Source organism: Oerskovia sp. USHLN155 (assembly GCF_037145535.1).
Classification (GTDB): Bacteria; Actinomycetota; Actinomycetes; order Actinomycetales; family Cellulomonadaceae; genus Oerskovia; species Oerskovia rustica.
This window is the reverse complement of the sequence record NZ_JBBCXG010000001.1, coordinates 342,786-458,128: the sequence shown is the minus strand read 5'-3', so window position 1 is coordinate 458,128 and position 115,343 is coordinate 342,786. Positions and strand designations below refer to the sequence as shown.

Below are 115,343 nucleotides of genomic sequence, written 5' to 3'. Positions count from 1 at the left end.
CCAGTACTGCGCACGCTCGGAGGAGATGTCGATGAGCGACGGCTCCTCGGTCGGGTGGTACTTGCCGATCTCCTCGATGACGCGACCGTCACGCTTGGTGCGCGAGTCCGCGACGACGACACGGTAGTACGGCGCACGGATCTTGCCGAGGCGCTTCAAACGAATCTTGGTGGCCACTGTGGTGGTCTCTCCTGGTTCTGGGTGAGGTGACCCGTGCGTCCTCCCGGTGGGGACCAGGTGAGCACGGTGTCGGGACACGGCGTTGCGCGGAGAGAGGGGCCGGGCACGCCGAGTACCCGGCTATTGTGCCAGATCCGGCACGCCCCGACCAACATCGCGCGACGGGACGGCGAGAGCGGCGCCACGAGCCCTCCGCGACCACGCCCACCGCCCGTCGACGAAGGCGACGCACGTCTCAGAGCGGCGCCACAAATCCTCCGCGACCACGCCCACCGCCCGTCGACGAAGGCGACGCACGTCTCAGAGCGGCGCCACAAATCCTCCGCGACCACGCCCACCGCCCGTCGACGAAGGCGACGCACGTCTCAGAGCGGCGCCACGATCTCCCCGCGCAGGATCACCGCAGTCGGGTGCCGCAGCACCTCGATGTTCTCCCGCGGGTCCGCCGGGTACACGATCAGGTCCGCGCTCGACCCCTCGACGAGTCCCCCGTACCCGAGGAACTCGCGTCCCTGCCAGCTCGCGGCAGCGACCACGTCGGCGACCGGGACCCCGGCGGCGACCATCTCGGCACACTCGTCGGCGATCCGGCCGTGGCCGATGGTCCCGCCGGCGTCCGTGCCGACGAGGAGCTGGATGCCCGCCTCGTGGAGCTGGCGGACCTGCTCGTAGCGGCGCTCGTGCAGGTCGCGCAGGCGCGCCGCGAAGAGCGGGTACTTCGCGTCGGCCTGGCGGGCGATGTTCTCGAACTCGTTGATCTGCAGGAGCGTGGGCGTCACGGCGATGCCGCGCTCGGACAACGTGTACATGTCGTCGGGGTGGATACCCGTGCCGTGCTCGATGCAGTCGACCCCGGCGGCGAGCAGCGACGGGACGACCTCGCTCGAGAACGCGTGCACCGTGACCCGCGCGGCCTCGGCGTGCGCGACGGCCACGGCCTCGGTCAGCACGTCCTGGGGCCACAGCGGTCGCAGGTCGCCGTCGGTGCCCAGGTCGCGGTCGATCCAGTCGCCCACGAGCTTGACCCAGCCGTCCCCGGCCCGCGCCTCCTGCCGCACGGCGTCCGGGAGCTGCGCGACGTCGTCGAGCTCGAGGCCGTAGCCGCGCAGGTAGCGCTTGGGCCGCGCGATGTGCCGTCCGGCCCGCACGAGACGGGGCAGGTCGCGCCGCGACCGGACCCACCGCGTGTCCAGGGGCGAGCCGGCGTCGCGCAGGAGGAGCGCACCGCTGTCGCGGTCCGCGATCGCCTGCGCCTGGGCGGTGGCGTTGTCGACCGCGCCGTCCTTGCCGAGGCCCACGTGGCAGTGGACGTCGACGAGGCCGGGCAGGACCCATCCCTCGAGAGCCAGCATGTTGGTGCCCTGCGCCGAGGGCCGCGTCAGCGTGACGTGACCGTCCTTGACCCAGAGGTCGGACACCTCACGGTCGTCTCCCAGGAGGATGTGCCCCCGGAGGTGCAGCGAGGGGCCTTCGAGCGCGGACATCGGACTCCCAGTTCTCGGGCGGTCGGGCTCGCCCGACCCCTGACGGACCGGGGGCGGGACGGACGGAGGGAGGTCACGGTGAGGGCCACCGTGACCTGCAGGACATAACCTAGCGCGCTAGCGCCCCAGGAACTTCTCCAGGTCGGGCGGGAGCTGGAGATCAGCCGGGTCGGGCGACTTCTGCGCGCTCTTGGCACCGCCCAGGGCGCCGAACGCAGCACCGGGGGCGGCCGGTGGCGCCACGGGACCACCGAGGGCACGGGCCTGACGGGCTGCCTCCTCCGCGGCGCGCTTGGCCGGGTTGCCCGACTTCGCCTTGCGCCCCTTGGGCGGCGGTGCCACACGGCCGCGGGCCTTCTTGCCGCCCATGCCGGGCAGGTTCCCCATGCCGGGCATGCCGGGCATGCCGCCGCCACGGCTCATCTGGCGCATCATCTTCTGCGCGCCCGCGAACCGGTCGAGCAGCTGGTTGACGTCGCTCGTCGTGACGCCCGATCCTCGCGCGATGCGAGCACGTCGCGACCCGTTGATGATCTTGGGGTTGTCGCGCTCACCCGGCGTCATCGAGCGGATGATCGCCTCGATGCGGTCGACCTCGCGCTCGTCGAAGTTGTCGAGCGCCTCACGCATCTGCCCCATGCCCGGCAGCATGCCGAGCATCTTCTTCATGGAGCCCATGTTCTTCATCTGCTGCATCTGGACGAGGAAGTCCGCGAGCGTGAAGTCCTGCCCGCTGGCGACCTTCTCGGCCATCTTCGCGGCCTCGTCGGCGTCGAACGCCTTCTCGGCCTGCTCGATGAGCGTGAGCACGTCACCCATGTCGAGGATGCGCGACGCCATGCGGTCGGGGTGGAACGCCTCGAAGTCGGTGAGCTTCTCACCGGTCGACGCGAAGAGGATCGGACGGCCCGTGACGCGCGCGACCGACAGCGCGGCACCACCGCGGGCGTCGCCGTCGAGCTTCGACAGGACGACGCCCGTGAAGTCGACGCCCTCCTCGAAGGCCTTGGCCGTCGCGACGGCGTCCTGACCGATCATCGCGTCGATGACGAAGAGGATCTCGTCGGGGTTCACGGCGTCGCGGATGTCCGCGGCCTGGCGCATGAGCTCGGCGTCGACGCCGAGGCGGCCTGCGGTGTCGACGATCACGACGTCGTGCTGGCGCTGGCGCGCGGTCTCCACACCGTCGCGGGCGACCTGGACCGGGTCGCCGACGCTCGTGCCCGACTCGCCCTCCGACCCCTGGTTGCCCGGCAGCGGGGCGTAGACCGGCACGCCGGCCCGCTCGCCCACGACCGAGAGCTGGTTGACCGCGTTGGGGCGCTGGAGGTCCGCCGCGACGAGCAGCGGTGTGTGCCCCTGCTCGCGCAGGTGCAGCGCGAGCTTGCCCGCCAGGGTCGTCTTGCCGGCGCCCTGGAGGCCCGCGAGCATGATGACGGTCGGCGGGTTCTTCGCCAGGCGCAGGCCGCGGCTCTCACCGCCGAGGATCGCGACGAGCTCCTCGTTGACGATCTTGACGACCTGCTGGGCAGGGTTGAGCGCGCCGGAGACCTCGGCCGACAGGGCTCTGTCCCGGATGGCACCGGTGAAGTCCTTGACGACGGGCACAGCGACGTCCGCGTCGAGGAGCGCGCGCCGGATCTCACGGATCGTGGCGTCGATGTCCGCCTCGGAGAGACGGCCCTTGCTCCGCAGGTTCTTGAAGGTCGACGTCAATCGATCTGACAGCGTGGCGAACACCGCGTCATCCTTACCGCTCGTGAATCAGGGAAGTCCCCAGCCTACCGGTCGGGGACGGCCCTTCGGGCAGGGTCGCCCGGGTCGCGGCCGTCAGGTCGTCCACGAGGCGCGCGCGCCACGCGGTCCAGCCCGCCGGTCCGAGCGAGGAGGAGTCGGCCTCGGTCAGCGCGCGCAGCACGTCGAGCAGGTCGCGGCGGTGCCCGACGGCGGCGGCGAGCTCCGCGATCGTCGCCGGGTCGTCCGGGTCCGCCGAGACGGCGAGCCGCGACAACGTGAGGTGATGACGCACGAGGCGCGCGACGTCGTCGGGCACCCCGTCCCCGAAGCCCATGCGGCGCAGGATGCCCGGGACGAGGCGCGCCCCCTCCTCCGAGTGGTCCTGCGCGCCACGGCGCTTGCCGATGTCGTGGAAGAGCGCCGAGAGCAGCAGGAGGTCGCCCCGCTCGACGGTCCTGCGGTCCCGGGCTGCCCGCGCGACGGTCTCGACCAGATGACGGTCGACCGTGTGCCGGTGGATCGCCGCGCGCTGCGGGCGGTTGCGGACCCCGGCCCACTCCGGGATCCAGGCCGTCACGACCCCCACGAGGTCGAGCGCCTCCCACACCGCGACCTGCGCGGGCCCGCTGCCCAGGAGAGAGAGGAATGCCGACCGTGCCAGAGCAGGCCACGGCTCGGGCAGGGGCGGGCAGTGCGCGAGGCTGCTCACGGACACCGGCGACAGGGTCAGGCCCGTGCGGGCCGCGGTCGCCGCAGCGCGCAGCGCGAGCAGGGGGTCGGTCTCGGGGTGCGCGTCGATCGCGAGGACCAGCTCGCCGTCGTGCTCGACGAGCCCGTCGCCGACCGACCGCAGCCGGGGCGCCGCACGACGTCCCCGCACCAGGACCGGACGCCGCGCGACGCTCGGCCGCTGGAGCGCCTGGCGCGCCCGCCGGACCGTGGTGTCGAGGGCGTAGGAGATCTCCCGGCCCGCCTCCGCGAGGCTCGCCAGGAGCTCGTCGGGGTCGTCGTAGCCGCTCATGGCCGCGACCTCGTCGAGGTCCGCGAGCAGGAGCCGGTTCGTGTGCCGACCCGTGACGACCTGGACCGCGTCGCGCACGTCGAGCAGGTGCGCGTACGCGCGGTCGACCGTCCCGTGCGGACGGTCCGTGAGCCACGTCGCCGCGAGCGCCGACAGGACCACGGCGTCCCGGATGCCGCCGCGCGCGTCCTTGAGGTCGGGCTCGATCAGGTACGCGAGCTCCCCCGACCGCTCGGCCCGCTCCTTGATCGAGGACAGCAGCTCGGGCAGCCGGCGCCGTGAGGCCGACCGCCAGTCCGTGAGGACCGCCGACGCGGCCCGGTGGACCACGAGCGCGTCCCCCGCGACGGCTCGCACGTCGAGCCAGCCCACGGCCGCGGGCACGTCCTTGGACGCGACCTGGCGGCACTGCGACAACGAGCGCACCGCGTGGTCGAGGTCCACCCCTGCGTCCCACAGGGGGTACCAGAGCCGTTCGGCGACCGCCGTGACCTGCTCGGCCGAGTGGCCGCGCCCGTCGTGCACGAGCACGAGGTCCAGGTCGCTCACCGGACCCATGTCCGCACGGCCGAGGCTCCCGACCGCGGCGAGCGCGATCCCCTCGACGCTCTCGCCCGCGGTCGCCTCGTCCCACAGCGCCCGCAGCCGGTCGGTCACCAGGGTGCAGACCGCCGACCGTCGTGCCACCCCCGAGCTTCCCGGTCCGCTGAGCCCCCGGGCCACCTCGAGCATCTCGGCCCGGAGGCCCCGCACCCCCGGGGGGTGCGGGGCCTCCGTCGGTTCGTCGGTGTCGCGGGCGCTTCCTGCATCTGCCGTACCGGTCATCTCGGCTCTGCCTCCGTCACCCGCGTCGCGCCGTCTCCACCGTTCGTGCCGCCCGCCCATGCGGCCCGTGCGGACCGTCCTAGAGGGCGCCCGCGCCGTGCTCGCCCGTCCGGACCCGTGCGACGTCGTCGACCGTGATGGTCCACACCTTCCCGTCGCCGATCCGGCCCGTCTGGGCCGCCTTGACGACGACCTCCGTGACCGTCGCCGCGTCCTCGTCGTCCACGAGGATCTCGACGCGGACCTTCGGGACCAGGTCCACGGTGTACTCGGCACCGCGGTAGACCTCGGTGTGGCCCTTCTGCCGGCCGTAGCCGCTGGCCTCGCTGACGGTCATGCCGCGGACCCCTGCGGCCTCGAGCGCCGACTTCACGTCGTCGAGACGGTGCGGCTGGATGATTCCTGTGACGAGCTTCATGCCCTGACCTCCTGGATGACACGACCCTGCGCGATGGTCTCGTATGCGGTCTCTCCGTGCTCTGCCAGGTCGATACCGCCGACCTCGGCCTCCTCGCTGATCCGCCAGCCCATCGTCACCTTGATGACGAACCCGATGACGAACGTGAGCACACCGGAGAAGACCACGGCGGCCAGCGCGATGACGACCTGGATCACCAGCTGGTCGATCCCGCCGCCGTAGAGCAGGCCCGTGTCCGTGCCGAGCAGGCCGATCAGGACCGTGCCGACCAGGCCGCCGACGAGGTGGACCCCGACCACGTCGAGCGAGTCGTCGTAGCCGAAGCGGTACTTGAGGCCGACCGCGAGGGCGCACAGGACGCCGGCGACGACACCCAGGGCGATCGCGCCGATCGGGTTGACGGCGGCGGCCGCCGGCGTGATGGCGACGAGACCCGCGACGACTCCCGACGCAGCGCCCAGGCTGGTCGCGTGACCGTCACGCAGCCGCTCGGTCAGCAGCCAGGCACCCATCGCGGCGCACGTCGCGACCGTGGTGTTGATCCAGGCCAGGCCGGCGACCTCGTTCGCAGCACCCGCGGAACCGGCGTTGAAGCCGAACCAGCCGAACCACAGGAGCGCTGCGCCCAGCATCACGAACGGGAGGTTGTGCGGACGCATGGGCTCCTTGCCGAAGCCCTTGCGCTTGCCGATGATCAGCGCGAGCACCAGGCCCGCGACACCGGCGTTGATGTGGACGACCGTGCCACCGGCGAAGTCGATGGGGGCCACGTTGGCGATCCCGTCGGTCACCCCGTAGATCGCGGCGGCGATGCCGTTCTCCCCGGCGCCGAGGATGCCTCCGCCCCACACCATGTGGGCGAGCGGGAAGTAGACCAGCGTGACCCAGACGCCCGCGAAGACCAGCCAGGCGCCGAAGCGCGCACGGTCGGCGATCGCACCGCTGATCAGGGCGACCGTGATGATCGCGAAGGTGGCCTGGAACCCTGCCGCCACGAGGGCCGGGACGCCGCTGCCTGCCAGGAGGCTGTTCGCGTCGTCGGTCAGGGGGGCCAGACCGAAGAACTCGGTCGGGTTGCCGAAGATGCCCGCCACGTCGGACCCGAAGGTCATCGAGTAGCCCCACAGGACCCAGATGATCCCGACGACGGCGATCGCGCCGAAGCTCATCATCATCATGTTCAGGACGCTCTTGCCGCGGACCATGCCGCCGTAGAAGAACGCCAGGGCCGGGGTCATCAGCAGCACCAGAGCGGCCGACGTCAGGAGCCAGGCCGTGTTTCCAGTGTCAAGTTCGAATGGCATGCGCTGTCGCCTCTCACCTCGCCAGCCGGGCGGCCGGACAGGTCAAGAGTCGGACAGCGGGGTTTCCCCGCGACGCTCGCGGGGTGACGGAGGTGTAACGGGGAGCACTCGTGTGTAAACGTTGCGTTTCCCGGTCGATGACGGGCCGTCCCGGGAGCCGCCTGCCCCCGGGACGCGGTCGCCCCCGGCGAGGTCAGTCGCCCAGGAGCCCGTCGACGAACTCCTGCGGGTCGAACGGCGCCAGGTCGTCGGGCCCCTCGCCCAGGCCCACGAGCTTGACCGGCACGCCCAGCTCGCGCTGGACCGCGACGACGATCCCGCCCTTGGCGGTGCCGTCGAGCTTGGTCAGCACGATGCCCGTGACCCCGGCGATCTCGCCGAAGACCCGCGCCTGGTTGAGGCCGTTCTGCCCCGTCGTGGCGTCGAGGACCAGGAGCACCTCCGAGAGCGGCGCCTCCTTGGTGATGACGCGCCGGATCTTGCCCAGCTCGTCCATGAGGCCCGCCTTGTTCTGGAGACGGCCGGCCGTGTCGACGAGCACCACGTCGACGCCTTCCGTGCGGCCCGTGCGGACGGCGTCGAACGCGACGGCCGCCGGGTCGGCACCGTCCCGGTCGGAGCGCACCGTGCGCACACCGACGCGGGCGCCCCAGGTCTCGAGCTGGTCGGCCGCGGCGGCCCGGAACGTGTCGGCCGCGCCGAGCACGACGGTGCGGTCCTCCGCGACCAGGACGCGCGCGAGCTTGCCCACGGTCGTCGTCTTGCCCGTGCCGTTCACCCCGACGACGAGCACGACGGCGGGGAGCCGGGTCCCGTCCTCGGCCGTCTGCGGGGCCGTGGCGAGGGAGCGGTCGAGGCTCGGGTCGACGAGCGCGACGAGCTCCTCGCGGAGCAGCTCGCGCACGCTCGCCGGGTCACGGACGCCCAGGACCCGGACGCGGGTGCGGAGCGACTCGATGAGCTCGCCCGCAGGGCCGGCCCCGACGTCGGCGAGGAGAAGCGTCTCCTCGAGCTCGTCCCAGTCGTCCTCGGTCAGGTGGTCGCGCGAGAGCACCGCGAGCAGCTTGGAGCCCAGCGGCGACCCCGACCGGGCCAGGCGACCGCGCAGCCTGGCGAGGCGGCCACCGACGGCCTCGGGTACCTCGACGGCGGGCGGGGCCTCGAGGTCCGTCGGAGCCTCTGCCGTGGCCACGCCCCCTCGCTCCGGCACCTGGGCGGACTCCTCCGCGGAGTCCAGGGTCGTGCCCGTGGTGGGCGGCGGGAGGGTCGCGCGCGTCCCGGAGCGACGGCGGAAACCGACGAGGCCGACCGAGACGACGACGAGGACGGCGAGGGTGATCCAGAGCCAGAGGAGATCGTTCACCGTCGAAGTCTCTCAAATCCGCGCGCGACGTGCGGGCGACGAGACCGACTCAGTCCTGGTGGGCGGTGGGCCCAGGCGGCGGGGTCGCAGGGACCGAGCGCACGGTTCCGGTGTGCGGGCGCCGCGCCGTGGCGCCGTGCAGCGTGTGCGCGGCCCGCTCCCGGGCGCGGTGCAGGACGTCGGTGATCTCGTCGGCGTCCATGTACGCGGGGTCGGCGACCTCCGTCGCCGCGAAGAACTCCTCCATGCCCGTGTCGACGGGTGCCGCGGACGCCGCGGCAGCGCGGTCGTCGGCAGACCTGCGGCGCCAGCTCGACAGACCCGAGCGGAAGTCACGCCAGAATCCGCGGATTCCGACCGGGGGGCCCTGCTGCTCGTTGCGGTCGTCGATGCGCGTGACGACGCTCGCGAACAGGAAGACCACGACGGCCGCCACGAGCGCGATCCCGAGGAACACGAACATCCAGAGCATCCGACAAGTATCACCGGGACGACCGGGCGAGCCCTGAACGAGACCGGCGAGTCCGCGGATCGATACAGCATCTTCACACCATGGAACCCGCAGGATCGTGCGGATCGTCGGGTCCTGCACCCTCCGGTCGGCGGGAGGGGTGGTGCGCGACGCCATCCGAGAGGTCCGTCACACACCGACCTCGTCACGCAGCCGCTGGCTGATGACGGTGGTCACGCCGTCCCCGCGCATCGTGACCCCGTACAGCGCGTCCGCGATCTCCATCGTCCGCTTCTGGTGCGTGATGACGATGAGCTGCGAGTCCTCCTGGAGCTCGCGGAAGATCTCGAGCAGGCGACCCAGGTTCACGTCGTCGAGCGCGGCCTCGACCTCGTCCATGACGTAGAACGGGCTCGGGCGGGCCTTGAAGATCGCGACGAGGAGCGCGACCGCGGTCAGCGAGCGCTCGCCGCCGGACAGCAGCGACAACCGCTTGACCTTCTTGCCCGCCGGGCGGGCCTCGACCTCGATACCGGTCGTGAGCATGTTCTCGGGGTCGGTCAGGACCAGGCGCCCCTCACCCCCCGGGAACATCCGTCCGAACACGTGCACGAACTGCTCCGCGGTGTCGTGGTACGCCTCGGTGAAGACCTGCTCGACGCGCTCGTCGATCTCGCGGACGATCTCCAGCAGGTCCGCCCGGGACTTCTTGAGGTCCGCGAGCTGGGTCGTGAGGAACGTGTGCCGCTCCTCGAGCGCGGCGAACTCCTCGAGCGCGAGCGGGTTGACCTTCCCGAGCTGCCCCAGGGCGCGCTCGGCGGACCGCAGCCGCTTCTCCTGCGCCGCCCGCACGTAGGGCTCGGTCACGGGATCACCGTCCTCGTCCTCGCGGACCGTGCCGTCCTCGGCGAGCACGGGGACCGGGCGGTCGGGGCCGAACTCGTCGAGCAGGACCTCCGGGTCCAGCCCGAGCTCGGTGACGCTGCGCTCCTGGAGCTGCTCGATCCGCAGCTGCTGCTGGGTCCGGGCGACCTCGTCGCGGTGCGCCACGTCGGTGAGCTCACGGAGCTGGCCGGCGAGCGCGTCGACCTCGGCCCGGCGAGCGGTCACGGCGGCGTCCAGCTCGCCGCGTGCCGCCTCGGCCGCGGCCCGTTCGTCACCTGCCCGTCCGAGCGAGCGGTCGATCGCCGCCAGCGCCACCTCGGCCCCGTCGCGCACGGCCTCAGCACGGCCCGCCTGGCGCACGCGGGCGGCCTCCCGTGCCGCAGCCCGCTCGCGCGCCGCGCGCTCGGTCGCGGCAGCCCGGGCCAGCGACTGCGCGCGTCCCGTCAGGGCTCGCGCCCGTTCCTCGCTCGTCCGCAGCGCGAGACGGGCCTCGGTCTCTGCCGCACGGGTCGCCGTCGCGAGGGCGTTCGCCTCGTCGCGCGCGGCGGTGGCCGTCGCGACGGACTCCTCGGTCTGCTCCGGAGCCGCCTCGGCCTCGTCGTGCCGCACGACCAGCCCCGCGAGCTCGGCCTGCTCGGCGACCAACGTGGCCTGCGCCCGCTCCAGGTTGGCCCGGACGCGAGCCGACTCCGCCGCCGCCGCGCGGGCCGTGGCCCCCAGGTGCCCGAGCTGCTCGGCGACGGCGGCCAGCGCGGCGTCGGACTCGTTGAGCCGCTCCAGGGTCGCGTCGTAGCGCTGCTGCGCCTCCTCGGCCTCCTCGAGCGCCCCGACGAGCGCGAACCGGGTCCGCTCACCGCGGGCGACCGCGTCGTCCCGGGCCGCCTGGGCCTCGTCCAGGGCCGCCTGCAGGTGCAGCACGCTCGGCGCGGTCGCCGAGCCGCCCCAGGCGCTGTGCGCCCCGAGCAGGTCCCCGCCCTTGGTCACGGCGGTGACGTGCGGCGACGCCGTCACGAGCGCTCGCGCCTGCGCCAGGTCCTCGACGACGACGACGCCGTCGAGCAGGAGCTCGACCGCCGCGGCGACCGAGCGCGCAGGCGTGACGACCCGCACGGCCCACGCGGCGCCGTCGGGCAGGGGGGTGCGCTCCCCCACGTCCGACGACGGACGCGCGCCGCCGCCGACCACGAGGCTCGCCCGCCCCGCGTCCTCCTGCCGCAGGTGACGCAGCGCGTCGACCGCTGCCTCGAGACTCTCGACCGCGACGGCGTCCGCGGCCGGACCGAGCGCCGCCGCGATCGCGTCCTCGTACCCCGCGTCGATGCTCAGCAGCGCCGCCAACGACCCGAGCGCGGCCACGCCGTCAGCCGCCAGCAGCGCGCCCGCGCCGTCCTTGCGGACCAGGCTCATCTCGAGCGCCTCGACGCGCGCGCTCCACGTCGCCCGGTCACGGTCGGCGGTCTGCTCCTCGGCGCGGAGCCCGGTGACGACGGCCCCGGTCCGCTCGACGGCGTCGGCCGCCTCCTCGTGCTCGGCGTCCAGGCCCTCCTCGCCCTCCTCGACGCCCACGACCTGCGTCTCGAGGGACGCGAACTCGACGTTCGCCTGGTTCCCGCGCCGCTCGGTCTCCGCGAGGCTCTCCCGCAGACGCCCGATCTCGGCCTCGGTGGCCTCGACGCGGGACCGGCGCGCCGCGACCTGGCCCGCCAGCCGGGCCAGTCCCTCGCGACGGTCCGCCGCACCGCGCAGCAGCGTCGCGAGCGCCCGCTCCGCCGTCTGCGCCTGCGCCTCGACCGCGGTCCGCTCCGCCACGGCCGACTCGAGCGTCGCCCGTGCGACCGCCACCTCCGACTCGAGCTCCTGCTCGGCGGCGCGGGCGCGGGCCGCCTGCGCGTCGAGGTCGTTCGGGTCCTGGCCCCGCTGGACCGTCTCCGGACGCCCCAGCAGGCGCAGGCGCTCCGAGGCCAGCGTGCGGGTCCCGCCCAGGCGTTCCTTGAGCGACGACAACCGGTACCAGACGTCGCTCGCCTGGGCCAGGGCCGGGGCGGCCTCTGCAGCCTGCGTCTCCAACGACCCCAGCGCCTCGCGGGCCGCGGCGAGCGACCGCTCGACCTCGGCCTGGCGCGCCCGCAGCGCCGACTCGTCCGCGATCTCCTGCTCGAGCGTCGCCGTGAGCTGCGCGAGGTCGTCCGCGAGCAGGCGCGCCCGCGCGTCGCGCAGGTCGCGCTGCACGACCTGCGCCTTGCGCGCGATCTGCGCCTGCCGGCCCAGGGGCCCCAGCTGGCGCCGGATCTCCGCCGTCAGGTCCCCGAGCCGCGTGAGGTTCGCCTGCATCGCGTCGAGCTTGCGCAGCGCCTTCTCCTTGCGCTTGCGGTGCTTGAGGACCCCCGCGGCCTCCTCGATGAAGCCGCGACGCTCCTCGGGCGTCGCCCGCAGCACCGCGTCGAGCTGCCCCTGCCCGACGATCACGTGCATCTCGCGCCCGATGCCCGAGTCCGAGAGGAGCTCCTGGATGTCCAGCAACCGGCACGACGACCCGTTGATCGCGTACTCCGACCCGCCGTTGCGGAACAGCGTCCGGGAGATCGTCACCTCGGAGTAGTCGATCGGCAGCGCGCCGTCCGTGTTGTCGATCGTCAACGACACCTCTGCGCGGCCGAGCGGCGGGCGTCCCGCCGTGCCCGCGAAGATGACGTCCTCCATCTTGCCGCCGCGCAACGACTTGGCGCCCTGCTCGCCCATGACCCAGGACAGGGCGTCGACCACGTTCGACTTGCCCGAACCGTTCGGCCCGACGACGCACGTCACCCCGGGCTCGAAGCGCAGGGTCGTCGCCGACGCGAACGACTTGAACCCGCGGAGGGTCAGGGTCTTGAGGTGCACGGGTCAGAGCCTAGTGCGGATCTGCGGGTGAGACGGGGAGGTGGTGGGGCTGAGGGCAAGGACGAGGGTGGGGGCCCGGTACTTCCGTCCGGCCGCTCGTCCCTCGCGACCTCCCGCCAGGCCAGCCACGACCTGCGCCCCCACCGTCGCCCCTCCCCGTGCTCCACGCCGGTGCAGACAGGCGCCCCCGTCCGTCGACGGGGGCGCCTGCAGGTGGTGCGGGTGGTGCTCAGAGACCGGGGAACCAGAGCGCGATCTCGCGGGCCGCGGACTCCGGGGAGTCCGAGCCGTGGACCAGGTTCTGCTGGACCTTCAGGCCCCAGTCGCGGCCCAGGTCACCACGGATGGTGCCGGGGGCGGCTGCCGTCGGGTCGGTCGTGCCGGCCAGCGAGCGGAAGCCCGGGATGACGCCCTGCCCCTCGGCGACGACCGCGAGGATCGGGCCGGAGAGCATGAAGTCGACGAGCGGGGCGAAGAACGGCTTGCCCTCGTGCTCGGCGTAGTGCGCCGCGAGGAGCTCAGGGGTGGCGTCCAGGAGCTGGACGGCGGCCAGGGTGTACCCCTTGGCCTCGACGCGGCGGAGGATCTCTCCCGACAGGCCGCGACGGACGCCGTCGGGCTTGACGAGGACGAGGGTGCGCTCGATGGTCTCGGAGAGCGCGTCGGCGACGACGGGGGCTGCAACATCAGTCATGCGCACGACCCTACCGGCCGCGCTCACATGTTCGGTGCGGTCTCCGGGTGCTCGGCGTCGTACGCGGCGCGCTCGCGGTCGATCCGTCCGCCGAGACGCAGCGACACGATCCACAGGACCACGAAGATGCCTCCGACCAGGAACATCAGCGGCACCGCGAAGCCGCACGCGATCACGGGGAGCTGCACGACCGAGCCCGCGACGTACCCGCCCGGCCCGCCGACCATGCGGCTGAGCAGGATCAGCACGACCATGAGCGTCCCGCCCACGATCCAGATCGCCGGGCCCGAGGGCACCTGCATCCGGTCCGGCCACGCGTAGGGCACGGTCCGCAGCCCGTACGCGACGAGGGTCGCGAACAGCACGAGGAAGGCCTCGAGCAGCAGCGTCGTCGACGTGAACTGGATCTTCGCGGACTTCTTGGCCTTGATGCGGGGCGGGCCCGCCGCGTCCTCGCCCGAGGGGGCGGCGGACGCGGCGGGCCGGGCCTGCTCTGCCGGCTTGTCGGCCGGTTCGATGGTGGAGCTCACGCGGCTCAGTTTACCGGCGCGTGCTGCCGGCGGAGGCGCCCGTCGGGTCGTCCTCCGCGGGGATGCTCGCCCCGTCCGGCCCGACGGCGTCGCGCACCGGGGCGTCCGGCGCGCCTTCGACGAGCTCACCCTTCGGGTCGGCGATCGCCTCGCCGCGAGCGACCATGCCGGCCTCGCCCGAGAGCTTGACCTCCTTGAGGAACAGCGCGAGCACGAAGCCGACGACGACGAGCGGGACAAGGTACCAGAACGCCGGGGCGAGAGCGTTCGTGAAGGCGTCGATCACGCCCGTCTTGACGGGCTCCGGGAGGGCCTGGACCGCGGCAGGGGTCAGGCTCGACGCCTCTCCCCCACCCGTGGCCGCGCCGCCGGGGATGACCTCCGCGAGGTTGGCCGACAGCCGCGTCGTGAAGATCGTGCTGAAGAGCGCGGTGCCCACGGCTGCACCGATCTCGCGGAAGAAGTTGTTCGCGCTCGTCGCGGTCCCGATCTCGTGGGGGTCCACGGAGTTCTGGACGGCCAGCACGATGGTCTGCATGACGAGCCCCATGCCGGCACCCATCACGAAGATCATGGCGCCGAACAGGACCATGGACATGTCGCCCGTGATCGTCGTGAGCCAGATGATGCCCGCGGTCGTGATCGCGAGGCCCGCGACGGGGTAGATCTTGTAGCGGCCCGTCTTGGTGATCGCGAACCCGGACCCGATCGCCGTGAGCATGACACCGACCATCATGGGGAGCATGAGGAAGCCGGACTCGGTCACGCCCGCACCGGTCGACATCTGCAGGAACGTCGGCAGGAACGCCAGCGCGGAGAACATGCCCATGCCGAGCACGAGGCCGATGAGCGTCGCGATGGTGAACGTGCGGTTCTTGAAGAGGTGCAGCGGCAGGAGGGGCTCCTCCGCACGCCGCTCGACCACGATGAACAGGACGATCGACGCGAGGGTCGCGGCGACCATGGCCAGGAGCTTGGGGTCGGACCAGTCGTAGCCCCGGCTGGAGGTCAGCGACTCCCAGCTCGTGAGCAGGACGATCCCGGACGTCCCGACGACGAGGAAGAAGATGCCCGCGACGTCGATCTTGCGTCCCGAACGGTGGCTCGGGAGCTTGAGCGTGAACCATGCGACGAGGAACGCCGCGATGCCGATCGGGACGTTGATCCAGAAGGCCCAGCGCCAGCCCGGTCCCTCGGTGAACCAGCCGCCGAGCAGCGGGCCGATCACGGCCGCGATGCCGAACAGGGCACCCATGGGGCCCATGTACTTGCCGCGGTCCTTGGCCGGGACGATGTCCGCGATGATGGCCTGCGACAGGATCATGAGGCCACCGCCGCCGAGCCCCTGGACGGCGCGCCACGCGACGAGCTCGGGGAACGTCTGGGCGAAGCCCGCCCCCGCTGAGGCGATCGTGAACAGGCCGATCGCGACGAGGAACGGCCAGCGACGGCCCCACAGGTCGCCGAACTTGCCGTAGAGGGGCATGACGATCGCGATCGCCAGGATGTAGGCCGTGATGACCCAGCCCTGGTGCTCGACCCCGTGCAGCTCGCCGACGATGGTCGGCATCGCGGTGCCGACGATCGACTGGTCGAGCGAGGACAGGAACATCGAGGCCATGAGCGCGCCGAAGATCAGCCAGACGGTGCGCTGCGTCAGCACGATGAGCGGCTTGCCGCTCTCCGTGGGAGACGCGTCGGCCCCGGCCGGGGCCGACGTCGTGGAGCGGGAGGTGGGCATGAGGAATCCGTTCAGGTCGGTGGGGAGCCACCCGGCGGACGCGGACCGCGGGTGCGAAGAGGTGGGAGCGAGAGGGGTGGTGCGAGGTACGCGCGGTCAGTCCGGCGCGGACCCCGGACGGACGAGAGCCCGGAGCTGGGTGACGACCGAGCCGAGGTGGTCGACCGGTTCGCCCGTGCGCCCGAGGCGCTCCCACTCGAGGGTCGTGGTGCGCAGGAGGCTCATCACGACCATGGCGAGCAGCTCGGGCTCGGGGACGAAGGGGTGGTCGGCGCGGCGGCGGTCGAACACGCCGACGAGTCCCGTGCGCAGGTTCTCGATCCACCACATGTGGCGGGCGAGGAGCCGGGGCTCGCGCTCGACGAGCCTGATCGCCCGGTGCACGCGGTCGAGGGACATCACCTGGTGGGCGAGCAGGTCGGTGACGAGCGCCTGGAGGTCGTCCAGGAGGTCCCCCGTGGGGCCGCCAGCGACGAAGACGGCGACGGCGTCGGGCGACGGGGAGAAGTCCTCGACCCCGAGCACCGCGTCGTCCTTCGACGCGAAGTAGTTGAAGAACGTCCGTGTCGAGACGCCGATCGAGGTGCAGACGTCCTCGACCGTGACGTCGTCCAGGCCCCGCTCGAGCACGAGGGTCTGGGCGGCGTCGATGAGCGCCTCACGGCGCTCGCGCTTCTTGCGCTCGCGCAGACCCGTGGGGGCTGCGGAGGGCTCGACAAGGTTCTGCACAGCCGCAACATTACATGTCGTGCAACTTTGCAGGCAATGCAGTATTCACGTGACGCCGGTCACGGGCGGACGCTCGTCACCCGCGATCGGGGCGGGCGACGAACCAGGGCGTCAGACCTCGCCGAAGCCCCCCTCGACCGCGGCGAGCGCCGCGTCCCGGGCCTCGCTCGCCTGACGCCCCTCGGCCGCGATCACGAGCTCTCGCCCGCCGGTCGCGCCCAGCTTCATCATCTCGAGCACGCTCGCGGCGTTGACCCCGTTGATGGTGACCTTCGCGTCGTAGCCCGCGACGAGCCGGGCGAGGATCGCCGCCGGACGGGCGTGCAGGCCGAGCGGGTTGCGCAGCGTGACCGCGCGCGGGGCGCCGGGCGAGTCGTCCTCGATGCCCGCGGCGCCGGCGAGCTGGTCGGCCGGTCCGGCGGCGGGGACGAACCCTCCCCCGGCTCCGGCCGCACTCTGCGCGAAGGTGCTGCCGGCGGCCTCGGCCGAGGCGAGCACCTCGGCGAGGCTGCCCCCGCCGTGCGCCGTGACGGCCGCGGCGACGGCCCCCTCGACGAACGGGGCGTCCGCGAGGACGACCCGGCCCTCGAGCGAGTCGTCGAGCTCGATGACCGACTCGATCGTCATGACGGCCGACCCCAGGTCGGCGAGCACCACGACCCCGTCGGTCCCCACGAGTCCCCCGTCGACCGCGGTCGACACCACGTCATAGCTCGTCCCCAGGCTGCCGTCGTCCGTGCCGCCCGCGGGCAGGAGCAGCACGCCGGGAGCCATCTGCGCGGCGAGCTCGGCGGCCCCCTGCGCGAGACGGGCCGAGTGGGACACGAGCACCAGGGCGATCCGTGCGCGATCGCCGAGCTGTGGGGTAGTCATCGGGACATCATTCACCGGGAGCAGTGGCCGCCGCGACCGCAGCCCGCAGGATCACGACGGTCGACGTCGCCCCCGGGTCCTGGTGCCCGATGCTCCGTTCGCCCAGGTAGCTCGCCCGTCCCTTGGTCGCGACCAGGGGGACCGTCGCGAGAGCGCCGGCCTCGGCCGCGGCGAGCGCAGCCTCGAGGACGCCCACGGGGTCCGCGCCGGAGTCCGCCGCGGCGACCGCGGCGTCGACCGCGGGCTGCCAGGCATCGACCATGGTCTTCTCCCCCGGTGCGGCCTTGCCACGCGCGGTGATTCCCTCGAGCGCACCCTCGAGCAGCGCGACGACGGCCGAGGAGTCGAGCTCCGCCAGTCCCGTGACCTTTGCCGCGCGCAGGAACGCGGTGCCGTAGAGCGGCCCCGACGCGCCTCCGACCGAGGACATGAGCGTGGTTGCCACGAGCTTGAGCACGTCGCCGATCTGCGCGGGCTCGGCCTCCAGCCCGTCCAGCTTGGCGACGACCGCCTGGAACCCTCGGTTCAGGTTCTCGCCGTGGTCACCGTCGCCGATCTGACGGTCCAGCTCGGTGAGCTCGTCCCGCGCCGACACGATCATCGTCGCGGTATCCCTCATCCAGCGCACAGCCCACGCAACGTCCAGCGTCATCAATCGCCCTTTCCCTACTGTCCGGGGCGGTTCGCGAGAACCGCCCCGGTTGCGCCGTCCCCCGGCTCTCGGGGGTCGGCCGGAGTCACCACCGCAGAGCGGCGGTGTGCACGGGCGCGTCCCAGAGCGCGGTCAGCTCGTCGTCCAGCCGGAGCACGGTGACCGAGGCCCCCTGCATCTCCAGCGAGGTGACGTAGTTGCCCACGAGCGAGCGGGTGACCGCCACGCCGCGCGCCTCGAGCAGCCTCCTCGCCTGACGATAGACGACGTAGAGCTCGGACTGGGGCGTACCGCCCATACCGTTAACGAACAGCAACACTCGCTCGCCGCCCTCGAGCCGCAGGTCCTCCGCGACGGCGTCGACGAGCATGCCCGTGATCTCGTCCGCGGAGGCCAGGGGGATGCGGTGACGGCCCGGCTCGCCGTGGATCCCGATGCCGATCTCGATCTCGTCGTCGCCGAGGTCGAAGCTGGGCTTGCCCACGTGCGGCACGGTGCAGGCGCTCAGCGCGACCCCCATGGAGCGGACGTTGGCGACGACCCGGCCGGCGATCTCGGTGACCTTGCCCAGGTCGTCCCCGCGGTCCGCGGCGGCCCCGGCGATCTTCTCGACCGCGACCGTCCCGGCCACACCGCGACGCCCTGCGGTGTAGAGCGAGTCCTCGACCGCGACGTCGTCGTTGACGAGGATGCTCGCGGCCTGCGTGCCCTCGGCCTCGACGAGCTCGAGCGCGGTCTCGAAGTTGAGCACGTCGCCCGTGTAGTTCTTGACGATCGCGAGCACGCCCGCGCCCGAGTCGGCGCCGAGGATCGCCGGCACGATCTGGTCCGGCGTGGGCGAGGTGAACACCGCGCCGGGCACTGCGGCGTCGAGCATCCCGGCACCCACGAAGCCCGCGTGCAGGGGTTCGTGCCCCGCGCCGCCCCCGCTGACGAGCCCGACCTTGCCGGGCACCGCGCCACCCGCGCGCGAGACGTACAGCGGCGCGCGGTGGACCTCGACCAGGTCGGCGTGGGCCAGCTCGAACCCGTCGAGCGACTCCGTCACCGCGTCCTGCGGGTCGTTGAGCAGCTTCTTCATGGCGCATCCCTTCGTCGGACTGCTGCGGCACCGGGTGGCCGCGTGCACTGCTCGCGCACCGGTGACGCGTGCCCCCGGTGCCCGTCCCCCCATCAAACACCCCCGCGCGGCACGCGGCACGCAGGGAGCCGGGCCGTCGCAGGGTGGGAGGCCTCGGCCTCGGGAGAGACGCCCGCCCGACGACGCAGGGCGCCCCTCGTCCGAGAGGCGCCCTGCGTCGTGGTCGCGCGGGAGGGGTCAGCCGCGCCCGAGCAGGATCCGCACGTCGGCCGCGGTGATCACGGACCCGGTCACGAGGACCCCGGTCCCGACGCCGACGCCGACCGAGTCGTCGCGCTCGGCCAGGTCGACCGCGATCGCGAGAGCCTCGTCGAGCCGCTCGGCGGAGTGGACCCGGTCCTCCCCGAACACGTCGATCGCGATCTCGGCGAGGTCCGCAGGGTCGGCCGACCGCTCGGCCGAGTTGCGCGTCACGACGATCTCGGCGAGCACGGGCTCGAGCACCGACAGGATCTGCTCGGAGTCCTTGTCGCCCATGATCGCGACGACCCCGATGAGCCGCTCGAACTCGAACGCCTCGTCGACGGCCGCGACGAGCGCCTCGGCGCCCGCGGGGTTGTGGGCTGCGTCGACGATCACGGTCGGGCTGGACCGCAGGACCTCGAGACGACCGGGCGAGGACACGTCGCCGAACGCGGCCTCGACGACCCCGCCGTCGAGCGCCCGGCCGCCCGAGAGCAGCGCCTCGGTCGCCGAGAGGGCGAGCAGGGCGTTGTGCGCCTGGTGCTCGCCGATCATGGGCAGGAAGATCTGCGTGTACAGGCCAGCCGGGGTGCGCAGGTCGACGACCTGTCCCCCGACCGCGGGCGTGCGTCCGGCGACCGCGATGTCCTGGCCCTCGCGCAGCACGCGGGCGCCCTTGGCGGCCGCCGCCTCGATCACGATGGCCTCGGCCACGTCGCTCTGCTCGGCGAGCACCACGACCGCGCCCTCCTTGACGATCCCGGCCTTCTCGGTCGCGATCTCCTCGATCGTGTGGCCGAGCCAGCGCGTGTGGTCGATCGAGACGGGCGTCACGATCGCGACGTCGCCGTCCACGACGTTGGTCGAGTCCCAGCTGCCGCCCATGCCGACCTCGACGACCGCGACGTCCACGGGGGCGTCGGCGAACGCGGCGAAGGCCATGACCGTGAGCACCTCGAAGAAGCTCAGCCGCGGCCCGCCTGCCTCCTGCGACTCGCGGTCGACCACGCCGACGTACGGCGCGACGTCCTCCCAGATCTCGACGAAGCGCGCCGGGCTCACCGGCTCGCCGTCGATCGCGATGCGCTCGGTGACCGACGTCAGGTGCGGGCTCGTGAATCGTCCGGTGCGCAGGCCGTGCTCGCGCACGAGCCGCTCGACCATGCGCGAGGTCGACGTCTTCCCGTTGGTCCCCGTAATGTGGACGGTCCGGTACGCCTTCTGGGGGTCGCCCAGGAGCTCGAGGACCCGCTGCACGCGGTCGAGCGTCGGGTCGATGTCGTGCTCGGGGGCCCGGTCCATGATGTGCGCGTACACCGTGGCCAGGTCCTCGAGCGCTGCGGTCTCCTCGGCCGTGCGCTGGTGCGCGGCGCCGCCGGGGCGCCGCGCGTCCTTGTCCCCGGGACGCTCGCCGGCGCCCCGACCCAGGCGGATGCCGCTCACGCCTGCACCTCCGTCGTCCCGGACACGCCGGCGTCCGAGGAGGCCTTGGTCACGAGGACCTGGCGCTCGTCGGTCGGCGACAGGTCGATCGTGACGCTCACGGCGAGGGTCTCGCCCGCGATGAGCTCGCGGTGGTCCTCGACCGCGCCCTGCCAGGGGCCGGGCACCGAGAGCGACAGGTCGATCCGGTCGGAGACGTCGAGACCGGCGGCCTTGCGGGCGTCCTGGACCTCGCGCACGATGTCGCGCGCGTACCCCTCGGCCAGGAGCGCGTCGTTCAGCTCGAGGTCGAGGACCACGAACCCGCCCGTGGGCAGCACGGCCGCCGCGATCGACGGGGCCGCCGGGTCGACCTCGTCGTGGCCCTGCTCGGCGAGCACCACGGTCGTGAGCTCGTACTCCGAGCCGAGCAGCGGCACGTCGCCGTCGGGCGTCTCGACGACGACGAAGCCGTCGTCGCCCACGCGCCACGCACCCGCCTTGGCGGCCTTGATGACCGCCTGGACGCCGCGGCCCAGGCGCGGGCCGGCGGCCCGCGCGTTGACCGTGAGCTTCTGCGAGACGCCGAACTCGTCCGCCGCGCCCGACTCCAGGTCGAGGAACCGCACGGTCTTGACGTTGAGCTCGCGGGCCAGCAGGTCGGCGTAGGGCGTGAGCGCTGCCGGGTCCTCGGTCACGACGGTCAGCGTGCTCAGCGGCTGGCGCACGCGCAGCGAGTGCGCCTTGCGCAGCCCGAGCGAGAGCGAGGCCACCGAGCGGACGAGGTCCATCGAGGCGACGAGCGCGTCGTCGGCGACCAGGACGCCCGCGAGCGAGTCGGCGGAGGTCTCGGCCGGCTCCTGCGCCGTGACGCTCGGCCAGTCGGTCAGGTGCACGCTGCGCCCACCCGTGAGCCCGCGCCAGACCTCCTCCGCGAGCAGCGGCGCGAGCGGCGCCATGACCCGCGTGAGGACCTCGAGGGCCGTCCACAGCGTGTCGAACGCGTCCGCGTCCTCGTCCCAGAAGCGGTCGCGCTGCGTGCGGACGTACCAGTTGGTCAGCACGTCGAGGTGCTCGCGCACCGCCTCGCACGCCCCGGCGATGTCGTACGCGTCGAGCTGGGTCGTCACGGTCTCGACCAGGTCGTGCGTACGGGCCAGCAGGTAGCGGTCGAGGGCCGGGAGGTCCGCGACGCGCTCGGGGGCCACACGCTTCGCGGTGTACCCCGCGCCGTCGGCGGCGTTGTTCGAGTAGAGCGTGAAGAAGTAGTAGGTGCTCCACAGCGGCAGCAGCACCTGGCGCACCGAGTCGCGGATGCCCTCCTCGGTCACGATGAGGTTCCCGCCACGCAGGATGGGCGAGCTCATGAGGAACCAGCGCATCGCGTCGGAGCCGTCGCGGTCCAGGACCTCGGAGACGTCCGGGTAGTTGCGCAGGGACTTGCTCATCTTGCGCCCGTCGGAGCCGAGCACGATCCCGTGCGAGACGGCCGAGCGGAACGCCGGTCGGTCGAACAGGGCCGTGGCCAGGACGTGCAGCGTGTAGAACCAGCCGCGGGTCTGGCCGATGTACTCGACGATGAAGTCGCCCGGGTAGTGGTGCTCGAACCAGTCGGCGTTCTCGAACGGGTAGTGCACCTGCGCGAACGGCATCGAGCCCGAGTCGAACCACACGTCCAGGACGTCGGGGATGCGGCGCATGACGGACCTCCCGGTGGGGTCGTCCGGGTTGGGGCGCGTCAGGTCGTCGATGAACGGGCGGTGCAGGTCCGTGACGGGCACGCCGAAGTCCGCCTCGAGCTCGGCGATCGAGCCGTAGACGTCGATGCGCGGGTAGTTCGCGTCGTCCGAGACCCACACGGGGATGGGCGTGCCCCAGTAGCGGTTGCGCGAGATCGACCAGTCGCGCGCGCCCGCGAGCCACTTGCCGAACTGGCCGTCGCGGATGTGCTCGGGCGTCCACGTGATGTCCTGGTTGAGCTCGACCATGCGGTCGCGGAACTCGGTCACGCGCACGAACCAGCTCGAGACCGCCTTGTAGATCAGGGGGTTCCGGCAGCGCCAGCAGTGCGGGTAGGAGTGCTGGTAGGTCTCGTGGCGCAGCACGACGGCGCGCGCGGCGGCCTCGACGCGTGCGAGCGGGCCGGTGCCCTCCTTGAGGTCCTTGATGACCTTGGGGTTGGCGTCGAAGACCTGCTCGCCCGCGTAGTCGGGGACCGCGTTGGTGAAACGCCCACGGGCGTCGACGGGCACGACGGGCACGATGCCCGCGGCGTCGCACACGGCCATGTCGTCCTCACCGAAGGCGGGCGCCAGGTGGACGATGCCCGTGCCGTCCTCGGTCGTCACGAAGTCGGCCACGAGCACCTGGTGCGCGTTCGGCCAGCCCTCGGCCGAACGGTCCGTGAAGTAGTCGAAGGCCGGGGTGTAGCGCAGGCCCGCCAGGTCGGCGCCCTTGACGGTCGCCAGGACCTCGGCGTCCTCCCCGAGCTCCTTGGTGTAGGCGCCCAGCCGGGCGGCCGCGAGCACGACCGTGTCGCCGGCCACGGCCGAGCCGGCACCGGCGCGCACCACGACGTAGTCGACGTCCGGCCCGACGGCGACCGCCAGGTTCGAGGGCAGCGTCCAAGGGGTCGTGGTCCACACGAGGACGAGCGCACCGGCGGCCGGAGAGGCGACGCCGTCCACGGCGTCGCCGGAGAGGCGGAACCCGACCGTGAGCGCCGGGTCCTGACGCGACTGGTACACGTCGTCGTCCATGCGCAGCTCGTGGTTCGACAGCGGCGTCTCGTCGCGCCAGCAGTACGGCAGCACGCGGTAGCCCTCGTACGCGAGCCCCTTGTCGTACAGGCGTTTGAACGCCCAGATGACCGACTCCATGAACGTGATGTCGAGCGTCTTGTAGTCGTTCGCGAAGTCGACCCAGCGCGCCTGACGCGTCACGTACTCCTTCCACTCGTCCGTGTACTTGAGCACGGACTCGCGGCAGGCCTCGTTGAACGCGGCGATGCCCATGGCCTCGATCTGGGACTTGTCGGTGATGCCCAGCACGCGCTCGGCCTCGAGCTCGGCCGGCAGGCCGTGCGTGTCCCAGCCGAAGCGGCGCTCGACGCGCTTGCCACGCATCGTCATGTAGCGCGGCACGACGTCCTTGGCGTAGCCCGTCAGGAGGTGGCCGTAGTGCGGCAGGCCGTTCGCGAACGGAGGGCCGTCGTAGAAGACGAACTCGTTGTCGCCGTCCTGGCCCGCCTCGCGGTGCTCGATCGACGCACGGAACGTGTCGTCCTTGGACCAGTACGACAGCACGCCACGCTCGAGCGCGGGCAGGTTGGGGCTGGCGGGGATCTGGTGGCCCTGACCGTCAGGGGCGGTGTCGTCGGTGCGGTGCAGAGGGTAGGCCATGGCTCAGTGGCTCCATCGTGAGTGGCAGGCGGTGGTCCGGGACGTGCTCGTGCGAGGACGACCACCCTTCCCTGGTTCCCGAGGGAGAAGGCGAGCCGCGGTACCACCCCGCTTGCCGTCGTCGGGCACCGTGAGCGCCCGAGCGGCGACCGCTCGACACGGCTGTGACGGGCCTACCCGTCCGGTTCTACTGGGGTCCCGCGCGGCGGGACCTGTTCTTCCGGAGGCTCACCGGTGATGGCCGGGTCGATGCCTGTGGCCCCATGATAACGCGCCGCCCCCGCGAGCGCGCCGAGGCCGGTCGGCCCGCGGACGGGTGGGTCCCGGCGCCGCGCGGCGCCGGGGCCCACCCCTCGTCAGGTGAGGCTCAGGCGCTCGCGCCGTTCGCCGTCGCCAGGAGCTGGTCGACCTGCGCGGGGCCGAAGGCGTCCCCCGCGATCATGCCGATGCGCCCGATCGGGAACGAGCCCATCATCTTGGCCATGTCGACGCCCTCGGGCATGATCGACGCCGCACCCTCCATGGCCGAGGCCATCTGCGCCATGGCCTGCTGCACGACCGGCCCCGCGACCGGGTGCGCGAACACCTCGGCGAGCGAGGACTCGCGCGTGAGCGGCATGACGAGCGGGTCGCCCACGACCTGGACGGTCGTGGACGAGCGCACGTCGCGCGAGGACGCGGCCACGGCCACCGTGTACCCGCCGCCCTCGACGACCCAGCGGTCGGCGCGGACGTGCCAGTACGCGAGGTCGGCCCGACGGACCGTGAGGACGACCTCGCGGCTCTCGCCCGGCACGAGCTCGACGAGCCCGAACGCCTTGAGCTCTCGCTCGGGGCGCTGCACGGCCGCCGAGGCGAGCCCGGTGTAGACCTGCACGACCTCGCGGCCTGCCCGCTCCCCCGTGTTCGTGACCGTGACCCGCACCTCGACGTCCCCCTCACCGTTCACGGCGGCCACCGCGTCCCCGTAGGCGAACGTCGTGTAGGACAGACCGTGCCCGAACGGGAAGGTCACCTCGATCCGGCGCGCGTCGTACCAGCGGTAGCCCACGAACAGCCCCTCGCCGTAGCGGACGTGGCCGTCCTCCCCGGGGAAGTTGAGGAACGCCGGGCTGTCCTCCAGGCGCACCGGGATGGTCTCGGTGAGCTTGCCCGACGGGTTGACGTCGCCGTAGAGCACGTCGGCGATCGCGCCGCCGCCCGCCTGACCGAGCAGCCAGCCCTCGAGGATCGCGGGCACGCGGTCGGCGAACGGGAGCGCGACGACGCTGCCGTTCGACAGGACGACCACCGTGCGCGGGTTGACCTCGAGCACGGCGTCGAGCAGCTCGAGCTGCTCGGCAGGCAGGTCGATGTGCTCGCGGTCGTAGCCCTCCGACTCCGCGGCGGCGGGCAGCCCCAGGAAGACGACCGCGACGTCGCTGTCCGCCGCGAGCGCGACGGCGTCCGCCCGCAGCGCCGCGGCGTCCCCGGTGCCGTCGAGCGTGAAGCCAGGTGCCCGGGACACCACGCCCTCCCCCGCCTTGCCCTCGATCTCGTGCGCGACCGAGTCGATGCGGGTCGGGTTGATCATCGAGGAGCCGGCGCCCTGGTAGCGCGGCTGGTCCACGAACGCGCCGATGAGCGCCACCGAGCGCTGCCCCTGGAGCGGGAGCAGGCCGCCGTCGTTCTTCAGGAGCACGATCGAACGGCCGGCCACCTCGCGCGCCAGAGCGTGGTGCGCGTCGACGTCGAGGGGGCCCGCGACGCGTGGCGTGCCCTGCCATCGCCTCGCGAGCCGCGCGACACGTCCGGCCGAGGCGTCCACGACGCTCTCGGCGAGCGTGCCCTCGCGCACCGCGGCCACGATCTGCGCGTCGGTCACGCCGCCCGAGGACGGCATCTCCAGGTCCAGACCCGCCGCGATCGCCGAGACCCGGTCGTCGACCGCGCCCCAGTCCGAGACGACGAGGCCCTCGAAGCCCCACTCGTCGCGCAGCACCCGGGTGAGCAGGAACGGGTCCTCGGACGCGAAGACGCCGTTGACCCGGTTGTAGGAGCACATCACTGTGTACGGCTGCGCCTCCTCGACGACCCGCTGGAAGCCCCGCAGGTAGATCTCGCGCAAAGGGCGCGGGTCGACGTCGCTCGAGGCCCGCATCCGGTCGTGCTCCTGGTTGTTGGCCGCGAAGTGCTTGAGCGACGTGCCGACGCCCGTCGACTGCGTGCCACGCACCAGCGCGGCGGCCATGACCCCGGACACGACCGGGTCCTCCGAGAAGTACTCGAAGTTGCGGCCGCACAGCGGCGAGCGCTTGATGTTCACGCCCGGGCCGAGGATGACGGCCACGTCCTCGATCGAGGACTCGACGCCCAGGGCCTCGCCGACGCGGTGCGCGAGGTCGGTGTCCCACGACGAGCCGAGCCCCACGGCCGGGGGGAAGCACGTCGCCGGGACGCTGTCGCCGATGCCGAGGTGGTCGGCGCTGCCACGCTGCTTGCGCAGACCGTGCGGTCCGTCGGTGAGCATCACGGCGGGGATGCCGGCGCTCTCGACCCCCTTGGTCCACCAGAAGCTCGCGCCGCTCGTCAGCGACGCCTTCTCCTCTAGCGTCAGGTCGGCGACGGTGGTCGTGCCGTCCTCGATGGTGGTGTCGGTCATGTCCTGTCCTTCTCTCTCGATCGTCGTTCAGGCTGGGGAGGGCTGGTCGCGGTGGTGCCCGAGGTGGCAGAACCACACGGGTCGCCCGTAGTCACGCTGGAGCAGGGGCCAGAACGCCCACCACACGAGGAGCGCTCCGGCCACACCCGCGACGAGCCCGAAGAGCGTGTCGGAGAGCCAGTGCGCGTTGATGAGGGTGCGCTGCCACACCATGCCCAGCAGCACCAGTCCCCCGACGCACCACCAGAGCGTGCGGGCCGTGCGTCGTGCTGCCGGGACCAGGGCCGCGATGCCGACGACGAGCGCGCCCGCCATGACGGCGTGCCCTGAGGGGAACGAGCCGTGGTCGACCCGGAAGAGCGGTCCGAACAGACCGAGCGTCTCGTCCGCGGCGGGACGCGGACGGTCCACGAGGTTCTTCATGCCCTGCGAGAACAGCCCCGGTCCGACCAGGGTGACCGTGAGGAAGAAGAGCGCGGAGCGCCAGCGGCCGACGAACGCGAGCGCCCCGGGGATCAGGATCATGCCCACGAGCGCCCCAGGCCCCTCGCCGAGGTGCTGGAAGAACATGGGCAGCGCCGACGGGTACAGGCCGCTGTCGGGCCCGACCCCGACGAGCCCGCGCCACCAGTCGTCGAGCGGCTGCGTGAACGGCGCCGCCGCGTCCTGCGCGACCAGCAGGCCCATGAGCGCGAAGGCCGCGACGAGCCCCAGGGACCACCACAGCATCGCCAGCGGGCGCGGGGGACGGGGCGACCGGACGTCCGCCCGCTGCGGCTGCGCGACCTCGGCGGCCATCACCGGACCGCCTTGATGGGCCAGACCGCGCAGGCGCCGAGGATGCTCAGGACGATGCCGACCGGGAACAGCGCGATGTAGCCGCCGAAGCTCAGGATGATCAGACCGGCGAACGCGGGGGCGAGCGTCTGCGGCAGGGTCGCGGCGATGTTGACGACGCCGAGGTCCTTCGCGAACGACTTCGCGGAGGGCAGCACCTCGCTCATGAGGGCCGTGTCGACGGCCTGGAACATCCCGAAGCCGAGGCCCGAGACGAACGTGAAGATCGCCCAGCCCGCGAAGCTGGGCAGGACCATCGGGATCAGGAGGGCCAGGCCGACGAGGGCCGAGGACAGGAAGACGAAGACCTTCCGGCGCTGGAACCGGTCCGAGAGCGGCCCCGAGACGAGCGTCGCGAGCAGCACGCCCGCGAGGCTGACGAGGCTGAACAGCGGCACCGCCGCGACCGCCCCGGCCTGACCGAGGCCGATGTAGTCCTGCAGGATGAAGAGCTGGTACCCCGTCACGGCGAAGTACCCGGTGTAGAGCAGCAGTCGTCCGGTGAAGGCCCAGAAGAAGTCGGGGTGCTTGAGGGGGCTGACCCAGAAGGTGCGCAGGAACTCGCCCACGCTGAACGGTTCCTTGACGAGGTCCTTGCTGGAGCGGTCCGGGTTGAAGACGACGAACAGCGTCAGCACGATGAGCGTGAAGCCGGCGAAGACGAGGTAGCCGAGCTGGATCGAGCTCGCGAACTGCGCCCCGACGATCGACCCCCCGAGCGCGCCGAGCATGAGCCCGAGCCCGGACAGCGCGGCGAACGTGCCGCGCAGGGCGCGCGGGACGCGGTCCGGCATGATCGCACTGAGCGGTCCCTGCGCGAAGTTGTAGGCGACCTGGACGATCACCCAGCCGATGACGATGCCCACGAGGCTGTTCGCGAAGCCCATGGCCAGCAGGCCCAGCCCTCCGACGAGGGCGCCCAGCACGAGCCACGGCGCGCGACGGCCGAACCGGCTGCGCGTGCGGTCCGAGATCTGGCCCGCGATCGGCTGGGCGAGCAGCGCGGCCAGGGCGCCGAACGTGCCGACGACGGCCAGGTTGCCGACCTTGTCGGCCTCACCGAGCGTCTGCACCTGGAGGGGCATCAGCAGTCCGCCGACGGCTCCCCAGATCATGAAGACCGAGAAGTTGGCGGGGACGATCCAGCCGAGAAGGCGCTTGGGGGTGCCGGTCACGAGCGGGGGCGGATCGTCCTGGCCGGACGCCTCCTCGACGAAGTCCTCGGCGTCGGCGAAGACGTCGGGCGCTGGGGCTGGTGCTACGGAATCTGACGGCAGTGTCATGGGGGATCCTTCGTCGGACGGGCGCTCATCCTTGAGCGTCGCGAAAACAGTATGGCACTCGGTATTGAAAGTGCAAGGGTCCCCGTCTAGGGTCGACGCATGGCACAACGGGGTTCATATGCGAAGGGCATCGCCAAGCGCGAGGAGATCCTGACGACGGCGCTCGACGTGATCGCCCGCGAGGGATACCGCGGCGCGTCGGTCAAGGAGCTCGCCGAGGCGGTCGGGCTCAGCCAGGCGGGCCTGCTGCACTACTTCGACAGCAAGGACGAGCTGTTCACCGCGATCCTGCGCAAGCGTGACGAGCTCGACCTGGAGACGTACCGCACCGAGTCCGACGTCGACCCGCTCCGGATCTTCCTGCGGGTCATGCGGCACAACGCCGACGTCCCGGGACTCGTCGAGCTCTATACCAGGCTCAACGCCGAGGCCAGCGACCACGACCACCCGGCCCACCAGTTCTTCGCCGAGCGCCGCGCGACGATGACCGAGCTGTTCGGCGGCCTCGTCGCCGACGGCAAGCGCACCGGACGCTACCCCGCCGACCTCGACACCGCCTCCTTCGCCCTGGTCCTCACCGCGGCCGCCGACGGCCTCCAGACGCTGTGGCTCCAGGACCCCACCATCGACATGGCCTCCGAGCTCGAGCGGCTGCTCGTGTCACTCGGGGCACTCTCCCCCGAACGGAGCACGACCGCATGAGCACCCCCGTCACCGACGCCGAGGCGACCGACCCCACCCTGGACGGCCCCGTCGTCACGATCGACGCAGGCCGGGTCCGCGGCGTCTGGCGCGAGACCTCGGCAGCGTTCCTCGGCATCCCCTTCGCCGAGGCTCCCGTCGGCGACCTGCGCTTCGAGGCCCCCGTGCCCGTCGCCCCCTGGGAGGGCGTGCGCGACGCGACCGAGCCCGGCGCGACGCCGCAACGCAAGCAGCTCGCCGAGATCACGCTGATCCCGGAGCCGTCGATCCCCGGCGACTCGACCCTGAACGTGAACGTGTACACGCCCGCCCCCGGGACGCCCGACGCCGCGCTGCCGGTGCTCGTCTACATCCACGGCGGTGGCTACACGGCCGGTTCCCCGGCGAGCCCCTGGTACGACGGGCGCTCGTTCAACCGCGACGGCGTCGTGACCGTCTCGGTCTCCTACCGCCTCGGCTTCGACGGGTTCGGACGCATCGAGGGCGCGCCGTCCAACCGCGGCGTGCGGGACTGGCTGCTGGCGCTGGACTGGGTCCAGCGCAACGTCGCGGCGTTCGGCGGCGACCCCTCGCGCGTCACGCTCGCCGGGCAGTCCGCCGGCGGCGGCGCGGTGCTGACGCTGCTCGGCATGCCCTCGGCGCAGCACCTGTTCCGGTCGGTGTGGTGCCTGTCCGGCGCGGTGGGCGACGTGTCCGAGGTCCGCGCGAAGACCTTCGCCGACACGCTCGCCCGCCTCGCCGGGGTCGAGCCGACGCGCGACGGCTTCGCGTCGCTGCCCGAGACCCGCGTCCTCGAGCTGCAGGACGAGGCCGCCAACCCCGACGGCCTCGACCCGATGGCGGGCGTGGCGGCGATGCTCGAGGACGGCCTGCCATGGGGGCCGATGATCGACGGCGACCTGATCACCCGGCCGACGCTCGAGTCGCTGCACGCCGGGGTCGGCGGCGACAAGCCGCTCGTGCTCGGCGCGACCGACGACGAGTTCACGATGGCGACCGACGACGCGAAGAAGAAGCTGCGCTTCCTGCCCGCTTCCCTCGTCCTCGGCAAGCTCCTCACCGACCGCTCGCGCCGCAAGGCGTACCTCGCCGCGAACAGGACCCAGCGCCGCAAGGGCACCGCGGCCGTGCTCGGCCGCTTCATGACCGACAGCATGTTCCGTGCGCCGATCGTCCGGATCGCCGAGGCCCGCACCGCTCACCCCACCTGGGTGTACCGCTTCTCGTGGGCGTCCCCGAGGCTCGGCTGGGCCGCGCACTGCCTCGACGTACCGTTCTGGTTCGACTGCCTCGACGCCGAGAAGGTGGACCTCATCGCGGGCGACGACCCGCCCCAGGCACTGGCGGACGAGCTCCACGGCGCGGCCGTCGCGCTCGTCCGCGAGGGGGCTCCCGGGTGGCGCGCCTGGTCCGACGCCCCGGGGGCCACGCGCGTCTTCGGCGGGGACGCGCCGGCCCCCGCCGTCCTGCCCGACGGCTACGCCGAGGTCCGCGCCCTGGTCTGAGCACCCGCCCCCGGGTCGGTTGCTGGACCGGGGTACCGGACCGGTCGCGCGGCGGGCGGGGGCGGGCCGCCACGCTTTCGGGGGGACTCCCCCCTGTCGCCGGGATCGCGCGAGACGGGACGCTGGAGGCGAAGGGCGACGGCACGCTCGCCCGTCCTCCTGCCCCGCACCACGACCCGAGAACGAGGCGACGATGCCCACCCCCTCCGAGACGGCGGCCTCCCCGGGCGCCACAGCGCCCGGCCGCACGAACGCCTCCCGTCCCGACCGCCCCTCGCGGCCTGTCGACCACGCGCAGCCGACCGGTCCCGAGCGACCGACCGGACGTACCCGTCGCTTCCGCCCGGGCCTCGTCTGGGTCGCGCTCAGCTCGATCGCCATGGCCGCGATCCTGCTCACCTCCTACACGGGCGCGACGCTCGACGAGCTCGCCCAGGACGACACGGGCCTCGCCTCGACGTTCGCGAACCGCCCGCCCGCGATCCAGCTCGCGTTCTACCTGCACATCGCGTTCGCCGGGATCGCACTCCTGGTCGGACCGCTGCAGTTCGTCTCCCGCTGGCGCCGCCGCGCCCCGCGCCTGCACCGCGTGCTGGGCAGGGTCTACCTGGTCGGGGTCGGCGTGGGTGCGCTCACCGGCCTCGTCATCTCGACCGCGAGCTCGGTGGCCTTCCTCGGCTTCTTCGGGTTCGGGACGCTCGCGGTGCTGTGGGCGTGGACGGGCTGGAAGGCGTACCGCGCCATCCGCGCGGGCCGCGTCGCCGAGCACCAGGCATGGATGATCCGCTGCTTCGCCTTGACCTACGCCGCCGTGACGCTGCGCCTGTGGGTCGGGGTCCTCGTGGCCGTCCAGGCGCCGTTCGCGGGTCCCGACGCCGACCCGGGAGTGCTGTTCGAGACCGCCTACGCCCCTGTCGCGTTCCTGTGCTGGCTGCCGAACGTCGTGATCGCGGAGTGGCTGATCGCCCGGCGGAACCTGCCCGGGCTGCGCATGACCACCTCCGGGGCCGTGACCCGCACTGCGGCACCCGTAGCGGTCCGGACGAGCACCGGAGTTAGTGAATCATGATTTACTAACATCATGACGCGCCCCCGGACCGTGACCGACGACGACCTGCTCGACCGGATAGACCGAGCGCTCTCGAACCGCAGCACAGCGGGTCCGTGGACCCTGCACGAGGTCGCGCCGGCCGCAGGCATCAGCCCCGCCGGCCTGATCAAGAGGTTCGGGTCCAAGGCAGACCTGCTGCATGCCCTCGCGCGCCGATGGACGGATCTCGTGCCCTCCGCCCCCTCCGGGTCGAGGCCTGCCGACGAGCTGCGCGCCTACGTGTCCGCAGAGTTCGGGGCACCGTCGGCAGGAGCCGCGATCTTCGCCCTCGACGAGCTCCTCACGGACCTCCGGACACCGGAGTCGATCGCCCTGCTGCGCGAGGGGTGGGACAAGCAGACGAGATATCTCGAGCAGCTCCTGACAGCGATGCCGCTCCCCCGACTCGCGGATCCGCGCCGTGGCGCACTGCTGCTGCTCGACGCCCTCCACGGATCGCTCTACCGACAAGGAATCGATCTGGACGCCGCTCCCCCGACCGACACCCTCGACCAGCTGCTGGAGGCATGGACATGAGAGCACCTCGCAGGTGGACGGGCGCCGTCTTCATCGGCGTCAGCCTGGACGGGTACGTCGCACGCCCCGATGGTGACCTCGACTGGCTCACCACCCCATCGCCCCGGGGCCACGTCGCGGCCGCACCGACCACGCCCGCGCTCGTGTGGGAGACGTTCTTCCCGACCGTCGACGCCGTCGTCATGGGGCGGGCCACGTACGAGACGGTCCTGGGGTTCGACGAGTGGGCCTTCAAGGGCAAGACCGTCGTCGTCCTGAGCACGACACTTCGCACGGACGACCCGCGCGTCGCCGTCGCGACCTCGGTCGAGCAGGCGCGCCGACTCCTCGACCGGAACGGGCCAGGACGCGTCTACGTCGACGGCGGCCGCACCATCCAGTCGTTCCTCACCGCCGGCCTCGTCGACGAGCTCACGGTCTCGATCGCGCCGGTCCTCATAGGCCATGGCAAGCGCCTCTTCGGCGACCTGGACCGGGACGTGCTCCTCACGCTCCGCGGAACCCACGCGACGCCCGAGGACGGGCTGGTCCGCGTCACGTACACCGTGTCCACGGCCTGACGCCCCGGGGTGCTCAGCACCCTGCGGTCGACCCACCCCGCTCCCCGCGCCGCGCGCGGTAGGTGTCGATGTCGCGCGCGACGAGCCACTCGATGGTGAGCGCGCTGCCCGGGCCGGGCTGCGCCGTCGGGCCGGGGGACTCCGACGGTGCGACGACGCGCGCGGCCGCGGCGAACCACGGGTCGTGGGCGACCAGGTGGCCGAGGGGGTCGACGTCCCCGGTCACGGCGAACGGGTGAGCGATCAGAGCGAGGTTCATGGGAGGTCCTGGAGTCGAGGCGGGTGCTCACGAGGGCAGACCGACCAGTCCCGGAGAACTGATCGGTGACCATCACGCCCTCTCTGGAGAGGGAGGGGCGTGGCACTGCTCGCTGACACCAGGTCGCGCGCTGCTGGAGCGTCAGCGAGCCCTCAACAACAGCTCGACGCGCGGACCGCCCACGGGCGCACCAGGAGCACTCGTGTGCTCAGGGGGTGCGCGGCGGGGATCACGGGCGTCATCATGCCAGCCGGGCGGCGGGCCGACAAGCGCGTCTCGACCCGGGGTCCCGGGCAGCCCAGCCGCGGGCAGCAGACGTCAGCTCCGCATCACGAGCGGTCCGCGCGCCAGCAGCGTCGTGGACGACTGCGCGACGGGCCGCAGCACGAGCGTGTCGATCGCGACGTGCTGGGGCCGGGTCACGGCGAACGTCACGACGTCGGCCACGTCGTCGGCGGTCAGCGGCGCCTCGACGCCGTCGTAGACCGCGTCGGCGCGGGCCTGGTCGCCGTCGAACCGGGTCAGCGAGAACCCCTCGGTGCGGACCATCCCGGGCGCGACCTCCAGGACCCGGACGGGCTCGCCGTTGAGCTCGAGCCGCAGGGTCTCGGCGACCGCGGCCTGGGCGTGCTTGGTCGCGACGTAGCCCGACCCGCCGCTGTACGCGTCGTGCCCCGCGGTCGACGTCAGCACGAGGACCGTGCCGAAGCCCGCGCGACGGATCGCGGGCAGGAACGCCTTGGTCACGCGCACGGTGCCCAGCACGTTCGTCTCGAACATGGCGCGCCAGCGCTCCAGGTCGCTCGCGTCGATGGGGTCCGTGCCGCTCGCGAAGCCCGCGATGTTGAGCACCGCGTGGACCGGGCCGCGGGCCTCGGCCTCGCGCACGAGGTGCGCGACGTCGTCGTCGCTCGTGACGTCCCCGACCACGGGGTGGGCGCCCGTCTCGACGGCGAGGGCGTCGAGCAGGTCGGCGCGGCGCGCGAACGCGACGACGTCCCACCCTGCATCACGCAGGTGGCGCACCGTCGCCGCGCCGATGCCCGACGAGGCGCCGGTGACCACGGCGCGCCGGGTCTGCGGGGGCGCGTCAGCAGCGGCGGCCGCGGACGTCGAGGGGGTGGGCGGGGGCGTGGTCTGCGAGGTCGTCACGTCCCTACCCTGCCATGCCCCGCGGCGCGCCCGACGCCGACCCCACGGCCTCTCGCATGCTGGACGGCCACGCTCAGGCCACGGTCACGCCGATCGAGTAGATGCCGCTCGACCCGTCCGGCGCGGGAGGTGCCTTGACGGAGGTCTGGACCGTCCCGTCCGTGTCGGTCGCCCGCACCGCGAGGTCGTGGCTGCCCTTCTCGGGCGACGCCCATCTCCAGGACCACTGCCGCCAGGTGTCGGCCGAGACCGTCTCCGCGAGCTCCGCCTGCTCCCACTCCCCCTCGTCGACCCGCACCTCGACGCCCGCGATCCCCCTGTGCTGCGACCACGCGACGCCCGCGACGACCACGTCACCGTCGGCCCCCGGGGAGACCGACGCACCCGAGCGCGGCACGTCGATGCGCGACGACATCTTGATCGGCCCGCGCTGCGACCAGCCGCGCGTCGACCAGTACGCGACGTCGTCGGCGAAGCGTGTGACCTTGAGCTCGACGACCCACTTGGTCGCCGACACGTACCCGTACAGCCCCGGCACGACCATGCGCACGGGGAAGCCGTGCGCGAGCGGCAGCGGCTCGCCGTTCATGCCGACCGCGAGCAGCGACTCCCGCCCGGGGTCCGTCAGCACGTCGAGCGGCGTGCTCGCGGTCCAGCCGTCCGCGCTGCGCGAGAGAACCATGTCGGCGTCGGCGTGCGGCCTGGCCCTCGCGAGCAGGTCGCGCAGCGGGTAGCCGAGCCACACCGCGTTGCCGACGAGGTCCCCGCCCACCTGGTTGGACACGCACGTCAGGGTCGTCGCGTGCTCGACGAGGGGCAGCGCGAGCAGCTCGTCGAACGAGATCTCGACCTCCTGATCGACGAGCCCGACGACGCGCAGCCGCCAGTCGTCGGGGTTCACCTCGGGCACCCGCAGGGCCGTGTCGATGCGGTAGAACTCGTCGTTGGGCGTCACGTAGGGCGTGAGGCCGGGCACGTCGAGGCTCGCACCCGCGGGCACGACGACGGCCGGGCCGGCCGGTGCGGGGAGCCGGATCGCGTCCCGCACCGCGGTCAGGGCACGCGACCCCGCCGACAGCACGCGCGACGCGCCGCCGACCACGAGCGCGGTCGCCGTGGTCAGGCCTGCGAAGACCAGGAAGGACCGGCGGTCGAGCGCCTCGCGCCGACGGGTCGCGCTCAGCGGGGTCTCGGGCTCGGCCGTCGGGGCCACGACAGGGCTGAGCACCGAGCCTCGCCACGCCCGCAGCCGTGCCGCTCCCGTCCGCAGGAGCATGATCCCGACGCCGACCCCGACCACGGTCGGCAGCGCCCACAGGGGCGTCGCGTCGGGTCGCGTGACGGCGGCCAGGACCCCCACCGCGCCGACCACCACGAGCAGGACGGTCCCCCACGGCGGTCGTCGCGTCTCGAGGATCCCCGCCGCGACGGCCGCGACCGCCAGCACCACGACGATCCCGAGGAGCAGCACGGTCTTGTCCGCGGTCCCGAACGTCTCGACCGCGAAGTCCTTGAGCCACGGCGGCACGCGGTCGACGACCCCGGCGCCTACGACGAGCACGGGGCTCGACCCGGAACCCACGACGAGCGCGACGAGCTCGGCCACGGCGAACGCCCCGAGCGCCGCGGCGATCCCCAGCAGCGGCGCCCACAGGCGCGTCGGGTCGGTGCGCCCGCCCCGCCCCCGGGACGTGCGACCGGACGTGCCGGGAGAGGCGGGCTCCGCCGTCGGGCTCATGAGCCCACTGTAGGACCGCGCGGCGCGGCGGGTCCGCGCGGGAGCACCGCCCGCTTCGCCGACCGCTGAACCGTCGCACCATCAGCCCGCCGACCTACTAGGCTGGGACACGGATCGCGAGCCGCGCTTGGCTCGCCGCAGCGGCCCGTGCTTGGACCGCGGATCCTCGTCGCGGATTGTGGCGCCCTACCCCTCTCGCTTCTCGCCGCGCCGCCGTGCCCCGCACCGGCAGGCGACCTCCCGACCTGGAGTGCCGTGCCCACGCTGCGCCCTGTCCGACCGTCCGCCCGTCCCTCCCGCCGCGCGCTGCGCGCAGGCCCGACGGCGGCGCTCGTCATCGTCTCCTCGCTCGCCCTCGCGGGGTGCGCGGGCGGTCAGGAGCTCGCGTCCGGCGAGCCGAGCGAGGCGCCCTCCGGTACGGCCGAGGCCTCGTCCACCACGTACCCGCTGACGCTCGACAACTGCGGGTTCGACGTCACGTTCGACGCGGCCCCGCGCAAGGTCGTGACGATCAAGTCGAGCACGACCGAGATGATGCTCGCGCTCGGGCTGGGCGACCGGCTCGTGGGGACCGCGTTCCCCGACGGTCCCGTCGCCGAGCAGTGGGCCGGCACCGCGGCCGACCTCCCGGCCGTCGCGACGCCGCTCTCCGACAAGGTCCCGGGCGCCGAGGCCGTGCTGACGCTGGCGCCGGACCTCGTGTACGCGGGCTGGGAGTCGAACCTCACGGCCGAGGGCGCGGGAGACCGCACGACCCTCCAGCAGCTCGGTGTCCAGACCTACGTCTCCCCCTCGGCCTGCAAGGCCGAGGCGTACAAGCCGAACCCCTTGACGTTCGACGACGTGTTCGCCGAGATCACCGAGGCGGGAGAGATCTTCGACGTCGCCGGGACGGCGCAGGACCTCGTCGCGGCCCAGCGCGCCGAGCTCGACGCGGTCGAGACCGACGACCGCGGGCTCACGGCCCTGTGGTACTCCTCGGGCTCGGACATCCCCTACGTCGGGGCCGGGATCGGCGCCCCGCAGATGGTCATGGACGCCGTCGGGCTCGAGAACATCGCCGCCTCGGTCCAGGACACGTGGACGCCGTTCTCGTTCGAGGAGATCATCGCGGCCGACCCCGACGTGATCGTTCTCGTCGACTCTGCCTGGAACACCGCACGGTCGAAGATCGACGCGCTCAAGGCCAACCCCGCGACCGCCAACCTCACGGCCGTGCGGGGCGACCGCTTCCTGACCGTGCCGTTCCCCGCGACCGAGGCGGGCGTGCGCAACGTCGACGCCGTCAAGGACCTCGCCGCGCAGCTCGCGGCGATCACCGTCCCCTGAGGAGCACCCCGTGCGAACCCTCGTGCCCGTGAGGAGCGTCGACCCGTCGGCGGCCCACGCACCCGTCGGGCGGCCGGCGGACCGTCGGCGAGCCACCCCGTGGTGGCTCGCCGGGGCGTCGGTCGCGCTCGTCGTGAGCGTCGTGGTCGCCGTGACGATCGGCCCCGCCGACCTCACGTGGAGCGACGTGTGGCGCTCGGTCGCGACGCACGTCGGGCTCGGCGGGCTGCTCGGCCTCGAACCGCTGCCGCTCCTGCAGGACGGCATGGTCTGGCAGCTGCGCCTGCCGCGCGTCCTGACCGCGGCGGCCGTGGGGGCCGGTCTCGCGATCTGCGGGGGTGTCATGCAGTCCCTCACGCGCAACCCGCTCGCCGACCCGTACCTGCTGGGGCTCTCGTCGGGCGCGTCGCTCGGCGCGGTCCTCGTCCTGGTCCTCGGCGTGAGCGTCCTGCTGCCCGTCGCGGCGTTCGGCGGCGCGGTCCTGGCCCTCGTCGCGGCGCTCGCGCTCGCTGGGTCGCTCGGGGCCATCACCCCGACCCGCACCGTCCTCGCCGGCCTCGCCGTGAGCCAGCTCGCGGCCGCCGCGACGTCGTTCATCATCTTCTGGTCCGCGACCGGTGACTCCTACCGCGAGATCCTGTCGTGGCTCATGGGCTCGGTCGCGGGCGCCACGTGGACGTCCGTGGCGATCGCGGGCGGGGCCGTGCTGGTCCTCGGGACGCTGCTCGCGTCGACCGGGTCGGTGCTCGACGCGTTCACGTTCGGCGACACCGCGGCCGCGGGCCTCGGCATCGCCGTGAACCGGACGCGCTGGGTGCTGCTCGTGGGGGTCGCGCTGCTCACGGGCGCGCTGGTCTCGGTGTCCGGGGCGATCGGCTTCGTCGGGCTGATCCTGCCGCACGCCGTCCGGCTCCTGACCGGGGCGCGCCACCGCGTCCTGCTGCCGCTCGCGGCCCTGCTCGGCGGCTCGTTCCTCGTGTGGGCCGACACGCTCGCCCGCACGATCTTCGCCCCGCGCGAGCTGCCCGTGGGCATCCTGACGGCCGCGATCGGCGCGCCCGTCTTCGCGATCATCCTGTGGCGAGGGAGGCGGGCACTGTGAGCACGGCGAAAGCCCCGGGCGCTGTGGACGCTGCGGATGCCGCGACCCTCGGCGCGGACGGCTCTCGTGGGCTGGACGCTGCGCGCGTCTCCTGGTCGGCCGGGTCGCGGCTCATCCTCGACGGGGTCGACGTGACCGCCCCTCCGGGGGCCGTGAGCGGCCTGCTGGGACCGAACGGGTCCGGGAAGTCGACGCTGCTGCGCGCGATCGCGGCCACGCAGGTCCCGGACGCGGGCGAGATCCGCTTCGACGGCGAGGACCTGCTGGGCATGCCGCGCCGACGCCGCGCACGCCGTCTCGCGCTCGTCGAGCAGGACGCGTCGACCGACCTGCCGATCTCGGTGCTCGACGCCGTGCTGCTCGGCCGCATCCCGCACCGCTCGCTCCTCGCGGGCGACACCGAGGCCGACCGGGCCGTGGCACGCGAGGCGCTCGCCCGGGCCGGGGTCGAGGACCTCGCCGACCGGTCGCTCGCGACGCTGTCCGGCGGCGAGCGCCAGCGCGTGCACATGGCCCGCGCGCTCGCCCAGGACCCGGCCCTGCTGCTGCTCGACGAACCCACGAACCACCTCGACATCGCGGCCCAGCTCGCAGCCATGACGGTGCTGCGCAAGCTTGCGGCGGACGGTGTCACGGTCCTGGCGGCGCTGCACGACCTCAACCTCGCGGCCGCCGCGTGCGACCACGTCGTGGTGCTGGCGGAGGGGCGCGTCGTCGCCGCGGGCGGGGTGCGGGACGTGCTGGTGCCCGCGGTCGTCGAGCCGGTCTACGGCGTCCGCTGCGACGTGCTGCCCCACCCGCGCACGGGGCGCCCGGTCCTGGTCTTCGGTGACTGACCCCGCCGTGTCACCCGGGCTGCCGAGAACGGGGTTGAGGTCGTTCTGGTAGTCAGAACGACCTCAACCCCGTTCTCGGCACCAGGCGGGGAGTCAGGCGACGGGGCCCCGGCGCGGCCACTCGATCGCGGGGCAGCGGTCCATGACCATGTCCAGGCCGGCCTCGCGCACGCGGGCGAACGCGTCCTCGTCGACCACGCCGAGCTGGAACCAGACGGCCTGGGCGCCGACCTGCACGGCCTGGTCCGCCACGTCGCCCGCGAGGTCGGAACGCACGAACACGTCCACGACGTCGACGGGGAACGGGATGTCGGCGAGCGAGGCGTACCCCTGCTCACCGTGCACCGTCTCGGCCGCCGGGTGGACGGGCACGATCCGCTTGCCCTGACGTTGGAGCAGCTGTGCCACCCCGTACGCCGCGCGGGCCGAGTTGTTCGACAGGCCCACCACGGCCCAGGTCTCGGTGTCCGCGAGGACCCGGCGGATCGTGGCGTCGTCGCCCCAGCTCTGTTCGCTCATACCGGGGCAAACCTCGGCGCAGGAGCGGCTATTCCTGCCCGTCCCCCCGGTCCCGGTCCAGGACCAGGCCCGACGGCGCCGCTCACCCCACGAGGCGCGTCACCAGTCCCAGGGTCAGGAGCAGCGCGGCCACCGCGCACGCACACGTCCGCACGTGGTTCCAGGCGACCCAGCGCCCGAGGAATACCCTCCAGACCTGGTCCCGCTCCGCCGTCGGGCTCGCGGGGCGAACCCTCACCCCGCCCGACCCTCCACCCGAGGACGAGGCTTCGCCCGACCGTGGACCCGAGGTAGAGACCGCCGCGTCCGCGGCCTCGAGGCGGTCGTTGAGCGGGACGTTGACGGCAGCGGTCACACCGATCCCGCCCACGAGGTAGGCCACGGCCGCGGCGAGGACGAGCGACATCCCCGCGTCGCCGAGCCGCGTCGCGGCGACGACGCCCAGGACCGTCACGAGGCCGGTCGTGACGAGCAGGAGCGAACCGAAGGGCGCCTTGGTCGCGTGACGGTTGATCGAGGCCATCGCGACCGCGCCGATCTCCGGGGCGACCGACCGCAACCCCGCCATGACGAAGGTCGAGAACGCGAAGAGCACTCCCCCGACCAGTGCGCAGCCGACGGCTGCCGCGGCGACCGCCCATCCGAGGACTCCGAGCACGTCCATCAGTGGACCTCGGAGAACGTGGGGGCTGCCGGGGAGCCGGACGGCGCCGACCAGGCGGTGGCCTCGCGGCGGACGAACTCTGCGAAGTCCCCCGGCTCGCGCCCGAGCGCCTCGCGGACTCCGGGTGCCAGGTGCGCGTTGCGTCCGTCGAGGACCTCCTCGAAGAGGTAGCGCACGAGGTCGACGGCGTCGGACGGGAGGCCCGCCGCCCTCAGGCCTGCCGCGAACTCGTCGCCCGTGACGGTCTCGAGCCGGACGTCCCGGCCGCTCGCCGCGCCGATCTCCGCGAGCGCCTCGCCGAAGGTCAGCAGCCGCGGTCCCGTGAGCTCGTAGACGCGCCCCTCGTGGCCCGGCTCGGTCAACGCCGCCACGGCGACCTCGGCCACGTCCTCGAGGTCGACGAAGGGCTCGACGACGTCCGACACCGGGAGGAAGGCCACGCCGTCGAGCACGGGGTCCAGCAGGAAGCTCTCGCTGAAGTTCTGCGCGAACCACGCGCACCGCACGACGGTCCGCGCGGGAAAGACGTCGGCGACGAGCTGCTCGGCGCGCTGCGCCTCGGGCTCACCACGTCCTGAGAGAAGGACGAACCTCTGGACCCCCTCGCGGGCGGCGACGCGCGCGAAGTCGGCGACGACCTCCGGGATCCCGGGGGCCGCGAGGTCGGGGGCGACGGCGACGTACACGGCGCCGGTACCGGCGACCGCGGGGCCCCAGGTCGCCGGGTCGTCCCAGTCGAGACGCACCTCGGTGCTGCGCGAGACGGGACGGACGGGGACGCTCGCCGCGGTCAGGCGGGCCGCGACCCGGCGACCCGACTTTCCCGTCGCGCCGACGACGGCGACGAGAGGCGCAGCGGTGGGGACTGCGGGCGAGGGGTAGGGCTGGCGCGTGGTCATGTCGGTCTCCTGAGATCGAGGGGATGCGGTCGTCGATGCGTTGCCGTGGTTCGAGTCAACCGGCCCGAGGTGAGACGTTCCATGGCTGAACCGCTCGTCCGCATGTCCGTTCGTCTTCCGTAGCGCGAGCGGGCGGCGTACCGTCGAGACATGGACGCTGTCGCCGGACTCCTCGACGGGCCCCGCGCGCGCGGCGCCTTCCTGCTGCGCTCGCTCCTCTCCCCACCGTGGTCGAAGCGCATCGAGGACGAGGCACCGCTCACGCTCGTGCCCGTCGTGCGAGGGACGGCCTGGATCGGCATGGAGGCCGGACGGAGCCCCGACGAGCCCCGGCTCGAGGCGCACCTCGGCGACGGCGACGTCGCGCTCGTGCGCGGTCCGCGCCCTTACACCGTGGCCGACTCCCCCGGGACACCGCCGCAGATGGTGAGCGACGCCGTCGGGGCCTGCCGCGCCGTCGGGGACGGCCCCTCGCCCCTCGTGGACCTCGGCGTGCGGACCTGGGGCAACGACCCCGACGGGCCGACCGTGCTGCTGACCGGGACCTACCCGCTCGACGGCGAGGTGGGTGGCCGGCTGCTGAGCGTGCTGCCGCCGTTGCTCGTGCTGCGCCGCGGCGACCTCGACGCCGACCTCGTGTCGCTGCTCGCGCGCGAGGTCTCGCAGGACCGGCCCGGCCAGGAGGCCGTGCTCGACCGGCTCCTCGACATCCTGCTCATCGGCGCGCTGCGCGCCTGGCTCGACCGCGGCGACGCCCCCGGGTGGTACCGCGCGGACGCCGACCCCGTCGTCGGGCACGCGTTGCGGCTCATGCATCACGAACCGGCCCGCCCCTGGACCGTGGAGTTGCTCGGGCGGACGGTCGGTCTGTCGCGGGCGGCGTTCTCGCGCCGCTTCACCGAGCTCGTGGGGGAGCCGCCCATGAGCTACCTCACCGGGTGGCGCCTGACCCTCGCGGCCGACCTCCTGCTGGAGCCTGGCGCGACCGTCGGCTCCGTGGCCCGGCAGGTCGGGTACGGGACACCGTTCGCGCTGAGTGCCGCGTTCACGCGGGTGCGAGGCATGAGCCCGACGGCGCACAGGGAACGGGCAGGGGCGGAGGCGGGGGCCGCCTGACGGTCCGCCTCGCCGCAGCGCCGGAAGGCTCTTCAGGTGCCGAGGACGAGGTTGCGGTCGCGATGGCGGTCTTGACGACCACGAGGTCGTGCTCGGGTGCGCGCAACGTCGTGCTCGACGAGCGGCTCGCTGTTGCGCTGCGCGGTGGCCACACCTCACCCACGCGCGCACCATGGCTGACATGCCCATCCCGCACGTGATCGCCCGGAGCAACCGGCGGTTCCTCAACCCGTTCGTGCTGCGCGTCTCGTCACGCGTGCCACCGTTCGCGACCGTCCACCACCACGGGCGGCGCAGCGGTCGCACCTTCGCGACGCCCGTCATGGCGTTCCGCGAACCGCCCTCGACCGACGCCCCGCGCGAGGTCCGCGTGATCGTCGCCCTGACGTACGGGGCCGACGTCGACTGGCTCAGGAACGTCGAGGCGGTCGGGCTGTTCGGGCTCACGCGAGGTGGGCGCGGCTACGTCGTCGACGACCTGCGGCGGTTGCACGGGGACGACGGGCTGCGGCTCGTGCCCGCCGTGATCAGGGTCGCGCTGCGGGGGCTGCGGGTCGACGAGTTCCTCGACGGGCGGGTGGGACCGCCGCGCTGAGGGGTCTCCCGGGCCGCTCCGGCACCCGCCCCGCACGGCTGCGATGATGGGGACATGGCACACGACCTGTGGTTCACCGGCGACCCGGAAGCCGACACGCTGCTGTCCACCGACCCGTTCGCGCTGCTCGTCGGCATGCTCCTGGACCAGCAGGTCACCATGGAGTCGGCGTTCGCCGGGCCGCTCAAGATCTCCCAGCGCATGGGCGGGTTCGACGTGCACCGCATCGCGTCGGCCGAGCCCGAGGGGTTCGCCGCGATGGCGGCCACTCCCCCGGCGATCCACCGCTACCCGGGTTCCATGGCGGGCCGCGTCCAGGCCGTGGCGCAGGTCGTCGACGAGCAGTACGACGGCGACGTCACGCGCCTCTGGACCGACCCGGGGCCCGACGGCGGCACCCCCGACGGCCCGCTCGTCCTCAAGCGGCTCAAGGCCCTGCCGGGGTTCGGCGAGCAGAAGGCGAAGATCTTCCTCGCGCTCCTCGGCAAGCAGTACGGCGTCCAGCCCGCGGGGTGGCGCGAGGCGGCCGGCGCGTACGGCGAGGACGGCGCGCGACGCTCGATCGCCGACGTCGTCGACCAGCACTCGCTCGACCAGGTGCGCGAGACGAAGAAGGCGGCCAAGGCCGCGGCGAAGGCGGAGCGGGCCGCCAAGGGCTGAGCCCTCCCGTCGCCGTGGTGGGCAGCCGGCACCGATGCCCGACGACGTCGCTCCCCCGGTCCGACGGGTGCCTGCTGCGCTCGACGGACGTAGCGTGGAGACGTCGGGCGTGCGTCCGTGCGCCCGCTCGCCCTCCGGAGGAGTTCCCATGGCTCACGGCGACATCACGCACATCGACATCCCCGTCGGCGACACCGACGCGGCCCGCACGTTCTACAGCGGGCTGTTCGGCTGGGACATCGCCGAGGTTCCCGGCTTCGAGGGGTACCCCATGTGGCGCGCCCCCAACCAGATCAGCGGGGGCGGGCTCGCGCCGCGCGAGGAAGGGTTCACCACCCCGCGCAGCTACGTCGAGGTCGACTCGATCGACGACACGCTCGCCCAGGTCGGCTCGCTCGGCGGCAAGGTCCTCATGGCCAGGACGCAGATCAGCCCGACGAGCTGGTGGGCCGTCTTCGAGGACCTCGACGGGAACCAGCTCGGCCTCTACGAGGGCGTCACGACCATGGACTGACGCGTGCGCCGGGCCGGCGTGTGCGCGGCGGCCTGCGCCAGGTCGCTCGACGTGCCTCGTCAGGCGGGACCGAAGACCACCCGTCCGTCGGGGTCCTCGGTTCGTCGCGGTCGCAGTCGCGCGGGCGCCGGCCACGGCAGCTCGTACCGGACGACGTGGGCGTCGATCGCCCCGAAGTCGTCGGTCTGGACGACGACGTGCTCCGGGGTGACCTCGACGAGGCGGACGCGCAGCGGTTCGCCGCCCTCGTCCTCGAGCATCCAGACGTCGGCTAGCCAGGACAGTCCCGCGCGGTCGAGCACCTCTTCGGCGTCGAGCCAGTCGACCGGGTCGGTGAGGTCGTGGCCCAGGAGCGAGACGGCGACCCAGGCGTCGCCCTCGGGGCGGATCCAACCGACGTGCTCACGGTCGTCGGGTCGGCGGTGCGGGATCCAGTCGGTGGGGAGCATCCCGGAACGATAGCGACGACCACGTCCGGGCGCCCAGCGAATTGACGCACCCGGGGCTCGGCACGGGCCGAACACGCACCTACCGCCGACCGACCGCACGACCCGATCGCCGAGTGTGCAGCTCGGGTCGCGCAGCCCCCACGCTGACCACCCGAACTGCACCCTCGACCCCCGCCCCCCCACCGAGGGATCAGCCCTGCACCGGGTTGCCCGTCCCCTCGCGGAATCCCTCGGCGAAACCTTCGCGGTACCCGTCGGCGTACCCACCCTCGTGGGCGACCCGTTCGATCGCCGCTCGACCGGCCACCTGTCCCGCGGTCACTCCCCGCGCGTACGCCTCGGCGGATCCCTCCCGGAACATGTCGGTCTCCGAGGCCCGCACGAGCACGCGCGCCCCTGGTCCGTCGTCGTCGGTCACGAACCGACCGAGGCCGCGCACCACGGCCACGGGTCGCCCCGCGGCCTTGCCGCGCACGAGCTCGGACGCCGCCGCGATCTGGTCCGCGACGGCCGTCACGGTCACGGACAGCTCGCGCCCGTGGGCGTCGACGCCTCCGCGCAGGTCGTCGAGCGCGACCACCCCGGCGACGCCGATCGCGAGGTCCGTGAGCCCTTCGCGCCACGCACGCCCGGCCGTGTCGGACACGACGACCCCGAGGCGCACCCCGAACCGTTCCGCGAGCGCCGCCCGCAGCGCGCGCGCCGAGGCGTCGGGGTCGACGGGCAGCAGCAGCACGGTGCCCTCGGGGGTGTTCGAGGCGTCGACGCCTGCGGCGGCCATGACGAGCCCGAGCCGGTTCTCGACGATGCGCAGCACGCCCCCCGGGTACGGACGCGTCGCGACGACGCGTACGGTCTCGTCGGTGATGGCCTGCTCGCGGTCGGCGGCCGCGACGACGCGCCCCTCGGCCTTGGACACGACCTTGCTCGTCACGACCACGACGTCCCCGTCGCGCAGCCCGCCCTCGCGGTCGAGCGCGTCCCCGACGATGCGTGCGAGGTCGTCCCCGGGCGAGACCTCCCCGATGCCCGACGGCGCCACGACCGTGAAGCGGGTCTCGTCACCCTCGGCGTGGCGCGCCCCGGGCGACGCCGCTGCACCGGGGAGGGCTGCGCCGTCGGGCCGGGCGGTGGGCATGTCCGTCACCGGACGAGCTTCGGCAGGACGTCGCGCGAGAACGTGTCGATCCACTCGCGCTGGTTGCGGCCCACGTTGTGCAGGTAGATGCGGTCGAAGCCCAGGTCGACGAACTTCTGGATGTAGGCGCGGTGCACGTCGGGGTCGGACGAGATGACGAGGCGTCCCTCGAAGTCCTCGGGGCGCACGAGCTTGGCCATCTGCTCGAAGTCGAAGGGCGAGCGGATGTCGGCCTTGGGGAACTTCATGCCGCCGTTGGGCCACTCCGTCATGGCGTTCGTCAGCGCCTCCTCGTCGGTCTCGGCCCACGACATGTGGAGCTGGAGGACCTTGGGCATGGTCTGCGGGTCGCGGCCGGACTCGCGGACGCCGTCGTCGAACTTGCCGAACAGCATCGAGATCTTCTCGAGCGGCGCACCCACGGTGATGAGTCCGTCGGCGTGCTTGCCTGCGCGCTTCGCGGTGACCGGGCCGGCCGTGGCGACGAGGATCTCGGGCGCCACCTCGGGCATGGTCCACAGTCGCGTGGACTCGTGCTTGTAGAACTGCCCCGCGTGCTTGGTGTCCTTGCCCGCGAGCGACGCGGCGAAGAGCTTCTTGATGATGTCGATGGCCTCGAACATGCGGTTGATGCGTTCGGGGGCCTCGGGCCAGTACTGCGCCGTGACGTGCTCGTTGAGGGCCTCGCCCGAGCCCAGGCCGAGCCAGTGCCGTCCCGGGTACATCGCGGCGAGCGTCGCCGAGGCCTGCGCGACCATCGCGGGGTGCCAGCGGAACGTGGGTGCCGTGACGCCCGGTCCCAGGTCGCCGCGCGTGCGCTCGCCGAGGGCCGACAGGACGTTCCACACGAACGCCGAGTGCCCCTGCGCGGGGACCCACGGCTGGAAGTGGTCTGCGGCCATGACACCCGAGAAGCCCTTGCTCTCGGCGTACTCGGAGAGGGCGATGACCTCGGTCGGGTGGAACTGCTCGAGCATGGCGGCGTAGCCGATCGTCAAGTCCATGGACCGACCTTAGTACGCGTGCCCGCCACCCACTCCGCGGTCGCGCAGCAGGGGCCGACGGACGGCCGCCCGGTCCCGTGGACCGGACGGCCGTGCTGCTCGACGTGGACCGCTCAGCGGGGGCCGGTCACGTGAACAGCGGGGTCAGCGCCGCGTACTCCTCGACCGAGCCGTCGCGCAGGCAGACCTCGATGATCTGGCGTCCCAGCGGGTCCAGGTCGTCGGTGAGGAACTGCTGGAGCTCGCTCTTGAAGAAGTCGGTGATGATCCTCGCGCCCGCGTCGTACGCCTCGACGCCCACCTGGGACTGCATCTCGGGCTTGAGGAAGGTCGGGCGGACGAGCTGCCCGTCGATCTTCATCTCCTGGAGGGTGTAGCCGAACAACGCGCAGCGCGAGGGGGTCAGCTCCTCGGCCCGCAGCTTGCCGCCGCCGCGACGGGCGAGGTACTCGCGGGTGAGCCACTCGGCCGCGAAGTCGACCTTGTAGGCGCCGATGTGCTGGTTGGGCGTGAGCACGTAGCGCGTGCGGTCCATGTCGACGAGCTGGCGCAGCAGGAGGTTCGCCGCCGCGACCTTGGTGCCGGTCGAGAAGGGCCAGTACGACCCGACGCCCTCGGCGACCATGCCGCCGTGGGCCAGCTTGTCGGTCGCGGTCTTGGACTCGCCGATCGAGGGGTTCTTGTCCCCGCGCGGGGCGATGAGCCGCCAGATCCACGCGAGCGACGGCGGCACGATGTGCATCATGCCCATGATCCCGTAGGTCGGGTTGTCGCGGGTGCAGGCCGGCATCCGGGCGCCGAAGGTCCGCACGTCGACCTCCTCGGCGCCTGTGACGTCGGTCAGGAGGTGGCGGGGCACGACCACGCGGGGGTTGGGGCAGCGCTTGCCCGTCGAGTCGAGCGTGTGCTCCCAGGGCAGCACGGTCGCGTCGGGGACGCCGTCGATGTTGAAGAAGACGAGCGGTTGGTCGGGGTGGATGCAGGCCCGTTCGAGGTGCGTGTCCTGGCCGTAGCCGGTGAGGTTGTCGACGCGCACGAACCAGCCGTCCTCGGCGTCGGCGACCACGAGGCGCCCGTCGCCCGTCTGAAGGTCGACGTGGCACAGGGTCATGTCGTCGGTCACGGGGTCCAGGGCGCTCGTCTCGCCGAGGTTGATGACGTAGGGCTCGTCGGTCACGACGTTGGTGCCGAGCAGGATGCGCCCGTCCTCCTGGCGACGGATCTCCTGGCACATCTCGGACTTGCCCCCGCCCGAGGCGCCCTCGTGCATGATGACCGTCTCGTTCTCGTACGGGGTCGTGACGCGGACCGACGACGCGTGCGCGGTGACCCAGCCCTCCTGCTCCCCGACGTCGAGGAGGACGGAGAAGACGCCCTTCTTGGCGCTGGGACCCGGGTAGAGGTTGTACGCGAAGACCTCGTGCAGCGTGTCGGTGCGGTCGTGGACCACGACCTGGCGGCCCTCGAAGTGGGTGTGCCGGAACGGCGGGGCGACGTAGAGGATCGAGCGCGGCTCGAACGGGCCGATCTCGTCGAACGTGACCCAGCCCTGCAGGTCCACGAGCGTCAGCGCGAAGAACGCGGAGTTGACGGGGCAGATCGCGAGCGAGGGGTAGCCGTGCGTGAGGCCGCCTGCCTTGAAGGGCACGACGACGAGGTCCTGCCCCGCGAGCCAGTCGAGCGTCTCGGCCTTGACGTCGGCGAACTCGGCCCCGAACACGTCCCGGTAGCGCGGCTTGTCGGTGGGCAGGTCGTCGGCGATGCGCATGCAGTCGGGGTCACGGCGACGCATGTAGTCCTCGGGGTAGTTCACGGCGATGCCGTTCTTGCACCGCACCACCTCGGCCTCGGGCACCGGCGTGCCGAGCACGTCGTACTCGACGGTGAACCGGGGCCCGCCCTCGGGGCCGAGCGCGAGCCGGTAGAGCTCCTCGCGGGAGGACGGGACGATGACGTTCGCACAAGCATCCAGGGCGGCCTGGACAGCGGGGGGAAGGACCATGCCGGCGGGGATGCTTCCGGTTCCGTGCACGGCCACGCTGTCGATCACTGTCATTGCAACTCCTGGGTCGGACCTCGAACGAAAGGCGTCGAGATGATGGGGCGCGTCCACGTACGCCCCCGCCTTTGCTTGAAGGTTACGAGCCGATGACCATGTCAACCAGGGACCTTTGACCTTTGTTTCATTCGGGAAAACTCGGGTACCCCGGCTCCGTCCGGGGACCGGCCGTTTCGCAGGGGCCTCCGAGATTCTGGGAGAATGTCGTCCATGAGCTCACCCGCCGAGGGCACCACGCCCGCACCCGCCACCCAGACCACCGCCGCACCCGCCCCCACCGAGGGCACCGAGGTAGTCCGCGCCGTGGTCGGCGAGGTACCGGACAAGGTGAGCCTCGACGGCCTCGAGACCAAGTTCGACGCCGCCTGGACCGAGCAGGGCACCTACTCGTTCGACCGCACCAGGACGCGCGAGCAGGTCTACTCGATCGACACCCCGCCGCCCACGGTCTCGGGCTCGCTGCACGTGGGTCACGTGTTCTCCTACACGCACACCGACGTCGTCGCACGCTTCCAGCGCATGCGCGGCCGCGAGGTCTTCTACCCCATGGGGTGGGACGACAACGGCCTGCCGACCGAGCGCCGTGTGCAGAACTACTACGGCGTGCGCTGCGACCCGTCGCTGCCGTACGTCGAGGGCTACGAGCCGCCGCTCCAGGGCGCAGAAGGCAAGAGCGTCAAGGCCGCGGACCAGCAGCCCGTCTCGCGCCGCAACTTCGTCGAGCTGTGCGAGCGGCTGACGGCAGAGGACGAGGTCCAGTTCGAGGAGCTGTGGCGCCGCCTGGGCCTGTCGGTCGACTGGTCGCACCACTACCAGACCATCGGCGTCCCGGCCCGCATCGTCGCGCAGAAGGCGTTCCTGCGGAACCTCTCGCGCGGCGAGGCCTACCAGTCCGAGGCCCCGGGCCTGTGGGACGTCACGTTCCAGACGGCAGTCGCGCAGGCCGAGCTCGAGGCGCGCGACTACCCCGGCCACTTCCACAAGGTCGCGTTCCACGCACCCGGTGGCGAGAAGGTCTACATCGAGACGACACGCCCCGAGCTGCTCGCAGCGTGCGTGGCCCTCATCGCGCACCCCGACGACGAGCGCTACCAGGGCCTGTTCGGCACCACGGTCACCTCTCCCCTGTTCGACGTCGAGGTGCCCGTCCTGGCGCACCCCGCCGCGCAGATGGACAAGGGCGCGGGCATCGCGATGTGCTGCACCTTCGGCGACCTGACCGACGTCCAGTGGTGGCGCGAGCTCCAGCTCCCGACGCGCTCGATCATCAACCGTGACGGGCGCATCACGCGCGAGACCCCCGCGTGGCTCACGTCCGAGCGGTCGGTCGCGCTGTTCGAGGAGATCGCGGGCAAGACGACGTTCTCGGCGCGCTCGGCCGTCGTCGACGCGCTCCGCGAGGCCGGCGACCTGGACGGCGAGCCCGTCGCGACCCAGCGCAAGGCGAACTTCTTCGAGAAGGGCGACAAGCCCCTCGAGATCGTGACCTCGCGCCAGTGGTACATCCGCAACGGCGGTCGGGACGTGGCGCTGCGCGAGGAGCTGCTCGCGCGCGGCAAGGAGCTCGACTTCCACCCCGAGTTCATGCAGGTGCGCTACGAGAACTGGGTCGGGGGCCTCAACGGCGACTGGCTCGTCTCGCGCCAGCGCTTCTTCGGCGTCGCGATCCCGCTGTGGTACCCCGTCCTGGAGTCGGGCGAGACCGACTACGAGCACCCGATCGTCCCCGACGAGGCGCTCCTGCCGATCGACCCGTCCTCCGACGTCCCTGCGGGCTACACGGCCGACCAGCGCGGCGTCCCGGGCGGCTTCGTGGGCGAGCCCGACGTCATGGACACGTGGGCCACCTCGTCGCTCACCCCGCAGATCGCGGGCGGCTGGGAGTCCGACCCGGACCTGTTCGAGCGCGTCTTCCCCATGGACCTGCGCCCCCAGGGCCAGGACATCATCCGCACCTGGCTCTTCTCCACGGTGGTCCGCTCGCACCTCGAGCACGGGTCGCTCCCCTGGACCAACGCCGCGATCTCGGGCTGGATCCTGGACCCCGACCGCAAGAAGATGTCCAAGTCCAAGGGCAACGTCGTCACGCCCATGGGCCTGCTCGAGGAGCACGGCTCCGACGCGGTCCGCTACTGGGCGGCCTCGGCGCGCCTGGGCACCGACGCGGCGTTCGAGGTCGGCCAGATGAAGATCGGCCGCCGCCTCGCGATCAAGGTCCTCAACGCGTCCAAGTTCGCGCTGTCGTTCGGCGGCAGCGAGATCACGCTCGACCCGGCTCTGGTGACCGAGACGATCGACCGCGCGATGCTCGCGGGCCTCGCCGACGTCGTGGACCGCGCGACCGAGGCGCTCGAGACCTACGACCACACGCGCGCCCTGGAGCTCTCGGAGACCTTCTTCTGGGCGTTCTGCGACGACTACCTGGAGCTCGTCAAGGACCGCGCCTACGGCGCTGGCGCCGGACCCGACGACGTCACGTCCGCGACGCAGTCGGCTCGCGTCGCGCTCGCCCTGGCTCTCGACACGATGCTGCGGCTGTTCGCGCCGTACCTGCCGTTCGCGACCGAAGAGGTGTGGTCGTGGTGGCGCACGGGTTCGGTGCACCGCGCACCGTGGCCCACGTCGGCCGGTCTGCGCACGGGCGCCGGCGACGCCGACCCTGCGGTCCTGACCGCCGCGGGTCACGCGCTGGCCGCGCTGCGCAAGGTCAAGTCCGAGGCCAAGGTGTCGATGCGCACCCCGATCCTCGCGGTGACGCTGGCCGTCCCCGCCACGTCGATCGAGGGCGTGCGCGCTGCGGCGGAAGACGTCCGTGGCGCGGGCCGCGTGACCGGCCCGCTCGACCTGGTCGAGGCGACCGACGGCCAGGGCGACCCCGCCGTCCAGGGCGGCATCGTCGTCGTGCACTCCGAGCTCGGCGAGCCCGAGGTCCGCAACCGCGGCTGACGCTCCCCCGGACGACGCAGGGCCCCGACCGCACGTGCGGTCGGGGCCCTGCGTCGTGCTGGCGATCCAGCGCGGCGTCCGAGGGGATCAGACCATCTCGCCCCGCAACCTCACGTCGTCCCCCGACATGGTCGCGGCGACCTCGTTGGGCGTCCCGTCGTCGTTCCACCGGAGGGTGGCGCCGACCCCCTCGATGAGCTCGACGCTGCCGTCGGGCGAGAACGTGAGCCCCGCGTCCTGGCCGATCGCGGCCCGGACGAGGGCCACGGTCGCGGGCAGCTCCTCGATCCCCTCGCTCACGCCCAGGTCGGTGATGTCGGAGCGCGAGGACCCGATGTGCAGCGGGCTCGGCCCGACCCACAGGGTGCGCCCGTCGAGCTCGGTGTCCTGGCCGTACTCGTCCGCGAGGATCAGCTCCTTGACCTGTCCTCGCGAGAGCACCGCGACCACGTCCTCGAGGGACGTCACGGCGGCCGCCTCTCGGCCCTGCTCCTGCCGGAACTCGGCGAGCACGGCCTCGCGGCGGCGCTCGCGGAAGCTCTCGAGCGCGTCGGCGACCTTCGCCTCGAAGGCCGCCTCGTTGATCCCGGCGCCGCGTCCGCCGCCCGCGACCTCGACCACGAGCTCGTCCGTGGCCTTGGTCAGCGCGGCCCGCACGAGCGGCACGGCGCGCACGTCGCCCGTGACGAGGATGAGCTCGGGTCGGTGCTCGAGGACCTGCCGGTCGAGCTCGGCCGCGACCGCCTCGGCGTTGCGCTCCCAGGAGTCCTCGGCACGCGCCTCGATCCGCTTGTGCGACAGGCCGCCCGTGCGGACCTTGTTGATGACGTCGTGCCCGCCCTCGACGGACTCGGCGTCGCCGTACGGCAGGTGCCCCCCGGCGACGGACCACGTGAGGTCCGCACCCTGACGGTCGACGACGACCCGGACGTAGTCCACGGACTCGTCGGCCGCGCGCGCAGCCTGGAGCAGGGCGGGGACGGGCCCCCAGAGTCCCTTGGTGACAGCGGGAGGGTCCTTCAGGACCCGGTCGACGAGTACGCCTTCCTCGTCGGCGATGAGCACTCGGCCGTGCGGGCCGGGCATCCTCGTGGGGAGGGTGACGGACTCCTCGAGCTCGTCGATGATGCTCGCCGGGGCTCCCGCTGCGGCGAGCGCCCGGCGCACTCCCTTCCACCGGTTCTCGACCTCGCGTGCGGTGGCCTCGTCGCCACGTGTCGCGTCGAGGTAGACGGTCGCGAACGGGCCGGGGTGGCCGAGCAGGGGCTTGAGCCAGTCGATCTTCATGCAGGCACCTCTAGACATCCATCGTCGGAGGGACGGTCGGAGGCCGACCGCCCCGATGTCCTCCCCAGCCTGCGGCACGTGGCCGACGAACGCCACCGGGGACGGCCGCCCCGGCGTGGCTCACGGCAGGCTCACGGCAGGCTCACGGCGAACCTGCCCCGGGCTCTCAGGGGATACGCCGCGGTAGCCCGTCGTCGCCCCGCGACGGGACCCTTCAGGAGTAGGTGTCCAGCACGGGGGCCTCGTCCTGGTGCTCGCGGGCGATCCGCTGGTGGTGCCGGATGACCTCGCTCACGATGAACTCGCGGAACTGCTCGGCGAACGCCGGGTCGAGGCCCGAGGACTCTGCGATGCTGGTCAGGCGGGCGATCTGCTGCTGGTCCCGTGCCGGGTCCGCGGGCGGGAGGCCACCCTGCGCCTTGAGCTCGCCCACCCGGCGCGTGAACTTGAAGCGTTCGGCGAGCAGGTGCATGAGGGCGGCGTCGATGTTGTCGATGCTCTCGCGCAGCCTGAGGATCTCGGCGGGGACAGGGTGCGACGGTGTCGTGGGGGCGGGAGGCTCGGTCATCCGTCGATCCTAGGCTCGCGCGGGGTGCCGGCGAGGCGGCCGACGGAACGTGGGACGCCCGGTACACAGTAAAATCGGTCCTTGCCCCACCACTCAGCGGAGAGTTGACATGACCGAATTCGCGTCGCCGAGCCTCGTCGAGGTACCGACCACCAGCAGCATCAGCACGCTTCTCACCGACCGCGTCGAGCGCTCCGGGGACGACGCGGTGATCGAGCGACGCCTCACCCCGGGCGGCCCCTGGCACTCCGTGAGCGCCCGCGCCTTCGACGACGACGTGGTCGACGTGGCCCGCGGGCTGCTCGCGCGCGGCGTGCAGGCCGGCGACCGCATCGCGATCATGTCGCGCACCCGCTACGAGTGGACGTTGCTCGACTTCGCGGTCTGGGCCGCCGGCGGCGTGCCCATCCCCGTCTACGAGACCTCCTCGGCCGACCAGGTCGAGTGGATCCTGTCGGACTCGGGCGTGAGCGTCGCCGTCGTCGAGACGCCCGCGCACGCGGCGATCGTCGAGACCGTCCGCGAGCGGCTCCCGCTCCTGCGGGAGGTCCTGGTGATCGACGACGGCGCGGTCGACGACCTGCGCGCCGGCGGCTCCACGGTGACGCGGGACGAGGTCGCCGCACGCCGCGCCGCCACCGGGCGCGACGACCTCGCGACGATCATCTACACGTCGGGAGCGACCGGGCGTCCCAAGGGCGTCGAGCTCACGCACCTCAACTTCGTGCACCTGACCCGCAACGGCGTGGCGGGTCTGGCCGAGATCGTCGCGACGCCCGACGCACGCACGCTGCTCTTCCTGCCCCTCGCGCACGTCTTCGCACGGTTCGTCCAGGTCGTGTGCATCGCGTCGCCCACCGCGGTCCTCGCGCACAGCTCCGACATCAAGAAGCTCGTGCCGGACCTGGGCTCGTTCAAGCCGACGTTCCTCCTCGCGGTCCCCCGTGTGTTCGAGAAGGTCTACAACGCCGCCGAGCAGAAGGCGGGCGCGGGCGCCAAGCGGCGCATCTTCCACTGGTCGGCCAAGGTCGCCATCACCTACTCGCGCGCGCTCGACTCGGCCTCGGGTCCCTCGATCGTCCTCAGGGCGCAGCACGCCCTCGCGGACCGGCTCGTGTTCGGCTCGATGCGTACGGCCCTGGGCGGCGACCTGACCCACTCGATCTCGGGCGGGGCGCCGCTCGGTGAACGCCTGGGCCACTTCTTCCGCGGTGTCGGGCTCACGATCCTCGAGGGCTACGGCCTGACCGAGACCACGGCCCCGTCGGCCGTGAACCTGCCCAGCCGCCTCAAGATCGGCACCGTCGGCCCTGCGTTCCCCGGGACCGCGCTCAAGGTCGACGCCGAGGGCGAGCTCTTCGTCAAGGGCGACCACGTCTTCCGGGGCTACCACAACCAGCCCGAGCTGACCGCCGAGGTCCTCCAGGACGGCTGGTTCCGCACGGGCGACCTCGCCTCGCTCGACGAGGACGGCTACCTGCGGATCACGGGGCGCAAGAAGGAGATCATCGTGACGGCGGGGGGCAAGAACGTCGCTCCCGCCCAGCTCGAGGACCGCCTGCGCGCCCACCCGCTCGTGAGCCAGGTCGTCGTCGTCGGTGACCAGCGTCCTTTCATCGGCGCCCTGGTCACGATCGACCACGAGATGCTCCCCGGCTGGCTCACGACGCACGGCCTGCCTGCCATGGACGTCGCGACGGCCGCGACGAACCCGACCGTGCTCGCGGCCCTCGACCGCGCCGTCACGCGCGCCAACGAGGCAGTCTCCCGGGCCGAGTCCATCCGCAAGATCCAGGTGCTCACGACCGACTTCACCGAGCAGAACGGCTATCTCACGCCGTCTCTCAAGGTCAAGCGCAACCTCGTGCTCCGTGACTTCACGACGACGATCGACGACCTCTACGGCGCACCCGCGAACGCGGACGCCTGACGTTCGGGCCGCTGCGCGGCGCCGCGCGCGCAGCACGGCCCCGCGCCGCACGGCACCGCCCTCGCGCACTGCACGGCAGACAGACGACGAAGGGCCCCGGAACCGAGGTTCCGGGGCCCTTCGTCGTGCGTGCTCCCTACGCGCTCTTCTCGCGCGGCGCCCGCTTGATCGCGGACCGCGGGACGAGGGTCGGGTTGACGTTGTCGAGCACGGCCTCACGCGTGATGACCACACGCTCGACGTCGTCCCTGCTGGGGACGTCGAACATGGCCTGCTGGAGGACCTCCTCCATGATGGCGCGGAGCCCGCGGGCACCCGTGCCACGCAGCAGCGCCTGGTCGGCGATCGCGCTGATCGCGTCGTCCTCGAACTCGAGCTCCACACCGTCGATCTGGAACATCCGCTGGTACTGCTTGACCAGCGCGTTGCGCGGCTCGGTGAGGATGCGCACGAGCGCCTCCTGGTCGAGCTTCGCGACCGACGTGATGATGGGCAGACGCCCGATGAACTCGGGGATCAGCCCGTACTTCTGCAGGTCCTCGGGACGCACCTCGGCGAAGAGGTCCGCCTCCTCGTGCGAGTCCATGGGAGCCCCGAAGCCCACCCCGCGCTTGCGCGAACGGGTGGCGACGATCTCGTCGAGCCCGGCGAACGCCCCGGCCACGATGAACAGGACGTTCGTCGTGTCGATCTGGATGAACTCCTGGTGCGGGTGCTTGCGGCCGCCCTGCGGGGGCACCGAGGCCGTGGTGCCCTCGATGATCTTCAGCAGGGCCTGCTGCACGCCCTCACCGGACACGTCACGCGTGATCGAGGGGTTCTCCGACTTGCGGGCCACCTTGTCGACCTCGTCGATGTAGATGATGCCCGTCTCGGCCTTCTTGACGTCGTAGTCGGCGGCCTGGATGAGCTTGAGGAGGATGTTCTCGACGTCCTCGCCGACGTACCCCGCCTCCGTGAGAGCCGTGGCGTCCGCGATCGCGAACGGCACGTTGAGCATCTTCGCGAGCGTCTGCGCCAGGTACGTCTTGCCGGTGCCCGTGGGGCCGATCAGCAGGATGTTCGACTTGGCGATCTCCACCTGGGAGTCGTCCGAGGGGCGTGCGTGCTCCCCGGCCTGGATCCGCTTGTAGTGGTTGTAGACCGCCACTGCCAGCGCCCGCTTCGCGGCGTCCTGCCCGATGATGTACTGCTCGAGGAAGTCGAAGATCTCCCGCGGCTTGGGGAGCTCGACGAGCCCGAGCTCGGCCGCTTCCGACAGCTCTTCCTCGATGATCTCGTTGCAGAGCTCGATGCACTCGTCGCAGATGTACACGCCGGGGCCCGCGATGAGCTTCTTGACCTGCTTCTGGGACTTGCCGCAGAAGGAACACTTCAGCAGGTCTGCACCATCTCCGATCCGAGCCACTACGAGCCTCCTAGCCTCGGTCTTGCTGCTGCGCCGGGACTGAGGCCCCCGCGATCTGGGACGACACGCGCCGACCTACCACCATTGCACACCACCGGGGGCCCGTTGTCAGCCGGGCACCCCGGTGGGTCGGGGGGAAATGTCGAGATCAGGGCTTGTTCTGGATGACCGGCTTGCGGCTCTCCAGGACCTGGTCGACCAGACCGTACTCCTGCGCCTGCTTCGCCGTGAGGATCTTGTCACGCTCGATGTCCTCACGGACCTGCGCGACGTCGCGGCCCGAGTGCATGGCCAGGGTGTCCTCGAGCCACTCGCGCATGCGGATGAGCTCGTTCGCGTGGATCTCGATGTCCGAGGCCTGCGCGTAGCCGCCGCCCTCCATCGCGGGCTGGTGGATCAGCACGCGGGCGTTGGGCAGCGCGAGACGCTTGCCGGGCTGGCCGGCCGCGAGCAGCACGGCCGCGGCGGAGGCCGCCTGCCCGAGGCACACGGTCTGGATCTGCGGCTTGATGTACTGCATGGTGTCGTACAGCGCCGTCATGGCCGTGAACGAGCCGCCGGGCGAGTTGATGTACAGGATGATGTCGCGGTCCGGGTCCTGGCTCTCCAGGACGAGGAGCTGCGCCATGACGTCGTCCGCGGACGCGTCGTCGACCTGGACCCCCAGGAAGATGATGCGGTCCTCGAACAGCTTGGTGTACGGGTCCTGGCGCTTGAAGCCGTAGGCCGTGCGCTCCTCGAACTGCGGGAGCACGTAGCGCGAGGACGGTGCGCCGTGCGGGAGGGCGATGCCGCCGCCGGCGCCCGCGCCCGCGAGGCGCTGAGCGGTCGAGATGTACTGGGATTCCTGGCTTGCGTAGCTCAAGGTGTCTCCTCGGGTGGGATCGTGGGTGGGGGGCCGGGGCGTCGGTGAGCTCAGCTGCTCGCCGTGCCGCCGCCACCCGTCACCGACGAAGCGTTCGTCACGACGTGGTCGATGAAGCCGTACTCGAGGGCTTCGGGCGCCGTGAACCAGCTGTCACGGTCGTTGTCCTTGAGGATCTTCTCGAGCGGCTGGCCGGTCTGCTCGGCCGTGAGCTCGGAGAGCACCTTCTTCATGTGCATGATGAGCTGCGCGTTGATGCGCACGTCGGTCGCCGTGCCGCCGATGCCGCCCGAGGGCTGGTGCATCATGACGCGGGCGTGGGGCGTCGCGTAGCGCTTGCCCTTGGTGCCCGAGGAGAGCAGGAACTGCCCCATCGAGGCGGCCATGCCCATCGCGATGGTCGCGACGTCCGGCTGGATGTACTGCATGGTGTCGTAGATCGCCATGCCGGCCGTGATCGACCCGCCCGGCGAGTTGATGTAGAGCCAGATGTCCTTGTCGGGGTCCTCCGCGGCGAGCAGCATCATCTGGGCGCAGATGGCGTTCGCGTTCTCGTCGCGCACCTCCGAGCCCAACCAGATGATGCGCTCCTTGAGCAGCCGGTTGTAGATGGAGTCGTTCAGGCCGAGTCCCGGCCCCTCGGCTCGTGCCACCGGAAACTGATCGCTCACGTCCATCTCCTTCGTCGATCCCTCAGTCGCTCGCGACGCTCGAACGTCGCGGCTGGTCGGCTCCTCCGTCTGGACGGACTCACCGTTGCTGTGACCCTAACGCGGGCGGGGAGCGGAAACCGTCCCGATATCCGGGGTTTTCGCTGTCGGCGCAGGAAGGGCGCCCCCGATGCCCGACGGCGTCGCTCACCGCCCGCCGATCACGCGTCCTGGGTGCCGCGTGGCGCCCCTCCGGGGTTGCGTGGCCAGAACGCCCACGCGGCGTTGAGGACGCACAGCGCCGCGAAGAACCACCCCCGTACGGGGCTGTCGAAGTACGTGAACATGGCGACGGAGACCCCACCGATGATCGGGATCGCCAGGATCTGCCACGTGAGGAACCACCACGGCTTGCGACGCCGGGCATCGTCGAGGTCCAGCCCGGCGGTGAGCCGTCGCGCCACGGGATCGTCCGCCCCGGTCGCGCTGTCCGCCATGGCCGACCGGAGGAACGACCGGGGGTGCTCCACGACCGCACCGGGCAGCGCGTCGAGCCGCACCTGACCCCGCAGGGCGGGCAGCACCTCGACCGGGAGGGCCAGGATCGCGGCGAGCCTGTCCAGCGCGTCGGCGGGGTCCCGCTCGGAGAGGAGCTCACGCAGGGCCGCGGCCCGGTCGTCGTCGAGCCCGAGGGCGCGTGCGACCTCCTGGGGGTCGCTCGGCTCGACCATGATCTGGTCGAGGACGACGTCCGCGATCGACTCGTCGTCGATGCTCCCGTCCGCCCTGGTCGGGTCCACGACGTCCCACCCGGGTCCGAACTCGTGCCCCACCATGGTCTTGCCGGCCACGACGAGGAAGCCGGACCACCCTCCGTTGACCCACAGGTGGAGCACGGGTCCCTTCGCCGGCCAGGTCGCGACCTGGGACACGTCCTGCGTCGACTCGAGCCCGGTGACGATCGCCGCCGCGCGGGTCGTCGCGGTCGCCGGCACCGTCACGAAGCGCACCGGGACCTTCGCGGTGTGCGCGAGCATGGCCGACTCGTGCGGTGGGAAGTCCGCCACGACCAGGTCCCGGTACTCGAACCCGACGGAGAGCATCCCGTCGTCGCCCGGGAACGCCCCTTCGTCGAACGAGAGCGAGGTCCCCAGCCTGGCGTCGCCAAACGCGGCGTCGAGCGCTCGGTGCAGCTCCCCGGTCCCGGCGGCGAGCACGAGCGTCCATCCGGTCTCGGGGTCGGACAGCAGGACCTCCTCGTCGTCGCCCGCGGCCGGCGGCTCGCCGACCTGCCCCCGGCGGACCACCACGGGTCGGAGGTCGTCACCCTGTGGCGCGGCGAGCAGCTTCGCGACCACCCAGCCGTCGACGCCCACGTGACGGCCGGCGATCGTCGCGCCGACGACTCCTGCCGTGCGCAGCACGTCGGCGAACGCGCCCGCGACCTGGGCCGCGTCCCCGCCGAGCGGGACGCGGACGGCGGCGAAGCAGAGCGCGAAGGACGGTCGACGACGAGGCATGGCGGGCTCCCCTGGTAGCGGCCGGAGCCGTGGGACTGGTGACGGATCGGGCCCGCTCGGAAGCCCCCGCGCTGCGTCGATCGCGGCAATCTACTCTCTCGGGGCCGGGCCTGGGAAGACGGTCCGCCCCGCCCTGCACCGGGACGACGTCGGCCCCCACCTCCGTGAGGGAGGTGGGGGCCGAGGCCGGGCGGGGGCTCAGGGAGCCCCAGGTGTCGTGAGGAGGATCAGGCCTTGTCGGCGGCTGCCTCGTCCTCGGAGACGACCTCGATGCCCTCTTCGTCCGTGATGTCGGTGACGTCCTCGCCGGCGGCGGCGGCCGCGGCGTCAGCAGCCGCGTCCTCCTCGTCCGAGCCGATGAACTCGCTCAGGTCCACGACGTTGCCCTCGGAGTCCTTGACCTCGACCTGGCGCAGGGCCACGGCGAGAGACTTCGACCGGGCGACCTCGCCGACCATGGCAGGGATCTGACCGCCCTGGTCGAGCGACTGGATGAACTGGTTCGGGTCCATCCCGTACTGGCGCGAGGCGTTGACGAGGTAGTCCAGGAGCTCGTTCTGGGCGACCTTGATCTTCAGCTGCTCCGCGAGCGTGTCGAGGAGGATCTGGTTCTTGAGCGCCTTGGCCGCGTCGACCTCGACCTCGGCACGGTGCGCCTCGTCCTCGAGGCGTCCCTCGGACTCGAGGTGACGGTGCACCTCGGCCTCGACGGCGCCCTGGGGAACGGGGATCTCGGTGTTCTCGAGGAGGTGCTCGACGAGGGCGTCACGAGCCGCGACAGCCTGGTTCGAGGTCTTGATGCTCGCGACCTGCTCGCGCAGGTCCGCCTTGAGCTCCTCGATCGTGTCGAACTCGGACGCGAGCTCGGCGAACTCGTCGTCGGCCTCGGGCAGGTCGCGCTGCTTGACCGAGGTGGCCGTGACGGTGACCTCGGACTCCTTGCCCTCGTGGTCGCCACCGGCGAGCGGCGCCTTGAAGGTCGTGGTCTCGCCGGCCGACAGACCGGTGAGCGCCTCGTCGAGGCCCTCGAGCATGTTGCCCGAGCCGATCTGGTAGCTGATGCCGGAGACCGAGTCGATCTCCTCGTCGCCGATGACGGCCTTCAGGTCGATGACGACGAAGTCGCCCTCGGCGGCCGGGCGGTCGACGCCGACCAGCGTGCCGAAGCGCTCGCGCAGCGCGTCGAGACGCTCGGCGATGTCGTCGGCGGAGACCTCAGCGGCCTCGACGGTGAGCGTGACCGAGTCGAGCGCGGGGATCTCGATCTCCGGGCGGACCTCGACCGTGGCCGTGAAGTGCAGCGCACCCTCGGCGTCGAGCGGGACCTCGGTCACCTCGACGTCGGGCTGGCCGAGCGGGCGGATGCCCGTCTCGTTGACGGCCTGGCGGTAGAAGCCGGACAGGCCGTCGTTGATGGCGTGCTCGAGCACGGCAGCACGACCGACGCGCTGGTCGATGATGCGCGCGGGGATCTTGCCCTTGCGGAAGCCGGGGACGTTCACCTGCTCCGCGATGTGCTTGTAGGCGTGGTCGATGCTCGGCTTGAGCTCGTCGTACTCCACCTCGACGGTCAACTTGACCTTGGTGGGGTCCAGGGTCTCGACGGCGCTCTTCACTTCGATGATCTCCAACTGATCGGGGAGCCGACGTGCGGCAACGGGGTGCGTGCATGTCCCGCCGGTTGCAGCGGGACCTGTTCGAACGTTCATCGATCGGTGGCAGACGCTGGCGCCTGGTCGATCGCGTCGCCTCGAGCGGTGCGGCGGCAGCCTCAAAGGGCCTCCACCGGAAAGGGCGCACGGACAACCCGTCCATGGTACGCCACACCTCGTGGGCGCCGGCGCGCCGAGGGTCGGCACCCGCCCGGCACCTGCCCGGCACGAGCAGGACCACGGCCCGGCACCTGCCCGGGCGAGGTGTCGGGGCCGCGCCGAGTCGTGCCCCGGCCCGGACCCGACGCCTCGTCCGTCGGCCTCAGCCGCCGAGCGCGCTCGTCTCGACGAGCCGCCGCTCGAGCTCGGGACGCAGCGCCTCGACGGCCGTGGCCGTCAGGTGGCTGCCGTCACGGTAGAGGAGGAGACCGCCGAGGACGGCGGGGCACCGCTCCTGCGCGCACACGACCCCCGAGACGTCGACGACCTCGACGCCGAGCACGTCACCGAGCACGACGTCGACGACCAACGGGTCAGCCGGAAGCGCCTGCGCCCTGGGGAACGAGCATGCGTCCCAGTCGTCGAGCGCTCCGGAGACGCAGCTCGGGACGTCGACGCCCGGGGTGGGCGTGTCGCGCAGGTAGACCACGGGCACCCCCGCGGCGGCGAACCGTCCGAGCGTGCTCCCCCAGGCGGCCTCCCGCCGGTCGGCTGCCTCCTCGCTCTCGAAGTACGCCGCGCTCGACCCCACGATCACGACGTCGGCCCGCGCCGCGATCTTCTCGATCTGCGCGTCGCGCCACGCCTCGCAGTGCTGCGACTCCTCGAGCAGGGCCTGCGGCAGGTCGGCCGGCGTACACCCTCCCTTGGTCACGATCGACAGGTGCCACCCCTGGGCGAGCGCGACGTCGCGCAGGGCCCCGCTCCACTGGAAGGCCTTCGAGTCGCCGAAGAGCACGACCTCGCGCCCGCCCTCCGGCCCGACGACGCACTCGGCGGGCCAGGTCGTCTCGCTCAGGCCCAGCGCCCCCAGGCACGGGGTCTCCGCGGGCGGGGCGTCGAGCGCGGCCCGTGTCAGCCCCGGGGTCACCGGCCCACCCGTCCGCGCGAGCGCGGCCGGGTCGAAGATCGTGTCGAGCCGGACCTGCGCGGACCCGACCTCGTCCCCCTCCAGCCCGGCGTACACGGCCGAGCCCGCACCCAGGCTCGCGACGAGGGCGAGGACGACGCCCGTGAACCCCACCGAGTAGCTCGCCGACGGTCGCAGCGCGACGGCCGGCGAGCGCCGCAGCGGCGACTCGACCCCTTGGAGGACGAGCCAGGCCACCCCGCCCGCGCCGAGCGTCAGCACGACGCGCTGGGGCCAGGTGAGCGGCCCCCAGACCGCGTCGGCCAGGACGAGCACGGGCCAGTGGACGAGGTACCAGGCGAAGGACAACCGCCCGACGGCCCGGACGGGCGACAGCGCGAGCAGGTGACCCACGCTCCCCCGCGCCGTCCGGACCGTGGCCGGGACCGCGAGGAGCGCGACCGTCCCGAGCGTCGGCCAGAGCGCCGCCGTCCCCGGGAAGGGGGTCGACTCGTCGTGGACCACGGCCGACCACACGACGGCGCCGAGCCCGGCCCACCCGGCCAGGGTCCACGCGACGCGCCGCAGGGCGGGGTGACCCAGCCCCCCGGTGACACCGCCCCGAGGGGGGGACGTGGCGCCGTCGGGCCTGCGCAGCACGGCGGCCGCCAGGAGACCGCCCAGCCCGAACTGCCACGCCCGCGTCAGAGGCGACATGTACGCGAGAGCCGGGTCGCTCGACGTCAGCACGAGCGAGACGACGAACGAGGCGACCGTGCCGACCGCCAGGACCGCGACCGCCGCCGGCAGAGGGCTCCTGCGCACCCGCGCCGCGACGACTCCGACGAGCGCGAGCAGGAGCGGCACCACGAGGTAGAACTGCTCCTCGACCGCGAGCGACCAGTAGTGCAGCACGGGGCTCGGCGCCGCCGAGGCCGCCATGTAGTCCGTCTCCTGCGCGATGAAGCGCAGGTTCGCGACCTGGAGGGCGCTCGCGACGACGTCGATCATGGTGTCGCGCGCCCGCAGCGGAGGCAGCACGAGCCAGGCCGCGAGCGCCGTGCCCACCAGGACGACGGACGCCGCGGGCAGGATGCGGCGCGCCCTGCCCGCGAAGAACGCGGGCAGGGCGATCCGTCCGGCCGATGCCAGCTGCCGCAGCAGGATCCCCGTGATGAGGAATCCCGAGATCGCGAAGAAGACGTCGACCCCCACGTACCCGCCGGGCACGCCCGGGACCTGCGCGTGGAAGAGCAGGACGAGCACGACGGCCAGCGCGCGCAGCCCCTCGACGTCCCCTCGGAAGCCGGGCCGTCCCCGCCCGGTGCCGCTGCTCACAGCGCCTCGATCATCGGGTCGAACACCCCTGCGGCGACGAGCCCGGCGAAGGCCAGGGCCGCCGTGAGGGCGACGACCGCGGGCCACTGCAGGGAGCTGTGCGGTCGGGACGTGGTCGGGCCTGCGTCGACCGCGTCACGGTCCGTGTCGCGAACCGTGACGTCCGGCGTCCCGGCCAGGCCGACCGGGTCGGCGGGGCCGACCGGGCCTCCCGGCGCGCTCATGCCCGCACCGCCCGTGCAGCGGTCACGACGACGCCGGTCGGCCCCGTGCCCGTCGGGACGACGGTGGTCCGGCGGGGCGCCAGGACCTGGAGCCCCGCCACGACGAGCGGCACCGAGACGTAGGCGTAGAACCCGGCGAGCAGGATCATGGCCCAGTACCTGTCGACCCCGTACGCCGCGACGCCGCGGGAGATCCCCACGGTCCACGCGACCGTCCCGACGACGAGGGTCGCCACCATGACGCGCGCGATGGTCCGCGCGAGGGCGCTCGACGACCCCTTGCCGCCCGTCGGGACCCATCCCGCATGGTGGCCGACCACCGCGTGCCCCAGCACGACGAGATGGCTGAAGCTCTGTGCGAGCTGTACCCGCAGGACCTCGGGGCGCCACCGTGTGCGATGGACGACCGGGTACAGGACCAGGAGCACCCACAGGCTCGGCAGGAACACGAGGAGGCTCGTCGGGCTGACCTGTTCGGGGTACCAGAAGCACATGACGACGGACGGGACGTACAGGTTGAGGGCGAACAGCGCCGTCTCGGAGTAGTAGACGAACCCTGCCCACACCGCGAGACGCTGACGCCGGTCGAGGCCCGACCTGGCCTTCGGGCCGTCCGCGACGAGCGCGACCGAGCCGTTGGCCCAGCGGTACTGCTGGGTCAGGAACGGTCCGAGCTCGTCAGGGCACAGTCCGCGCGCCAGCCGCACCGGGACGAAGCGCGTGACGAAGCCCGTACGCAGCAGCCCGATCCCGGTGTACATGTCCTCGCTGTGGTCGATCTCGGGGAATCCTCCGATCGTGTCGAGCGCCGACCGCCGGTACAGCGCGTTGGTGCCGCAGCAGACGGTGGCCCCGTAGCGGTCGCGCGACGGCTGGACCCAGCGGTAGAAGATCTCCTGCGTCGCCCCGGCCGTGCGCTGCAGCCAGCCCATGCGCTCGTCGGTGTCGAAGTCCTGCGGGCTCTGGACGATGCCGACCGTCGGGTCGTCCAGGTAGGGCACGAGGTGGTGCAGGAAGTCCGGCCGGGGGCAGAAGTCGGCGTCGAAGATCGCGATCACGTCCCCCTCGGTCACCGCATAGGCCGACCGCAGGTTCCCGGCCTTCTTGAGGTGCCCCCGGTCGGGGCGCACCCGGTAGCGGAACCCGTGCCGCTCGGCCAGGTCCGCGACGCGCGGGTCGGCACCGTCGTCGAGCACCCAGACCTCGACCACGCCTGGCCAGTCGAGCCGGGCGACGTGGCGGAAGGTGTTGTCGAGCACCTCGACGTCCTCCCCGCACACGGGCAGGTACACGTCGACGGCGGGGTGCGCCTCGGGCGCCCAGGAGGTGATCGTCCGCTCGTGCGAGGCGCGCGTGACGCGTCCCCTCGCGGTGCCGGTCAGGAGCCACAGCGTGATGCTCACGAGGGTCAGCGCGACAGTGAGGTAGAGCCACCAGAGCCACGGCGAGCGCGCGGCGAACACGCAGACCGCGACGAGGATCGGCAGGGTCGCCGCGACACCGACCGGCTGGACCCAGCGCTGGGCCCGGGCGAGGTCCTGGTAGACGTCCTCGTCGGCGGGCGGCGAGGGCAGCAGGGGGTGGGCACCCGTCGGTGGGCGCGTCGGCGGTGCGGGGAGGTGGTCGGGTTCCGGGGAGGGCGCACCCTCGTGGAGCGGGCGACCCGACCGGTCGTGGGTGGCCGGTGGTCGACCGGCCTGGTGCGGGGTGGGTCTCGTGCCGTGCAGCAGTGTCACAGGTGTTCTCCGCTTCGATACCAAGTGACGCCCGAGGGCGTGGGATGGCTCGCCGCGGCGACGCTGACTCGGCGGCAACCGGTCCGGGAGACCGATATGGGAGGAACGCTAACGATTTACACCCAGGCGTTCCCGACAAAACGACCAAAACCATCACGGCGTCTCACCCCATAAGACGAATTGGGGTGGTTTGTCAGATTGCTGTAGCGCACAGCAGCGGTTGCAGGCGCGATCAGAGCCAACCGGTCGGCATCTCGTGACGCCCATGACGGTCCCAGGACACGCATGGCGCGCCGCCCCCTCCCCCGCGCGACGGCGCACCCCGGGGACGACGAAGGCCCCCGGCCCTGCGCAGCGGCAGGGCCGGGGGCCGGACCGGACGATTGGGCGGCGCGCAGGAGTTCGACGGCGGTCTCCGACGTGTCGACGACCAGCCCTCACTCGGCGTGGGTGGCGGCTGCGGGTTCGTGGACCTCCGACACGCGACGCCCGGCCGCCCGACAGGCCACAGCGCCGTCGGGGGCCCGGCGGCGACACACGACCGCGCCCATGACCGACCCCACGACGAGCAGCGCAGCCGCCGCGTACATCTCGGCCGCGTAGGCGGGCCCCCCACCGTCACGCGTCATCGCGACCGCGACCCCGACCGCGCTCATCACAGCGACCCCGACCGCCCCACCGATCTCGGAGGCCGAGTTCAGGAGCGAACCGGCGACACCAGCCTCCTCCTCGCCGATCCCACTCATGGCGAGCTGGGTGCCCGAGACGAAAGCCGGTCCGATCGTGGCGCTCACGAAGAGCAGCGACGGAAGGGTGAGCACTGCATACGGGGCTCCGCCCGCCGAGGCGAGCGGGACGATCCCCACAGCCGAGGCGAGCAGCCCCGCGACGGCTACTCGTCGCGCTCCGAACCGGGCGATGAGCCGGGGAGCGAGCTGGGTCGAGAACACCATCCCGACGGGGTAGGGAAGCACGGCAAGTGCGGCCTCCATCGGCGTCATCCCGCCCTCCTGCTGCATCTGCTGACTGAGCACGACGAAGACTCCGGTGAGCCCGAGCGCACCGGTGCCCACCGTGAGGAGGCCGAGCAGGCGGTCACGCGAGGCGAGAACTCCGGGCGGGACGAGCGGGTGCTCCGTGCGGCGCTCAGCGAGGAGGAAGCCTCCCGCGCTCGCCCCGGCGACCGCAAGTGACGCCAGGGTGCTCCACGCGCTCGCCCCGGTCCCAGCGCGAGTGATCGTGACGAGCAGCGCGCCGACGGCGAGGACGACGAGCAGAGCGGCCAACGGGCGAATCGGGCCTGTCGAGCGCCGACGTGCCGTAGAGGAAGCGGGAAGAGCGAGGAACGCCCCGCCGATCGCGACGACGGCGATCGGAGCGGAGGCGAACATGGCCCACCGCCACGACCAGGCGTCGGTGAGCAGCCCGCCGAGAAGCAGGCCGGCCCCGCCTCCCGCCCCGGTGACCGCGCCGTAGACGCCGAACGCCTTCGCACGCGACACAGGATCGACGAAGGCAGTCGACAGCAAGGCAACCGCGGACGGAGAGACGAAGGCTGCGGCGGCACCCTGCGCCGCCCGCCAGAGGAGGTAGGCCGAACCGGAGGTGGCGAGCCCGGAACCGATCGCAGCGAGAGCTGTCACGGCCAGCCCGGCCACGAAGACGTTGCGGTGACCGAGCGCGTCACCGACGCGTCCTCCCAGGAGCAGAAGTGCTCCGAAGGCGAGGAGATAGACGGTGACGACCCAGGACTGGTCGGAGGGACCGATACCGAGGTCGGAGACGAGACTGGGGAGCGCGACATTGATGATCGCGTTGTTCATGATGACGAGGAACTGGGCGGAGCCGATGACGGCGACCGGCGCCCAGAACCTCGAAGCGGGCGCGGCGGAGCCTGCGCCGGTACGAGCGGACATGGGTGTAGGGACCTTCACGAGACGCGCGAGCGGCACTCCGACGACGTGGTCAGCCGGGTGCGGCTACAGGGTGAATGGGGAGCTCGTGCTCGCGTGGGCGAGCCGGTTCACACTCTCGTGATCCAGACGAGGCCGCGTGGTCTGCGGTCGCGGCAGCGCGCGCCCAGTCCCAAGCCCCAGTCCATACCGGGAAGGCTATCAGTCCGATCCTGATCGATCCTGCTCGTCCGGCGGCCAGGCGCGGACGCCGTCCCGGGGACGACGAAGGCCCCCGGTCCTGCGCAGAGGCAGGGCCGAGGGCCTTCGTGCTCGTCGGGGTGACAGGATTTGAACCTGCGACCTTCCGCTCCCAAAGCGGACGCGCTACCAACCTGCGCCACACCCCGAACGTGCCGTCCAGCGCCTGGAAGGTCCCTGAGGACCGCCGAGGGCGACGGGCACTCGGCAAGTGTACGGGGTCGACGTGGTAGAAATGCGCCACTGTTCCGACGTCGACGGGTCCACCGATGAGCTCCGCCACACCGCCTCGTGCCGACCTCGCCGGACCCGGGGCCGCACCGGGGACCGCACCTGTGGCCGTCCCCGAGATTCGCGTGCCCGCGCCCAGCACGACGTCGGGATATCTCGTCTTCGGCACCGGGCGGCTCGACGAGTCGTTCGCGCGGGGCGGCATCGTCCATCTCCTCGAGCACCTCGTCATGCGCCGCCTCGGGGCGCTGGACATCGAGGCCAACGCGACCACCGCACCGCACCACCTGTCGTTCGAGGCGCACGGCACACCGGGCGTGGTCAGGGAGTTCCTGGAACGCGTCGTCGCCGCGATCGCGGGGCTCGGCACGCTCACGGACGAGGAGGTCCTCGCCGAGAAGCGGGTGATCGACCACGAGATGAGGTCGTGGAGCCCCCACCCGTCCCTGTCCGCGATCCGCGAGCGGCTCGGCGTGCGCGGTGAGGCCCTGGGCGCGGTCGACCCGCCCGGCCGCTGCTTCCTCACGACGGCCGAAGTCGTCGACCACGCACGACGCCACCTCGTGCGCGAGAACGCGATGCTCGTGGTCGTCGGGGACGCCCCCGAGAGCGTCGACCTCGGAGCCCTCCCCGCGGCCACGACGACACTCCCCGACAGGGGCGCGCTCACCCTGCTGCCTCTCGTGACCCCCGGCTTCGTGCGCCGGCCCGGTGCACCGGTCAGCATCTCGGTGCTCGGTTCGCGTGCCGACCCGCGCCACACGGTCGCGGTCAACGTCCTCGACGTCCTGCTGTACGAGCGCGTGCGCACCGAGGAACAGCTCGCCTACCTGGCCGAGGTGGACACGCAGGACCTCGACCACGACCTGAACCAGGTCACCTTCGTGTGTGACGCCGTCGAGGACGACGCCGCGGCCGCCGCCCTCACGGTCGTCCGCCTCCTGCGCAGGATCGCGGCCGAGGGCCTGCCCGACGGCATCCTCGAGCGAGGGCGGCACAGGGCGCTGGCGCTGCTCGACCACCCCGGCTGGATCGCGGCGCGCGCGCACGAGGACGCCGCGCGCACGCTCCTGGGACGCCTCGTGGTCCCGCCCGACCAGGAGCGCGCCCAGGTGCTCGCGACCTCGGGCGAGGACGTGCGGTCCTGGCTCGCCGACGCCCTCCCGAGCCTGCTCGCCGTCCTCCCCGACGAGAGCGACCCGAAGCTCGAGGCCGAGCTCCGCTCGATGGGCCTCGTCCTGGCAGACCCGCCGCCACCGCCGATGACGGGACGGTCCTTCCGTCCGAAGCCCTTCCGCGGGACCCCGTCCAGGGTCCGGCTCGTGCTCGACGAGCACGCGATCGGCGTCGTCGGACCGGAGCTGAGCGTCGCGGTGCCCGACGAGGACCTGGTGGGTGTCGAGGACACCGCCGAAGGGTTCCTGGTCGTCGGCGTCGACGGGACGACCATCCCCGTCGCGGTCGGCGACTGGTGGGGCGCGAGCGCGCCGCTCACGGCCTACCTCGCGCGCGTACCGGCCGGTCTGCGCGTCCCCGACGCGGCGACCTGCCCCTGCCCGCGGCCGGATCGGTGACACGAGGAGGGCCGGAACTTTGCTAAGGTAGCGCCGCAGACCTCGCCACCACGGCGTGCGTTCCTCTGCGCGGATGTAGCTCAATGGTAGAGCCTCAGTCTTCCAAACTGATCACGCGGGTTCGATTCCCGTCATCCGCTCCAGCGCGACACGACGGCGGCTCCGAGATCCTCGGGGCCGCCGTCGTCGTTCTCCCTCGCCGCCGCCCTGGCGACCAGCAAGCGCCCCCGACGACGGACGTGCCCCGCCCGCCCCGCGACGGGAAGGAATGTCGGCCTCGCGGCGTTGGGTCGACATGCCCTCTTCCACGTCAGCGCACCACGACAGGGATGAGACAGCATTGCAGCGCGGTCCGGGGGCCGATAGCCTCGGGCCAGACACCAGGACTTCGCAGGGCACCGCGCCGGCACGGCAGCGGGCGGCGCCTGCGAGCGACGGCACAGGACGAGGAGGGCGACCATGACCACGCGTCACGCCGACTCCTCCCGCGCGGTGAGCATCCCCGCGCGCGCCCTGTCCTGTTGTCCGTGTCGCCCCTGTCGCTAGAGCGCCCCCTTCCCCACGGTCGGCGCTCCCTCCGACGACAGGCCCCCGTGGCGCGTCTGCCCGGCGCAGCCCCGTGCCACCCCTGCACAGCTCCAGCTGATCCCCCCTCGGTCCCGGCTCTCCGCCGCAGGCCACCAACGATGAAGAGGAAGTCATGGCACGCATCTACGACGACGTCACGAAGCTCGTCGGCAACACGCCCCTCGTCCGCCTGAACAAGCTCACCGAGGGCCTCGGCGCCACGGTCGTCGGCAAGCTCGAGTTCTACAACCCCGCCAACTCGGTCAAGGACCGCATCGGTGTCGCGATCATCGACGCGGCCGAGGCCTCGGGCGAGCTCAAGCCGGGCGGCACGATCGTCGAGGCGACCTCCGGCAACACCGGCATCGCCCTGGCCATGGTGGGCGCTGCCCGCGGCTACGACGTCGTCCTGACGATGCCCGAGACCATGTCGAAGGAGCGCCGCGCCCTGCTGCGCGCGTTCGGCGCCGAGCTCATCCTCACGCCGGGCTCCGAGGGCATGAAGGGGGCCGTCAACAAGGCCGACGAGATCGTGGCCGAGCGCGAGGGCGCCATCCTGGCCCGCCAGTTCGCCAACGAGGCGAACCCGGCGATCCACCGCGCCACGACGGCCGAGGAGATCTGGGCCGACACGGACGGCGAGGTCGACATCGTCGTCGCCGGCATCGGGACGGGCGGCACCATCACGGGCGTCGGTCAGGTCCTCAAGGAGCGCAAGCCGGGCGTGCAGATCGTCGCCGTCGAGCCCGAGGAGTCCGCGATCCTCAACGGCGGCGCCCCGGGCCCGCACAAGATCCAGGGCATCGGCGCGAACTTCGTGCCGGAGATCCTCGACACGACCGTGTACGACGAGGTCATCGACATCAACGCCGAGACCGCCGTCGAGTACGCGCGTCGCGCCGCCAAGGAGGAGGGCCTGCTCGTGGGCATCTCGTCCGGTGCCGCGATCGCCGCGGCGCTGCGCCTCGCGGAGCGCCCCGAGAACGCCGGCAAGCTCATCGTCGTGATCATCCCGTCGTTCGGCGAGCGCTACCTGACCTCCGTGCTGTACGCCGACCTGCTGGACTGATGAGACCTCCCAGTCCCCTGCGACGCTTCCTGAGAGTTCTCAGGGAGGACCTCGAGGCCGCCCGCCACCGCGATCCCGCGGCGCGGAACGGCCTCGAGGTCGCGCTCGTCTACCCCGGTCTGCACGCGGTCTGGACCTACCGGCTCACGCACCGCATGTGGCGCGAGCCGGCCCTGCGCCTGCCCGCGCGCGTGATCGCGCAGATCGCCCGGGCGGCCACGGGCGTGGAGATCCACCCGGGAGCGAAGATCGGGCGGCGGCTCTTCATCGACCACGGCATGGGCGTGGTCATCGGGGAGACGGCCGTCGTGGGTGACGACGTGCTGCTCTTCCACGGGTCGACCCTGGGTGGCCGGTCCATGAAGCGCGGCAAGCGGCACCCGACGTTGGGTGACCGGGTCGTCGTGGGCGCCGGCGCCAAGATCCTCGGACCGGTGTGGGTCGGGGACGACGTCCAGGTCGGGGCCAACGCCGTGGTGGTCAAGGACGTGCCGGCCGGATCGGTCGCCGTGGGGGTGCCCGCGCGCAACCGCGTCCCGCAGCCGGCCGTACCGCCGGCGGTCGACCCGGTCGAGGACCCGTCGTTGCTCATCGAGTACGTGATCTGAGCCGCTGAGGGCCGTTCGACGAGAGGGGCGACGCCGTGCGCGTCGCCCCTCTCGTCGAACACCATTGTTCTAGTTGCACAGTAACAACTAGTAATATGGCGACATGATCTTCCGCATCGACCCCACCGCGGGCGAGCCGCTCTTCGCGCAGCTCGCGGCCCAGGTGCGCCTCGCGGTCGCCGCGGGCACGGTGCACCCCGGCGAGCGGCTCCCCGCAGCCCGCGACCTCGCGGCCTCGCTCGACCTCAACGTCCACACCGTGCTGCGCGCCTACCAGGACCTGCGCGACGAAGGCCTCGTCGACCTGCGCCGCGGACGCGGCGCGGTCGTCACGGCCCAGGCCGCGCACGACTACACGGACCTGCGAGCGGCGATCGACGCCGTCGTACGGGAGAGCCGCGCGCTCTCCCTGCCCCCCGAGACCACCCTCGCCCTGCTCAAGGAGGCACTGCGATGACCACCACGACCGGCACCCGCCACCGGACCCCCGCCCCGCACCGCCTGTCCACCACGCTCCTGGGCCTGGCGCTGCCCCTCGCGGTCCTGGCCGCGAGCGCCGCGGTCGCGTTCTCGTGGCGCGACGACCTGCCCGACCCGGTCGCGACGCACTGGGACGCCGCCGGGACCGCTGACGGGTTCGCGTCGCTCGCGGCGAGCGCCGTGGTCCCGCTCGTGACCGGCACGGTCCTCACGGTGGGTCTCTGGCTCGTCGGCTGGTTCTTCGGCCAGTCCGCGTCGAACCGCCGGACGGCCGTGGGGGTGAGCGCGGGCACGGCGACGTTCCTGGGCGCGACGCTGCTCGGCACGCTCTGGGTGCAGCGCGGGCTCGACGACGCCGCGCAGGCCTCCGGGGTGGGCGCGGCCATCGCGGTGGCCCTCGGCGCGGGCCTCGTGGCAGGTGTCCTGGCCGGGCTCGTCGCGCCGCGCGACGCCCGTCGGCCCGCCGAGGGGCCGGTCTCTCCGGCCGACCCGCGCGCCCCGCTGGGCGCCGACGAGCGCGCCGCCTGGATCCGCACGGCCCGCGGCGGGCCGGGCTTGGCCGTCGCCGGTGCCGCCGTGGTCGGGACGCTCGTCCTCGTGGTCGTCACAGGCCTGTGGTGGATGATCGTGCTCCCCGTGGTCCTGGGGCTGGTCATGGCCTCGATGATGTCGTGGACCGTGACGGTCGACGCGTCGGGGCTCGAGGTGCGCTCGGTGCTCGGGGTGCCGCGCACGGTCGTGCCGCTCGACGAGGTCGAGGGCGCGCGCGAGGTCACGGTCGACCCGTTCCGGGAGTTCGGCGGCTGGGGCTGGCGTGCCGGTCGCGGGGGCCGCGTGGGCATCGTGGTCCGCAAGGGGCCGGGCCTGGAGGTCCGGCGCACGGGCGGGCGCGTGCTCGTCGTGACGGTCGACGACGCCGCGGCAGGGGCGGCGCTCCTCACCTCGCTCGCGGACCGGGCACGGTAGGTCGAGGGGCCGGTCGAGGGGCACGGTAGATTGAGCGACGGTTCCTAGGACTCCCGGTCCTGGGAACCGTCGCTCGACGCACGTCGGGCACGCGGACCCGTCCGCACCTCAGCGCCGAGGAACAACGAGGAGAACGCATGCGCATCGGCATCCACACCGGCTACTGGTCGGCCGGCCCCCCGCCCGGGATCCAGGAGGCGGTCGTCGCCGCGGACCGTCTCGGGGTCGACTCGGTCTGGACCGCAGAGGCCTACGGGTCCGACGCGTTCACGCCGCTCGCCTGGTGGGGCTCGCACACCTCGCGCATCCGGCTCGGCACCGCGGTCGCGCAGATGTCCGCACGCACCCCCACCGCGACCGCCATGGCCGCCCTGACGCTCGACCACCTCTCGGGCGGCCGGGCGATCCTCGGGCTGGGGGTCTCCGGCCCGCAGGTCGTCGAGGGCTGGTACGGCCAGCCCTACCCCCGCCCGTTGGCCCGCACGCGCGAGTACGTCGAGATCGTGCGCGAGGTGATCGCCCGCCAGGGCCCGGTCACCTACGACGGTCAGTTCTACCAGCTCCCCCTCACGGGCGAGGGCACCACGGGTCTCGGCAAGGCGCTGCGCTCGACCGTGCACCCGCTGCGGCCCGAGATCCCGATCCACCTCGCGGCCGAGGGACCCAAGAACGTCTCGCTCGCGGCCGAGGTGGCGGACGGCTGGCTGCCCCTGTTCTACAGCCCCCGCATGGACGCGATGTTCCGCGGGCTGCTCGACGACGGCTTCGCGAAGCGCTCGGCCGAGCGGTCCCCCGCGGCCGACTTCGAGGTCTCGGCGACGGTCCCGGTCGTGGTGGCCGACGACGTCGAGCAGGCGGCCGACACGGTGCGACCCTTCATCGCGCTCTACGTGGGCGGCATGGGCGCCAAGGGGGCGAACTTCCACCGCGACGCGCTCGACCGGCTCGGGTACTCGGACGCGTGCGACGAGATCCAGGCGCACTACCTGGCCGGCCGCAAGGCCGAGGCCGTCGCAGCGGTCCCCACGGCCCTGGTCGAGGACGTGGCCCTCGTCGGTCCTGCGGCCAAGATCGCGCACGACCTCGAGGCGTGGCGCGCGACCGCGGTCACGACGCTCCTCGTCCAGGGGGACCCGACGGCGGTGCGCACCGTCGCGGGGCTGCTCGCCCCGGTCCCGGGTCGCTGAGCCGGACGAGCGGCCGGACACCCGGCCGCAGTCGCCGCTGAGTGCGGGCCGGCTGTCGCGACCCGCGACGGCTGCTCCGCACTCAGCGGTCCGGGTCCTGCTCCGGGAACCAGACCGCCCGCCGCAGGTCCACGCGCTCGCCGCCCGGGCGCAGCGGACAGCCCTCGGCGCGCAGGTTCGCGAGCGCGGTCCCCAGGTGGTGCGCAGGGGGCGAGCCGGCCGCGTTGACGACGCGCCACCAGGGCAGCCCGGGGCCGCCGGGCCCGTCGCCGTCGGCACGTGCGAGGACCTGCCCCACCTGTCGCGGACCGCCCCGACCGAGGGTCTCCGCGACGATCTCCGCGACGAGCCCGTACGTCATGGCCCGCCCGGGCGGGATCGACTCGACGAGGGCCAGCACGGCGTCGGCGTACTCCTGGCGGGCGACCTCCGCGCCTGCCGGCCGTCCGACCACCCGTTCCTGCTCGCGCGCCTGGTTCACCGGGCGAGCGTACCTGCGCTCGTCCCCACTCCGCCGAGAAGCGAGCGGCTGCCCCCGGTCCGTCTGATGAAGGGGCACGTACTCACGTGGCGATGCCTCGCTGCGAATTCCTCTGGCCCTGCCCCCACCGGCCCAGCAGGATGGGTCCATGACCGAACCCACCCACCGTCCCCTGCCCGCCGGCTACCGCCTCACGTCGTTGACGGAGGCGGACAAGCGCGCCGTCCTCGAGGTCGACACCTGGGCGTTCCCGTCCGAGGTCGACCTCGACGAGCAGGTCCAGCACCCGCTCCCGCTCACGTGGTCCCGGACGTTCGGGGTCGTCAGCGACCACGAGGACGCCGACGCCGTCCCGTTCGACGGCGCGGTCCCGACCGTGAGCGAGCTCGCGGCCATGCACGCCTCGTACCCGTTCGCCGAGTTCCCCGTCCCGGGCGCAACGCTGCCCGTGAGCGGCCTGACGTGGGTCGGGGTCCATCCGCAGCACCGCCGTCGCGGCATCCTCAGCGCCATGATCGACGTGCACTTCGAGCAGGCGAGGGCCGCTGGCGAACCGGTCTCGGCGCTCTTCGCGGCCGAGGCCGCCATCTACGGCCGGTTCGGCTACGGCCAGGCAGCCCAGGACCTGCGCCTGACGATCCCGCGCGGCGCGGCGCTGCGGGACGTCTCCGGCGCCGACGAGCACACGGTCCGCATCGAGAAGGCCGACCGGGCGCGGCACGGCGAGCTCGTCGACTCGCTGCACCGCGCGGCGGGCGCGGACCCGGGCGGGCACGGCACGGGCGTCAACCGGCCCGGCTGGGTCACGCGTGAGTCGCCCGAGCTCCAGGAGGCCTGGTGGTCCGACCCGGCGGCGTTCCGCCGTGGCCGCGAGTCGCAGCGCATCGTCGTCGTCGAGCGGGACGGCGAGCCGCGCGGCTACGCGACCTTCCGCCGCAAGCTGTCCTGGGAGACGACCGGTCCGCGCGGGACCGTGAGCACGGGCGAGGTCGTCGCGCTCGACGCCGCGGCCGCGCGCGCCCTGTGGGGCGTCCTGACGGACCTCGACCTGACGAGCGAGGTCGAGCCGTTCATGATCCCCGTGGACGACGTCGTCACGCACCTCCTCGTGAACCCGCGGGCCGCGGCGGGCCGGGTCGTGGACAACCTGTGGGTCCGCGTGCTCGACGTCCCCGTGGCCCTCGCGGGGAGGCGGTACGCGGGTGACGTCGACGTGGTGCTGCACGTGAGCGACGCGCGGGTCCCGGAGAACTCGGGGCACTGGCGCCTGCGCGCCACGGCGTTCGGGGACGCGGCGTGCGAACGTACCGAGGACCCGGCCGACCTGTCGCTCGACGTGCGCGAGCTGGGCTCGGCGTTCCTGGGCGGCGTCTCGCTCGCCTCGCTCGCGACGGCCGGGCTCGTGTCGGAGCACCGCCCGGGTGCGCTCGCCGCGGCGAGCGCCGCGTTCGGCTGGCCCGTGGCGCCCGTCTCGAGCTGGGTGTTCTGACGGGTCTCGCGCCGAGTGCGTGGTGGGGGGGGGGGCGGCCCCCCCCCCGGGGCGCCCCCCCCCCCCACCCCGCACTCAGCGGTCGGTGAGATCCCGGGTCACCGCTGGCACGTCGGGCACCAGTAGAGCTTGCGAGCCGCGAGGTCCTTCATGAGGACCGGCGTCCCGCACATCCGGCACGGCAGGCCGTCGCGGTGGTAGACGTAGAACGCCTGGTCGGCGGGCACGGACCCGGCGGTGCCGTCGGTGTTCTGGCGCACCTCCTGACGCCCGGCTCCCGGGCGAGACGGCGCTCCCGGCGAGGTGGCGCCGTCGGGCTCGCGGTCCTGGGGACGGGTCGTGACGATCGCGCCCGTGGTCGCGCCGTCACGCATGAGGACGACCAGGTCGTCCCAGATCCCCCGCAGCGTCTCGGCGGGCACGTCCCTGCCCGGGGTCAGCGGGTCCAGGCCCGCACGGAACAGCACCTCGGCGCGGTAGATGTTGCCCACCCCGGCGACGACGTCCTGGTTCATGAGGAGCTGTCCGACGGTCGTGCGCGAGCGCCGCACGGCCGTCACGAAGCGTTCGGGCCCGCCCGCCGGGGCGGGGTCGTCCCGGATCGGGTCGGGGCCCAGGCGCGCCTCGACCGCGCGCACCTCGTCCGCCGAGACGACCTCGCAGGCCGTGGGGCCCGTGAGGTCAGCGACCGCGTGCTCGCCGAGCAGGCGCACCCGCACCGCGCCGCGGGGCGCGGGAGGAGCCCAGTCGTCTCCCGGGGCGGGGAGCGACGCGAGCGGACCGGCCGGGACCGAGTCCCGCTCGCCGATGCGCCTGCGCGGCGCGCCGATCGCGTGCACGACGGCGGCGCTCCCGTCGCCCGCGAACGTCCAGGCCCCGTAGAGGCCCAGGTGGACGCGCAGCCAGCGCAGGTCGTCGTCGGGCGGCGGTCCGTCGGGTCCTGCGGCAGCTTCCGCGGACGGGTCCGCGAAGCCCAGGAAGAGCTGCTTGCCCCAGGCCCGGGACGCGACCAGGCGCGCGCCGTCGAGCAGCACGGCCCCGGCCGCGAACCGGCCCTGCGGGCTCGAGACCGCCAGGACCTGCCCCGCGAAGAGCTCGGCGAACGTGCGCGCGAGGCGGTGGACGGTGTGGCCCTCAGGCACGGGCCGCACCGTCCACCGCGCGCACGGTGTGGACGGACGTCACGCCTGGTGGCGCGAGGCCTCGTAGGCCGCGAGCTGGTCGATGCGGCGCTGGTGGCGCTCGTCACCGCTGAACGGCTCGGCGAGGAATGCGTCGATGAACGACGTGGCCTCCTCGACCGTGTGCTGGCGCCCGCCGACCGAGATGACGTTGGCGTCGTTGTGCTGGCGGGCCAGCTTCGCGGTGTCGAGGTTCCAGGCCAGGGCGGCGCGCACGCCGTCGACCTTGTTGGCGGCGATCTGCTCGCCGTTGCCCGAGCCGCCGATCACGACGCCGAGGCTGCCCGGCTCCCCGACGACGGCCTCGCCGGCCGCGATGCAGAACGACGGGTAGTCGTCGAGGGCGTCGTACTCGTGGGCGCCGTGGTCCACGACGTCGTGGCCCGAGCTCTTGAGGTGCGTGACGAGGTGAGCCTTGAGCTCGTACCCCGCGTGGTCCGCTGCAATGTGAACGCGCATGGCCCCATCATCCCCGATGCGCTCCCCGCCCGCGCCCCTGCTCGCATAACCTGAGACGCATGACACAGACCACACCCTCCGTCACGGGCGGGGACCTGACCGCCACGGGCGCTGCGCCGACGACGGCCTCCGGCATCGACCTGTCCGCCCTCGACCCGGCCGTCCGTCCGCAGGACGACCTGTACCGGCACGTCAACGGCCGCTGGCTCGAGACCCACGAGATCCCCGCCGACCGGTCGATGGACGGCGCGTTCCGCGCGCTGCACGACCAGGCCGAGGAGCACGTGCGCGAGATCATCGACGACAGCGCCGCCGCGGCGCAGGCCGGGGACGCCACGGGCGTCCAGGCGCAGATCGGCGCGCTCTTCGCGAGCTTCATGGACACCGACACGATCGAGGCGCGCGGCGTGAGCCCGCTCGCGCCGGACCTCGCGCTGATCGCTGCTGCCACGAACCAGGCCGAGCTCACGGGCGCCCTGGGCGCGCTGCAGCGCACGGGCGGCGCGGGCGCCTTCGGGTTCTGGGTCGACAACGACGCCAAGGACCCCGAGAAGTACGTCGCCTACCTCTATCAGGGCGGGCTGGGCCTGCCCGACGAGGCGTACTACCGCGAGGAGCAGTACGCGGAGATCCGGGCCAAGTACGTGCCGCACGTCGCGCGCATGCTGACGCTCGCGGGCGTCACGGCGGACACCTGGGGCGCGTCCCCCGAGGAGGCCGCCGAGCGGGTGCTGGCCCTCGAGACGCAGCTCGCGGCGCACCACTGGGACGTCGTGCGCGACCGCGACGCGGACCTCACGTACAACCCCATGACGCTGCGCGCGCTGGCCGACTCGGCCCCGGGCTTCGACTGGCACGCGTGGGTCCTGGCCCTGAGCGCCCCGGCCGGCTCGCTCGACTCCCTCGTGGTCCGCGAGCCCGGCTTCGCGACGGGATTCGCGGAGCTCTGGCAGTCTGTCCCGGTCGAGGACTGGAAGCTGTGGGCCGTCTACCACCTGGTCTCGGCGCGTGCCCCGTACCTCACGGACGAGCTGGTCGAGGCGAACTTCGACTTCTACGGCCGCACGCTGTCGGGGGCGCAGGAGGTCCGCGAGCGCTGGAAGCGCGGAGTCTCGCTCGTCGAGGGCGCCCTGGGCGAGGCCGTGGGCGCGGTGTACGTCGAGCGGCACTTCCCGCCCGCGCACAAGGCCCGCATGGAGGAGCTCGTCGCCTACCTCGTCGCGGCCTACCGCGAGTCCATCGAGGGTCTCGACTGGATGACCGAGGAGACCAAGGTCAAGGCGCTCGCCAAGCTCGAGGCGTTCACGCCCAAGATCGGGTACCCGGTCACGTGGCGCGACTACTCGGCGCTCGTGATCGAGGCCGACGACCTGCTGGGCAACGTGCGCCGCTCCAACGCGTTCGACCAGGACCGCGAGCTGGGCAAGATCGGCAAGCCGCTCGACCGCGACGAGTGGTTCATGACCCCGCAGACGGTCAACGCGTACTACAACCCGGGCATGAACGAGATCGTCTTCCCCGCGGCGATCCTCCAGCCGCCGTTCTTCGACCCGGACGCCGAGGACGCGGTCAACTACGGCGGGATCGGGGCCGTGATCGGCCACGAGATCGGGCACGGGTTCGACGACCAGGGCTCCAAGTACGACGGCGACGGGCGCCTGGAGGACTGGTGGACGCCCGAGGACCGGGCCGAGTTCGAGGTCCGCACCAAGGCCCTCATCGCGCAGTACGACGCGTTCCGCCCGGTCCAGCTGCCCGACGACGGCCCGCACGTCAACGGCGCGCTGACGATTGGGGAGAACATCGGGGACCTGGGCGGGCTGTCGATCGCGCTCAAGGCGTACCGCATCGCGCTGGGCCGTCCCCTGTCCGAGGCGCCCGTGGTCGACGGACTGACGGGCATCGAGCGCGTCTTCCTCGGCTGGGCCCAGGTCTGGCAGTCGAAGGGCCGTGACGAGGAGGTCGTGCGTCGTCTCGCCACCGACCCGCACTCGCCCAACGAGTTCCGCTGCAACGGCGTGGTGCGCAACCTCGACGAGTTCTACGAGGCGTACGACGTGTCGGAGTCCGACGCGCTGTACCTCGCCCCCGAGGAGCGCGTCCGCATCTGGTGACGTGTGGGCGCCGCGCGTCTCGCGGCGTCACGTTCGCGGCCCGGCGGCCGGTGCAGCCCCCACGGGCGCTGCACCGGCCGTCGTCGTCTCCCGGGAGTGCCCGAGTCGCCGTCGGGCCCCCTGCCGGGCGGCTCGTCGTACCGGGCTGAGCACGCCATTCTTTGTGAAGAAAAGTACAAGCCGCTTGTTTCCGCGCCTCGCGAGCCTTCATGGTAAACCCTACCGCCCGGTAAGGGGGTTCTTGCACTCAAGCCCGGCCCCTCCTCTACTCAGGTCCGCAGCGCCCCCTACGCACCTTGTCGTCATGACGCCGAAACCCTCCCGTGTCATCTCCTCGAGGGCGCAGTGTGGTCCAGGTCGCACTACGAGAGTGCGTGACAGCTCTGAGGAGGGCACATGGCGATCGTCGCCAAAGGAGAGAAGAAGGCCGCGGACCTCACGACCTTCCGTCGGTGGTTCATCCTGATCCTGGTCAGCGCCGGGAGCAGCACCATCTACGGCCCCGCCTACCTGAAGCAGGCCTTCTACGACGCGCAGAAGTCCGCGCTCGGCCTGTCCAACACGCAGATCGGCGCCCTGCTCGGCGCCTACGCCATCACCGCGACGATCTGCTACCTGCCCTCGGGCCTCGTCGCCGACCGTGTACGCATGCGCACCCTGTGCTCGACCGGGTTCGTCCTCACCGCGGCCCTGACCTTCTGGTACGCGATGCTGCCGTCGTACGGCACGCTCCTGCTGATCTTCGTCGCCATGGGCATCACCACGATCCTGCTGTGGTGGGGCTGCCGCTACAAGCTCGTGCGACTGATCTCGGCCGAGAACGAGTACTCGCGCAACATCGGCATCAGCTACGGCTTCTACGGCCTCGCGGGCTTCCTCGCCGGTCTCGTCGGCACCTGGGTCCTCGCCCGCGCGGCGGGCGACGCCGCCGGCGCCTTCCGGACCTTCCTCCTCTTCTACGCCGTGCTCATCCTCCTGCTCGGCGTGCTCGCGTTCGTCATGATCCCGAAGTTCGAGGGCGAGATCGGCAGCGTCCGCTCCGCCAGGCAGGTCCTCGTCGACACCGGGCGCGCCCTGACGAACCCCGTCGTCCTCATCACCGCGGTCACCGTCTTCTTCGTGTACTTCTACTACACGGGTGTCAACTACGCGACGACCTACCTCACCTACCTCGGCGCCGACGCCACGCTCAACAACATCCTCAGCGTCCTGCGCCAGTACGGCGTGACCCTGTTCGCCGGACCCGTCTTCGGCGCCCTCGCCTTCCGGGCGAAGAAGCCGTCGCGCGTCATCTGGATCGGCTCGCTGATCGCGGCGGCCGGCATCGCCGTGCTCGCGATCGTGCCCGTGCCGGGCGTCCTGCCCGCAGGCACCGGCCTGATCCTGTCGGTGGCCCTCATCGGCGTCGCGCTCGGCTTCATCGCCAACGGTGTGTTCGGCATCGTGTCGTCCCAGCTCACCGAGGGCAAGGTCCCGCTCGCCGCGTTCGGTGCCGCGACCGGGGTCGTGTCGCTCGTCGGCTTCCTGCCGGACACCTTCTCGAGCACCTGGTTCGGCTCGATCATCGACAAGGCCGACGCCGCCGGGAACGAAGGCGCCGCCTACCCGCAGATCTTCTGGATCCTCGTGGGCTCCGCCGTGGTCGCGTCCGCCTGCGCGCTGCTGCTGAACCGCTACGTGCGCACCAACCAGGCGAAGCTCGACGCGCGGTACGAGGCGGCGCAGGCTCTCGCCGCCGGCGAGTCCGCCGAGCCCGAGCCCGTGAACGCCTGATGTCCGCCGTCGACGTCCTCGCCCGCCTGACGCCCCGCATGCGCGAGGTCCTCGCCCTCCAGGAGCGGCTCCAGGGACCCGCGCTCGCCCCCGACGCCACCGTCCGCGAGCAGCGCTGCCGCTACGCCACCGAGCGGGTGTACTGGAACGAGGGCGGCCCCCGCATGGCGCGGACCGTCGACGACACCGTGGCCGGGCCGTACGGGCCGGTCCGGATCCGCCGGTACCACCCTGTCCAGCAGGCCGACGGCGCCGCGCTCCTCTACGTCCACGGCGGCGGCTTCGTCGTCGGCAGTCTCGACACGCACGACCGCATCATGCGAGCCCTCGCGGACGCGACCGGGGCCGTGGTCGTCGGCGTGGACTACGCCCTGTCGCCGGAGGCGAAGCTCCCGCAGGCCGTCGAGGAGTGCGCAGCCGTCGCCCGTCACGTGGCGGAGCACGCGGACGAGATCGGGGTCACCGGTGGGCGCGTCGCGTTCGCCGGCGACTCCGGCGGGGCCAACCTGGCCCTCGCCGCGACCCTCTGGCTCCGCGACCACGGCGGCCCCGCGGTCGAGTCGCTCCTGCTCTACTACGGCCTCTTCGGCCTGCGCGACTCCGTGTCCCGCCGACTGTTCGGCGGGGCGTGGGACGGGCTGACCCCGGAGGACCTCGACGGCTACCTGGCCGCGTACACCTCGAGCCCGCAGGACCTTCGCAGCCCCTGCCTGGACTGCCTCTCCGCGGACCTCTCGCAGGGCGTCCCTCCGACGTACCTCGTGGCGAGCGCGCTCGACCCGCTGCTCGACGACAGCCGGGCCCTCGCCGCACTGCTCGCCGCGCACGGCGTCGAGCACCGCCTGCACGTCGTCGACGGCGTCCTGCACGGCTTCCTGCACCACTCGCGGATGCTGCCCGAGGCCCGCCAGGTCCTCGCGGAGGGCGCCGCGTTCCACCGGCGCGTCACCGCCGCGCTCGTCTGAGCGCACCACGACTCCCCCACCACCCCGAACGAAAGGCCCTCTCATGGACTTCTCCCTCACCGAGGACCAGGAGCTGATGGTCCAGGCCATCCGCGAGCTCATGGCCCGCGAGAACTGGGACACCTACTTCGCCCGGTGCGACAAGGACCACGAGTACCCGGAGCGGTTCGTCGCCGAGCTCGCCGAGCTCGGCGTCGACACGATCCTCCTGCCCGAGGACCGCGGAGGCCTCGACGCCGGCTGGACCACGATCGCGGCGGTCTGGGAGGAGCTCGGACGCCTCGGCGTCCCGACCTACGTGCTCTACCAGCTCCCCACGCTCGAGACCGTCCTGCGCGTCGGCAGCCCCGAGCAGATCGAGAAGATCCTCGCCCTGGTCGGCACCGGCAAGCAGATCTGGAACTTCGCGATGACGGAGCCGGGCGCCGGCTCGAGCTTCGCCAAGATGTCCACGACCTACACGCGCCGCGACGGCAAGGTCTACCTCAACGGCCACAAGACCTTCATCACGTCGTCCAAGCACGTGCCCTACCTGGTCGTCATGGCGCGCAACGCCGAGGACATGGACCAGTACTCCGAGTTCTTCGTCGACATGACGCTCCCCGGCATCAGCAAGGAGCCCCTCGACAAGCTCGGCCTGCGCATGGACTCGTGCTGCGAGATCTACTTCGACGACGTCGAGCTCCGCGAGGAGGACATGTTCGGCGGCGAGGGCGAGGGCTTCGCGCGCACCGTCGCGGACTTCGACCTGGAGCGCTTCCTCGTCGCCGCGTGCGACTACGGATGGGCGTTGTGCGCGTTCGAGGACGCGGCACGGTACGCGAACCAGCGGGTGCAGGGCGGCGAGGCGATCGCTCGCTACCAGCTCATCCAGGAGAAGTTCGCGAACATGAGGATCAAGCTCACGAACATGCGCAACATGGTCTACGAGATCGCCTGGAAGGCCGAGAACGGGCTGCTCGGCAAGGGCGACTGCTCCATGGCCAAGCTGTACTGCACGCGCGCCGCGTCCGAGGTCGTGGACGACGCCATCCAGGTGCTCGGCGGCATCGGCGTCACCGGCGACCACCGCGTGGCCCGCTTCTACCGCGACCTGCGCGTGGAGCGGATCTCCGGCGGCACCGACGAGATGATGATCCTCGCCGCCGGCCGCGCCGCACTCAAGGAGTACCGCTGATGTCCGGCCCGATCCCGGGGTTCGGCGTCCTCGAGGGCGTCAAGGTCGTCTACTCGGCGGTCGAGATCGCCGCCCCGTCCGCGGCCGCCGTCATGGCCGAGTGGGGCGCCGACGTCGTCTGGATCGAGAACACGCGCACGGGCGACTCGATGCGCGACACCACCTTCGTCAAGGAGATGGAACGGCGCAACCAGCGCTCGATCTCGATGAACCCGTTCACCGAGGAGGGCCGTGAAGTCCTGTTCTCGCTCGTCAAGGACGCGGACGTCTTCATCGAGTCCTCCAAGGGCCCCACCTACGCCCGCCGAGGGATCACCGACGAGATCCTGTGGGAGCACAACCCGCGCCTGGTCATCGTGCACGTCTCGGGCTTCGGCCAGTACGGCGTCGAGACGCGCGTCAACCGCGCCGCGTACGACCTCACGGTCCAGGCCTACAGCGGGTACATGGCGCAGAACGGCACCCCCGATCAGCCCATGGCCGCGGTGCCGTACGTGGGCGACTACTTCACGTCGCTCATGGTGACCTCGTCCGCGCTCGCCGCGCTGCAGAAGGCGCGCACGACCGGCCAGGGCGAGAGCGTCGACGTCGCGATGTACGAGGTCCTCATGCGTGTCGGGGCCTACTACATGATGGACTTCCTCAACGCGGGCACCGTCTACCCGCGCCCCGGCGCCCGCCACCCCAACCTGTGCGGGATCGGCGAGTACCGCACGTCGGACGGCTTCGTGGGCCTGTGCGTCTACGGCGTCAAGCAGAACAAGTACCTGCTGGAGCGCATCGGGCTGGGACACCTCTGGGGCACCGAGGAGTACCCCGAGGACACCAGCGCGCTGTGGCTCGACGGACCGCAGGCCGATCTCATCGAGCGCCACCTGGACACGTTCTGCCTCACGCAGAAGGCCGTCGAGCTCGAGGAGGAGTTCTCCGCCGTGGGGATCGCCGCCAACGCCGTGCTGGAGTTCGACCAGCTCCTCGCCGAGGACCACGTCGCCCAGCGCGAGGCGATCGTCGAGTGGGACACGCTCGACGGTACGCCCGTCAAGGGGGTCGGCATCGTGCCCAAGTTCTCCCGCAACCCCGGCAGGATCTGGCGCCCCATGCCCTCGCTCGGCATGGACACCGACGCCGTGCTGACCGAGGCGGGCTGGACCCCGGAGCAGATCCAGGCGCTCGCCGAGAACGGCACGATCCGCAGGGGCTGAGCGACCGGGTGCGCGCGGGACGAGAACCGCGCGCACCCGCCGACCGACACAGCGCGTCCGGAGAACCGGGCGCACCGAGGAACGGGTGAGGTGGATGGACATCGTGGGCAGCAGGACGCTGCGAGACCTGTGGGAGGAGCTCGCCCGCACCTCCGCGGACAGGACCTTCCTCGTCTTCGAGGACCGGGACGGCGTCGTGACGGAGTGGACGTACGGCCAGTTCGCCGTGCGGATCGTCCGCACGGCCAACCTCTTCCGCTCCTGGGGCGTCGCCCCGGGCGACCACGTCGGCGTCCACCTCGGCAACTGCCCCGAGATGCTCGAGTGCCTCTTCGGCCTGGCGCTCGTCGGCGCCGTCAGCGTCCCGTTCCACCCCCGCAGCACCGCGACCGAGTGCAACGACATCCAGCGCCGGGTCGGGGCGCGCGTCGTGGTCGCCGACCCCGACGTCCTGCCCGAGGACGGCTACACGGGCGACCCGCGCATCCTGCTCGCCCGCTCGCAGCACGACGTGCCCGGCACGACGCCGTACGGCCCCGCCCGCGACGCCCAGCCGGACGTCCTGGTGGACCGTGTCCCGCTCGCGAGCGAGGACCCGGTCGGCATCGTCTTCACGTCCGGTTCCACCGCGTGCCCCAAGGGAGTCGTGCTGACCCACGCGAACCTGCTGTTCAGCGGGCTGTTCGTCGACTGGCAGGCCACGATGACGGCGCAGGACCGCCTCCTGACGACCATGCCCGCCTGCCACGTGAACTTCCAGCTCAACGCCCTCATGCCCGTGCTCACGGCCGGGGCGACCCTGGTCGCCGTCGAGCGGTTCAGCGCACGACGGTTCTGGGCGCAGGTGCGTGAGCACCGCGCGACCGTGGTGCAGAGCATCGCCATGATGCTGCGCACGACCATGCTCCAGCCCGTCGCCCCGGACGAGCGCGACCACCAGGTGCGCGAGGTCCTCTACTACCTGCCCGTCACGGACGAGGAGAAGGCCGCCTACGAGCAGCGCTTCGGGGTGCGCCTCCTCAACTCCTACGGCACGAGCGAGACCCTCGTCGGCGTCCTCACGGACCCGCCCGTGGGCGAGCGCCGCTGGCCGTCCGTGGGCCGTGTTGGCCTCGGGTACGAGGTGCGCATCGCCGACGGCGACGGGCACGAGGTCCCGGTCGGCACCGTGGGCGAGATCCAGGTGCGCGGGGTGCCCGGCCGCACGCTCATGAAGGAGTACTTCCGCGACCCCGAGGCCACGGCGGCCGCGATCACCCCCGAGGGCTGGTTCCGCACGGGCGACCTCGGTCGCGCGGACGCCGACGGCTGGCACTGGTTCGTCGACCGCCGCACGCACTTCGTCAAGCGCTCGGGCGAGAACGTCTCCCCGACGGAGGTCGAGCAGGTGCTCACCCGGCACCCGGCGGTCGCGGAGGCCGCCGTGATCGGTGTCCCCGACCCCGTGCACGACGAGGCCGTCAAGGCGTTCGTCGTGCTCGTCCCGGGCCAGGTCGTCACCGTGGCGCAGGTGCGCGCGCACTGCGCCACCCACCTCGCGGACTTCAAGGTCCCCACGATCGTGGAGGTCGTCGACGACCTGCCCCGCACCACCACCTTCAAGGTCGCCAAGGCCGCGCTGGTCTGAGGCCGACGACACGGGGGCCGGTCGGCTCCCGCACCCGAACCCCCGCGCACGTCCCCCGGACGCGCGCAGAGCACGCAGAGAGTAGGAAACGATGGTCATCAAGACCGAGATGGTCGGCCAGTGGTTCGGCCCGTTCGAGCGCGAGTACACCTTCCGCGACCTGAGCCTGTTCGCCCTCGGCTCCGGCTGCGCGATCGACGGGCGCACCGACCTCGAGTACGTGTACGAGAAGGACATGAAGGTCCTGCCGACCTTCGCCGCGATGCCGATCGTCGACTCCGAGGTCACGCGGACCATCGACTACGGCTACGACTACGCCGGGTCGCTGCACTGGAGCTTCGACGTCACCTTCCACCGGCCGATCACCCGGCTGGACGGGAAGCTCTCGACCAAGGTCCTGCTCAAGGGTCTGTACGACCGGGGCGAGGGCAAGGGGCTGCTCGCCCAGCACGTCGGCGACACGTACGACGACGAGGGCAACCTCCTCTTCACGAACGAGAGCTGGGACTGCCTCATCTACGACGGCGGGTGGGGTGGACCGGCCGCGCCGAAGGACATCGTCGAGATGCCCGACCGCGAGCCCGACGTCGAGACCATCGAGACCATCCCGGAGAACCAGGCACTGATCTACCGCCTGTCGGGCGACTACCACCCGCAGCACGTCGACTGGGAGTACGCGGCCGAGAACGGCCAGCCCCGCCCGATCCTGCACGCCGTGAGCTTCGCCGGCATCGTGTGCCGCCACTTCGTGCGCGCGTTCGTCCCGGGCGAGCCCGAGCGGCTCAAGCGCTTCAAGACGCGCATCACCGCCTCCGTCCTCCCGGGGACCCGGGTGGCGACCCAGATGTGGCGCATGGAGGACGGGCGGGTGCACTTCCGCCTGGTGGACGCCGACGACCCGTCGGCCAAGCCGTTCCTCAACTTCGGCGTGATCGAGTGGGCCTGAGCCAGGACGACCGCCGCCCCACGGGGGCGGCGGTCGTCACCGCGGCCCCCGGGCGGGTCATGCTCGACGACGTCGAGATGACCCCGTTCCTCAAGCGGGTCACCCTCTTCTCGTCGGGGGGCCCGTTCCTCGACGGCTACGTGCTGTCCATCATCGGCGTCGCCCTCATCCAGCTCGGCCCGGCGCTCGACCTCGACGCGACCTGGACGGCCGTCGTCGGGGTGGCCGCGCTCGTCGGCCTCTTCCTGGGGACGTCGGTCGGCGGTTGGCTGACGGACGTCATCGGGCGCAAGAAGATGTTCGTCATCGACATCGTCGCGATCGCCGTCCTCTCGGTCGGTACCGCGTTCGTGGGCACGCCGCTCATGCTCGTCGTCATGCGGTTCCTGATCGGCATCGTCATCGGTGCCGACTACCCGATCGCGACGTCGCTCATCGCGGAGTTCACCCCGCGCAAGCACCGCGCGATCTCCATGGGCATCGTCGCGGCCGCGTGGTACCTCGGTGCGAACGTCGCCTTCCTCGTCGGCTACCTCCTCATGGACGTCGACGGCGGCTGGCGGTGGATGCTCGCGAGCGCCGTCGTGCCGTGCCTGGTCATCCTCATCGGTCGCTGGGACATCCCCGAGTCGCCCCGCTGGCTCGCCCGCAAGGGGCGGGGCGAGGAGGCGCGCGCGATCGTGCGGCGCATCTTCGGCGCGGACGTCGAGCTCGAGGCCGAGACGACGTCGAAGGTCGGGTACGCGACGCTCTTCCGCCGCGGGTACGTGGGCAAGATCCTGTTCGTCGGGACGATCTGGATGTGCCAGGCCGTGCCCATGTTCGCGATCTACACGTTCGGGCCGCGGATCATGACGGAGTTCGGGTTCGGAGCCGGCCAGACGGCGACGATCGGCGAGATGATCATCGGCACGTTCTTCATGGTCGGGTGCATCCCGGCCATGTTCTGGGCGAACTCGATGGGGCGGCGCAAGCTGCTCATCGGCAGCTTCGCGATCATGACCGTCGCGCTCGCGGTCCTGGGCATCCTGCCCACCGCCGCCATGCCCGTCGTGATCGTCTGCCTCGCCCTGTACGCCTTCTTCTCGGGCGGCCCCGGCAACCTGCAGTGGCTGTACCCGAACGAGCTGTTCCCGACGGACGTCCGGGCCTCCGCCGTCGGGGCCGCCATGGCCTTCAGCCGCATCGGAACCGTGGTCTCGACCTACGTGCTGCCCGGCTTCCTCGCCGCCTACGGCACCCGCGCCACGATGACGGCAGGCGCCGTGATCTCCGGCCTGGGCCTGCTCGTCTCGGTGCTGTGGGCACCCGAGACCCGCGGCCTGACCCTCGTCGAGGCCAGTGCGCTGCGCCTCGGCATCCGTGGCCGGCGGGCGGGCTCCGGCCCCCGCACGGCCGGGACGCCCGCCTCCCCGACGGGCACGGGCACCCCCCTCACCACCAGCGACCGCGGACCCCGCGGCGACCTCCAAGGAGATGGATCACGATGAAGATTGCCGTTGCCTACAAGTGGGCACCGAACCCGCAGGACGCCGCGGTGGGAGCCGACGGGACCGTCGACTGGGGCCGCGCCAAGGCGTCGGTGTCCGAGTACGACCCGGTCGCCGCCGAGCTCGGCCGCCGCCTCGCGGACGCCACGGGTGCCGAGCTCGTCGGCATCAGCGTGGGCGGCCCCGACGTCGCGTCGCCGATGGCCCGCAAGTCCGCGCTGTCCCGCGGGTTCGACCGCGCGGTCGTCGTCGCGGACCCGGCGCTCGAAGGTGCGGGCCCGACCCTGACCGCCACGGTCCTCGCCGAGGTCGTCAAGCACGTCGGCGACGTCGACCTGGTCCTGACGGGCGACTCCTCGCAGGACGTCGGCGCGCAGCTCGTGCCCGCGATCCTCGCCGGCGCGCTCGGCTGGCCGGCCCTCGCGAACGTCACGGCGATCTCGGGCGGCGCGGGAGACCTCGTCGTCGAGCGCCTGCAGGACTCCGGCTCGCAGGTGCTGCACGCCTCGGGCCCCGTCGTCCTGGCGGCCGCTACCGACGCCGTCGTGCCGCGCGTGCCCGGCATGAAGGACATCCTGGCCGCCGGCAAGCGCCCCGTGGAGGTGCTCTCCCTCGCCGACGTCACGCCTGCGGCACCCGTCGCCGCGACCGCGGTGGTCGCCACGGCCCGCCCCGCCCTCGCAGCGCGCAAGCAGCACGTGATCGACGGTTCCGACCCGGTGGCCGCGGCCGCCGAGCTCGTCGCCGCGCTGCGCGCCGACAACGTCCTCTGACCACCCCGATCTCCCGGGAAGGAACACCCTCATGAGCAGCACCTACATCCTCGTCGCCGGGGACGCCCGCATCGACGCCCTCGTCGAGCTCGCCCAGGGCACCAGCACCACCGCGGTCGTCGTCGGCACGCGGTCCGTCGCAGAGGCCGTCGCGGCCTCGGGCGTGGACGCCGTCACCTGGCTCGGCGAGCCGGGCGACGCTCCCGTCGAGGCCTACTCCTCGACGGTCGCCACCCTGGTCGCGGCCGCCCAGCCGGACGTCGTCCTCGCCTCGAGCCGGCCGGCGGACCGGGTCCTCGCGGGGGCCGCGGCCGCCGTCCTCGGCGCCCCGGCGTTCACGCAGGTCTCCGCGGTGACGGTCGTGGCCGACGGCGTCGAGCTGACCCGGTCGGTCTTCGGCGGCATCGCGCAGGAGACCGACCGGGTCTCCGGCCCGGCGGTCGTCGTGGTCGACGGCGGTGCCGTCACCACGGGCGGCAGCGCCGCGATCGCCGAGGTCACGGCCTCGGCGATCCCCACGCTCACCGTCACCGAGAACCGCCCGGCCGAGCGTGCCGTCGTCGACCTCGGTCGCGCACAGCGCATCGTGTCCGCCGGCCGCGGTGTCAAGGCCAAGGACGACCTCGGGCTCGTCGAGTCCCTCGCGGCGGCGATCGGCGCCGAGACCGCGTGCTCCCGCCCGCTCGCCGAGGGCCTCGGGTGGTACACGCACGACCGCTACGTCGGCGTCACCGGCCAGCAGGTCTCCCCCGAGCTGTACCTCGCGGTGGGGATCTCCGGGCAGCTCCAGCACACGGTCGGTGCCCGTGGCGCGCGCACCGTCGTCGCGATCAACTCCGACAAGGACGCGCCCTTCTTCGCCGAGGCCGACTACTGCGTCGTCGGCGACCTGTACCAGGTCGTCCCGGCCCTCACGGCGGCGCTGTCATGACGACCGAGGCGGTCGAGCCCGACTTCGACGTCATCGTCGTCGGTGCCGGCGTCGCCGGGTGCGTGACCGCGTACCGGCTCGCCGAGGCCGGCCGCTCGGTCGTGCTCATCGAGCGGGGCGAGGCGCCCGGCTCGAAGAACCTGTCGGGCGGCGTGCTCTACTCGCGGGTCATGGAGGAGGTCTTCCCCGACTTCCTCACGCAGGCCCCGGTCGAGCGGCGCATCACGCGCAACTACGTGCAGTTCCTCAACGGCACGTCGTCGGTCGGGATCGACTACCAGGACTCGCGGCTGTCCGACCCCGTGAACGCGGTGACCGTGCTGCGCGCCCGGCTCGACGCGTGGCTGGGCGAGAGGTGCGAGGAGGCCGGCGTGTTCCTCATGCCGGGGGTCCGCGTCGACGAGGTACTCACCGAGGACGGCAAGGTCGTGGGCGTCCGCGCCGGCGAGGACGAGCTGCGGGCCCACGTGGTCGTGGCCGCCGACGGCGTCAACTCCTTCCTGGCGCGCGCGGCGGGCCTGCGCCCCCAGGAACCGACGAACCACCTGGCGCTCGGCGTGAAGGCGGTCGTCTCGCTGACCGCGGCGACCATCGAGGAGCGGTTCCACTGCGCCGGTGACGAGGGCGTGGCCTACGCCGTGGTCGGCGACTGCACGCTCGGGATCGGCGGCGGCGGGTTCCTGTACACGAACCGCGACTCGATCTCGGTCGGCGTGGTGCTGCGGCTGGACGACCTCGTCGCCAAGGGCGTGCCGTCGTCGGAGGTGTTCGAGCACTTCCTGACCCACCCGTTCGTCGCCCCGCTGCTCGCGGGCGGCGAGGTGTCGGAGTACGCGAGCCACCTGGTCGCCGAGGGCGGCCTGGACATGGTCCGCGAGATCACCACGGACGGCATGGTCGTCGTGGGCGACGCCGCGGGCCTGACGCTCAACACGGGCCTGACCGTCCGTGGCATGGACCTCGCCACGGCCTCCGGCATCGCCGCGGCCACGGGGATCGAGGCGGCGCTGGCTGCGGGAGACACGTCCAAGGCCGGGCTGGCGGGGTACCGGACGGCGCTGACCGCGTCGTTCGCCGGCCAGGACATGCAGACCTACGCCAAGGCGCCCGCGTTCCTGGAGCGCGAACGCATGTACGAGCAGTACGGCTCGCTCCTCGCCGACATCATGTACGGCGCCTTCAACCAGGACCTCAGACCGCGTCGCCACCTGCGCGACGTGGCGAAGAGGGCCTTCAAGCGCTCGCCCGTGCGCCTGCGGGACCTGTTCTCCGACGGGCTGGCGGGGGTGCGTGCGCTGTGACGACGACTGGATCCGTGACCCGGGGGCTCAGGATCGGGACCGTGGCAGATCGGCTGGCCGGCAACCGGTACGAGACCGACGAGGAGGAGAGCCACATCCACCTCGACCAGGACCTCGCCCGCACCACCGGGTGCGCGCGACGGCTGGTCGCGATCTGCCCGGCCAAGGTCTACGCGGAGGAGGCCGACGGGACGATCTCCGTCGAGTACGCCGCGTGCTTCGAGTGCGGTGCCTGCGCCGCCGTGGCCGAACCCGGGGTGCTCACCTGGCGCTACCCGCGCGGCGGCATGGGCATCTCGCTCCGCGAGGGCTGACCTCTCGCGGACCGGGGTGGTCCGGGCGCCCTCGGGCAGCTGCCCGGACCACCCCTGCGAGGCCCCGCGCGGACGTCAGCGCTGGCCGCACGTGAGCCAGGTGCGCGCCGCGCGCGCCAGCCCCTCACGACCGTCCGCACCGACCTTGTGGCTGGCGCTGAAGACGTGGTTCTCGACCGTGCGGACGCTGAGCACCATGCGTGCGGCGATCTCCGGCAGCGAGTACCCGCGGGCGACGAGCACGGCCACCTCGCGCTCGCGCACCGTGAGGTTCACCGCGCGGTCGAGCGGTGCGAACAACCCGCACAGGTCTCGCCCGCGCAGGCCCGCCTGGCTCCAGGCGGAGTCGGCGTGCTCGAGCGCGGCCCGCGCCTCGCCCGCCTCGAGCAGGAGGACGGACCGGGCGACCGCGGTCCGCACGGCGAACTGGCGCAGACCTGCGCGGTACAGAGCCGACTCCTGCACCGCGAGCTGCTTCTCGTCGGCCGACGCGATCGCGACGGCGTAGTCGGCGAGGCGGCTGAGCAGGGGCGCGTCGCAGGTCGCTGCCATCGCGGACACCTGGGCGGCCCGCTCGGCCGACGGTGAGCGCTCGACGGCGCGCACGCCGGCCGTGACCGCGGCGGCGAGGAACCCGGCCTGGGCCCGCTCCAGGGCGACCTGCCAGATCGCGTCCGCGGCCGCGTCGTCGTCGGGGTCGTGCACGAGCGCCGTGAGCAGGTCCGCGGACATCCACGGGTGCGGCCCGCGGGGGCCGCGCAGGGCAGAGGCCTGCAGGGCCGTGGTGCGGGCGTAGTCGCGTCGGCCCTGCCACTCGGCCGCGTTCGCGGCGAAGGTCAGCAGCGCCGCCTGGACGTGCGGCAGATGCCGTGGCGCCGTGCCGAGCGCGAGGACCGACGACGTGAGCTCGTCGAGCTCCACGACCCGACCTTGCAGCTGCATCCCGTAGCCGGCGACGTACGCGTGCTCGTGCAGCGCCTCGGGAGCCAGGTTGCGGCGGGCCCGTTCGACCCCGGCGAGAGCGTCGTCGACGGCGCCGCGCACGTCGCAGGCCAGCAGCCTGGACAGGGCGCGCAGCGAGGCGACGTGCTCCCGGCGCCCGTCCACGTCGGGGACGGCGTCGAGCAGCTCGTCGGCGCGGGCCGGGCGTCCCGCAGCGAGCGCGGCTGCGGCCCGGCTCACGAGGAGGGCCGCGCGGGCGACTGGCTCGTCCTCGGCGGGCGGGGCCGCGGCGTCGAGCGCGGCGGCTGGCACGTCGCCCACCAGGAGGCTGACGTCGAGCGCCGCCGCGTCGAGCAGGCTCTCGCAGCCCGGCAGAGTGCCACGATGCTGGTCGAGACCGTCCAGGGCTCCGGCGGCCGTGCCCGACGACAGGGCGCGGTGGGTCGCGGTCCACGCGACGAGCCGGGCACGATCGAGCGCCGTGCCCTCGGCGGACGTGCCCTGCAGCACGGCCTCCACCTCGTGGTGGGCTCCCGTGGTGAGGACGACCGACTCCAGGAGCGCGACCGCTGCCGCGGGCGTCGCGCTCCTCTCCCAGGCCCCCCGTCGGGCGACGCGCTCGGCGGTCCAGTGCTGCGCGAGCAGGCGCGCCTCGAGCGGACCGCCTGCTGCTTCCTGGCCCCGGTCCACGTGCACCACGGGGACGACGTGCCGGTCGACCTCGGCGAGCCGGTCCCGGGCCAGGAGGTTGCGCATCGTCGCCCCCTCGTGGGTGATGAACTCGGCGACGAGCGGCGGGAACACGCCCACGACCGGCTCGTCGCCGTCGGCCAGGACCTGCAGCAGCCCGGCGTCGTCGAGCGACGCGAGGGTGTCGGGGGCCACCATGCGCTGCGCCGTGCGCAGGGGCAGGGTCCCGGCGAACGACAGCAGGGTCACGGCGTCGAGCCCGGCGTCGTCGATGTCGGTGAGGAACGGCTCGACCGACTGTGACATCGCGGTCGTCCACAGGCTGTCCCGCGTGACCCAGAGCCCGTCGCGCTGGACGATCCGGTTCTCCCGGCGGCCGGTGTCGACGACGGCCGCGACGAGGCCGGGCAGCCCTCCCGACTTGGCCGCGACGCGCGCGACCGTGGCCGGGTCGACCGCCCCGCCGAGCAGGTCGTGGACGAGGGTGTGGACCCCCTCGAACCGCAGCGGGGCGAGGGTGACGCGCGCTCCGGGCTGCAGCTCGGCCGTCAGGGCGCTCGTGCCCGGCTGGCGGCGGCCGCCCGGACGGGACGTGGTGAGCACCGGTGTCCGGGCGCGCGAGTGGACGGCGACGATAGCGCCGACCGTCGTGGGGTCCAGGTCGTCGGCGTCGTCGATGACGAGCACGGACGGACGAGCGGACAGCAGCACCTCGAGGGACCCGACGGCGGAGCTGAGGGCCGGCAGCTGCCCGGGGGTGGCGGCGATCTGCACCCCCGCGACGGCGAGCGCGCTCAGCGGACGGTCCTGCAGCGCACGCACCCCGCAGATGCGGGTCACCGAGGCTCCTCCCGCGTTGAGCCTCTCGATGACGCGGCGCACGAGAGCCGAGCGGCCCGAGGACCGCATGCCGACCACGTTGACGTTGGTGCCGTCGCGCAGGTATCCGAGCACCTGCTCGAGATGGCGGGCGTGGAGCACGACGTCGTCCTTGGTGGGACGGACCGGCGAGGGTTCGGGGTGGGTCGCGGGGGCGGACCCGGGGACGGGCTTGGGCATGTGGGGCGTTCTCCCTCCGCCCTCCATTCTGCCTACCGTTCCGGCCGGTGGGCGCAGAGACCGGTGCGTGGTCGGTTCGTGTCCGCGGACGGCAACCGGGTGGGTCTCGTTCGTGCCCGACGGCGTCGCTCCCCCGGGTGCGTCGCTCGCCCGGACGGGGGCGGCGGCGTCGGGCGGACACGGGTCAAGCCCGGGCGGGAGCAGGCCCTCTCAGGCCTGCTCCCGCGCGCTCAGCCCTGCTCGGGCCCGCTCACAGCCCCGCTCAGAACGAGGAGAGCCCGGCCTTGGCCACGTTGAACCCCTTGCCCGTCTCGCTGTCGGTGCAGCGCATGCCGGACTTCGAGCTCGTGCACGTGAACGACCCGACGGTCTTGGTCTGGTCGTAGTCGAGCACGGCGACGTCGTCCCCCGCCTTCTTCGGCTGGTCCGCGGTCGGGACGCACGGGATCTCGACGCCGTCCGCGGTGAGGGTCACCAGGTAGCCCGTGGTGCCCGTGCACCCGTCCACCGGGGCGGGCTGGGTCGCGAGCTCGGCGATGCCGCACGAGACGCCCTGCTCACCGATCGTGCACGTGATGTTCCGGCTGGGGCTGGTCACCGACTCGCCCGTGACCGCGACCGGACCCGGGTTCTCGGCCGGGGCGTCGGGGGTCTGGGCCGGCGCCTCGGCGGACGTGCCCGGGTCGTCGGTCGCGGCCGGGCCGGGGGCACCTCCGGCGAGGTTGATCGCGAACGCGATGACGATGCCGACGAGGATCACGTCGAGCGCGATGAAGGCGATCCACCCGGGGCTGAGCCGACGTCCGCTCCTGCCCGGGCGACCGCCCGAGCCGGTGCCCGACCCGCCACCCGGGGCCGCCGTCGGCGGCTGCTCGGCGTACGCGGGCTGGTAGGCCTGCTGCTGCGGTCCAGGCTGGTAGGCCTGCTGCGGCGGCTGCTGAGCGGCGTACTGCGGCTGGGCCGCGTACTGCGCGGGCTGCTGCGGGGCGTACGCGGGCTGGGGGGCGACCGGCTGCGCCTGGTAGGCGGCCTGCTGGCCGCTGCCGGGCGCGAACGCGGGTGGCGGCGCCTGGTACGCGGGCTGCGCAGGCTGCTGCTGGTAGGCGGGCGGCTGGTACGCGGGCTGTACCGGCTGGTAGGCCGTGGCCTGGTCCTGCCCGTACGCGGGCTGCACGGGCTGGTAGGCCGTGGCCTGCTGGTCCTGGGCGGCCGGTACAGGGGGCGGCGGGGCCTGCGTCGCGGGCTGCTGCGACCTGGGCTGGAAGACCGGAGGCTGCTGAGCAGGCTCGGAGTGCGGGGGCGGCGGAGGCACGGGGGCGTTGCCGGACATCACAGCTCCTCAGGGGACTCGGACCCCGCAGATTCGGGGCAGAAGTACGCAGCATTGCACGGCCGTCCTGCCTCGGTCGAACCGCAACCCTGTCCGATCGGTCCCGTATGCCCCCGACGCGAGGTCGGTTCCTCCCGGGCCGCGCGCACGTCCGGCCTCGGTGTCAGTCCCGCTGCTCCACGACGTCCACCCCGGTGCCCGGACGCCAGGTCTCGACCCGCGTCACGCCGCCCTCGACCGTCGTGAGCACGACCCGGGTCAGGTCGAGCCAGAAGAGCTGGAACGGCTCGGCGCCGCCGGTCTCGGCCAGGACGGCCGAGCGGTCCGGGTCGTCCCTGGGGGCGCTGCGGACCGTCCCGTCGACCTTGACGTCCCCGTCGGCCCGCGACCCGTCGCCGGGGTTCGAGTGGAGCACGAACCGTGGGTCGACGAGCAGGTCCATCGACCTGCCGGAGCGTGAGGTGGAACCGATCCACACGTCCTCCCGCCAGAACCCGACCTCGGTGCCGCTGACGCGCGGCGAGCCCGTGAGCGTCCTGGTCGCCAGGACGTGCCGACCAGCGGCCTCGAAGCGGGAGCGCACGCGGGCGGCGAGGTCGGGGGCGTCGTCGACGAGCTGCTTCCAGGTGGCCATGGCGACGATCCTTCCACGGCCGGTCAGGCCCGGTGGCCCGTCCGGTCCGCTCAGATCACTCGACCGGCTCCCGGAGGACGAACCCGAGCCCGGCGGCGGCGGCCGCCCACTCGGCCTCCCAGAGCGGGTGGGTACCGAGACGCGACGGTCCGGCCCACCACTCGACCTGTCCGCCCGACACCCCGATCCGGGCGACCTCACCGGACCGCACGGAAGACCGCGTCATCTCCACGAGGTCGGTGATCGCAGGGGCGAAACCGGGGTCGTGGCACGTGATCCGGACCGTGACACCGCCGGCGTCCAGTACCGCCGAGTAGAGGACGTCGAGGTCCACCTCGGCCTGCGCGCGCTCGCACACCGCCAGGACGAGAGCACCCACCTCCTCAGGAGTCGCGTCGTGGTCGAGGACCGCCTCGAGCAGCACGTGGCCCGGGTTCCTGAGGAAGCCGTGGTAGACGTGGCCCGGTGCGGGCACCGAGGTCACTCCCGGCAGTCGCCCGAGCTCTCCGGCGAACGCCCGCGCACGGTCCGTTGCGGGAGTGTCGAGCCCGCTCATCTCGTCGTTGGCCCGGGTCGCAGCGGGCACGGCGACGCTCAGGAAGCGTCCCGCGACCAGCATGACCGACAGGACGAAAGCCACCAGGACGAGCCCGCTCACGACGACCGCTACCACGGACCTGCGGCTTCCGGACCCGGAGCTGCTCGCCGACAGGTCGAGGAGGCCCCCCGGACGACCTCGACCGCTCGCCCCCCGCCCCTGTCCCGACGTCATGCCCGGAGCCTACCGAGTGCCACGGCGGCCTCGGCACGACCGTCGCCGACACCGCCCCCCTTACCCGTGGCGCAGGAACGGCGCACCCTCGCGCGGGAGCGAGGATGCGCCGTCGGGCGTGCGCCGAGGTCAGTCGAAGACCGGGCCCTGCGTGCGCGTGCGCTTGAGCTCGAAGAAGCCGGGCGTCGAGGCGACCAGGACGCACCCGTCCCACAGCCGTCCCGCGTCCTCGCCCTTGGGCGCGGGCGTCACGACGGGGCCGAAGAACGCGACGTCGCCGAACGCCACGACGGGCGTGCCGACGTCCTCGCCCACGCGCGAGATGCCCTCGGCGTGCGAGGCGCGCAGCTCGGCGTCGTAGCGGTCGCTCGTCGCGTGCTCGGCGAGCGACGCGGGCAGGCCGACCTCGGCGAGCGCCTCCGCGATCACGGCGTCGAAGTCGCTGCGCCCGCCCGGGTGCAGGCGCGTGCCGATCGCGTCGTAGAGCGGCTTGACGACCTCGTCGCCGTGCTCCTGCTGCGCCGCGATCACGACACGGACCGGGCCCCAGCCGCGCTCCATGAGGTCCTGGTACTTCTCGGGCAGCTCACGGCCCTCGTTGAGGACCGACAGGCTCATGACGTGCCAGCGCACGCTCACGTCGCGGACCGTGGAGACCTCGTCCATCCACCGGCTCGTCATCCACGCCCACGGACACAGCGGGTCGAACCAGAAGTCGGCGGTGCGCACGGGTGCGTCGCTCTCGTGCAGGTCTCGGGCGGTGTCCGACGTCGTCACAGCAGTCACGGGGCAGGTCTCCTCAGCGGGTGGGAAGGTCGGGAGGGGGCGCGGACCCGCTCCCCCGCAGCCTCAACGCGCCCGGCGACCCGGACATTCCGACCGGCTGGAGGCCATGGCAAACACGGCGACCCGCGGGGTGCCCCGTGGGACAATCGACGCGGCCCACCCGGCCAGCCCGACCCGTACTGAGGAGATGTTGTGCCCGGAGAGAACCTCACCCGCGCCGAAGCCGCCGAGCGCGCCGGTGTCGTCACCGTCCGTTCCTACGAGGTCGCTCTCGACCTCACGACCGGACCCACGACGTTCGGCTCGACCACGGTGGTGCGGTTCGCCGCGACCGCCGGGGCGAGCACCTTCATCGACCTGATCGCGCCGACCGTCCACGAGGTGGTGCTCAACGGCGAGCCGCTCGACGTCGCCCGCGTCGTCGCCGACTCCCGCATCCAGCTCGACGGTCTCGCCGCCGAGAACGAGCTCCGCGTCGTCGCGGACGCCGCCTACACCAACTCGGGCGAGGGCCTGCACCGCTTCGTCGACCCCGTCGACGGCGAGGTCTACCTGTACAGCCAGTTCGAGGTCCCCGACTCGCGCCGCGTGTTCGCCGCGTTCGAGCAGCCCGACCTCAAGGCCACGTTCCAGTTCACCGTCACGGCGCCCTCCGCCTGGCAGGTCGTGTCCAACTCGCCCACGCCCGAGCCCGTTCCCGCGGCCCACGCGACCGACTCCGCCGTGGACGCCTCGACCTGGACGTTCGAGCCCACGCAGGTCATCTCGACCTACATCACCGCGATCGTCGCGGGCCCCTACGTGGTCGAGCGCAGCGAGCTCACGTCCTCTGACGGTCGCGTGATCCCGCTCGGCGTGTTCGCGCGCAAGTCCCTCGCCCCGCACCTGGACGCCGACTACATCTTCGAGAAGACCCGTCAGGGCTTCGCGTTCTTCGAGGAGAAGTTCGACTACCCGTACCCGTTCGCGAAGTACGACCAGCTCTTCGTGCCGGAGTTCAACGCCGGGGCCATGGAGAACGCGGGCGCCGTGACGTTCACCGAGACGTACGTCTTCCGGTCCAAGGTCACCGACGCCATCAAGGAGCGTCGTGTCGTGACGGTCCTGCACGAGCTCGCGCACATGTGGTTCGGCGACCTGGTCACCATGAAGTGGTGGAACGACCTGTGGCTCAACGAGTCCTTCGCGGAGTGGGCCTCGACGCTCGCGACCGCCGAGGCCACCGAGTGGCACGAGGCCTGGACCACGTTCGCGGCCATGGAGAAGTCCTGGGCCTACCGCCAGGACCAGCTCCCCTCGACGCACCCGATCGTCGCGACCATCAACGACCTCGAGGACGTGCAGGTCAACTTCGACGGCATCACCTACGCCAAGGGTGGCTCGGTCCTCAAGCAGCTCGTGGCCTGGGTCGGCATCGACGCGTTCATGGCCGGCGTCGCCCAGTACTTCAAGAAGCACGAGTACAAGAACACCGAGCTCACCGACCTCCTGACCGAGCTCGAGGCCACGAGCGGTCGCGAGCTCGGCTCGTGGGCGCGCCTGTGGCTCGAGACCGCGGGCGTCAACACGCTGCGCCCCGAGATCGAGCTCGACGCGCACGGCCGCATCGTGTCGTTCGCGGTGCTGCAGGAGGCCCCGGCCGACTACCCGACGATCCGCCCGCACCGTCTGGCGATCGGCTTCTACAACGTGGTCGACGGCGACCTGGTGCGCGAGCACCGCGTCGAGATCGACGTCGACGGCGAGCGCACCGAGGTCCCCGAGCTCGCGGGCCTCGACCGGCCGCAGCTCGTCCTGCTCAACGACGACGACCTCGCGTACGCCAAGATCCGTCTCGACGAGGCGTCGCTCGCGGTCGCGGTCGAGCACCTCGCGGACATCACCGACCCGCTCGCACGCTCGCTCGTGTGGGGCTCGGTGTGGGACGCGACGCGCGACGGCGAGACGCCGGCGAGCGAGTACGTGCGCCTCGTCCTGGGCAACATCGCCCGCGAGACCGAGTCCACGACGATCCGGACGACGCTCAACCAGCTCGCGCTGGCCGCGAAGTCCTATGTGACACCGGGCAAGCAGGCCGCGACGCTCGCTGTCGTCGGTGACGAGCTGTGGCGACTCGCGCAGTCGGCGCAGGCCGGCTCCGACTCCCAGTTCCAGTTCGTGAAGTTCTTCGCGCACCTCGCCTCGACGCCCGCGCACGCCGACGCGCTGCGCAGCCTGCTCGACGGCTCGGTCTCCCTCGAGGGCCTCGAGATCGACACCGACCTGCGCTGGGAGATCCTCGAGGGCCTCGTCCTCCTGGGCCGCGCGGACCAGGCCGAGGTCGACGCAGCGCTCGCGCAGGACCACACGGCCACGGGCCAGCAGTCCGCGGCCCGCGCGACCGCGACGGCCCCCACGACCGAGGCCAAGCTCGCCGCGTTCGCGTCCCTCGTGGACTCGGACGAGGCCCCGAACGCGATCGTGCGCGCCACGACGCAGGGCTTCCAGCACGTCAACGACCCCGCGGTCCTGGCACCCCTGGTCGAGAAGTACTTCTCCTCGCTGACCACGCTGTGGGCCGAGCGGAGCTACCACATCGCCGAGACGCTGGTCGTCGGCCTGTACCCGGCGCCGCTCGCGAACGCCGAGCTGCGGGACGCGACGCAGGCCTGGCTCGACGCCCACACCGACGCGGCCCCGGCGCTGCGTCGCCTGGTCGTCGAGAACCTCGCGGGCGTGGAGCGCGCGCTCGCAGCGCAGGGCGCGGACGCCTGACGAACGGCGGACGCCGGGGTGGGAGGGGTGACCTCCCACCCCGGCGTTCGCCCGTCTGCGCTGTCTACCGCGGCGGAGATGACAACGACTCCCGCATCACCTTGGCGAGCGAGAGCAGCCGCGCGTTGTCGAACAGGTCCTCGAGCAGCACCACGTTGCCCGACGAGTCGCCCAGCGGGACCTTCCAGTTGGGGTACTCCTGGTCCGTCCCGGGCTGGTTCTGCGTGCGACGCTCCCCCACGGCGTCGGCGAGCGAGACACCGATCAGGGCCGCGGGCGTCTGGGCGATCAGGACGTGCAGCGCCTCGACGAGCTCACGCTCGGACGGGTCGTCACCGATCAGCCCGCGCTCGGCGAGGAAGGTCACCATGCCGTCCCGTTCCGCGCGTGCCACCTGGCGGACCTGGGCCGCCGGCTCGGTGAGCAGGCCCAGGCGCTCGCGCAGGTCGACGTGCTCCCCTGCGAGGTAGCCCGCGGTCGGCGGCAGGTCGTGCGTCGTGACCGTGGCCAGCGCGAGCCGACGGTACGCCTCGGGCGCCAGCGGGCGCCCGCCCTCGCCCTTCTCGAACCACAGCACCGAGGTCCCGAGGATGCCGCGCTCGGCGAGGTAGTCGCGGACCCAGGGCTCGTACACGCCGAGGTCCTCGCCGATGACCATGGCCCCGGCGCGCTGGGCCTCGAGGCACAGGATGCCCACGAGCGCCTCGTGGTCGTAGCGGACGTAGGCCCCGGCGTCGGCGCGCGCCGCGCCCGGTATCCACCAGAGCCGGAACAGACCGATGACGTGGTCGACCCGGATCGCGCCCGCATGGCGCAGCACCGTGCGCAGCAGGTCGCGGAAGGGCGCGTACCCGGCGCGGGCCAGGGCGCGCGGGTCCCACGGCGGCTGCGACCAGTTCTGGCCCTGCTGGTTGTACATGTCCGGCGGTGCGCCGACCGTCACCCCGCCCGCGAGGACGTCGTGGTTCGCCCAGGCGTCGGCCCCGTGCGGGTGCACCCCCACGGCGAGGTCGTGCATGATCCCGATCGACATCCCGGCGTCCAGGGCCGTGCGCTGCGCGACCTCGAGCTGCTCGTCCGCGACCCACTGGAGCCAGCAGTAGAACTCGACCTGGTCGTCGAGCTGCTCGCGCAGGGCCGCGACCGCGGGCGACGCGGGATCGAGCGCCTGCGGAGGCCAGTCGCGGTCGCCGAAGTGGTCGGCGAGCATGCACCACGTCGCGAAGTCCTCGAGGCCCTTGCCCTGCTCGGCCCGGAAGGCGTCGAAGGCGGCCTGCCGCGCGGTCGACCGCGGCGCTGCGAAGACGACCTCGAGCGCGGCCTTCTTGGCCTCCCACGCCGCGTCGCGGTCGATCGGGCCGGCGTCGGAGCTCAGGTCGCGGATCGGGTCGAACGCCCACTCGACGAGCGACCGGTCCGCCGCCGAGAGATAGCCCGTCTCGCGCACGTCCTCGACGCGGATGTACAGCGGGTTCACGAAGCGCCTGCTCGTGGGCAGGTAGGGGGAGGGGGTCATGGGGGTGCGCGGCTCGGCCGCGGCCAGCGGGTTGACGAGCACGAAGTCGGCCCCCGCCCGGTGCGCTCCCAGCCACGCGAGGTCGGCGAGGTCCGCCAGGTCCCCCACGCCCCAGGACGCCCTGGACCGCACCGAGTAGAGCTGGGTCATGAGTCCCCACGCCCGCCCCTCGCGCACGGCGTCGGGCAGCTCGAGCCGCTGCGGCGTCACGACCAGCGTGGCTCGCGCCTGCGTGCCCTCGCTCGTGGCGTGGATCTCGTGCCAGCCCAGCGGCATGCCCGCCGGGACGGCGAAGGTCGCCCGCCCGATCGCCCGGCCGTCGACCGTGCGGGGCTCGACGTATGCGTCGACCTGGGTCAGGGCGCGGCGTTCCCGCACCGCGGGCGCGGTCGACCGGTACCCGGGCTGCTCGACCGGCTCGAGCTCTGCCCACACCTCGACGGGCGCGCCGTCGGCGACGTGCACGGGGAACCGCAGCTCGTCGCCCTGGCGCACCACGACGGTCGAGGGCAGCATCTGCCGCCACTCGTCGTCGACCGAGTGCTCGAGGCTCACGGCGACCTTCTCGGGGGACGACGCGGGCACGCCCAGCGCCTCGAGCACCGCGACGAGGGTCTGCGCGCTCACCTGGCGCTGCGTGCCGTCGAAGCCCCAGAAGTCGGGCGCGACGCCATGGGCCGCGGCCAGCTGGACCAGCGGTTCGGGCACGTCGGCCGTGACATGTTGTGGAACGCTCACGAGGGTGATCCTGCCAGAGCGCGGGGGCGACGGCAGACCTTGGGCCCGGTGTGGCGCGGGCGGTCGCCAGGTTCAGCCCCTCGGGCACGTGCGCACACCGCCCGCGCACCCTCCTCACAGGCCCTCCGCAGGACCTGTCCGCCCGCTCCCGGTGAGGCTCGTCACGTGGGGCGCCGGACGCCGTCGGGCCTCGCGCTGCGGCAGGTAGCCTGCCGGGATGGCTTCCCCGTCCCCGTCCCCCACCGACATCGGCGACCAGATCGCCGGACAGGCCAACGTCTGGCTCGAGTGGTTCCTCGGCACGCCGCTGCGGATCATCCTCATCGTCGTGATCGGCTCGGTCCTGCTGGCCGTGATCCGCCGCATCATCCGCCGCGTGACCGAGCACATCGCCGACGGCACCCCGATCACCGAGCGGCGCGGCATGAAGGGCCTCAAGGGCCTCACGGAGTCACCCGTGGGCAACGTCCTGCTGCGCGCCAACCCGCTCGCGAGCGCACGCCGCGCCCAGCGTGCCCGCACGATCGGCTCGGTCCTGCGCTCGACCGCGAACATCCTGTTCGGCTCGACGATCGTCCTCATGGTGCTCACCGAGCTGGGCATGAACATCGCGCCGTTCCTCGCGTCGGCGGGGATCGTGGGCGTCGCCCTGGGCTTCGGCGCGCAGAGCCTCGTCAAGGACTTCCTGTCGGGCACGTTCATGCTGCTCGAGGACCAGTACGGCGTGGGCGACTCGGTCGACTTCGGGGTCGTGGCCGGGACGGTCGAGGAGGTCGCGCTGCGCGTGACCAAGGTCCGCGACGGCGACGGCACCCTCTGGTACATCCGCAACGGCGAGATCCTGCGCACGGGCAACAAGTCGCAGGAGTGGGGCCGCGCCTCGGCCGAGGTGCACGTCGCGTACTTCGCGGACCTCGACCAGGTCGAGCGGGTCCTGCGCGAGGCCGGCGAGGCGGTCGCCGCAGACCCTGTCCTGGGCACCTACCTCCTGGAGCAGCCGGTCGTGTCCGGCATCGAGTCGATGACCCCGGAGGAGATGGTCCTCAAGGTCTCGGTCAAGACCCAGGCGTCGATGCAGGGCGAGATCTCGCGTGCGCTGCGCACGACCGTCCGCGAGCGCCTCGCCGCGGCTCACGTACCGCTGGCCGGCGCCGAGCCGCCACCTGCCCTCGAGGAGACGCCGCAGGACGCACCGGCGCCGGTGCTGCCCCAGGTCTCGACCCAGGCGCCCGCCCACGGCACGGCTCCCGTCCGGGACGCGGTGCACAACCGTGACACCGCGCAGAACCCGGACGCCCTGCAGGCGCGGGACGCCGTGCAGCCGAAGGACGCGATGCAGGCCGAGGACTCGCTGCAGACACGCGACGCGCTGCCCGACGACCCGACACAGGCGGACCGGTAGCGGGCCGTCCTCAGTCCCAGGCGAGGAGGGGCTCGCCGGCCCGGACGGCCACTCCCGGGGGGACGAGGAACGTCAGGAGCGACGGGTCGCCCTGGAGCGCGATGACCGAGCACACGGTCGCCAGCCCCAGCGCAGCCACGCGCGGCGGCTCCCAGGACAGCAGGGTCGCGCCCGCCTCGACCCGGTCTCCCGGCTCGACGTGGAGCTGGAAGCCCTCTCCCCCGAGCCGCACCGTGTCGATGCCCAGGTGGACAAGGACGGTGCGCCCACCGGTCGCCTCGAGCGCGAAGGCGTGCGGGAACAGGGAACCGACCGTGCCGGCCGCGGGGGCCACGACCGTCGAGATCCCGTCGCCGTCCACCGAGGGCTCGATCGCGAGGCCCGGCCCCGCGAACGCCTGCGCGAACACGGGGTCAGGGACGTCTCGCAGCGCCACGACCGTTCCGTCCAACGGTGCTCCGACGCGCAGGACCGGCTCGTCCGTGGACGAGCCGGCCCCTGCGGGAGGTCCGGAACCGGTCGGTGACATCTGCTCGTGTCAGCGCAGCGTGTCGAGCTCTGCGGCGAGGTTGTCGGCCTCCGGGCCCACGATCACCTGGATGACGCGGCCCGAGCGCACCACGCCGAACGCCCCCGTGGCCTTGAGCCCGACCTCGTCGACGAGCGCCGGGTTGGTCACCTCGACGCGCAGCCTGGTGATGCAGGGTTCGAGGTCGACCACGTTCGACTGGCCACCGAGCGCCTCGAGGATCTGCTGTGCCTTGCTCATCTACGAACTCCTGACTCCTGTGCTGCGGGCGCCGTTGCCGGGGGAAGGCCTGCGAACAGGCCTCTTTCCTCCACCCTAGTCTCACAGCACAGGCCGGCGAGGGAGAACAGCGGGCGATTTCCCGCCCGACGGCGCCACGCACCCCCGCACGCCCGGCAGGTTCCGCTCGTCCCGCCCGGCCGCCCCCCGCGGCGGGCGACCCGGGCGCCGGACCACGCGACGCCGTCGGGCGGGCGCGTCCCCCGCGGCCGCGCGCGGCTGCCCGCTTGGCGCTGGGCTCACGGCTGGGGAACACTGCCAGGGAGGGGAACCCGGCCGACCGCCGGGACCGGGCGAGCTCAGGAGGACGTCGTGGCCAGCGAGGAACAGCGGACGATCACCGGCATCGGGGTGTGCCCCGGGAAGGTCGTCGGGCCGGTCGTCTTCCTGCCCGAACCGCTCGCGGAACCCTCCCCCGGGCTCCGCCTGCGTCCCACGGCCGACCTGCGTGCAGAGGCCGACCGCATCCCGGTCGCCGCCGCCCAGGTGCAGGCAGACCTCGAACGGGCCGCAGCCTCCGCGACCGGGGACACGCGCGACGTCCTGGAGGCCACGGCCGCGATGGCCGCCGACCCCACGCTCGCGGCCGACGCCGAACGGCGCGTCGTCGACGAGCACCTGATCGCCGAGCGTGCCGTGTGGGAGGCCGCCGAGTCGGTCGCGCAGCAGTTCGAGGCCCTCGGCGGGTACTTCGCCGAGCGTGCGCGCGACATCGCGGACGTGCGCGACCGGATCGTCGCCGCGCTCTCGGGCCGCCCCGCGCCGGGCGTGCCGGACCACCCCGAACCGTTCGTGCTCGTCGCGCTCGACCTGGCCCCGTCGGTGACCGCGGGCCTCGACCCGGCGCGCGTGCTCGCGATCGTGACCGACGGCGCCGGGCCCACGTCGCACACCGCGATCGTCGCCAACGCCATGGGCATCCCCGCGGTCGTCGCCGCGGCCGGGGCGAGCGAGGCGCTCGACGCGGGCGACACGGTCCTCGTGGACGGGTCGGCGGGGACGGTCCTGGTCCACCCCACGGACGAGCAGGTCGCGACCGCCCGGGCGCTCGCCGCGACCGTGCGGACCTTCTCGGGCGAAGGACGCACCGCGGACGGCCACCGGGTCCAGCTCCTGGCCAACATCGGCGACCCTGCGGGCGCCGAGCCCGCCGCGGCCGCCGGGGCCGAGGGCGTGGGGCTCTTCCGGTCCGAGTTCGCGTTCCTCGACCGCGAGGAGCCACCGACGATCGCCGAGCAGGTCGCCGCCTACCGCACGGTCTTCCACGCCTTCCCCGGCCGCAAGGTCGTGATCCGCACGCTCGACTCGGGCGCGGACAAGCCCCTGCACTTCCTGTCGGTCGACGACGAGGAGAACCCCGCCCTGGGGGTCCGCGGGCTGCGCACCTCCGAGAAGTGGCCCGACCTCCTGGAGCAGCAGCTCGAGGCCGTCTCGCTCGCGGCCGCGGCCGAGGAAGCCGTGGTGTGGGTCATGGCCCCCATGGTCTCGACCGTCGCCGAGGCTGAGTGGTTCGTCTCCCGGTGCACGGCCCACGGGCTCGACACCGCGGGCGTCATGATCGAGGTGCCCAGCGCGGCCCTGCTCGCCGGTCCCGTGCTCGCCCGCGCGCACTTCGCCTCGATCGGCACCAACGACCTCACGCAGTACACCATGGCGGCCGACCGCCTCCTCGGCTCGCTCGCCGAGCTCAACGACCCCTGGCAGCCCGCGGTCCTCCAGCTCGTCGCCGCGACCTGCCGCGGCGGGGACCTCCAGGGGCGGCCCGTGGGCGTGTGCGGCGAGGCGGCGTCGAACCCCGTGCTCGCGGCCGTGCTCGTCGGGCTCGGCGTGTCCTCGCTGTCGATGACTGCGCGCGCGATCCCCGACGTCGCCGCGCTGCTGGGTGCGGTCACGATCGCCGAGTGCCGCGCGGTCGCGCAGCTCGCGCTCGCGGCCGAGAGCGCGGCCGACGCGCGCGCCACGGTCCGGGCGGCCCTCCCGCAGCTCGACGAGCTGGGGCTGTGAGGAGCCCGACAGCGGCGAGCGTCACGTCGCCCGGACGCCCGGGCGCGCGCGACCGGATGGGATGATGGCCGCGTGACCAGCGATCCCGTCCCCCACCCCGGCGGCACGCCCGCACCGCTGCCAGGCGGCTCCCCCGCTGCCCTCCCGGTGAGCCCCGCGACCCCGCGCCTGCGCGAGTCCGTCGCGTCCTCGGACAGCTTCTACGACGCGATCGGGGGGCACGAGACCTTCGTACGGCTCGTCGACGTGTTCTACGAGGGCGTGGCCGCGGACCCCGTCCTCAAGCCCATGTACCCCGAGGAGGACCTCGGCCCCGCCAAGGTCCGGCTGACCATGTTCCTCGAGCAGTACTGGGGCGGCCCCACGACCTACTCGGAGCAGCGCGGCCACCCCCGCCTGCGCATGCGCCACGCCCCCTTCAAGGTCAACCCCGACGCGAGGGACCGCTGGCTCGCGCACATGCGTGCCGGCGTCGACTCGCTCGACCTCGCCCCGCTGCACGAGGCCACGCTCTGGGACTACCTGGAACGTGCTGCCCACTCGCTGATCAACACCTTCGAGGAGTGACGTGACCGACGTGACGGCCCCCCAGACCCAGCAGCCCGGCCAGCCCGACGAGACCGCCCGCGCTGCCCAGGCCCCCCCGCCTCGGCCCCTGCGCACCAAGGTCACGGCGGACGAGCTCGCGCGCGACCCGCTCGGCAACCTGCTGCGCGCGCTCCAGCTCGAGGAGAAGCCTGCCGACGACTCGCGTTCCGACGGCGCCGACGTGCGCTTCGGCGGCCTGAGCGTCGACCAGCCCAACGCCCGGATCTACGGCGGCCAGGTCCTCGCCCAGGCGCTCATCGCCGCGGGCCTGACCGTCGAGGGCGACCGCCGGCCCCACTCGATGCACGGGTACTTCCTGCGTGCGGGCGACCTCGACGCCCCCATCGAGTTCGCGGTCGAGAAGCTGCGCGACGGCCGCTCGTTCAGCGCACGCCGCACGCACGCCGTCCAGCACGGCAAGCCGATCCTGTCGATGATCGCGTCGTTCCAGGAGGAGCAGGACGGCGTCGAGCACACCTCGCCCATGCCCGAGGCGCCGGACCCCGAGACCCTGCCGTCGGCGTTCGACGAGCTCGGCAAGATCCCGCACCCCGCCGCGCGCTCGCGCTCGCACGAGGCCGCGTTCGACCTGCGGCACGTGGGCGGCTCGCTCTACCTGGGCCCCGGTGCCGAGCGCACCGACCAGCAGATGGTGTGGATGAAGGCCCGCGGCCCCGTCGAGGGCGACCAGCTCCTGCACCGCGCCCTCATGGCGTACGCGTGCGACCAGATCATGCTCGAGCCCGTGCTGCGCAAGACCGGGTCGAGCTGGGTCACGCCCGGAGCGTCGATCGCGAGCCTCGACCACGCCATGTGGTGGCACCGCGACGCACGCGTCGACGAGTGGCTGCTCTACGTGCAGTCCTCCCCGAGCGCGCAGGGCGGGCGGGGCCTCGGCGCCGCCCGTGTCTTCACGCGCGACGGGACGCTCGTGGCGAGCATCGCGCAGGAGGGCATGCTGCGGCTGCCGGTCTGAGCGTGCGGCTGACGAGCGAGTCGCCGGGGCGCGGGGCAGGATGACCGGATGGTCCGCCTGCGCCGCGTCTCGGTCTCCTCTCCCGGGTACGGCCGACGTCGGTACGGGAAGGGGTTCTCCTACCTCGACGTGGACGGCTCGCGGCTGACCGACCCCGACGAGGTCGCGCGCTGCACGCGCCTGGTCGTCCCGCCTGCCTGGTCGGACGTGTGGATCTGCCGGTTCCCGGACGGCCACATCCAGGCCTTCGGGTACGACGACGCGGGACGCGGCCAGTACCTGTACCACGACCAGTGGCGTGAGCGCAGGGCCCGCCGCAAGTTCGACCACGTCCTGGCGGTCGGCGCGCGGCTCCCGGCCGCGCGCCGCCGGGTCGCCAAGGACCTCACGGCGGACGGGATGCCACGGGCCAAGGTCCTCGCGCTCGCGTTCCGGCTCCTGGACCTCGCCGACTTCCGCGCCGGCAGCGAGGCGTACGCGAAGCAGAACGGCAGCTACGGTCTCGCGACGCTGCGCACCGAGCACGTGCGCGTGCGGCGCGACGGCTCGGTCCACTTCCGCTACCCCGCGAAGTCGGGGCAGGTGCGCGACGTCGTCGTCGAGGACGAGCGGGTCCGCGAGATCGTCACCACGCTCGTGCGGCGTCGGGACGCGGGCGACCTGCTCGCGTGGCGCGAGGAGACGCCGGGCGGCGTGGTCTGGCACGACGTGACGAGCGCGGACGTGACCGCCTACCTCAAGGAGCGCCTGGGCGAGGACGCGACCGCGAAGGACTTCCGCACCTGGCACGCCACCGTCCTCGCCGCCCGCGCCCTCGCGGACGCGGGTGCACCACCCGCCTCCGACCGCGCCCGGCGGGCCGTGGTCGCGGGCGTGGTCCGGGACGTCGCCGACGAGCTCGGCAACACCCCGGCCGTCGCCCGCTCGTCGTACATCGACCCTCGCCTGGTCGACCTCTGGGAGCGCGGGCAGACCATCGAGCCGCTCCTGGGCAGGCGGCGCAGCCAGGCCGCGGCCGAGCGCGCCGTGCTGGACCTGCTCGGGTGACGGCCGGTCGCGAGCCGCCGTCCCTCGGGTCACCATGGGGAGCACCATGACTCCCACCGACGACGCCGCTCCCCCGCCCACCACGACCGCCCCGGCCGCCGAGTCGGCCGCCGGGCCCACCGTGCCCGGGTCCCGACCCCTGACCGTCGCCGTCACGGGGGTGACGGGCTACGTCGGCGGCCGCCTCGTCCCCGAGCTCCTGGGCGCCGGGCACCGCGTCCGCGCGATCGCCCGCCGCCCCGAACGCCTGGCCGGCCGCGACTGGGCGCAGCACGTGGACCTGGTCCAGGCCGACGCGTCGGACCTCGACCAGATCCGCGAGGCGCTGCAGGGGGCGGACGTCGCGTACTACCTGATCCACTCGCTCGGCACGGGCCGCTCGTTCGCGGCCCGCGACCGGCGCACGGCCCTGACGTTCGCCCGGGCGGCCCGCGAGGCGGGCGTCGGGCGGATCGTCTACCTGGGCGGCCTGTTCCCCGACGTCGACGACGCAGACCTGTCCCCGCACCTGGCCTCGCGCAAGGAGGTGGGCGAGATCCTGCTGTCCTCGGGCGTCCCGACGACGGTCCTCCAGGCCGCGGTGATCCTCGGGTCGGGCTCGGCGTCGTTCGAGATGATGCGCTACCTCACCGAGCGCCTGCCTGCGATGACGACGCCGCGCTGGGTCGACAACCGCATCCAGCCGATCGCGATCCGCGACGTGCTGCGCTACCTCGTCGGCAGCGCGACGATGCCCCCGGACGTCTCGCGCGCGTTCGACGTCGGCGGCCCCGACGTCCTGACCTACCGGCAGATGATGCAGGGCTACGCGCAGGTCGCAGGGCTCCCGCGACGCCTGATCGTGAGCGTCCCGGTCCTGACCCCGCGCCTGTCGAGCCACTGGGTGGGTCTCGTGACCCCCGTGCCCGCGAGCATCGCACGCCCCCTGGTCGAGTCCCTGGTCCACGAGGTCGTGTGCGACGAGCACGACATCGCGCGGTACGTCCCCGACCCGCCCGGCGGGCTGATCGGCTTCCGCCGGGCGGTCGAGCTCGCGCTCCAGCGCGTCCACGACGGCGAGGTGACCACGCGCTGGTCCTCGGCCGCGGTCGAGGGGGCACCGAGCGACCCGCTGCCCTCCGACCCCGACTGGGCGGGCGGCTCGCTCTACGTCGACGAGCGCCGGCGCGTCGTCGACGCCCCTGCCGACGTCCTGTGGTCCGTGATCGAGTCGATCGGCGGGCAGCGCGGCTGGTACTCGTGGTCGCTCGCGTGGCGGGTGCGCGGGCTCCTCGACCGGCTCTCGGGCGGGCCGGGCCTGCGGCGCGGACGCCGCGACGAGCGCACGCTCGTGGTCGACGACGTCCTGGACTTCTGGCGGGTCGAGGCCATCGAGCCCGGCCGGCGCCTGCTGCTGCGCGCCGAGATGCGGCTGCCGGGTCTCGCGTGGCTCGAGCTGCGCGTCGACGAGTCGGCCGAGGAGATCACGGGGCCCGACGACGCCGGTCCCGCTCCCGAGGAGGCGTCCGGGCCGGGACGGTCCTACTTCGCGCAGCGGGCGCTGTTCCACCCCCACGGGCTCGCCGGGCAGGCGTACTGGTGGTCGGTCGCGCCGTTCCACGGCGTCGTGTTCGGGGGCATGCAGAAGAACATCGCGGAGGCGGCGGAGCGAGCAGCGGTGGTAGCAGCGGCGGAGAGCAGGTAGGAGCGGGCCACCTGCCGCGGCCGCCCTACTCCTCGAGCGCGGTGAGCATCCGGTCGACGAGCGCGAACGCGGTCTCGCTGACGACCATGCCGGCGAGCGTGACGTCGGTGAGGTCGGCGTAGTCCTCGATGAGCTCGCGGATGTCCTCGTCGAGCACGCCGGGCCGGTGCACGGCGCCGCGGGCGGGCACGGCGCCCGAGACCAGGTCGAACGTGAGCGAGGCGATCGCGGCGAGCAGCGGCTCGTCGGCCGCGACGAGACGGGCGATGGCCGCACGCCCGGCGGCGGACGTCGCCTCTCCCGTGACTGCCTGGAACGCGAGCAGCGCGACCTGGAGCGTCCGGGGTCCGTGGAGGAAGGACTCGTCGAGGCCGGGCAGGACCTCCTGCGCGGCGAGCAGCACCTCGAGCTGGAGGTCGACCTGGTCGGCGGGCTCGCCGGGCAGGTGGGCGGCGCCCATGGTCAGCAGGAGGAGCGCGACCCCGCTGCGCACGTCCTCGGGCTGGCTGTCGTCCCGCACCACCGCCGCGAGGACGCGCAGCGCGGGCACCGACACACCGTAGAGGGCACCCTCGTGGTTCACGACCTGCCACAGCAGGTCGAGCGCCTCGTCCTGCTCGGCCCCCGCCGGCCCGACGACGGCGCGCACCAGAGCAGGGATCACGTCGGCCGCGCCGAACGCACCCTGGTAGGCGCCCCAGTCCACGGCGTCGAGCTCGAGCTCGACGTCGGAGAGGGGCGGCTCGGACCGGGGCAGAACGGGCAGAACGTCTTCGGGTCCGGCGTCGACGGCCACGTCGGCGCCCACAACCTCTACGGTGTCCACGCGCGCATCATGACATCTACCAGGGGTATCCGTCACGGTCGTGTTCGTCACCGGACCGCGGACGCATCCCCCGAGGGCGAGGACACCGGGAGACGTCGGCCGGGCCGGACGGTCTCAGCGCCCTCGGCGACGGAACTCGAGCGGCTCCTCGACGAACGGCTGCCAGGCCGCGCGCTCGGGCTCGGTGATGCGTCGCGGCGCGCCCGTCGCCGCGTCCACGACCACGATCGTCGTCGCCGCCTTGGCGTAGGGCCTGCTGCCGATCGAGGGCCCCGTGCGCTCGGCACCGTCGGGCCACTCGGTGTGCACCTCGTAGCAGACCTCGAGGCTCGCCCCACCCAGGTGCCCGAGCCACATCTCGACGCGCACCGGGCTCCGCGTGAACCCCAGGGGCCGCAGGTACTCGATCTCCTGCCGGGCGACCAGGGTGTGCGACGTCGCGTGCGGGCCCGTGTCGAGGACCGCCGTGGGCCAGCTCTCCTCGATCGAGGCCTCGGGGTGGCGCCAGAACGCGGTGATGCGGGCATCCTCCAGGAGCCGCAGCATCTCGACGTTGTTGACGTGCTGGTAGGCGTCGAGGTCGGACCAGCGCAGGGCGACGGGGACGTGCAGGCGGGTCATGGAAGTCCTTTCTTCGCGTGGGGCTCGCGCCTCTCGTCCGCCGGGGATCGGCGGGGAGGCACCCGGGTCACCTTACGCCCGCCTCAGGTCGCCGCGACCTGGGCGGCCACACGGCACGTGGTGAGCGCCGAGAGCTCCTCTGCGACGGGCAGCCAGACGAGACGCCCCGCGACCTTCCCGATGCTCTCCCGCAGCCTGCGGCGCGCACGGGCCGCGCGCCGTCGGGCACCGAGAGCCCCCGCGAGGCGCGCCGCGAGGGCCAGCACGACGCCGACCACCGCCCCGCCCACGACCAGGAGCGTCGGCCACGGGAATCCGCGCCACACCGGGGTCTCGGGGGCCGGGAGCTGGAGGTAGGCGAGCACCGCGAGCACGCCCAGCCAGACGACCCCCACGACCAGGGCACCCAGCACGACCCACTGGAGGAAGCTGACCACGCCCCACCAGCGCGGACGCCGCGCGGCCTCGAGCTCGGTGCCCGCGACCGCCTGGTCGAGCGCGTCGGCCAGGCCCCCGGTGCTGTCGGTCACGCTCGCCCGCGCGGCGAGCGCCCAGTCCTGCGGGGCACCGGCCGTCATGGTCGACACGTACTCGCGGACGGCGACGTGCGCGCGGGCCGCGACCGTGGGCGAGGCCCGGGGGACGGACGTCCGGGCGAGGTCGGGCCGGTCCGTGCCGCGCGTGAGCCCGAGGCGCCGCAGGGGGTCCACACGGAGCCGCCCGATCCAGCGCGTGGGCGGCCACCCGGTCGCAGCACGGGCGCGCCGGTTCGCCGAACCGCGGACGGCGTCGACCACGGTCGGCACCCCG

96 protein-coding genes and 2 tRNA genes (2 of these 98 cut by a window edge) are annotated in these 115,343 nt (G+C 72.7%); 41 read left to right on the top strand and 57 right to left on the bottom strand.

Features of this window, described 5'->3' with window-relative positions:
- The 21 genes from rpsP to WFH32_RS01910 form a co-directional block, all read right to left on the bottom strand.
- Positions 1 to 177: the beginning of a 30S ribosomal protein S16 gene (gene rpsP, locus WFH32_RS02010; protein WP_030150614.1), read on the bottom strand. It extends 258 nt beyond the left edge of the window; 177 of the gene's 435 nt are visible here — the first part of the coding sequence; it begins with the start codon at positions 175 to 177; the stop codon falls past the left edge of the window.
- 368 nt (positions 178 to 545) lie between these two features.
- Positions 546 to 1,664 (bottom strand): amidohydrolase family protein, encoded by a 1,119-nt coding sequence (locus WFH32_RS02005; protein WP_336706060.1) that lies wholly within the window; start codon positions 1,662 to 1,664, stop codon positions 546 to 548.
- A gap of 117 nt (positions 1,665 to 1,781) precedes the next feature.
- A complete protein-coding gene (ffh, locus tag WFH32_RS02000) occupies positions 1,782 to 3,404 on the bottom strand; it encodes a signal recognition particle protein (RefSeq protein ID WP_138824811.1) in 1,623 nt (540 codons plus the stop codon).
- 10 nt (positions 3,405 to 3,414) lie between these two features.
- Positions 3,415 to 5,247, bottom strand: coding sequence for a [protein-PII] uridylyltransferase (locus WFH32_RS01995; protein WP_336706059.1), 1,833 nt, complete (start codon positions 5,245 to 5,247; stop codon positions 3,415 to 3,417).
- Positions 5,248 to 5,326: 79 nt separating this feature from the next.
- Positions 5,327 to 5,665, bottom strand: a complete 339-nt coding sequence (locus tag WFH32_RS01990; RefSeq protein WP_191797313.1) for a P-II family nitrogen regulator — start codon at positions 5,663 to 5,665, stop codon at positions 5,327 to 5,329.
- A complete protein-coding gene (locus WFH32_RS01985; protein WP_191797311.1) occupies positions 5,662 to 6,969 on the bottom strand; it encodes an ammonium transporter in 1,308 nt (435 codons plus the stop codon). Before WFH32_RS01985 ends, WFH32_RS01990 begins: the two co-directional genes overlap by 4 nt.
- Positions 6,970 to 7,162: 193 nt before the next feature.
- Positions 7,163 to 8,332: a signal recognition particle-docking protein FtsY gene (gene ftsY, locus WFH32_RS01980; RefSeq protein WP_336706058.1), complete on the bottom strand. Its 1,170-nt coding sequence runs from the start codon at positions 8,330 to 8,332 to the stop codon at positions 7,163 to 7,165.
- A gap of 49 nt (positions 8,333 to 8,381) precedes the next feature.
- Positions 8,382 to 8,804 carry a hypothetical protein gene (locus tag WFH32_RS01975; RefSeq protein WP_191797307.1) on the bottom strand — a complete coding sequence of 141 codons (423 nt, stop codon included), beginning with the start codon at positions 8,802 to 8,804 and terminating at the stop codon, positions 8,382 to 8,384.
- Between the two features lie 168 nt (positions 8,805 to 8,972).
- Complete coding sequence (gene smc / locus WFH32_RS01970) at positions 8,973 to 12,548, bottom strand: chromosome segregation protein SMC (protein WP_336706057.1); 3,576 nt, start codon at positions 12,546 to 12,548, stop codon at positions 8,973 to 8,975.
- 229 nt (positions 12,549 to 12,777) lie between these two features.
- A complete protein-coding gene (gene ndk, locus WFH32_RS01965; protein WP_138824817.1) occupies positions 12,778 to 13,242 on the bottom strand; it encodes a nucleoside-diphosphate kinase in 465 nt (154 codons plus the stop codon).
- A 23-nt stretch (positions 13,243 to 13,265) separates the two neighbouring features.
- Complete coding sequence (locus tag WFH32_RS01960) at positions 13,266 to 13,772, bottom strand: DUF4233 domain-containing protein (protein WP_336706054.1); 507 nt, start codon at positions 13,770 to 13,772, stop codon at positions 13,266 to 13,268.
- Between the two features lie 10 nt (positions 13,773 to 13,782).
- Positions 13,783 to 15,513, bottom strand: coding sequence for an MDR family MFS transporter (locus WFH32_RS01955; protein WP_336706053.1), 1,731 nt, complete (start codon positions 15,511 to 15,513; stop codon positions 13,783 to 13,785).
- A gap of 96 nt (positions 15,514 to 15,609) precedes the next feature.
- Entirely contained in the window at positions 15,610 to 16,242 is a 633-nt protein-coding gene (locus WFH32_RS01950; protein ID WP_191797301.1) for a TetR/AcrR family transcriptional regulator, read from the bottom strand.
- Between the two features lie 111 nt (positions 16,243 to 16,353).
- On the bottom strand, positions 16,354 to 17,115 hold the full coding sequence (dhaM, locus tag WFH32_RS01945) for a dihydroxyacetone kinase phosphoryl donor subunit DhaM (RefSeq protein ID WP_336706052.1): 762 nt from the start codon (positions 17,113 to 17,115) through the stop codon (positions 16,354 to 16,356).
- 7 nt (positions 17,116 to 17,122) lie between these two features.
- The gene (gene dhaL, locus WFH32_RS01940) at positions 17,123 to 17,767 is read right to left on the bottom strand and encodes a dihydroxyacetone kinase subunit DhaL (protein ID WP_336706051.1); all 645 of its coding nucleotides are present in this window, start codon (positions 17,765 to 17,767) and stop codon (positions 17,123 to 17,125) included.
- An 85-nt stretch (positions 17,768 to 17,852) separates the two neighbouring features.
- Positions 17,853 to 18,848 carry a dihydroxyacetone kinase subunit DhaK gene (gene dhaK, locus WFH32_RS01935; protein ID WP_191790569.1) on the bottom strand — a complete coding sequence of 332 codons (996 nt, stop codon included), beginning with the start codon at positions 18,846 to 18,848 and terminating at the stop codon, positions 17,853 to 17,855.
- A 237-nt stretch (positions 18,849 to 19,085) separates the two neighbouring features.
- Positions 19,086 to 20,534, bottom strand: coding sequence for a bifunctional folylpolyglutamate synthase/dihydrofolate synthase (locus WFH32_RS01930; RefSeq protein ID WP_404822050.1), 1,449 nt, complete (start codon positions 20,532 to 20,534; stop codon positions 19,086 to 19,088).
- Positions 20,531 to 23,914 (bottom strand): isoleucine--tRNA ligase, encoded by a 3,384-nt coding sequence (ileS, locus tag WFH32_RS01925; protein WP_336706050.1) that lies wholly within the window; start codon positions 23,912 to 23,914, stop codon positions 20,531 to 20,533. The genes WFH32_RS01930 and ileS overlap by 4 nt, the downstream gene beginning before the upstream one ends.
- 367 nt (positions 23,915 to 24,281) lie before the next feature.
- Positions 24,282 to 26,555 (bottom strand): glycoside hydrolase family 3 C-terminal domain-containing protein, encoded by a 2,274-nt coding sequence (locus tag WFH32_RS01920; protein ID WP_336706049.1) that lies wholly within the window; start codon positions 26,553 to 26,555, stop codon positions 24,282 to 24,284.
- A gap of 27 nt (positions 26,556 to 26,582) precedes the next feature.
- Positions 26,583 to 27,353 (bottom strand): phosphatase PAP2 family protein, encoded by a 771-nt coding sequence (locus WFH32_RS01915; protein ID WP_191797291.1) that lies wholly within the window; start codon positions 27,351 to 27,353, stop codon positions 26,583 to 26,585.
- Positions 27,353 to 28,675, bottom strand: coding sequence for an MFS transporter (locus tag WFH32_RS01910; protein ID WP_191797289.1), 1,323 nt, complete (start codon positions 28,673 to 28,675; stop codon positions 27,353 to 27,355). Before WFH32_RS01910 ends, WFH32_RS01915 begins: the two co-directional genes overlap by 1 nt.
- 99 nt (positions 28,676 to 28,774) lie before the next feature.
- On the opposite strand from WFH32_RS01910, the gene WFH32_RS01905 reads away from it, so the two are divergent.
- The 5 genes from WFH32_RS01905 to WFH32_RS01885 all read left to right on the top strand — a co-directional run bounded on the left by WFH32_RS01905 (position 28,775) and on the right by WFH32_RS01885 (position 33,069).
- Entirely contained in the window at positions 28,775 to 29,377 is a 603-nt protein-coding gene (locus WFH32_RS01905) for a TetR/AcrR family transcriptional regulator (protein ID WP_191797287.1), read from the top strand.
- A complete protein-coding gene (locus WFH32_RS01900) occupies positions 29,374 to 30,882 on the top strand; it encodes a carboxylesterase/lipase family protein (protein ID WP_336706048.1) in 1,509 nt (502 codons plus the stop codon). The genes WFH32_RS01905 and WFH32_RS01900 overlap by 4 nt, the downstream gene beginning before the upstream one ends.
- 193 nt (positions 30,883 to 31,075) lie before the next feature.
- Positions 31,076 to 31,951, top strand: coding sequence for a DUF2306 domain-containing protein (locus WFH32_RS01895; RefSeq protein WP_191797283.1), 876 nt, complete (start codon positions 31,076 to 31,078; stop codon positions 31,949 to 31,951).
- 12 nt (positions 31,952 to 31,963) lie between these two features.
- On the top strand, positions 31,964 to 32,509 hold the full coding sequence (locus WFH32_RS01890) for a TetR/AcrR family transcriptional regulator (RefSeq protein WP_191797281.1): 546 nt from the start codon (positions 31,964 to 31,966) through the stop codon (positions 32,507 to 32,509).
- On the top strand, positions 32,506 to 33,069 hold the full coding sequence (locus WFH32_RS01885) for a dihydrofolate reductase family protein (RefSeq protein WP_336706047.1): 564 nt from the start codon (positions 32,506 to 32,508) through the stop codon (positions 33,067 to 33,069). Before WFH32_RS01890 ends, WFH32_RS01885 begins: the two co-directional genes overlap by 4 nt.
- Before the next feature lie 13 nt (positions 33,070 to 33,082).
- Here WFH32_RS01885 and WFH32_RS01880 read toward each other — a convergent pair whose 3' ends face one another.
- The 3 genes from WFH32_RS01880 to WFH32_RS01870 all read right to left on the bottom strand — a co-directional run bounded on the left by WFH32_RS01880 (position 33,083) and on the right by WFH32_RS01870 (position 36,218).
- Positions 33,083 to 33,328 (bottom strand): hypothetical protein, encoded by a 246-nt coding sequence (locus WFH32_RS01880; RefSeq protein ID WP_191797277.1) that lies wholly within the window; start codon positions 33,326 to 33,328, stop codon positions 33,083 to 33,085.
- A gap of 318 nt (positions 33,329 to 33,646) precedes the next feature.
- Positions 33,647 to 34,480, bottom strand: coding sequence for an SDR family oxidoreductase (locus tag WFH32_RS01875; protein ID WP_191797275.1), 834 nt, complete (start codon positions 34,478 to 34,480; stop codon positions 33,647 to 33,649).
- A gap of 73 nt (positions 34,481 to 34,553) precedes the next feature.
- Positions 34,554 to 36,218 (bottom strand): molybdopterin-dependent oxidoreductase, encoded by a 1,665-nt coding sequence (locus WFH32_RS01870; protein WP_336706046.1) that lies wholly within the window; start codon positions 36,216 to 36,218, stop codon positions 34,554 to 34,556.
- A gap of 264 nt (positions 36,219 to 36,482) precedes the next feature.
- Between WFH32_RS01870 and WFH32_RS01865 the strand changes: the two genes are divergently transcribed.
- The 3 genes from WFH32_RS01865 to WFH32_RS01855 all read left to right on the top strand — a co-directional run bounded on the left by WFH32_RS01865 (position 36,483) and on the right by WFH32_RS01855 (position 39,485).
- Positions 36,483 to 37,547, top strand: a complete 1,065-nt coding sequence (locus WFH32_RS01865; RefSeq protein WP_336706172.1) for a putative F420-0 ABC transporter substrate-binding protein — start codon at positions 36,483 to 36,485, stop codon at positions 37,545 to 37,547.
- Positions 37,548 to 37,557: 10 nt separating this feature from the next.
- Positions 37,558 to 38,649 carry a putative F420-0 ABC transporter permease subunit gene (locus tag WFH32_RS01860; protein ID WP_442946290.1) on the top strand — a complete coding sequence of 364 codons (1,092 nt, stop codon included), beginning with the start codon at positions 37,558 to 37,560 and terminating at the stop codon, positions 38,647 to 38,649.
- Between the two features lie 71 nt (positions 38,650 to 38,720).
- Positions 38,721 to 39,485: a putative F420-0 ABC transporter ATP-binding protein gene (locus tag WFH32_RS01855; RefSeq protein ID WP_336706171.1), complete on the top strand. Its 765-nt coding sequence runs from the start codon at positions 38,721 to 38,723 to the stop codon at positions 39,483 to 39,485.
- 93 nt (positions 39,486 to 39,578) lie between these two features.
- Here the strand turns inward: WFH32_RS01855 and WFH32_RS01850 are convergent, their stop codons facing one another.
- From WFH32_RS01850 to WFH32_RS01840, 3 genes are all read right to left on the bottom strand, one after another.
- Positions 39,579 to 40,004 carry a CoA-binding protein gene (locus WFH32_RS01850; RefSeq protein WP_336706045.1) on the bottom strand — a complete coding sequence of 142 codons (426 nt, stop codon included), beginning with the start codon at positions 40,002 to 40,004 and terminating at the stop codon, positions 39,579 to 39,581.
- Between the two features lie 82 nt (positions 40,005 to 40,086).
- Entirely contained in the window at positions 40,087 to 40,668 is a 582-nt protein-coding gene (locus WFH32_RS01845) for an anthrone oxygenase family protein (RefSeq protein ID WP_336706044.1), read from the bottom strand.
- Positions 40,668 to 41,567, bottom strand: coding sequence for an NAD(P)H-binding protein (locus tag WFH32_RS01840; protein ID WP_191796979.1), 900 nt, complete (start codon positions 41,565 to 41,567; stop codon positions 40,668 to 40,670). Before WFH32_RS01840 ends, WFH32_RS01845 begins: the two co-directional genes overlap by 1 nt.
- Before the next feature lie 150 nt (positions 41,568 to 41,717).
- Here WFH32_RS01840 and WFH32_RS01835 point away from each other — a divergent pair, with 150 nt between their 5' ends.
- The 4 genes from WFH32_RS01835 to WFH32_RS01820 all read left to right on the top strand — a co-directional run bounded on the left by WFH32_RS01835 (position 41,718) and on the right by WFH32_RS01820 (position 44,452).
- Positions 41,718 to 42,683: an AraC family transcriptional regulator gene (locus WFH32_RS01835; RefSeq protein ID WP_336706043.1), complete on the top strand. Its 966-nt coding sequence runs from the start codon at positions 41,718 to 41,720 to the stop codon at positions 42,681 to 42,683.
- A 181-nt stretch (positions 42,684 to 42,864) separates the two neighbouring features.
- Positions 42,865 to 43,278, top strand: coding sequence for a nitroreductase family deazaflavin-dependent oxidoreductase (locus WFH32_RS01830; protein ID WP_336706042.1), 414 nt, complete (start codon positions 42,865 to 42,867; stop codon positions 43,276 to 43,278).
- A 54-nt stretch (positions 43,279 to 43,332) separates the two neighbouring features.
- Positions 43,333 to 43,938 (top strand): HhH-GPD-type base excision DNA repair protein, encoded by a 606-nt coding sequence (locus WFH32_RS01825; RefSeq protein ID WP_191796982.1) that lies wholly within the window; start codon positions 43,333 to 43,335, stop codon positions 43,936 to 43,938.
- A 148-nt stretch (positions 43,939 to 44,086) separates the two neighbouring features.
- Positions 44,087 to 44,452 carry a VOC family protein gene (locus WFH32_RS01820; protein ID WP_336706041.1) on the top strand — a complete coding sequence of 122 codons (366 nt, stop codon included), beginning with the start codon at positions 44,087 to 44,089 and terminating at the stop codon, positions 44,450 to 44,452.
- 59 nt (positions 44,453 to 44,511) lie between these two features.
- On the opposite strand, the gene WFH32_RS01815 is transcribed toward WFH32_RS01820, so the two are convergent.
- From WFH32_RS01815 to WFH32_RS01800, 4 genes are all read right to left on the bottom strand, one after another.
- Complete coding sequence (locus WFH32_RS01815) at positions 44,512 to 44,901, bottom strand: hypothetical protein (RefSeq protein ID WP_336706040.1); 390 nt, start codon at positions 44,899 to 44,901, stop codon at positions 44,512 to 44,514.
- Between the two features lie 190 nt (positions 44,902 to 45,091).
- Positions 45,092 to 46,039, bottom strand: coding sequence for a coenzyme F420-0:L-glutamate ligase (locus WFH32_RS01810; RefSeq protein ID WP_336706039.1), 948 nt, complete (start codon positions 46,037 to 46,039; stop codon positions 45,092 to 45,094).
- A 5-nt stretch (positions 46,040 to 46,044) separates the two neighbouring features.
- Positions 46,045 to 47,043 (bottom strand): TIGR03557 family F420-dependent LLM class oxidoreductase, encoded by a 999-nt coding sequence (locus WFH32_RS01805; protein ID WP_191796986.1) that lies wholly within the window; start codon positions 47,041 to 47,043, stop codon positions 46,045 to 46,047.
- Positions 47,044 to 47,170: 127 nt separating this feature from the next.
- Complete coding sequence (locus WFH32_RS01800; protein ID WP_191796987.1) at positions 47,171 to 49,099, bottom strand: DUF4914 family protein; 1,929 nt, start codon at positions 49,097 to 49,099, stop codon at positions 47,171 to 47,173.
- A 213-nt stretch (positions 49,100 to 49,312) separates the two neighbouring features.
- Here WFH32_RS01800 and valS point away from each other — a divergent pair, with 213 nt between their 5' ends.
- On the top strand, positions 49,313 to 52,048 hold the full coding sequence (gene valS / locus WFH32_RS01795; protein WP_336706038.1) for a valine--tRNA ligase: 2,736 nt from the start codon (positions 49,313 to 49,315) through the stop codon (positions 52,046 to 52,048).
- An 87-nt stretch (positions 52,049 to 52,135) separates the two neighbouring features.
- Here valS and WFH32_RS01790 read toward each other — a convergent pair whose 3' ends face one another.
- Together WFH32_RS01790 and WFH32_RS01785 are read right to left on the bottom strand one after the other, a co-directional pair.
- On the bottom strand, positions 52,136 to 53,335 hold the full coding sequence (locus WFH32_RS01790) for a baeRF2 domain-containing protein (protein WP_191796989.1): 1,200 nt from the start codon (positions 53,333 to 53,335) through the stop codon (positions 52,136 to 52,138).
- A gap of 214 nt (positions 53,336 to 53,549) precedes the next feature.
- The gene (locus WFH32_RS01785; protein WP_138824868.1) at positions 53,550 to 53,903 is read right to left on the bottom strand and encodes a chorismate mutase; all 354 of its coding nucleotides are present in this window, start codon (positions 53,901 to 53,903) and stop codon (positions 53,550 to 53,552) included.
- A gap of 109 nt (positions 53,904 to 54,012) precedes the next feature.
- On the opposite strand from WFH32_RS01785, the gene WFH32_RS01780 reads away from it, so the two are divergent.
- On the top strand, positions 54,013 to 55,833 hold the full coding sequence (locus WFH32_RS01780; RefSeq protein ID WP_336706037.1) for an AMP-dependent synthetase/ligase: 1,821 nt from the start codon (positions 54,013 to 54,015) through the stop codon (positions 55,831 to 55,833).
- A gap of 136 nt (positions 55,834 to 55,969) precedes the next feature.
- On the opposite strand, the gene clpX is transcribed toward WFH32_RS01780, so the two are convergent.
- The 10 genes from clpX to WFH32_RS01730 all read right to left on the bottom strand — a co-directional run bounded on the left by clpX (position 55,970) and on the right by WFH32_RS01730 (position 68,597).
- A complete protein-coding gene (gene clpX, locus WFH32_RS01775) occupies positions 55,970 to 57,241 on the bottom strand; it encodes an ATP-dependent Clp protease ATP-binding subunit ClpX (protein WP_138824872.1) in 1,272 nt (423 codons plus the stop codon).
- Positions 57,242 to 57,389: 148 nt separating this feature from the next.
- On the bottom strand, positions 57,390 to 58,106 hold the full coding sequence (locus WFH32_RS01770; RefSeq protein WP_030150967.1) for an ATP-dependent Clp protease proteolytic subunit: 717 nt from the start codon (positions 58,104 to 58,106) through the stop codon (positions 57,390 to 57,392).
- A 50-nt stretch (positions 58,107 to 58,156) separates the two neighbouring features.
- On the bottom strand, positions 58,157 to 58,783 hold the full coding sequence (locus WFH32_RS01765) for an ATP-dependent Clp protease proteolytic subunit (RefSeq protein ID WP_030150966.1): 627 nt from the start codon (positions 58,781 to 58,783) through the stop codon (positions 58,157 to 58,159).
- A 194-nt stretch (positions 58,784 to 58,977) separates the two neighbouring features.
- The gene (locus WFH32_RS01760; RefSeq protein WP_336706036.1) at positions 58,978 to 60,276 is read right to left on the bottom strand and encodes a hypothetical protein; all 1,299 of its coding nucleotides are present in this window, start codon (positions 60,274 to 60,276) and stop codon (positions 58,978 to 58,980) included.
- A 227-nt stretch (positions 60,277 to 60,503) separates the two neighbouring features.
- Entirely contained in the window at positions 60,504 to 61,892 is a 1,389-nt protein-coding gene (tig, locus tag WFH32_RS01755) for a trigger factor (protein WP_191796992.1), read from the bottom strand.
- A 358-nt stretch (positions 61,893 to 62,250) separates the two neighbouring features.
- On the bottom strand, positions 62,251 to 64,335 hold the full coding sequence (locus WFH32_RS01750) for an acyltransferase family protein (protein ID WP_336706035.1): 2,085 nt from the start codon (positions 64,333 to 64,335) through the stop codon (positions 62,251 to 62,253).
- A complete protein-coding gene (locus tag WFH32_RS01745) occupies positions 64,332 to 64,559 on the bottom strand; it encodes a hypothetical protein (protein WP_336706034.1) in 228 nt (75 codons plus the stop codon). The genes WFH32_RS01750 and WFH32_RS01745 overlap by 4 nt, the downstream gene beginning before the upstream one ends.
- The gene (locus WFH32_RS01740; protein ID WP_336706033.1) at positions 64,556 to 66,295 is read right to left on the bottom strand and encodes a glycosyltransferase family 2 protein; all 1,740 of its coding nucleotides are present in this window, start codon (positions 66,293 to 66,295) and stop codon (positions 64,556 to 64,558) included. The genes WFH32_RS01745 and WFH32_RS01740 overlap by 4 nt, the downstream gene beginning before the upstream one ends.
- Before the next feature lie 437 nt (positions 66,296 to 66,732).
- A complete protein-coding gene (locus WFH32_RS01735; RefSeq protein ID WP_336706032.1) occupies positions 66,733 to 68,211 on the bottom strand; it encodes an MFS transporter in 1,479 nt (492 codons plus the stop codon).
- 312 nt (positions 68,212 to 68,523) lie between these two features.
- Positions 68,524 to 68,597: transfer RNA gene (locus tag WFH32_RS01730), tRNA-Pro, on the bottom strand.
- 120 nt (positions 68,598 to 68,717) lie between these two features.
- Here WFH32_RS01730 and WFH32_RS01725 point away from each other — a divergent pair.
- The 7 genes from WFH32_RS01725 (at position 68,718) to WFH32_RS01695 (ending at position 75,130) form a co-directional block, all read left to right on the top strand.
- On the top strand, positions 68,718 to 70,253 hold the full coding sequence (locus tag WFH32_RS01725) for a hypothetical protein (protein WP_336706031.1): 1,536 nt from the start codon (positions 68,718 to 68,720) through the stop codon (positions 70,251 to 70,253).
- A 69-nt stretch (positions 70,254 to 70,322) separates the two neighbouring features.
- A tRNA-Gly gene (locus WFH32_RS01720) sits at positions 70,323 to 70,396 on the top strand.
- A gap of 557 nt (positions 70,397 to 70,953) precedes the next feature.
- On the top strand, positions 70,954 to 71,889 hold the full coding sequence (gene cysK, locus WFH32_RS01715; protein WP_191796996.1) for a cysteine synthase A: 936 nt from the start codon (positions 70,954 to 70,956) through the stop codon (positions 71,887 to 71,889).
- Positions 71,889 to 72,497, top strand: coding sequence for a serine O-acetyltransferase EpsC (gene epsC, locus WFH32_RS01710; protein WP_191796997.1), 609 nt, complete (start codon positions 71,889 to 71,891; stop codon positions 72,495 to 72,497). The genes cysK and epsC overlap by 1 nt, the downstream gene beginning before the upstream one ends.
- A gap of 103 nt (positions 72,498 to 72,600) precedes the next feature.
- The gene (locus WFH32_RS01705) at positions 72,601 to 72,954 is read left to right on the top strand and encodes a GntR family transcriptional regulator (protein ID WP_138824892.1); all 354 of its coding nucleotides are present in this window, start codon (positions 72,601 to 72,603) and stop codon (positions 72,952 to 72,954) included.
- A complete protein-coding gene (locus WFH32_RS01700) occupies positions 72,951 to 73,943 on the top strand; it encodes a DUF1648 domain-containing protein (protein ID WP_336706029.1) in 993 nt (330 codons plus the stop codon). Before WFH32_RS01705 ends, WFH32_RS01700 begins: the two co-directional genes overlap by 4 nt.
- 137 nt (positions 73,944 to 74,080) lie before the next feature.
- Positions 74,081 to 75,130 (top strand): LLM class F420-dependent oxidoreductase, encoded by a 1,050-nt coding sequence (locus WFH32_RS01695; RefSeq protein WP_336706028.1) that lies wholly within the window; start codon positions 74,081 to 74,083, stop codon positions 75,128 to 75,130.
- An 82-nt stretch (positions 75,131 to 75,212) separates the two neighbouring features.
- Here the strand turns inward: WFH32_RS01695 and WFH32_RS01690 are convergent, their stop codons facing one another.
- Positions 75,213 to 75,584 carry an MGMT family protein gene (locus WFH32_RS01690; RefSeq protein WP_336706170.1) on the bottom strand — a complete coding sequence of 124 codons (372 nt, stop codon included), beginning with the start codon at positions 75,582 to 75,584 and terminating at the stop codon, positions 75,213 to 75,215.
- Positions 75,585 to 75,759: 175 nt separating this feature from the next.
- Here WFH32_RS01690 and WFH32_RS01685 point away from each other — a divergent pair, with 175 nt between their 5' ends.
- Positions 75,760 to 77,100 (top strand): GNAT family N-acetyltransferase, encoded by a 1,341-nt coding sequence (locus WFH32_RS01685; protein WP_336706027.1) that lies wholly within the window; start codon positions 75,760 to 75,762, stop codon positions 77,098 to 77,100.
- Positions 77,101 to 77,198: 98 nt separating this feature from the next.
- Here WFH32_RS01685 and WFH32_RS01680 read toward each other — a convergent pair whose 3' ends face one another.
- Positions 77,199 to 78,242 (bottom strand): Fpg/Nei family DNA glycosylase, encoded by a 1,044-nt coding sequence (locus WFH32_RS01680; RefSeq protein WP_336706026.1) that lies wholly within the window; start codon positions 78,240 to 78,242, stop codon positions 77,199 to 77,201.
- Positions 78,243 to 78,281: 39 nt separating this feature from the next.
- Complete coding sequence (locus WFH32_RS01675) at positions 78,282 to 78,740, bottom strand: ribose-5-phosphate isomerase (protein WP_336706025.1); 459 nt, start codon at positions 78,738 to 78,740, stop codon at positions 78,282 to 78,284.
- A 59-nt stretch (positions 78,741 to 78,799) separates the two neighbouring features.
- On the opposite strand from WFH32_RS01675, the gene WFH32_RS01670 reads away from it, so the two are divergent.
- The 12 genes from WFH32_RS01670 to WFH32_RS01615 all read left to right on the top strand — a co-directional run bounded on the left by WFH32_RS01670 (position 78,800) and on the right by WFH32_RS01615 (position 93,356).
- Positions 78,800 to 80,854: a M13 family metallopeptidase gene (locus tag WFH32_RS01670; protein ID WP_336706024.1), complete on the top strand. Its 2,055-nt coding sequence runs from the start codon at positions 78,800 to 78,802 to the stop codon at positions 80,852 to 80,854.
- A gap of 396 nt (positions 80,855 to 81,250) precedes the next feature.
- Positions 81,251 to 82,627: an MFS transporter gene (locus WFH32_RS01665; RefSeq protein WP_336706023.1), complete on the top strand. Its 1,377-nt coding sequence runs from the start codon at positions 81,251 to 81,253 to the stop codon at positions 82,625 to 82,627.
- Positions 82,627 to 83,592 (top strand): alpha/beta hydrolase fold domain-containing protein, encoded by a 966-nt coding sequence (locus tag WFH32_RS01660; RefSeq protein ID WP_336706022.1) that lies wholly within the window; start codon positions 82,627 to 82,629, stop codon positions 83,590 to 83,592. The genes WFH32_RS01665 and WFH32_RS01660 overlap by 1 nt, the downstream gene beginning before the upstream one ends.
- A 43-nt stretch (positions 83,593 to 83,635) precedes the next feature.
- Positions 83,636 to 84,769, top strand: coding sequence for a crotonobetainyl-CoA dehydrogenase (caiA, locus tag WFH32_RS01655; protein WP_336706021.1), 1,134 nt, complete (start codon positions 83,636 to 83,638; stop codon positions 84,767 to 84,769).
- Entirely contained in the window at positions 84,769 to 85,974 is a 1,206-nt protein-coding gene (gene caiB / locus WFH32_RS01650) for an L-carnitine CoA-transferase (RefSeq protein WP_336706020.1), read from the top strand. The genes caiA and caiB overlap by 1 nt, the downstream gene beginning before the upstream one ends.
- A gap of 94 nt (positions 85,975 to 86,068) precedes the next feature.
- Complete coding sequence (caiC, locus tag WFH32_RS01645) at positions 86,069 to 87,601, top strand: crotonobetaine/carnitine-CoA ligase (RefSeq protein WP_336706169.1); 1,533 nt, start codon at positions 86,069 to 86,071, stop codon at positions 87,599 to 87,601.
- A gap of 91 nt (positions 87,602 to 87,692) precedes the next feature.
- Positions 87,693 to 88,547, top strand: a complete 855-nt coding sequence (locus tag WFH32_RS01640; protein WP_191797008.1) for a MaoC/PaaZ C-terminal domain-containing protein — start codon at positions 87,693 to 87,695, stop codon at positions 88,545 to 88,547.
- A complete protein-coding gene (locus WFH32_RS01635) occupies positions 88,538 to 90,037 on the top strand; it encodes an MFS transporter (RefSeq protein WP_336706019.1) in 1,500 nt (499 codons plus the stop codon). Before WFH32_RS01640 ends, WFH32_RS01635 begins: the two co-directional genes overlap by 10 nt.
- Positions 90,034 to 90,810, top strand: a complete 777-nt coding sequence (locus WFH32_RS01630; protein ID WP_191798062.1) for an electron transfer flavoprotein subunit beta/FixA family protein — start codon at positions 90,034 to 90,036, stop codon at positions 90,808 to 90,810. Before WFH32_RS01635 ends, WFH32_RS01630 begins: the two co-directional genes overlap by 4 nt.
- A gap of 31 nt (positions 90,811 to 90,841) precedes the next feature.
- Positions 90,842 to 91,741 (top strand): electron transfer flavoprotein subunit alpha/FixB family protein, encoded by a 900-nt coding sequence (locus WFH32_RS01625; RefSeq protein ID WP_191798064.1) that lies wholly within the window; start codon positions 90,842 to 90,844, stop codon positions 91,739 to 91,741.
- Positions 91,738 to 93,042, top strand: coding sequence for an FAD-dependent oxidoreductase (locus WFH32_RS01620; RefSeq protein WP_336706018.1), 1,305 nt, complete (start codon positions 91,738 to 91,740; stop codon positions 93,040 to 93,042). Before WFH32_RS01625 ends, WFH32_RS01620 begins: the two co-directional genes overlap by 4 nt.
- Before the next feature lie 41 nt (positions 93,043 to 93,083).
- A complete protein-coding gene (locus tag WFH32_RS01615; protein ID WP_210410911.1) occupies positions 93,084 to 93,356 on the top strand; it encodes a ferredoxin family protein in 273 nt (90 codons plus the stop codon).
- A 75-nt stretch (positions 93,357 to 93,431) separates the two neighbouring features.
- Here WFH32_RS01615 and WFH32_RS01610 read toward each other — a convergent pair whose 3' ends face one another.
- The 5 genes from WFH32_RS01610 to WFH32_RS01590 all read right to left on the bottom strand — a co-directional run bounded on the left by WFH32_RS01610 (position 93,432) and on the right by WFH32_RS01590 (position 99,560).
- Positions 93,432 to 96,047, bottom strand: a complete 2,616-nt coding sequence (locus WFH32_RS01610; RefSeq protein WP_336706017.1) for a helix-turn-helix transcriptional regulator — start codon at positions 96,045 to 96,047, stop codon at positions 93,432 to 93,434.
- Positions 96,048 to 96,309: 262 nt separating this feature from the next.
- A complete protein-coding gene (locus WFH32_RS01605; protein ID WP_336706016.1) occupies positions 96,310 to 97,377 on the bottom strand; it encodes a hypothetical protein in 1,068 nt (355 codons plus the stop codon).
- A 163-nt stretch (positions 97,378 to 97,540) separates the two neighbouring features.
- Positions 97,541 to 98,011, bottom strand: a complete 471-nt coding sequence (locus WFH32_RS01600; protein ID WP_191798072.1) for a pyridoxamine 5'-phosphate oxidase family protein — start codon at positions 98,009 to 98,011, stop codon at positions 97,541 to 97,543.
- A 55-nt stretch (positions 98,012 to 98,066) separates the two neighbouring features.
- Positions 98,067 to 98,684: a hypothetical protein gene (locus WFH32_RS01595; RefSeq protein WP_336706015.1), complete on the bottom strand. Its 618-nt coding sequence runs from the start codon at positions 98,682 to 98,684 to the stop codon at positions 98,067 to 98,069.
- A gap of 228 nt (positions 98,685 to 98,912) precedes the next feature.
- A complete protein-coding gene (locus WFH32_RS01590; protein ID WP_377678508.1) occupies positions 98,913 to 99,560 on the bottom strand; it encodes a mycothiol-dependent nitroreductase Rv2466c family protein in 648 nt (215 codons plus the stop codon).
- A 201-nt stretch (positions 99,561 to 99,761) separates the two neighbouring features.
- Here WFH32_RS01590 and pepN point away from each other — a divergent pair, with 201 nt between their 5' ends.
- Positions 99,762 to 102,323, top strand: coding sequence for an aminopeptidase N (gene pepN / locus WFH32_RS01585; RefSeq protein WP_336706014.1), 2,562 nt, complete (start codon positions 99,762 to 99,764; stop codon positions 102,321 to 102,323).
- Positions 102,324 to 102,387: 64 nt separating this feature from the next.
- Here the strand turns inward: pepN and malQ are convergent, their stop codons facing one another.
- Positions 102,388 to 104,577, bottom strand: a complete 2,190-nt coding sequence (malQ, locus tag WFH32_RS01580) for a 4-alpha-glucanotransferase (RefSeq protein WP_336706013.1) — start codon at positions 104,575 to 104,577, stop codon at positions 102,388 to 102,390.
- Between the two features lie 217 nt (positions 104,578 to 104,794).
- Between malQ and WFH32_RS01575 the strand changes: the two genes are divergently transcribed.
- A complete protein-coding gene (locus WFH32_RS01575; RefSeq protein WP_336706012.1) occupies positions 104,795 to 105,979 on the top strand; it encodes a mechanosensitive ion channel family protein in 1,185 nt (394 codons plus the stop codon).
- Positions 105,980 to 105,989: 10 nt separating this feature from the next.
- On the opposite strand, the gene WFH32_RS01570 is transcribed toward WFH32_RS01575, so the two are convergent.
- Complete coding sequence (locus tag WFH32_RS01570) at positions 105,990 to 106,508, bottom strand: PTS sugar transporter subunit IIA (RefSeq protein WP_336706011.1); 519 nt, start codon at positions 106,506 to 106,508, stop codon at positions 105,990 to 105,992.
- 9 nt (positions 106,509 to 106,517) lie between these two features.
- Positions 106,518 to 106,748, bottom strand: a complete 231-nt coding sequence (locus WFH32_RS01565) for a glucose PTS transporter subunit EIIB (RefSeq protein ID WP_030150932.1) — start codon at positions 106,746 to 106,748, stop codon at positions 106,518 to 106,520.
- A 351-nt stretch (positions 106,749 to 107,099) separates the two neighbouring features.
- Here WFH32_RS01565 and ptsP point away from each other — a divergent pair, with 351 nt between their 5' ends.
- The 5 genes from ptsP to WFH32_RS01540 all read left to right on the top strand — a co-directional run bounded on the left by ptsP (position 107,100) and on the right by WFH32_RS01540 (position 113,086).
- Positions 107,100 to 108,791, top strand: coding sequence for a phosphoenolpyruvate--protein phosphotransferase (gene ptsP, locus WFH32_RS01560; protein WP_336706010.1), 1,692 nt, complete (start codon positions 107,100 to 107,102; stop codon positions 108,789 to 108,791).
- A gap of 147 nt (positions 108,792 to 108,938) precedes the next feature.
- Entirely contained in the window at positions 108,939 to 109,358 is a 420-nt protein-coding gene (locus WFH32_RS01555) for a globin (RefSeq protein WP_404822062.1), read from the top strand.
- A gap of 88 nt (positions 109,359 to 109,446) precedes the next feature.
- Positions 109,447 to 110,355: an acyl-CoA thioesterase gene (locus tag WFH32_RS01550; protein ID WP_138827442.1), complete on the top strand. Its 909-nt coding sequence runs from the start codon at positions 109,447 to 109,449 to the stop codon at positions 110,353 to 110,355.
- A gap of 48 nt (positions 110,356 to 110,403) precedes the next feature.
- Positions 110,404 to 111,402 carry a DNA topoisomerase IB gene (locus WFH32_RS01545; RefSeq protein ID WP_336706009.1) on the top strand — a complete coding sequence of 333 codons (999 nt, stop codon included), beginning with the start codon at positions 110,404 to 110,406 and terminating at the stop codon, positions 111,400 to 111,402.
- 46 nt (positions 111,403 to 111,448) lie between these two features.
- Entirely contained in the window at positions 111,449 to 113,086 is a 1,638-nt protein-coding gene (locus WFH32_RS01540; RefSeq protein WP_336706008.1) for an SDR family oxidoreductase, read from the top strand.
- 25 nt (positions 113,087 to 113,111) lie between these two features.
- Here WFH32_RS01540 and WFH32_RS01535 read toward each other — a convergent pair whose 3' ends face one another.
- The 3 genes from WFH32_RS01535 to WFH32_RS01525 form a co-directional block, all read right to left on the bottom strand.
- Positions 113,112 to 113,912, bottom strand: a complete 801-nt coding sequence (locus WFH32_RS01535) for a hypothetical protein (RefSeq protein ID WP_336706007.1) — start codon at positions 113,910 to 113,912, stop codon at positions 113,112 to 113,114.
- A 114-nt stretch (positions 113,913 to 114,026) separates the two neighbouring features.
- Positions 114,027 to 114,533 (bottom strand): acyl-CoA thioesterase, encoded by a 507-nt coding sequence (locus WFH32_RS01530; protein ID WP_138824940.1) that lies wholly within the window; start codon positions 114,531 to 114,533, stop codon positions 114,027 to 114,029.
- 83 nt (positions 114,534 to 114,616) lie between these two features.
- Positions 114,617 to 115,343 carry the end of a GTPase gene (locus WFH32_RS01525; RefSeq protein WP_336706006.1) on the bottom strand. The gene runs 860 nt beyond the window's last position, so 727 of the gene's 1,587 nt are visible here — the last part of the coding sequence; the start codon falls outside the window, past its right edge; its stop codon occupies positions 114,617 to 114,619.

Coding starts and splice junctions, on each gene's coding strand:
- ndk (WP_138824817.1), bottom strand. CDS start 13,242: ATGACTGATGTTGCAGCCCCCGTCGTCGCCGACGCGCTCTCCGAGACC.
- WFH32_RS01825 (WP_191796982.1), top strand. CDS start 43,333: ATGGCACACGACCTGTGGTTCACCGGCGACCCGGAAGCCGACACGCTG.
- WFH32_RS01895 (WP_191797283.1), top strand. CDS start 31,076: ATGCCCACCCCCTCCGAGACGGCGGCCTCCCCGGGCGCCACAGCGCCC.
- WFH32_RS01660 (WP_336706022.1), top strand. CDS start 82,627: ATGTCCGCCGTCGACGTCCTCGCCCGCCTGACGCCCCGCATGCGCGAG.
- WFH32_RS01790 (WP_191796989.1), bottom strand. CDS start 53,335: ATGAAGATCGACTGGCTCAAGCCCCTGCTCGGCCACCCCGGCCCGTTC.
- WFH32_RS01640 (WP_191797008.1), top strand. CDS start 87,693: ATGGTCATCAAGACCGAGATGGTCGGCCAGTGGTTCGGCCCGTTCGAG.
- WFH32_RS01880 (WP_191797277.1), bottom strand. CDS start 33,328: ATGAACCTCGCTCTGATCGCTCACCCGTTCGCCGTGACCGGGGACGTC.
- WFH32_RS01870 (WP_336706046.1), bottom strand. CDS start 36,218: ATGAGCCCGACGGCGGAGCCCGCCTCTCCCGGCACGTCCGGTCGCACG.
- dhaL (WP_336706051.1), bottom strand. CDS start 17,767: ATGACGCTGGACGTTGCGTGGGCTGTGCGCTGGATGAGGGATACCGCG.
- WFH32_RS01620 (WP_336706018.1), top strand. CDS start 91,738: ATGACGACCGAGGCGGTCGAGCCCGACTTCGACGTCATCGTCGTCGGT.
- WFH32_RS01565 (WP_030150932.1), bottom strand. CDS start 106,748: ATGAGCAAGGCACAGCAGATCCTCGAGGCGCTCGGTGGCCAGTCGAAC.
- WFH32_RS01765 (WP_030150966.1), bottom strand. CDS start 58,783: ATGGACGTGAGCGATCAGTTTCCGGTGGCACGAGCCGAGGGGCCGGGA.
- WFH32_RS01705 (WP_138824892.1), top strand. CDS start 72,601: ATGATCTTCCGCATCGACCCCACCGCGGGCGAGCCGCTCTTCGCGCAG.
- WFH32_RS01845 (WP_336706044.1), bottom strand. CDS start 40,668: ATGGACGTGCTCGGAGTCCTCGGATGGGCGGTCGCCGCGGCAGCCGTC.
- WFH32_RS01570 (WP_336706011.1), bottom strand. CDS start 106,508: ATGTCACCGACCGGTTCCGGACCTCCCGCAGGGGCCGGCTCGTCCACG.
- WFH32_RS01910 (WP_191797289.1), bottom strand. CDS start 28,675: ATGACACTGCCGTCAGATTCCGTAGCACCAGCCCCAGCGCCCGACGTC.
- WFH32_RS01800 (WP_191796987.1), bottom strand. CDS start 49,099: ATGACAGTGATCGACAGCGTGGCCGTGCACGGAACCGGAAGCATCCCC.
- WFH32_RS01830 (WP_336706042.1), top strand. CDS start 42,865: ATGCCCATCCCGCACGTGATCGCCCGGAGCAACCGGCGGTTCCTCAAC.
- WFH32_RS01575 (WP_336706012.1), top strand. CDS start 104,795: ATGGCTTCCCCGTCCCCGTCCCCCACCGACATCGGCGACCAGATCGCC.
- caiB (WP_336706020.1), top strand. CDS start 84,769: ATGTCCGGCCCGATCCCGGGGTTCGGCGTCCTCGAGGGCGTCAAGGTC.
- WFH32_RS01985 (WP_191797311.1), bottom strand. CDS start 6,969: ATGCCATTCGAACTTGACACTGGAAACACGGCCTGGCTCCTGACGTCG.
- WFH32_RS01900 (WP_336706048.1), top strand. CDS start 29,374: ATGAGCACCCCCGTCACCGACGCCGAGGCGACCGACCCCACCCTGGAC.
- WFH32_RS01885 (WP_336706047.1), top strand. CDS start 32,506: ATGAGAGCACCTCGCAGGTGGACGGGCGCCGTCTTCATCGGCGTCAGC.
- WFH32_RS01600 (WP_191798072.1), bottom strand. CDS start 98,011: ATGGCCACCTGGAAGCAGCTCGTCGACGACGCCCCCGACCTCGCCGCC.
- WFH32_RS01735 (WP_336706032.1), bottom strand. CDS start 68,211: ATGTCCGCTCGTACCGGCGCAGGCTCCGCCGCGCCCGCTTCGAGGTTC.
- WFH32_RS01905 (WP_191797287.1), top strand. CDS start 28,775: ATGGCACAACGGGGTTCATATGCGAAGGGCATCGCCAAGCGCGAGGAG.
- WFH32_RS01780 (WP_336706037.1), top strand. CDS start 54,013: ATGACCGAATTCGCGTCGCCGAGCCTCGTCGAGGTACCGACCACCAGC.
- valS (WP_336706038.1), top strand. CDS start 49,313: ATGAGCTCACCCGCCGAGGGCACCACGCCCGCACCCGCCACCCAGACC.
- dhaM (WP_336706052.1), bottom strand. CDS start 17,115: ATGACTACCCCACAGCTCGGCGATCGCGCACGGATCGCCCTGGTGCTC.
- WFH32_RS01975 (WP_191797307.1), bottom strand. CDS start 8,804: ATGCTCTGGATGTTCGTGTTCCTCGGGATCGCGCTCGTGGCGGCCGTC.
- epsC (WP_191796997.1), top strand. CDS start 71,889: ATGAGACCTCCCAGTCCCCTGCGACGCTTCCTGAGAGTTCTCAGGGAG.
- WFH32_RS01745 (WP_336706034.1), bottom strand. CDS start 64,559: ATGAGCGCGCCGGGAGGCCCGGTCGGCCCCGCCGACCCGGTCGGCCTG.
- WFH32_RS01760 (WP_336706036.1), bottom strand. CDS start 60,276: ATGCCTCGTCGTCGACCGTCCTTCGCGCTCTGCTTCGCCGCCGTCCGC.
- WFH32_RS01805 (WP_191796986.1), bottom strand. CDS start 47,043: ATGGACTTGACGATCGGCTACGCCGCCATGCTCGAGCAGTTCCACCCG.
- ileS (WP_336706050.1), bottom strand. CDS start 23,914: ATGGCCTACCCTCTGCACCGCACCGACGACACCGCCCCTGACGGTCAG.
- WFH32_RS01530 (WP_138824940.1), bottom strand. CDS start 114,533: ATGACCCGCCTGCACGTCCCCGTCGCCCTGCGCTGGTCCGACCTCGAC.
- WFH32_RS02005 (WP_336706060.1), bottom strand. CDS start 1,664: ATGTCCGCGCTCGAAGGCCCCTCGCTGCACCTCCGGGGGCACATCCTC.
- WFH32_RS01540 (WP_336706008.1), top strand. CDS start 111,449: ATGACTCCCACCGACGACGCCGCTCCCCCGCCCACCACGACCGCCCCG.
- WFH32_RS01995 (WP_336706059.1), bottom strand. CDS start 5,247: ATGACCGGTACGGCAGATGCAGGAAGCGCCCGCGACACCGACGAACCG.
- WFH32_RS01955 (WP_336706053.1), bottom strand. CDS start 15,513: ATGCCCACCTCCCGCTCCACGACGTCGGCCCCGGCCGGGGCCGACGCG.
- WFH32_RS01990 (WP_191797313.1), bottom strand. CDS start 5,665: ATGAAGCTCGTCACAGGAATCATCCAGCCGCACCGTCTCGACGACGTG.
- WFH32_RS01840 (WP_191796979.1), bottom strand. CDS start 41,567: ATGACCACGCGCCAGCCCTACCCCTCGCCCGCAGTCCCCACCGCTGCG.
- WFH32_RS01700 (WP_336706029.1), top strand. CDS start 72,951: ATGACCACCACGACCGGCACCCGCCACCGGACCCCCGCCCCGCACCGC.
- WFH32_RS01670 (WP_336706024.1), top strand. CDS start 78,800: ATGACACAGACCACACCCTCCGTCACGGGCGGGGACCTGACCGCCACG.
- WFH32_RS01695 (WP_336706028.1), top strand. CDS start 74,081: ATGCGCATCGGCATCCACACCGGCTACTGGTCGGCCGGCCCCCCGCCC.
- WFH32_RS01835 (WP_336706043.1), top strand. CDS start 41,718: ATGGACGCTGTCGCCGGACTCCTCGACGGGCCCCGCGCGCGCGGCGCC.
- WFH32_RS01725 (WP_336706031.1), top strand. CDS start 68,718: ATGAGCTCCGCCACACCGCCTCGTGCCGACCTCGCCGGACCCGGGGCC.
- WFH32_RS01920 (WP_336706049.1), bottom strand. CDS start 26,555: ATGACCGACACCACCATCGAGGACGGCACGACCACCGTCGCCGACCTG.
- WFH32_RS01815 (WP_336706040.1), bottom strand. CDS start 44,901: ATGCTCCCCACCGACTGGATCCCGCACCGCCGACCCGACGACCGTGAG.
- WFH32_RS01545 (WP_336706009.1), top strand. CDS start 110,404: ATGGTCCGCCTGCGCCGCGTCTCGGTCTCCTCTCCCGGGTACGGCCGA.
- WFH32_RS01915 (WP_191797291.1), bottom strand. CDS start 27,353: ATGGCCGCCGAGGTCGCGCAGCCGCAGCGGGCGGACGTCCGGTCGCCC.
- WFH32_RS01810 (WP_336706039.1), bottom strand. CDS start 46,039: ATGCCCACCGCCCGGCCCGACGGCGCAGCCCTCCCCGGTGCAGCGGCG.
- WFH32_RS01630 (WP_191798062.1), top strand. CDS start 90,034: ATGAAGATTGCCGTTGCCTACAAGTGGGCACCGAACCCGCAGGACGCC.
- WFH32_RS01890 (WP_191797281.1), top strand. CDS start 31,964: ATGACGCGCCCCCGGACCGTGACCGACGACGACCTGCTCGACCGGATA.
- WFH32_RS01785 (WP_138824868.1), bottom strand. CDS start 53,903: ATGACCGAGCCTCCCGCCCCCACGACACCGTCGCACCCTGTCCCCGCC.
- WFH32_RS01665 (WP_336706023.1), top strand. CDS start 81,251: ATGGCGATCGTCGCCAAAGGAGAGAAGAAGGCCGCGGACCTCACGACC.
- WFH32_RS01685 (WP_336706027.1), top strand. CDS start 75,760: ATGACCGAACCCACCCACCGTCCCCTGCCCGCCGGCTACCGCCTCACG.
- WFH32_RS01610 (WP_336706017.1), bottom strand. CDS start 96,047: ATGCCCAAGCCCGTCCCCGGGTCCGCCCCCGCGACCCACCCCGAACCC.
- WFH32_RS01675 (WP_336706025.1), bottom strand. CDS start 78,740: ATGCGCGTTCACATTGCAGCGGACCACGCGGGGTACGAGCTCAAGGCT.
- WFH32_RS01605 (WP_336706016.1), bottom strand. CDS start 97,377: ATGTCCGGCAACGCCCCCGTGCCTCCGCCGCCCCCGCACTCCGAGCCT.
- WFH32_RS01625 (WP_191798064.1), top strand. CDS start 90,842: ATGAGCAGCACCTACATCCTCGTCGCCGGGGACGCCCGCATCGACGCC.
- caiA (WP_336706021.1), top strand. CDS start 83,636: ATGGACTTCTCCCTCACCGAGGACCAGGAGCTGATGGTCCAGGCCATC.
- cysK (WP_191796996.1), top strand. CDS start 70,954: ATGGCACGCATCTACGACGACGTCACGAAGCTCGTCGGCAACACGCCC.
- caiC (WP_336706169.1), top strand. CDS start 86,069: ATGGACATCGTGGGCAGCAGGACGCTGCGAGACCTGTGGGAGGAGCTC.
- dhaK (WP_191790569.1), bottom strand. CDS start 18,848: ATGAAGAAGCTGCTCAACGACCCGCAGGACGCGGTGACGGAGTCGCTC.
- WFH32_RS01850 (WP_336706045.1), bottom strand. CDS start 40,004: ATGAGCGAACAGAGCTGGGGCGACGACGCCACGATCCGCCGGGTCCTC.
- WFH32_RS01820 (WP_336706041.1), top strand. CDS start 44,087: ATGGCTCACGGCGACATCACGCACATCGACATCCCCGTCGGCGACACC.